At 40.4% G+C, this 115,343-nt stretch carries 105 protein-coding genes, 1 pseudogene and 1 riboswitch (1 of these 107 running past the window's edge); of the genes and pseudogenes, 22 read left to right on the top strand and 84 right to left on the bottom strand.

Annotation, left to right across the window (positions count from 1 at the left end; all coding sequences use genetic code 11):
* Positions 1–1,867, top strand: partial view of a vWA domain-containing protein gene (locus tag FHR85_RS09450; protein ID WP_167262643.1) — the 3' portion only. The gene continues 35 nt to the left of window position 1, outside the view; the window shows 1,867 of its 1,902 coding nt (coding positions 36–1,902); its start codon lies beyond the left edge, outside the window; it ends in the stop codon at positions 1,865–1,867.
* A gap of 38 nt (positions 1,868–1,905) precedes the next feature.
* Here FHR85_RS09450 and FHR85_RS09445 read toward each other — a convergent pair whose 3' ends face one another.
* The 28 genes from FHR85_RS09445 to FHR85_RS09310 form a co-directional block, all read right to left on the bottom strand.
* Positions 1,906–2,163 (bottom strand): HPr family phosphocarrier protein, encoded by a 258-nt coding sequence (locus FHR85_RS09445; protein ID WP_167262642.1) that lies wholly within the window; start codon positions 2,161–2,163, stop codon positions 1,906–1,908.
* A gap of 95 nt (positions 2,164–2,258) precedes the next feature.
* Complete coding sequence (gene whiA, locus FHR85_RS09440; RefSeq protein ID WP_167262641.1) at positions 2,259–3,206, bottom strand: DNA-binding protein WhiA; 948 nt, start codon at positions 3,204–3,206, stop codon at positions 2,259–2,261.
* A 36-nt stretch (positions 3,207–3,242) separates the two neighbouring features.
* Complete coding sequence (locus tag FHR85_RS09435; RefSeq protein ID WP_167262640.1) at positions 3,243–4,199, bottom strand: gluconeogenesis factor YvcK family protein; 957 nt, start codon at positions 4,197–4,199, stop codon at positions 3,243–3,245.
* A complete protein-coding gene (gene rapZ / locus FHR85_RS09430; RefSeq protein WP_167262639.1) occupies positions 4,196–5,083 on the bottom strand; it encodes an RNase adapter RapZ in 888 nt (295 codons plus the stop codon). Before rapZ ends, FHR85_RS09435 begins: the two co-directional genes overlap by 4 nt.
* A gap of 555 nt (positions 5,084–5,638) precedes the next feature.
* Positions 5,639–6,592: a thioredoxin-disulfide reductase gene (gene trxB, locus FHR85_RS09425; RefSeq protein ID WP_167262638.1), complete on the bottom strand. Its 954-nt coding sequence runs from the start codon at positions 6,590–6,592 to the stop codon at positions 5,639–5,641.
* Between the two features lie 108 nt (positions 6,593–6,700).
* Complete coding sequence (locus FHR85_RS09420; RefSeq protein WP_167262637.1) at positions 6,701–7,714, bottom strand: tetratricopeptide repeat protein; 1,014 nt, start codon at positions 7,712–7,714, stop codon at positions 6,701–6,703.
* A 190-nt stretch (positions 7,715–7,904) separates the two neighbouring features.
* Positions 7,905–9,548 (bottom strand): FAD-dependent oxidoreductase, encoded by a 1,644-nt coding sequence (locus tag FHR85_RS09415; RefSeq protein WP_167262636.1) that lies wholly within the window; start codon positions 9,546–9,548, stop codon positions 7,905–7,907.
* 26 nt (positions 9,549–9,574) lie between these two features.
* Complete coding sequence (gene glpK, locus FHR85_RS09410; RefSeq protein WP_167262635.1) at positions 9,575–11,068, bottom strand: glycerol kinase GlpK; 1,494 nt, start codon at positions 11,066–11,068, stop codon at positions 9,575–9,577.
* Positions 11,069–11,200: 132 nt separating this feature from the next.
* Positions 11,201–11,710, bottom strand: coding sequence for an acyltransferase (locus FHR85_RS09405; RefSeq protein ID WP_167262634.1), 510 nt, complete (start codon positions 11,708–11,710; stop codon positions 11,201–11,203).
* Positions 11,711–11,715: 5 nt separating this feature from the next.
* Complete coding sequence (gene ppaX / locus FHR85_RS09400; protein WP_167262633.1) at positions 11,716–12,354, bottom strand: pyrophosphatase PpaX; 639 nt, start codon at positions 12,352–12,354, stop codon at positions 11,716–11,718.
* Positions 12,351–13,304 carry a nucleoside recognition domain-containing protein gene (locus tag FHR85_RS09395; RefSeq protein ID WP_167262632.1) on the bottom strand — a complete coding sequence of 318 codons (954 nt, stop codon included), beginning with the start codon at positions 13,302–13,304 and terminating at the stop codon, positions 12,351–12,353. The genes ppaX and FHR85_RS09395 overlap by 4 nt, the downstream gene beginning before the upstream one ends.
* Before the next feature lie 18 nt (positions 13,305–13,322).
* On the bottom strand, positions 13,323–14,225 hold the full coding sequence (gene lgt / locus FHR85_RS09390; protein WP_167262631.1) for a prolipoprotein diacylglyceryl transferase: 903 nt from the start codon (positions 14,223–14,225) through the stop codon (positions 13,323–13,325).
* Between the two features lie 13 nt (positions 14,226–14,238).
* Entirely contained in the window at positions 14,239–15,171 is a 933-nt protein-coding gene (hprK, locus tag FHR85_RS09385) for an HPr(Ser) kinase/phosphatase (RefSeq protein WP_341770954.1), read from the bottom strand.
* A gap of 256 nt (positions 15,172–15,427) precedes the next feature.
* Entirely contained in the window at positions 15,428–15,784 is a 357-nt protein-coding gene (locus FHR85_RS09380) for a phage holin family protein (protein WP_167262629.1), read from the bottom strand.
* A 13-nt stretch (positions 15,785–15,797) separates the two neighbouring features.
* A complete protein-coding gene (locus FHR85_RS09375) occupies positions 15,798–16,853 on the bottom strand; it encodes a DUF4097 family beta strand repeat-containing protein (protein WP_167262628.1) in 1,056 nt (351 codons plus the stop codon).
* Between the two features lie 70 nt (positions 16,854–16,923).
* A complete protein-coding gene (gene bshB2 / locus FHR85_RS09370) occupies positions 16,924–17,616 on the bottom strand; it encodes a bacillithiol biosynthesis deacetylase BshB2 (protein WP_167262627.1) in 693 nt (230 codons plus the stop codon).
* Between the two features lie 12 nt (positions 17,617–17,628).
* Positions 17,629–17,979: a YojF family protein gene (locus tag FHR85_RS09365; protein ID WP_167262626.1), complete on the bottom strand. Its 351-nt coding sequence runs from the start codon at positions 17,977–17,979 to the stop codon at positions 17,629–17,631.
* Positions 17,980–17,991: 12 nt separating this feature from the next.
* Positions 17,992–20,844, bottom strand: a complete 2,853-nt coding sequence (gene uvrA / locus FHR85_RS09360) for an excinuclease ABC subunit UvrA (protein ID WP_167262625.1) — start codon at positions 20,842–20,844, stop codon at positions 17,992–17,994.
* Positions 20,845–20,849: 5 nt separating this feature from the next.
* Entirely contained in the window at positions 20,850–22,832 is a 1,983-nt protein-coding gene (gene uvrB, locus FHR85_RS09355) for an excinuclease ABC subunit UvrB (protein ID WP_167262624.1), read from the bottom strand.
* 407 nt (positions 22,833–23,239) lie between these two features.
* Entirely contained in the window at positions 23,240–24,454 is a 1,215-nt protein-coding gene (locus FHR85_RS09350) for a PDZ domain-containing protein (RefSeq protein ID WP_167262623.1), read from the bottom strand.
* Positions 24,455–24,598: 144 nt separating this feature from the next.
* Positions 24,599–26,119, bottom strand: coding sequence for a S41 family peptidase (locus FHR85_RS09345; RefSeq protein WP_341770953.1), 1,521 nt, complete (start codon positions 26,117–26,119; stop codon positions 24,599–24,601).
* A 151-nt stretch (positions 26,120–26,270) separates the two neighbouring features.
* Complete coding sequence (locus tag FHR85_RS14505; protein WP_167262621.1) at positions 26,271–27,692, bottom strand: murein hydrolase activator EnvC family protein; 1,422 nt, start codon at positions 27,690–27,692, stop codon at positions 26,271–26,273.
* Between the two features lie 46 nt (positions 27,693–27,738).
* Positions 27,739–28,632, bottom strand: a complete 894-nt coding sequence (ftsX, locus tag FHR85_RS09335) for a permease-like cell division protein FtsX (protein ID WP_167262620.1) — start codon at positions 28,630–28,632, stop codon at positions 27,739–27,741.
* Positions 28,622–29,308, bottom strand: coding sequence for a cell division ATP-binding protein FtsE (gene ftsE, locus FHR85_RS09330; protein WP_167262619.1), 687 nt, complete (start codon positions 29,306–29,308; stop codon positions 28,622–28,624). Before ftsE ends, ftsX begins: the two co-directional genes overlap by 11 nt.
* A gap of 385 nt (positions 29,309–29,693) precedes the next feature.
* Entirely contained in the window at positions 29,694–30,023 is a 330-nt protein-coding gene (locus tag FHR85_RS09325; protein WP_167262618.1) for a c-type cytochrome, read from the bottom strand.
* Positions 30,024–30,073: 50 nt separating this feature from the next.
* Positions 30,074–31,178, bottom strand: a protein-coding gene (prfB, locus tag FHR85_RS09320; RefSeq protein WP_167262617.1) for a peptide chain release factor 2 whose coding sequence is annotated in 2 segments (ribosomal slippage) — positions 30,074–31,105 and positions 31,107–31,178 — 1,104 coding nt in all. Because the reading frame shifts where the segments join, the coding sequence is not laid out codon by codon here.
* Between the two features lie 252 nt (positions 31,179–31,430).
* Positions 31,431–33,941 carry a preprotein translocase subunit SecA gene (secA, locus tag FHR85_RS09315; protein WP_167262616.1) on the bottom strand — a complete coding sequence of 837 codons (2,511 nt, stop codon included), beginning with the start codon at positions 33,939–33,941 and terminating at the stop codon, positions 31,431–31,433.
* Between the two features lie 174 nt (positions 33,942–34,115).
* Positions 34,116–34,310, bottom strand: coding sequence for a hypothetical protein (locus FHR85_RS09310; RefSeq protein ID WP_167262615.1), 195 nt, complete (start codon positions 34,308–34,310; stop codon positions 34,116–34,118).
* Between the two features lie 211 nt (positions 34,311–34,521).
* Between FHR85_RS09310 and FHR85_RS09305 the strand changes: the two genes are divergently transcribed.
* Positions 34,522–34,749: a hypothetical protein gene (locus FHR85_RS09305; RefSeq protein WP_167262614.1), complete on the top strand. Its 228-nt coding sequence runs from the start codon at positions 34,522–34,524 to the stop codon at positions 34,747–34,749.
* 1 nt (position 34,750) lies between these two features.
* Here the strand turns inward: FHR85_RS09305 and hpf are convergent, their stop codons facing one another.
* From hpf to FHR85_RS09190, 23 genes are all read right to left on the bottom strand, one after another.
* Positions 34,751–35,311 carry a ribosome hibernation-promoting factor, HPF/YfiA family gene (gene hpf, locus FHR85_RS09300; protein ID WP_167262613.1) on the bottom strand — a complete coding sequence of 187 codons (561 nt, stop codon included), beginning with the start codon at positions 35,309–35,311 and terminating at the stop codon, positions 34,751–34,753.
* A 169-nt stretch (positions 35,312–35,480) separates the two neighbouring features.
* A complete protein-coding gene (locus FHR85_RS09295; protein WP_167262612.1) occupies positions 35,481–35,831 on the bottom strand; it encodes a flagellar protein FliT in 351 nt (116 codons plus the stop codon).
* Positions 35,831–36,232, bottom strand: coding sequence for a flagellar export chaperone FliS (fliS, locus tag FHR85_RS09290; protein WP_167262611.1), 402 nt, complete (start codon positions 36,230–36,232; stop codon positions 35,831–35,833). The genes FHR85_RS09295 and fliS overlap by 1 nt, the downstream gene beginning before the upstream one ends.
* Positions 36,233–36,250: 18 nt before the next feature.
* A complete protein-coding gene (locus tag FHR85_RS09285) occupies positions 36,251–37,783 on the bottom strand; it encodes a flagellar hook-associated protein 2 (protein WP_167262610.1) in 1,533 nt (510 codons plus the stop codon).
* Between the two features lie 15 nt (positions 37,784–37,798).
* Complete coding sequence (gene flaG, locus FHR85_RS09280) at positions 37,799–38,173, bottom strand: flagellar protein FlaG (RefSeq protein WP_167262609.1); 375 nt, start codon at positions 38,171–38,173, stop codon at positions 37,799–37,801.
* Positions 38,174–38,320: 147 nt separating this feature from the next.
* Entirely contained in the window at positions 38,321–39,112 is a 792-nt protein-coding gene (locus FHR85_RS09275; RefSeq protein WP_167262608.1) for a sulfotransferase family protein, read from the bottom strand.
* A 132-nt stretch (positions 39,113–39,244) separates the two neighbouring features.
* Positions 39,245–41,113 carry a glycosyltransferase gene (locus FHR85_RS09270; protein WP_167262607.1) on the bottom strand — a complete coding sequence of 623 codons (1,869 nt, stop codon included), beginning with the start codon at positions 41,111–41,113 and terminating at the stop codon, positions 39,245–39,247.
* A gap of 2 nt (positions 41,114–41,115) precedes the next feature.
* Complete coding sequence (locus FHR85_RS09265; RefSeq protein WP_167262606.1) at positions 41,116–41,448, bottom strand: hypothetical protein; 333 nt, start codon at positions 41,446–41,448, stop codon at positions 41,116–41,118.
* Between the two features lie 82 nt (positions 41,449–41,530).
* Positions 41,531–42,685 (bottom strand): flagellin N-terminal helical domain-containing protein, encoded by a 1,155-nt coding sequence (locus tag FHR85_RS09260; RefSeq protein WP_167262605.1) that lies wholly within the window; start codon positions 42,683–42,685, stop codon positions 41,531–41,533.
* A 128-nt stretch (positions 42,686–42,813) separates the two neighbouring features.
* Complete coding sequence (gene csrA / locus FHR85_RS09255) at positions 42,814–43,041, bottom strand: carbon storage regulator CsrA (protein ID WP_167262604.1); 228 nt, start codon at positions 43,039–43,041, stop codon at positions 42,814–42,816.
* A complete protein-coding gene (gene fliW, locus FHR85_RS09250; protein ID WP_167262603.1) occupies positions 43,022–43,471 on the bottom strand; it encodes a flagellar assembly protein FliW in 450 nt (149 codons plus the stop codon). Before fliW ends, csrA begins: the two co-directional genes overlap by 20 nt.
* 21 nt (positions 43,472–43,492) lie before the next feature.
* Positions 43,493–44,086 carry a DUF6470 family protein gene (locus FHR85_RS09245; protein WP_167262602.1) on the bottom strand — a complete coding sequence of 198 codons (594 nt, stop codon included), beginning with the start codon at positions 44,084–44,086 and terminating at the stop codon, positions 43,493–43,495.
* Between the two features lie 60 nt (positions 44,087–44,146).
* A complete protein-coding gene (gene flgL / locus FHR85_RS09240) occupies positions 44,147–45,238 on the bottom strand; it encodes a flagellar hook-associated protein FlgL (protein WP_167262601.1) in 1,092 nt (363 codons plus the stop codon).
* 10 nt (positions 45,239–45,248) lie between these two features.
* The gene (flgK, locus tag FHR85_RS09235; RefSeq protein ID WP_167262600.1) at positions 45,249–46,847 is read right to left on the bottom strand and encodes a flagellar hook-associated protein FlgK; all 1,599 of its coding nucleotides are present in this window, start codon (positions 46,845–46,847) and stop codon (positions 45,249–45,251) included.
* A gap of 19 nt (positions 46,848–46,866) precedes the next feature.
* A complete protein-coding gene (locus FHR85_RS09230) occupies positions 46,867–47,358 on the bottom strand; it encodes a flagellar protein FlgN (protein WP_167262599.1) in 492 nt (163 codons plus the stop codon).
* Between the two features lie 12 nt (positions 47,359–47,370).
* Positions 47,371–47,625 (bottom strand): flagellar biosynthesis anti-sigma factor FlgM, encoded by a 255-nt coding sequence (gene flgM, locus FHR85_RS09225; RefSeq protein WP_167262598.1) that lies wholly within the window; start codon positions 47,623–47,625, stop codon positions 47,371–47,373.
* A 109-nt stretch (positions 47,626–47,734) separates the two neighbouring features.
* The gene (locus FHR85_RS09220; RefSeq protein WP_167262597.1) at positions 47,735–48,163 is read right to left on the bottom strand and encodes a TIGR03826 family flagellar region protein; all 429 of its coding nucleotides are present in this window, start codon (positions 48,161–48,163) and stop codon (positions 47,735–47,737) included.
* A 66-nt stretch (positions 48,164–48,229) separates the two neighbouring features.
* Positions 48,230–48,643 (bottom strand): ComF family protein, encoded by a 414-nt coding sequence (locus FHR85_RS09215; RefSeq protein ID WP_167262596.1) that lies wholly within the window; start codon positions 48,641–48,643, stop codon positions 48,230–48,232.
* A gap of 257 nt (positions 48,644–48,900) precedes the next feature.
* On the bottom strand, positions 48,901–50,076 hold the full coding sequence (locus FHR85_RS09210) for an ATP-dependent helicase ComFA (protein WP_243864208.1): 1,176 nt from the start codon (positions 50,074–50,076) through the stop codon (positions 48,901–48,903).
* A 338-nt stretch (positions 50,077–50,414) separates the two neighbouring features.
* Complete coding sequence (locus FHR85_RS09205) at positions 50,415–51,353, bottom strand: nuclease-related domain-containing protein (protein WP_167262594.1); 939 nt, start codon at positions 51,351–51,353, stop codon at positions 50,415–50,417.
* A 287-nt stretch (positions 51,354–51,640) separates the two neighbouring features.
* The gene (locus FHR85_RS09200) at positions 51,641–52,486 is read right to left on the bottom strand and encodes a DegV family protein (protein WP_167262593.1); all 846 of its coding nucleotides are present in this window, start codon (positions 52,484–52,486) and stop codon (positions 51,641–51,643) included.
* 305 nt (positions 52,487–52,791) lie between these two features.
* On the bottom strand, positions 52,792–53,478 hold the full coding sequence (locus FHR85_RS09195) for a response regulator (RefSeq protein ID WP_167262592.1): 687 nt from the start codon (positions 53,476–53,478) through the stop codon (positions 52,792–52,794).
* Positions 53,479–53,648: 170 nt separating this feature from the next.
* A complete protein-coding gene (locus FHR85_RS09190) occupies positions 53,649–54,800 on the bottom strand; it encodes a sensor histidine kinase (protein WP_167262591.1) in 1,152 nt (383 codons plus the stop codon).
* A 209-nt stretch (positions 54,801–55,009) separates the two neighbouring features.
* Between FHR85_RS09190 and FHR85_RS09185 the strand changes: the two genes are divergently transcribed.
* Positions 55,010–55,648 carry a YigZ family protein gene (locus tag FHR85_RS09185; protein WP_167262590.1) on the top strand — a complete coding sequence of 213 codons (639 nt, stop codon included), beginning with the start codon at positions 55,010–55,012 and terminating at the stop codon, positions 55,646–55,648.
* A 500-nt stretch (positions 55,649–56,148) separates the two neighbouring features.
* On the opposite strand, the gene FHR85_RS09180 is transcribed toward FHR85_RS09185, so the two are convergent.
* The 4 genes from FHR85_RS09180 to FHR85_RS09165 all read right to left on the bottom strand — a co-directional run bounded on the left by FHR85_RS09180 (position 56,149) and on the right by FHR85_RS09165 (position 61,065).
* The gene (locus tag FHR85_RS09180) at positions 56,149–56,628 is read right to left on the bottom strand and encodes a GtrA family protein (protein WP_167262589.1); all 480 of its coding nucleotides are present in this window, start codon (positions 56,626–56,628) and stop codon (positions 56,149–56,151) included.
* The gene (locus tag FHR85_RS09175; protein WP_167262588.1) at positions 56,625–57,749 is read right to left on the bottom strand and encodes a glycosyltransferase family 4 protein; all 1,125 of its coding nucleotides are present in this window, start codon (positions 57,747–57,749) and stop codon (positions 56,625–56,627) included. Before FHR85_RS09175 ends, FHR85_RS09180 begins: the two co-directional genes overlap by 4 nt.
* A gap of 30 nt (positions 57,750–57,779) precedes the next feature.
* On the bottom strand, positions 57,780–58,928 hold the full coding sequence (locus FHR85_RS09170) for an NAD-dependent epimerase/dehydratase family protein (RefSeq protein ID WP_167262587.1): 1,149 nt from the start codon (positions 58,926–58,928) through the stop codon (positions 57,780–57,782).
* 640 nt (positions 58,929–59,568) lie between these two features.
* On the bottom strand, positions 59,569–61,065 hold the full coding sequence (locus FHR85_RS09165; RefSeq protein WP_167262586.1) for an amino acid permease: 1,497 nt from the start codon (positions 61,063–61,065) through the stop codon (positions 59,569–59,571).
* A 241-nt stretch (positions 61,066–61,306) separates the two neighbouring features.
* On the opposite strand from FHR85_RS09165, the gene FHR85_RS09160 reads away from it, so the two are divergent.
* A complete protein-coding gene (locus tag FHR85_RS09160; protein WP_167262585.1) occupies positions 61,307–61,846 on the top strand; it encodes a hypothetical protein in 540 nt (179 codons plus the stop codon).
* Between the two features lie 111 nt (positions 61,847–61,957).
* Positions 61,958–62,040: riboswitch (cyclic di-GMP riboswitch) on the top strand.
* Positions 62,041–62,060: 20 nt separating this feature from the next.
* The gene (locus tag FHR85_RS09155) at positions 62,061–62,189 is read left to right on the top strand and encodes an anti-repressor SinI family protein (RefSeq protein WP_167262584.1); all 129 of its coding nucleotides are present in this window, start codon (positions 62,061–62,063) and stop codon (positions 62,187–62,189) included.
* A 29-nt stretch (positions 62,190–62,218) separates the two neighbouring features.
* Here FHR85_RS09155 and FHR85_RS14575 read toward each other — a convergent pair whose 3' ends face one another.
* Positions 62,219–62,653 carry an IDEAL domain-containing protein gene (locus FHR85_RS14575; protein WP_167262583.1) on the bottom strand — a complete coding sequence of 145 codons (435 nt, stop codon included), beginning with the start codon at positions 62,651–62,653 and terminating at the stop codon, positions 62,219–62,221.
* A 192-nt stretch (positions 62,654–62,845) separates the two neighbouring features.
* On the opposite strand from FHR85_RS14575, the gene FHR85_RS09145 reads away from it, so the two are divergent.
* A complete protein-coding gene (locus FHR85_RS09145) occupies positions 62,846–63,931 on the top strand; it encodes an AI-2E family transporter (protein ID WP_167262582.1) in 1,086 nt (361 codons plus the stop codon).
* A 40-nt stretch (positions 63,932–63,971) separates the two neighbouring features.
* On the opposite strand, the gene FHR85_RS09140 is transcribed toward FHR85_RS09145, so the two are convergent.
* From FHR85_RS09140 to FHR85_RS09130, 3 genes are read right to left on the bottom strand one after another with little or no spacing between them, the layout of a single operon-like run.
* Positions 63,972–64,961, bottom strand: a complete 990-nt coding sequence (locus tag FHR85_RS09140; RefSeq protein WP_167262581.1) for an ABC transporter permease subunit — start codon at positions 64,959–64,961, stop codon at positions 63,972–63,974.
* Complete coding sequence (locus FHR85_RS09135) at positions 64,951–65,829, bottom strand: ABC transporter ATP-binding protein (protein ID WP_167262580.1); 879 nt, start codon at positions 65,827–65,829, stop codon at positions 64,951–64,953. The genes FHR85_RS09140 and FHR85_RS09135 overlap by 11 nt, the downstream gene beginning before the upstream one ends.
* Positions 65,822–66,214, bottom strand: a complete 393-nt coding sequence (locus FHR85_RS09130; protein ID WP_167262579.1) for a GntR family transcriptional regulator — start codon at positions 66,212–66,214, stop codon at positions 65,822–65,824. Before FHR85_RS09130 ends, FHR85_RS09135 begins: the two co-directional genes overlap by 8 nt.
* Before the next feature lie 248 nt (positions 66,215–66,462).
* On the opposite strand from FHR85_RS09130, the gene FHR85_RS09125 reads away from it, so the two are divergent.
* Together FHR85_RS09125 and FHR85_RS09120 are read left to right on the top strand one after the other, a co-directional pair.
* Positions 66,463–67,272, top strand: a complete 810-nt coding sequence (locus tag FHR85_RS09125) for a DUF4397 domain-containing protein (RefSeq protein WP_167262578.1) — start codon at positions 66,463–66,465, stop codon at positions 67,270–67,272.
* A 3-nt stretch (positions 67,273–67,275) separates the two neighbouring features.
* Complete coding sequence (locus FHR85_RS09120) at positions 67,276–67,920, top strand: class F sortase (RefSeq protein ID WP_167262577.1); 645 nt, start codon at positions 67,276–67,278, stop codon at positions 67,918–67,920.
* A 65-nt stretch (positions 67,921–67,985) separates the two neighbouring features.
* Here the strand turns inward: FHR85_RS09120 and proC are convergent, their stop codons facing one another.
* The 3 genes from proC to gltB form a co-directional block, all read right to left on the bottom strand.
* Positions 67,986–68,777, bottom strand: a complete 792-nt coding sequence (gene proC, locus FHR85_RS09115) for a pyrroline-5-carboxylate reductase (RefSeq protein ID WP_208379650.1) — start codon at positions 68,775–68,777, stop codon at positions 67,986–67,988.
* 198 nt (positions 68,778–68,975) lie between these two features.
* Entirely contained in the window at positions 68,976–70,463 is a 1,488-nt protein-coding gene (locus FHR85_RS09110; RefSeq protein ID WP_167262576.1) for a glutamate synthase subunit beta, read from the bottom strand.
* A 21-nt stretch (positions 70,464–70,484) separates the two neighbouring features.
* On the bottom strand, positions 70,485–74,999 hold the full coding sequence (gene gltB / locus FHR85_RS09105) for a glutamate synthase large subunit (RefSeq protein ID WP_167262575.1): 4,515 nt from the start codon (positions 74,997–74,999) through the stop codon (positions 70,485–70,487).
* A 141-nt stretch (positions 75,000–75,140) separates the two neighbouring features.
* On the opposite strand from gltB, the gene gltC reads away from it, so the two are divergent.
* Positions 75,141–76,046, top strand: coding sequence for a glutamate biosynthesis transcriptional regulator GltC (gltC, locus tag FHR85_RS09100; RefSeq protein ID WP_167262574.1), 906 nt, complete (start codon positions 75,141–75,143; stop codon positions 76,044–76,046).
* On the opposite strand, the gene FHR85_RS09095 is transcribed toward gltC, so the two are convergent.
* The 5 genes from FHR85_RS09095 to FHR85_RS09075 form a co-directional block, all read right to left on the bottom strand.
* Positions 76,047–76,892 carry a fumarylacetoacetate hydrolase family protein gene (locus tag FHR85_RS09095; protein ID WP_167262573.1) on the bottom strand — a complete coding sequence of 282 codons (846 nt, stop codon included), beginning with the start codon at positions 76,890–76,892 and terminating at the stop codon, positions 76,047–76,049.
* 363 nt (positions 76,893–77,255) lie between these two features.
* Positions 77,256–78,134: a DUF1028 domain-containing protein gene (locus FHR85_RS09090; protein ID WP_167262572.1), complete on the bottom strand. Its 879-nt coding sequence runs from the start codon at positions 78,132–78,134 to the stop codon at positions 77,256–77,258.
* Positions 78,131–79,588, bottom strand: coding sequence for a sodium/pantothenate symporter (gene panF / locus FHR85_RS09085; RefSeq protein ID WP_167262571.1), 1,458 nt, complete (start codon positions 79,586–79,588; stop codon positions 78,131–78,133). The genes FHR85_RS09090 and panF overlap by 4 nt, the downstream gene beginning before the upstream one ends.
* Complete coding sequence (locus FHR85_RS09080) at positions 79,585–79,857, bottom strand: DUF997 family protein (protein ID WP_167262570.1); 273 nt, start codon at positions 79,855–79,857, stop codon at positions 79,585–79,587. The genes panF and FHR85_RS09080 overlap by 4 nt, the downstream gene beginning before the upstream one ends.
* Positions 79,858–80,352: 495 nt before the next feature.
* A complete protein-coding gene (locus FHR85_RS09075; protein ID WP_167262569.1) occupies positions 80,353–81,285 on the bottom strand; it encodes a nucleoside hydrolase in 933 nt (310 codons plus the stop codon).
* 114 nt (positions 81,286–81,399) lie between these two features.
* Here FHR85_RS09075 and FHR85_RS09070 point away from each other — a divergent pair, with 114 nt between their 5' ends.
* The 4 genes from FHR85_RS09070 (at position 81,400) to FHR85_RS09055 (ending at position 84,580) form a co-directional block, all read left to right on the top strand.
* Entirely contained in the window at positions 81,400–81,603 is a 204-nt protein-coding gene (locus FHR85_RS09070; RefSeq protein ID WP_167262568.1) for a zinc ribbon domain-containing protein, read from the top strand.
* A 222-nt stretch (positions 81,604–81,825) separates the two neighbouring features.
* Positions 81,826–83,187, top strand: a complete 1,362-nt coding sequence (locus FHR85_RS09065; RefSeq protein WP_167262567.1) for a hypothetical protein — start codon at positions 81,826–81,828, stop codon at positions 83,185–83,187.
* Positions 83,188–83,322: 135 nt separating this feature from the next.
* Entirely contained in the window at positions 83,323–84,126 is an 804-nt protein-coding gene (locus FHR85_RS09060; protein ID WP_167262566.1) for a DUF3100 domain-containing protein, read from the top strand.
* Between the two features lies 1 nt (position 84,127).
* On the top strand, positions 84,128–84,580 hold the full coding sequence (locus FHR85_RS09055) for a hypothetical protein (protein ID WP_167262565.1): 453 nt from the start codon (positions 84,128–84,130) through the stop codon (positions 84,578–84,580).
* Positions 84,581–84,819: 239 nt separating this feature from the next.
* On the opposite strand, the gene FHR85_RS09050 is transcribed toward FHR85_RS09055, so the two are convergent.
* The 4 genes from FHR85_RS09050 to murQ form a co-directional block, all read right to left on the bottom strand.
* A complete protein-coding gene (locus FHR85_RS09050) occupies positions 84,820–85,662 on the bottom strand; it encodes an ABC transporter permease subunit (protein ID WP_167262564.1) in 843 nt (280 codons plus the stop codon).
* Positions 85,663–85,675: 13 nt separating this feature from the next.
* Entirely contained in the window at positions 85,676–86,569 is an 894-nt protein-coding gene (locus FHR85_RS09045) for a carbohydrate ABC transporter permease (protein ID WP_167262563.1), read from the bottom strand.
* A 140-nt stretch (positions 86,570–86,709) separates the two neighbouring features.
* Positions 86,710–88,068, bottom strand: coding sequence for an ABC transporter substrate-binding protein (locus FHR85_RS09040; RefSeq protein ID WP_208379652.1), 1,359 nt, complete (start codon positions 88,066–88,068; stop codon positions 86,710–86,712).
* Positions 88,069–88,187: 119 nt separating this feature from the next.
* Positions 88,188–89,090 carry an N-acetylmuramic acid 6-phosphate etherase gene (gene murQ, locus FHR85_RS09035; protein WP_167262562.1) on the bottom strand — a complete coding sequence of 301 codons (903 nt, stop codon included), beginning with the start codon at positions 89,088–89,090 and terminating at the stop codon, positions 88,188–88,190.
* 248 nt (positions 89,091–89,338) lie between these two features.
* Between murQ and FHR85_RS14570 the strand changes: the two genes are divergently transcribed.
* Entirely contained in the window at positions 89,339–90,163 is an 825-nt protein-coding gene (locus FHR85_RS14570; protein WP_167262561.1) for a helix-turn-helix domain-containing protein, read from the top strand.
* On the opposite strand, the gene FHR85_RS09025 is transcribed toward FHR85_RS14570, so the two are convergent.
* The 4 genes from FHR85_RS09025 to nagA form a co-directional block, all read right to left on the bottom strand.
* Complete coding sequence (locus tag FHR85_RS09025; RefSeq protein WP_167262560.1) at positions 90,158–91,021, bottom strand: SIS domain-containing protein; 864 nt, start codon at positions 91,019–91,021, stop codon at positions 90,158–90,160. The two genes, FHR85_RS14570 and FHR85_RS09025, sit on opposite strands and share 6 nt — an antisense overlap.
* A 27-nt stretch (positions 91,022–91,048) precedes the next feature.
* Complete coding sequence (locus tag FHR85_RS09020) at positions 91,049–91,234, bottom strand: hypothetical protein (RefSeq protein WP_167262559.1); 186 nt, start codon at positions 91,232–91,234, stop codon at positions 91,049–91,051.
* Positions 91,235–91,513: 279 nt separating this feature from the next.
* Positions 91,514–92,209 carry a glucosamine-6-phosphate deaminase gene (gene nagB, locus FHR85_RS09015; protein WP_167262558.1) on the bottom strand — a complete coding sequence of 232 codons (696 nt, stop codon included), beginning with the start codon at positions 92,207–92,209 and terminating at the stop codon, positions 91,514–91,516.
* Positions 92,190–93,332, bottom strand: a complete 1,143-nt coding sequence (nagA, locus tag FHR85_RS09010) for an N-acetylglucosamine-6-phosphate deacetylase (protein ID WP_167262557.1) — start codon at positions 93,330–93,332, stop codon at positions 92,190–92,192. The genes nagB and nagA overlap by 20 nt, the downstream gene beginning before the upstream one ends.
* Positions 93,333–93,472: 140 nt before the next feature.
* Here nagA and FHR85_RS09005 point away from each other — a divergent pair, with 140 nt between their 5' ends.
* Both FHR85_RS09005 and FHR85_RS09000 read left to right on the top strand, forming a co-directional pair.
* Positions 93,473–94,873, top strand: coding sequence for an FAD-linked oxidase C-terminal domain-containing protein (locus FHR85_RS09005; protein WP_167262556.1), 1,401 nt, complete (start codon positions 93,473–93,475; stop codon positions 94,871–94,873).
* Positions 94,866–96,191, top strand: coding sequence for a (Fe-S)-binding protein (locus tag FHR85_RS09000; protein WP_167262555.1), 1,326 nt, complete (start codon positions 94,866–94,868; stop codon positions 96,189–96,191). Before FHR85_RS09005 ends, FHR85_RS09000 begins: the two co-directional genes overlap by 8 nt.
* Here the strand turns inward: FHR85_RS09000 and FHR85_RS08995 are convergent.
* A complete protein-coding gene (locus FHR85_RS08995) occupies positions 96,134–97,096 on the bottom strand; it encodes an N-acetylglucosamine kinase (protein WP_167262554.1) in 963 nt (320 codons plus the stop codon). The genes FHR85_RS09000 and FHR85_RS08995 overlap by 58 nt on opposite strands.
* A 123-nt stretch (positions 97,097–97,219) precedes the next feature.
* On the opposite strand from FHR85_RS08995, the gene FHR85_RS08990 reads away from it, so the two are divergent.
* The 6 genes from FHR85_RS08990 (at position 97,220) to FHR85_RS08965 (ending at position 106,510) form a co-directional block, all read left to right on the top strand.
* The gene (locus FHR85_RS08990) at positions 97,220–98,320 is read left to right on the top strand and encodes an ABC transporter ATP-binding protein (RefSeq protein ID WP_167262553.1); all 1,101 of its coding nucleotides are present in this window, start codon (positions 97,220–97,222) and stop codon (positions 98,318–98,320) included.
* 776 nt (positions 98,321–99,096) lie between these two features.
* Complete coding sequence (locus FHR85_RS08985; protein WP_167262645.1) at positions 99,097–101,169, top strand: glycoside hydrolase family 3 protein; 2,073 nt, start codon at positions 99,097–99,099, stop codon at positions 101,167–101,169.
* Positions 101,170–101,208: 39 nt separating this feature from the next.
* The gene (locus FHR85_RS08980) at positions 101,209–102,459 is read left to right on the top strand and encodes an exo-beta-N-acetylmuramidase NamZ family protein (RefSeq protein ID WP_167262552.1); all 1,251 of its coding nucleotides are present in this window, start codon (positions 101,209–101,211) and stop codon (positions 102,457–102,459) included.
* A gap of 431 nt (positions 102,460–102,890) precedes the next feature.
* Positions 102,891–104,639, top strand: coding sequence for a thiamine pyrophosphate-binding protein (locus FHR85_RS08975; protein ID WP_167262551.1), 1,749 nt, complete (start codon positions 102,891–102,893; stop codon positions 104,637–104,639).
* Between the two features lie 3 nt (positions 104,640–104,642).
* On the top strand, positions 104,643–105,563 hold the full coding sequence (locus tag FHR85_RS08970) for a bile acid:sodium symporter family protein (RefSeq protein WP_167262550.1): 921 nt from the start codon (positions 104,643–104,645) through the stop codon (positions 105,561–105,563).
* A complete protein-coding gene (locus tag FHR85_RS08965) occupies positions 105,560–106,510 on the top strand; it encodes an SDR family oxidoreductase (protein WP_167262549.1) in 951 nt (316 codons plus the stop codon). The genes FHR85_RS08970 and FHR85_RS08965 overlap by 4 nt, the downstream gene beginning before the upstream one ends.
* Before the next feature lie 31 nt (positions 106,511–106,541).
* Here the strand turns inward: FHR85_RS08965 and FHR85_RS08960 are convergent, their stop codons facing one another.
* From FHR85_RS08960 to FHR85_RS14300, 8 genes and pseudogenes are all read right to left on the bottom strand, one after another.
* Positions 106,542–107,297: an HIRAN domain-containing protein gene (locus FHR85_RS08960; RefSeq protein ID WP_167262548.1), complete on the bottom strand. Its 756-nt coding sequence runs from the start codon at positions 107,295–107,297 to the stop codon at positions 106,542–106,544.
* Positions 107,290–108,177 (bottom strand): HipA domain-containing protein, encoded by an 888-nt coding sequence (locus tag FHR85_RS08955; protein ID WP_167262547.1) that lies wholly within the window; start codon positions 108,175–108,177, stop codon positions 107,290–107,292. The genes FHR85_RS08960 and FHR85_RS08955 overlap by 8 nt, the downstream gene beginning before the upstream one ends.
* Positions 108,178–108,317: 140 nt before the next feature.
* Complete coding sequence (locus FHR85_RS08950) at positions 108,318–109,259, bottom strand: nucleoside hydrolase (protein WP_167262546.1); 942 nt, start codon at positions 109,257–109,259, stop codon at positions 108,318–108,320.
* Between the two features lie 12 nt (positions 109,260–109,271).
* Complete coding sequence (locus FHR85_RS08945; protein WP_167262545.1) at positions 109,272–110,375, bottom strand: NAD(P)/FAD-dependent oxidoreductase; 1,104 nt, start codon at positions 110,373–110,375, stop codon at positions 109,272–109,274.
* 21 nt (positions 110,376–110,396) lie between these two features.
* Positions 110,397–111,302 (bottom strand): DMT family transporter, encoded by a 906-nt coding sequence (locus tag FHR85_RS08940; RefSeq protein WP_167262544.1) that lies wholly within the window; start codon positions 111,300–111,302, stop codon positions 110,397–110,399.
* 419 nt (positions 111,303–111,721) lie between these two features.
* Positions 111,722–113,221 (bottom strand): SWIM zinc finger family protein, encoded by a 1,500-nt coding sequence (locus tag FHR85_RS08935; protein WP_167262543.1) that lies wholly within the window; start codon positions 113,219–113,221, stop codon positions 111,722–111,724.
* A gap of 82 nt (positions 113,222–113,303) precedes the next feature.
* The gene (locus FHR85_RS14565; protein WP_167262542.1) at positions 113,304–115,061 is read right to left on the bottom strand and encodes a tetratricopeptide repeat protein; all 1,758 of its coding nucleotides are present in this window, start codon (positions 115,059–115,061) and stop codon (positions 113,304–113,306) included.
* 30 nt (positions 115,062–115,091) lie between these two features.
* Positions 115,092–115,157 (bottom strand): annotated as a pseudogene (locus FHR85_RS14300) (SEC-C metal-binding domain-containing protein); the annotation flags it as partial.
* Between the last annotated feature and the right edge of the window lie 186 nt (positions 115,158–115,343).

Here is a 115,343-nt window from a genome sequence, read left to right as displayed (position 1 = left end):
ATTGGCGACTTTGCGTGACTTTGTGAATGTTTTAGCGAAAGAAGCGGATTTAGAATTTGACTATCATTTTGGGGCGACAGTTCATATTGACGACCGGCAGATTACGGCGAGTCATTTTTGGGATCATCGATTTAACGTGCAACAGACAGGTTATAAAACGGATATCTTGTTACGCGTGTTAGGGACATTACACGAGACATCTGTATCTGAATTTTTGCGTCTGAAAAAGGAAACGAATCGCAGTCAGATGCCCTATTTTATCGAGCAACTATTTACGCTACTTGAAGATATTCGCTTAGAACGGTTAATTCGTCGACGTCGGCCTGGTACGAAATCATGGTTTGATATGAGGCGGAAGGCGTATCATCACTATTTTGAAACGCAACGACAGACGGCCATAACACGTAGTTATGTTACGGATGAGTTATTTTGTCTTATTTATCTGTCGTTAACATCAGAATCACCGTTTGAAGCTTTTAAATCAAGCAAGTCGACACAAAATCGGACATTACAGGGAATTAAACCGCTTCTTAACCGTGTCTATGAAGCAAAATCAACGCGTGATGTCGTGCGAATTGTCCTGGAAATCCAAAAGGCGCTTGAAGAAGACTATAGTGACATGATCAATCGTTATTTCGTTTACCCGATTCAACATCAATCCGAACTCCAAGAAGAACGTGTCATTGAGGAGTTGAAGCGTGTCGATCCACTGAATAATGAAGATGAGGATGATACGTCGAGTGATGATGTCATCAACGAACGATTTCAAACATGGCATCAAGAGAATGAAAATGATGATGAGAATCAAACGTTTATGCAGTTTGAATTGGATCAAGGAACGAAGACGACGATGATTGGTGATGGTGCTCGCCAAACTGAAGAAGGCGATCAGGCAATGGCGAGCGTTCAAGGGATGTCGGCTCAGACGGATCAGAGTGAGTATGAGCATCTTGAAGATTTAGACGAGAAGAAAAATGAGCGAGAAACGGGTGACGAGCAAAATTACGGGAAAGAAAATGCTAACGCCGTTGTCTATGATCGTTATCCTGAAAAACCGAGTGAAGCTGACATTGATGCCTATCGTGATTTATTGCGGACAATCGATCCACTTCGTCGCCAACTATCCCAAACGATCTTTAAAGCATTAGATCAAAAACAAAATGCGGAACGATCGCATTTATTAACGGGGCGTCTTGATAAAAAACAATTACTACCACTTGCAATCGAAAACGAATCGCGTGTCTTTTATAAAAATGATTTAGAAAGCGATGAAATTGATGCTGTATTTACATTGCTCATTGATTGCTCGGCCTCTATGTTTAATAAAATGGAAGAAACGAAGACGGCAGCGATTTTATTCCATGAAGTCTTAAAAGAATTGAAGATTCCTCACAATGTGATTGGATTTTGGGAAGATGGTTTTGCGACGAAGGAGAATGAACAACCGAACTATTTTCATCGTGTGATGACATTCGACAACGCGTTGCAGCCTAATGTTGGTCCAGAGCTATTGCAGCTTGATGCTGAAGAAGATAATCGTGACGGCTTCACGATACGTGTTGCGACAGAAGAGTTATTAGAACGCACGGAAAAAGACCAATTCTTGCTCGTGTTCTCAGATGGTGAGCCATCTGCGTTTAATTATAGTGAAAATGGGATTATCGATACGAATGAAGCGGTGATCGAGGCGCGGAAGAAAGGCATAGAAGTTGTTGGTGTCTTTCTAGGAGACGGTGAGATTGCCGAACATGAAGCAATGCTTATGCGGAACATTTACGGACGTGAACATATGCTTGTGCCTGATTTAAGTGAATTACCTGGTTCGTTTTCGGGCATATTGAAGCGGCTGTTATTAAAGTCGATCTAATATAAAAAGACCACAGCTTCCGCGCTGTGGTCTTTAGTTTATTCAGTTGATTCCATTAAGGATGCCAGTGTACTGAGAGCGGTTTCTTCATCGACGCCTTCAGCTTTTAAGGTCACTTCTTCGCCTGAACCAATCGCAAGACTCATGACCCCCATAATACTTTTGGCATTCACTTCTTTTTCCCCTTTTTCTAAAAAGACATCCGCGGAAAATCGATTCGCTTCTTGCACAAATTTAGCAGCTGGCCTTGCTTGTAATCCTGATTCTAATTGAACAACAACGTTCTGTTCAGCCAAAGCAATTCTCCTCTCTATAGCCCATTATTTCCTCATCGTTTTTTAAGATTATTACCCGATATTATACCACAACTACAAATTTTAGAATAGTCTGTTTATTTCTCGAGAAGGTCACCTTTACGCAGCTTTTCAGCGTAGTCATCAATTTTTTTGAAGCGATGATTAAGGCCTGATTTACTGATCGTACTGGATTCCGCTAAGTCGACCAATTCTTTTAGTGACACTTCCTGGTGCTGCATTCTAAGTTCAGCCGCTTCACGAAGTTTATCTGGCAGTGAATCAATGCCGACGACTTCATCGATATAACGGATGTTTTCAACTTGCCGGAAAGAAGCACCGATCGTTTTGTTTAAGTTTGCTGTTTCACAATTAACTAAGCGATTCACTGAGTTTCTCATATCCCGCATAATGCGAACATCTTCGAATTTCAGCAGAGCCTGGTGAGCACCGATTAGAATTAAAAATTCGGTGATTTTTTCAGCTTCTTTTAGATAATTAATATATCCTTTTTTACGTTCATGTGTTTTCGCATGTAAATCAAAATCATTCATCAATTCGACCAGTGCATCATTATGTTCTTGATACAATGTGAAAATTTCTAAATGATAAGATGATGTTTCAGGATTATTGACTGAGCCACCTGCTAAAAATGCACCACGTAGATAAGACTTTTTACAACATTCGCGCTGTAAATAATTATCTGGAATGTTGCGGTTGAACGAAAGTGGTCCATCCATAATACCTAAATCTTTCAACACGTGTTCAACACCCTCGACAAGTCGAACGATGTAAATATTATTTTTCTTCAAGCGCATCTTTTTACGGACTAAGAGCTCGACTGGATAATCATAAACATGCTTAATCAATGTATAAATGCGACGAGCAATAGCGGCATTTTCCGTTTGGACGTCTAATATATATTTTCGATTGGAAAAGGATAGTGATCCATTCATACGAACCAAGGCTGATAATTCCGACTGCTTACAACATTGGTCCGTCTCGATGCTTGTCAGTTCTTTTTTCGTTTCTGATGCAAATGACATAGCGATTCCCCTTCACTTCTTTAACTCTAGATTCCATTATAACAATTCATAGAGTAAATTTGCGATTTTATGCTCATGGTGTTTTAATGTCCCGTCACTATGTAAGTCAGCAATATCTCCTTGAATGACGCGAACGCCCATCCTCTCTAGTTCATCTCGGTCACAAATAACAGGTTCAGCATGTTCTTTTTCGTATTCGTACTTGATTGTCTGTTCGATCTGTTCACCGTGCATCACAATAGAATCGACAAACGGATTTTCGACATGTCGATGTAAGGCTTCAATATGATCAGACGCTGTATAGTCAGCTGTCTCACCTTCTTGTGTCATAACATTACAGACATATACGGTTTCTGCGTTCGTTTGACGTAATGCGTCTTTTATTTCCCAGGAAATGAGGTTAGGTACGATACTCGTATACAAACTTCCCGGCGCTATGACAATTAATTCTGCTTGTTTAATCGCCCTAACAGCTTCGGGTAATGGTTGTATGTGAGGTGGGTCAAAAAACACACGCTTTATTGGTTTATTAACTTCAGGGATTTTCGACTCGCCTCTAACCACTGTGCCATCCTCGAATTCAGCTTTTAAATACATATTTTCATTGGCAATCGGATAAATTCGACCTTTGACGTTAAAAACACGGGAAATTTCTTTGATTCCTTGATAGAAATCACCTGTAATTGATGTCATACCTGCCAATATTAAATTACCAAGTGCGTGACCCGATAGTCCATTTCCGTCTTCAAATCGATGTTGAAACAATTTAAGTAACGTCGGCTCAACATCTGACATAGAAGCAATGACTTTTCGAATATCGCCTGGTGCCGGCATGCTTAAATCTTCACGCAATCGTCCAGTACTACCACCATCATCTGATACTGTCACAATTGCTGATAAATTAACCGGGAATTTTCGTAAACCACGTAATAAGACAGGTAATCCTGTGCCACCACCGATCACGACTACTTTTGGTCCATTAACATCCGTCATGAGGTGACTTCATGTCCTTTCTTAATATCGCGGTGGTAGACATGGGCTTGATAATCTTTGCCGATCATATCAGCGACTTTTTCAGCGATTGCTACAGATCGATGTTGGCCTCCCGTACAGCCAATGCCAATGACCAGTTGGCTTTTTCCTTCACGTTCATAGTGTGGCATCATAAACGCTAATAAATCCTGTAATTTACGTAAAAACTTGCGTGTGTCCTTCCATTTTAAAACGTATGAGGATACTTCTTGATTTTGCCCGGTTAAGTCACGCATCGATTCGACATAATGGGGATTCGGCAAGAAACGAACATCAAACATGAGATCGGCATCGATTGGAACTCCGTGTTTGTATCCAAATGATACGAGTTGAACAGAAAAAACGTGCTGCTTCCGCTCTTTAAACTGACTAATAATTTGCTCGCGTAATTCACGTGCTGATAATTCAGATGTATTGATTATTGTTTGTGAGCGCCCTTTTAACTCATCTAAGATGGCGCGTTCTTGGTTAATGCCTTCTAATGGTAAGCCATCTGGGGCTAATGGATGCGAGCGTCTTGATTCTTTATAACGCTGAACTAATGTTTCCTTATCAGCATCTAAGAATACGATATGCTCAGAGATCGCCTCGTCACTAGTGAAATCGTTTAATGTGTCATATAAAGAATCGAAAAACTCGCGTCCACGTAAGTCCATCACAACGGCTAGACGTTTATTTTCTTTATTATCTTTCATGAGTTCAATGAATTTCGGTAATAAGGCAGGTGGTAAGTTGTCGACACAAAAATAACCTAAGTCTTCTAGGCTCTGAATGGCGACTGTCTTTCCTGCACCTGACATACCCGTAATGATAACTAATTCAACTTTTTGAGGTTTTGGTTCCAATGACGTCACCCCTCACTTATATATTTAATTTCAATTATACACGGTCGAAGCGTTCCTGACTATTCACTGCGAAATTTCTTATAAAATGCTTCTTCAAAAGTCCGTTGTTGATATTGTGATCCGCTTTCGGCTGACGCTTTAGTTTCGCCGTATGTTTGGGGGATTTCGCTGTATCATGAGATGACTTCGCTGTATAATTGGAAATTTCGCTGTATATTTGAGAACTTTCGCTGTATGAAGCAATGTTTTCGCTGTATAATTGGGAAATTTCGCTGTATCAATGTATCATTACAGTGGGTTTTCGAAGCACGTGCTGTTCCCGTGACGGCAATGTCGCCACCATCGCTCCTCACAATTTAACAACTAATCGCTATATACATGAAATTCAACACTAAACTTTTAAAAGTCTATAAAACAGAAAAAACACAGGTAGATGAAAGGCGAATCTACCTGTGCTAATAGAAGCTCTATAGAATAAAGGGGGTCAATTATTAATTTCATTATAACACCCCAATATTTCACCCGTGTTACAACGGCATTAAAAACCGATTACGATTAAGATTGAGTGGCTTGTAATTCTTCCATTAAGTCTTCGATATAGTGTTGTGCCGCTTGTGCAGCGATACTTCCATCACCTGTTGCTGTAACGATTTGACGTAAATGAGTATCACGAATATCGCCTGCTGCAAAGACCCCTGGAATCGACGTTTGCATTTTTTCATCAGTCTGCACCCAGCCTTCATCGTTCGTGATCCCTAATTCTGTGAAAGCATAGTTTAACGGTAACATGCCGATGTAAATGAACACGCCGTCAATGTCTTCTTCACGTTCTTCTCCTGTGACATTGTCGTAAAGCACAGCACTACCGACTTTTCCGTCCGCTTCTTTAATTTCTTTTAGTTCTGTATTCCAGTAGAAATTAATTTTTTCGTTATCAAAAGCACGGTCTTGTAGGATTTTCTGAGCACGTAGCTCATCACGACGGTGCACGATTGTTACTTTATCCGCAAAGCGTGTTAAATAAATGCCTTCTTCAACGGCTGAGTCGCCTCCACCAATGACGAATAGTTCTTTTTCTTTAAAGAATGCACCATCACATACAGCACAATATGAAACGCCACGGCCAGAATACTCCGCTTCACCTGGTACGTCAATCGTCTTATATTGCGCTCCAGTTGCTAAAATCACTGCGCGTGCTTTATATTCTTTTTTCCCAGCAATAACGGTTTTATATTCTTTACCATCAATAATTTGTTTAATATCACCGTATGCATATTCAGCGCCAAATTTCTTCGAGTGTTCGAACATTTTGGTCGACAAATCCGGACCTATAATGTGCTCAAATCCAGGGAAATTTTCCACATCCTCTGTATTAGCCATTTGACCGCCAGGCATACCGCGTTCTAACATCAATGTATCTAAATTCGCGCGTGATGTATACACAGCTGCTGTCATTCCAGCTGGCCCTGCACCAGCGATAATTACGTCATAAATTTTTTCTTCACTCATACTGTCAACTCCTTTGAACCCCTCTAACTTTTACTACTCTTATCATATTATACTCCCCCGACTAACGACAATAAATGTGCTCAGGGGGGTATTTTTAATCTCCGTTAACTATTCCCATCCATGTGCTTGTAATATACGTTCAATCGTTGGATGCTGTTCCTTTGCCTCTTGCCATATGGTCGAAGCCTTTTGATCACCGTAATAAGCCCGCAAACTATAACCGAACCATAAATAATAACTTAAATAATTCGACACCTGATCTGATTTAAGTTTGCGGAAACGATTAATTGCTTCGGCGTGATCATTGACTTGAGCCATTACGATCGCTAATTTCAATTGTTTTTCAAAGTAGGTCGGATACACTTTTTTAAGCTCATTTAAAAAGGCTTCACTAAGATCGGTTCGACCGATTTGATCATAAAAATACATCAGATTCATGCGACTGCTCAATGAATTAGGGTCTTGTTCTAACCACTTTTCTTCATATTGAATCGCCTCATCCGTTTGACCTTGCTGAAACAATGCGTAGGCATACTCATGTTTAGCCGGTAAATATTCTGGATAACGATCAGTTAATTCTTCTAGAATCGTTAATGCATCATCCCACTCTTCATGTTCAAGATGGTAAAATGCCGTTTCTTGATACAGCATAAATTCATCTTCTACGCCAAAATCAAGTTCTTCGTCTTCTGAGTAGTCTGCTAACACTCGGTCCAGATTACTGATCAATTCTTCAGTTTCAGCTTTAAAATCACCTTCTGGGTCTAGCTCGAGATATTGTTCAGCACTCTTTTTCGCTTCGTAAAATAGACCTAAGTGTGCATAGTTATTCGCCATCAAATAATAGCAGTCTACATATGGCTCACGATTGGAGTCGAGCACTTGTTGCAACATATCATTGGCTTTATGATATTGATGCAACTCTGTATATAAAACAGACATTTGAGACAAATACAATGCATTGGTTGGATCTGTTTCTAATGCCTTTTGAAACCATTTTTCCGCTTTCGTAAAATCTTTTCGTTTAAATGCTTTAACGCCATATGAAAAATAAAAATCGCCATCATGTCGAAACGTTGCGACCTTATTTGGTATATCCGTCTTCCGAAACATCGTTTGCATAAAGGCCTCCTAGTCTTGCTAATCCATATCAAAGTATAACATAACACCCTTCGACAAGCGATGACTTCTGGAAAATAAATAACAGCGCGCGCCGATATATATCAGCGAACGCCGTTATTTTCTGGATGGCGCCGTTATTTTCTGGATGGCGAAAAAGATCCTTGGCTTCGTCGCCAAGGATTTTTTCATCTCATCTATTGAGTTCTGCTTCAGCAATCATTTGATCAAGACTTTCAATATAAATCTGATATTCTTTTTCAGTCCAGTCTAATAGGTCATACATCTCATCAATAACCGCTTGTTTATAAACTTTCACTATCTCAATATTAAAAAATAAATCTCCTGTTCTCCGAATGAAGAAGTCTTCTGGTTTGTAGATAGCCTCTTTTTCGATCGTATAATGCAATTCAGCTAATAAGGCGCGAAGTAATTCATCATCTTCCTCTAATTCTAAATAATGATTTAGCACTTCCCCGGCATTAGCACCGTAGCGATTGAGCCAAGTGAGCATTGTCTTTTTGTCGATATTTTGTTGATCAGCTGTATGAATCATTTGCTGCGTCCATTCGGCGAACCCTTTTGAGCCGCCAATGTCTCCACCTGCAATCGGTTGGTGTTTAGTCTTGGATGTCACATATGGGCGCCCGTCGATTTTTTTCAATTTTGAGCTGACCCGATTAACAATTTCTTCGGCCATTTTACGGTAACCTGTTAATTTGCCGCCTGCGATGGATAGTAATCCAGAATCTGATTCGAGCACTTCATCTTTACGAGAAATTTCTGAAGGATCTTTCCCTTCTTCATGAATGAGTGGTCGAATACCAGCCCATGTGGACTCAATATCATTTTCAGTCAGATGAACATCAGGGAACATTTGGTGAATGGCATCCAGTATATAATTTTGATCTGATTCTGATACATCAGGGTGTGCTAAATCTGATTCATAATGAGTGTCGGTCGTGCCAACATACGTCTTGCCTTCGCGTGGTATCGCAAAAATCATTCGACCATCAGGCGCATCAAAATAGATCGCTTGTTGCAAAGGAAACTTTTCTTGATCAAAAACAAGATGGACACCTTTCGTATGATAAAGATGTTTTCCTTTATTGGATTGATCCATTTTGCGGATTTCATCAACCCATGGGCCCGTCGCATTAACAACATAATGACTATAAACGTCATGGACCGAATCATCCGTGCGGTCACGTACTTGAACGCCAATAACTTTCCCATCATTATATAAAAGTTGTTCGACTTGCATATAATTAAATGATTGCGCCCCAAACTCTACTGCTTTCTTCATGACTTCCATCGTTAGTCGTGCATCATCTGTTTTGTACTCCACATAATAACCACTACCTTTAAGACCATCATGTTTTAATAACGGTTCACGTTTTAAAGTTTCATCAACCGACAACATTTTTCGGCGCTCACTTCGCTTTACACCTGCTAGAAAGTCATAAACGCGGAGTCCTATATTGCTTGAAAACGGACCAAAATTACCGCCTTTATAAAACGGGAGCATCATCCATTCAGGTGTCGTAATATGTGGACCGTTTTCATAAACAATTTCACGTTCTTTACCAACTTCAGCGACGAGTTTAATTTCGAAGTTTTTTAAATAACGTAAGCCACCATGAACAAGCTTCGTCGAGCGACTCGATGTACCAGCGGCGAAATCCTGCATTTCTAAAACAGCGACATCCATTCCACGAGTAACAGCATCTAAAGCAATCCCTGCTCCAGTAATGCCACCTCCAATGACGATTAAATCGAATGAATGATTTAATGATTGTATGTTATATGATCGTTTTTGATTAGTAAATGTCGTCACTTCATCTCATCCTTTCTGACTGACTATTACGATGTAAAGACTTGAGTCGCTTTTACAGCACGTTTCCATCCGTCATATTTTGCTTCTCTGACATCGTCATCCATTTTCGGTTCAAAAATTTGATCAACGTTCCATTGTTGGGCAATTTCGTCTTGGCTCTCCCAAAAACCAACGGCTAATCCAGCTAGATACGCTGAACCTAATGCCGTCGTTTCGTTCACAACGGGACGCTCGACTTCGACGTTTAACATGTCACTTTGAAATTGCATGAGGAAATCATTTTTGACAGCACCGCCATCAACCCGCAATGATTTAAGCTGTAAAGATGCATCTTCAATCATCGCATTCACAACATCTTTCGTTTGATAAGCTAAGGATTCAAGTGTCGCTCGGACGACATGTTCTTTTTCAGAACCTCGTGTTAAGCCAAACATCGCACCGCGCGCTTTACTGTCCCAATATGGCGTTCCGAGTCCAACGAATGCTGGAACTACATAAACACCGTCCGTTGATTCTACACGCTGCGCATAATCTTCACTCTTTGGTGTTGAGTCAATTAAACGTAAGCCATCACGGAGCCATTGCAGTGCGGAACCTGCGACAAAGATGCTGCCTTCTAATGCATAATCGACTTGACCATCAATGCCCCAAGCTAGCGTCGTCAGCAACCCGTGATCAGAAGAGACAGCTTCCTGGCCTGTGTTCATCAGCATAAAGCAACCTGTGCCGTACGTATTTTTCGCCATGCCTTTGTCAAAACAAGCTTGCCCGAATAACGCCGCTTGTTGATCACCACACGCACCAGCAATCGGAACTGATTCACCTTGGAACTGATAACCAACAGTATGACCGTAAATTTCTGAGGAGTTCGTGACAGTTGGTAGCATGTTCTTCGGCACATCTAAGTGGTTTAGTAATTCCTCATCCCACTCAAGTTTATGAATATTAAACATCAATGTTCGTGAGGCATTGGAATAATCTGTGACATGGACCTCGCCACCAGTCAATTTATAAATTAACCATGTATCAATCGTTCCGAACATTAAATCACCTTGCTCAGCCCGTTCGCGAGCACCTTCAACACGATCTAAAATCCATTTCACTTTCGTCCCTGAAAAATACGGATCTAACAACAAGCCTGTTTTGGAGCGAAAAGTTTCTTCTAAACCTTGTTCTCGTAATTCAGTACATATATCTTCGGTCTGACGGGATTGCCAGACAATCGCTTTATGAATTGGCTTACCTGTATAACGATCCCAAACGACTGTCGTTTCACGTTGATTCGTGATCCCTATACTTACAATTTGTGAAGCATCGATATCTGCTTTCCGCAAAACTTCTGACATGCAGTGTTGTGTGGATGTCCATATTTCATTGGCATCGTGTTCAACCCAGCCTGGCTTCGGGAAATACTGTTCAAATTCCTGTTGAGCGACTTCGACGATTTGACCGTCATGATTAAATAAGATGGCTCTAGAACTGGTTGTTCCTTGGTCAATCGACATAACGTATTGATTCATATGTAATCCTCCTTCAAGGCAACTGTATCACTAGTCTATTCTACTTTATTCCTGTCTGGTAACATTTTCAAACATAAAAAACGCTACATGAATATGACGTGTTGGTCTCGTTCATGTAGCAGTAGGATTAACTTATTCTTGTTGTTTCGCTTCACGTTCTTCCTTGGTATAAATGATTTGCATCGGATTGCCTCCAACAAATGCACCAGCTGGGACATCTTCATGCACAAGTGTGGCAGCTGAAACGATCGCACCATCACCAATTGTCACACCTGGCAAAATCGTTGTGTTCGCTCCAATCATCACATCATCACCAATTTCAACGTCACCGAGACGATATTCATCAATGAGGTACTCATGCGCTAAAATCGTTGTGTTATAACCAATCACACAGTTTCGTCCAATTGAAATTTTCTCAGGAAACATGAGATCAGGCATAACCATTAAAGCCAGAGCTGATTCCTTTCCAATCGACATTCGTAAAAATGTACGGTAAAGCCAATTTTTCACACCTAACCATGGGGTGTAACGCCCCATTTGAATGGCGATGAAGTTTTTACACACTTTTAGAAATGAAACGGTTTTATACATCTGCCATAGTGAGTTTGCTTTCTTAACTGGATAGCGCGTTGTTTTGCGCATGGGCTTCACCCCTTTACGATATCGAGTAAATCGCTCATATCATCTAAAATATAATCAGGATTGAACGATTGAACATAATCGCGTCCTTTAGCAGCCCAGCCAACAGCAGCCGTCTTGACACCAGCATTTTGGCCCGCTTCAATATCATGTGAATTATCACCAATCATGATCGTCGATTCTACATCGCCATTTAACGCACGCATCCCTCGTAGGACGGGATCAGCTGACGGCTTTGCTTCTTCAACATTATCAAGACCTATAATCACATCGAAAAATTCATCCAACCCAGTCAGTTCAAGCCCTTTTTGAGCCGAACTTTGAATTTTTGTCGTGACAATCGCCATTGAATAGCCATCTTCATGTAATTCACGAATTGCCTCATAAACGCCATCATACATCTTAATATAAGCATCATGATTCGATAAATTATGTTCACGGTATGTCGCCATCAATTCATCGACCTGATTTGGATCAACCTTCTCCATCGTGTCACGTAAAGGTGGCCCAATAAACGGTAAGATTTCATCACGCGAATAATCGCGGTCTGTGTGTTTTTTTAACGTATAGCGAAACGATTCGACGATAAGATCATTTGAATCAATTAATGTGCCATCTAAATCAAATAATAAGGTTTTAATTGTCATGTTGGGACATCCTCTCTAACTGAATCGACTTGTTTATTTTTCTCAAGTCGGTTCCAAATATAAGCGACGAGCGCTGTTAAGACAATGGCTGATGTTAAACGAATGAGTAAGAGTGGCCAAACGGGTATACCGAGTGGAATAAACACAAGTGTATCCTCGACAACCGCGTGACATGTCACCAGAAAGATTAAGACGAGATACATATCTTTTTTCGAAACCCCATCTTCTTTAACAGCCTGAATCATCATGCCCGCACCATAAGCTAATCCAATCGTCAGTCCAGCGACCAGTGTCATCGACGCATTGCGTTGGACCCCGATTAAGCGAGTCGCTGGGCCAATTTTATTCGACATCCAATCAAGCCATTTACGATCACGTAACCACTGGATTCCGACCATGAGCGGAATGACAATGGCCGCCAACTGCACAATACTGAGTGCTGCGGTTTGAAAGGCGGTTAACGTAATATCGACCCATCCCGACGGTTCAGGTCCCTCATTCGATATAAGGCCGTATTGCGCTTGTTCACCGCCACCTTGCCAGAATAAGTTAATTAAAATAGCTGAAATGGTCGCTAAAAAGACGCGGACGCTCACGATAATCCAAAAATTAACCCCTACTTTGGATGCGACAGCTGATTCGATAATCAAGTTGTGGGAAAAGGATAGCATGACCGCCAAAATAAAGACTTCTTTTACCGAAAAATCAAAACTAACAATAGCTCCAATTCCGGCGTATAAGTTAAGCAAATTTCCTAACACAATAGGCACAGCCGCTTCACCTGGTAACCCTAAAAATTTCATAACAGGTTCCAGCCAACTCATGAATAGTGGAAAAAGCGGCGTGTAACGTAAAATCATAACGATGACTGTAATTGGGAAGATGATTTTACTTAAAGCCCACGTGACAGAAAAGCCACTTTTAAAGCCGTTTTTTAATGTTGCTCCCAATATGGAAAACTCCCTTTTTTATTTCTTCTTTTTCTTATTCGATTTCTTCTTCGATTGTTGTTTATTTTTTGGTTTTGGATTTCCGTGTTGATCCAATGGTGTACCATCGTATAAAACATTGTCATAGCCATGTTTCCGGCGGTGGTATAGAACATAAAGACTGCCAACGATTAATAAAATCGAAATTAATTGAGCGACACGTAAATCGCCAACTAAGTATAAACTATCTGTTCGCATACCTTCAATAAAGAAACGTCCAAATGAATACCACATGACATAGGTTAAGAAAATCACTGCACGACGCGGATTCACTTTATAGCGTAAGACAAGTAATAAGACGATGCCGAGTAAGCTCCACATCGATTCATATAAAAACGTCGGATGATGATAAAGCCCATCCACACACATATTATTCATGATCCAGTCCGGAATATATTGATGGAAGTTTTGATAAGCTGATTGAGAAATTGGACCACCATATGCTTCTTGGTTCATGAAATTACCCCAACGGCCAAGCATCTGTCCGAACAATATACTCGGAGCTGCAATATCCGTGACTTTCCAGAAAGACACATTTTTAATTTTCGTATAGAAATAAGCGACTAATACAGAAGCAATTAAAGCCCCGTGAATCGCCAATCCACCTTGACGAATATCAATGACTTCGATTAGCGAATTATAGCTATCAAATTCAAAAGCCACATAATATAATCGTGCACCAACAATGGCTGCTGGAATCGCATAAACTAACAAATCAACGAAGAAATCCTTATGTAGATTCAGTCGTTTACCTTCTCGTGTCGCCATGATTAAACCAATAAGCGCGCCTAACATGATTAAAACGCCATACCAATAAATTGGAAAAGGCCCTAGTTCAAGAAAGACACGATCATAGGGTTGTTGCGTACAAGCTTCGTACATAGATTAACGCTCCTTACTCTATTTCATTGTGATCCACATCAATAACGGAATTCAGGCGTTGCGAGAATTCTTCTGCTGTATTGACGCCCATGCGTTTAAGTCGGAAATTCATTGCTGCCACTTCAATAATAACGGATAAGTTACGACCTGGCCTTACTGGAATAACCGATTTTGGTAAATCAACATCCATAATCTTCATCGTGTCTTCATCTAGTCCAAGTCGGTCATATTGCTTCTCTTCATCCCATAATTCTAGATTAGCGACCAATGAAATTCGTTTAAAATTACGGACAGCTCCAGCACCGAAGAGCGTCATAACATTAATAATGCCTAGCCCGCGAATCTCAAGTAAATGCTCGATTAAATTCGGGGGATTCCCAATTAGTGTATCATAATCTTCTTGGCGAATCTCAACGTTGTCATCTGCCACAAGACGATGTCCTCGTTTGACCAACTCAAGTGCTGTTTCGCTTTTTCCTATTCCGCTATTACCTGTAATTAACACACCAACACCGTATATATCGACCAAAACGCCATGAACAGCTGTCGTCGGTGCAAACTTCGTCTCTAAATAATTGGTTAATCGACTTATGACCTGTGTTGTTTTATGCAACGAACGCATAACAGGTACACCTGCTGCATCAGCTGCCTCTATTAGGGTTGGAGGCACATCCATCGCACGGGTGATGACAATACCTGGTGTCACATCTGTGCACATTTTTTCCATACGATCTTGAACTTCTGGTTCGGTGAGATCATATAAAAATGACAATTCCGTGCGCCCCATTAATTGTAGGCGTTCTTTTGGATAATGGGTGAAATAACCCGCCATTTCCATACCTGGTCGTGATATATCACTTGTCACGATTTCGCGGTGAATCCCGTCCTTTCCAGCAACGAGCTCCAACTCAAACCGTTCAATTAAATCTTGTGTTCGGACCTTCACAAACGTCAATCCTCCTCAAAAAACACTCTTCTATACAGTTTACCATATCGCTCCTTTTGAGAAATCCATTTTTACTTGAAGATTTTATGATTGTTTACCGAGATTGTTAAACAATCTCGAACCATTGTCTAACAGTTCGGCATGATTATGAAACATTTCAAGTAGATTATCGAACAAAGACGCGCGATTGTTAAACAATCGCGCGTCTTTGTTCGATAAATCACTATATGAAAAAATCACGACCGGGGCCGTGATTTTACTTAAACATCTGCTTTAGTAGATTTTGAAGTAAGGCGTTTAGGATCGAAATAATAATTGCTGCTAGGATTGCCCAACCGAAGCCATCAATGACGAATCCATCACCAATTAACCATTGCGTGAGCATTAACGTCAGGGCGTTGATGACGAATAAAAACAATCCGAGTGTGACAAACGTAATCGGTAATGTGAAAAATACAAGGATTGGTCGGACGATCACATTTAAAATCGATAAGATTAGTCCCGCTAATAACGCCATTTCAAATCCATCAACTTGAAAAGCATCAATTAATTCAGATACGGCTAAAATTGCGACCGCATTGACGATAATTGCTATAAGCCAATTTTTTAACATCATGAAAACTCCCTTATGATTGCTTCACTTTAATTTGCCCCGTCTTCGTTGCCAATTGCACATCACAACGAGGCTCTTCGCTTTCTGAATGGAAAAACTGCGTTTGGCGTTTCGATTTTTGTTCACCAAGTTCTTGTATGGTCACATTATTTAAGCCAATATCAACACTATTCCAACTTGTATAAGCGCGACCATTCACACGTAAATCATCTGGGACATGTAATAAAATCGTACCTGTTGTCACGTTAAGATCAATACGCTTTGCATTTTCTTCATCAATTAACACTTTAGCAGTTCCTGTTACGACATCAACATCTAGTTCATCTGCTTTACCATCAAAGTGAACAGAGCCAACGACCGTTTCAAGTTTCGCTGTTTCACAAGAGACGTCGTCACATTTAACGGAACCGTGCCTTGTACCTAATTTCAGTTGATCTGCTTCATAACCTTGTAATTTAACGCTTCCATTCACGGTCTGCACATTGGCTTCTTGGCTCTTGAGATCAAACAATTTCACTGAGCCACTAACCGTTTCAATCGCCATTTGTTCATAAGTTGTCTCAGGTAAGTATACGGTCGCGTTCACATACATATCTTTACGACCTTGTTCAAGTGACAATTGATCGTCTTGTACCATGACATTGATCGCTTCATCAAAAACCTTCTGTGCTTCGTTCGCATCCGTCTGATTAAACACTTTACCTTCCAGTTTCACTTTAATCACATGATCTTCAGAAGGTTGGACATTAATCGCACCATTTTGCCAACCGACCGATACATTTCTCACAGCGTGATCATCAAAATGAAATAATCGGTTTACTTCTTTTGGATTTACCCGCTGAACAGCATCGCCAACAAATTGGCCTAAGCCCTCTGCTAATTGTTTCATATCACGTTTAAAACGTTTGCCGAAATTCGACGACTGCGATTGTGATTGATCTTCACTCGTTTGTTCATCAGCATTCTTCTGTTCACTATTTTCAAGCTCATTTAACATCTCATCGGCTTCTTCAGATGTTATATGACCTTCTTCTAATAGTTCTAATATTTTACGACGTGATGCACTCATCAGTTGAGCCTCCTTTAGATCGATCATTTATAATATGCTCGTTCCCAATGATGAGCGAGCTGAAACATGTTTATGAATCAACCTGATCGACATCGACCTTGTAAAATGTTTCATAACGCAAGCGTTGCAAGGCACTATCGTATTCACCAGTGAAATTCGAGCTCTCTTGCATTTTACGAAGCATACCTTCAGCTTGTGATTTATGCGACTTAATCGCCGCTAGCTTACGATCAAAAACAGATTCTGTGTCTAACACAATATCCGGCTCACCTAAGCTAGCTTCACGATCATTCGAGATCGCTGTCGCCCATACTTCTGGACGGTTATCTTCATCCATTTGGCGAACTGCTTCGAACGCGGCAGCACCCATGGCATCATGATCGGGATGGACCGCATAAGGAGGATAAAATGTAATAACTAGCGTTGCACCAGCAGCTTCAATTCGCTGTTTCAAATCATCAGCCATTTCGTATTTTGATTCAAATTCTAATGTTTTATCACGATAGCCAAGCATGACTAAATCCATATCTAGCACGTTACACGCATCAATTAATTCTTGTTTACGAATCTCTGGTAATGTTTCACGGTTGGCGAAAAATGGGGTCCCCATATTACGTCCCATTTCACCTAAAGTCCCGCATAAGTATTTAACAGGCACCCCTGCATCGCGGAAGTTTAATATCGTTCCTGAAGTACCAAATGATTCGTCATCAGGGTGTGGGTATATAACGACTACTTGTTCGTGTTTTGCAAAATCGACCATTGTTTCTCCCTCCTACATCTTAAATGGTGTTCGACTAATTTCTAATGCAACCATTAGACGGCCTTCACCATCATGACCAGCCATTAAAAGTTGATCGTTGTCGTTCATTTCATAATCTGTGATTCCTTCTGCGTAAATCCAGCCGTTTGTTTTTAAGCCGACACGGTAGGTGCCATCTGATTCTACGATGGTTCCGCGTTCGTATGTGATCTCGGCATTGCGAATATAAGCCCCAACATTGTGGGCATTCGAGTCGAAGTGTTTCGCATAAGCGCCGTTTGTTGTTTCTAAGTGAATATAAACGGGTTCATTCGCAAATTGATCGAGTAGTGTTTGGACGTGTTCCATATCAATGGCTTTCATAGTTAGCCTCCCTTATGTCGTTAACTGTTCTTTAGTTAATTCACGGTCGCGTTCTAGTACTGTTTTTAAATAGCGACCTGTGTGTGATGCCTCGATTTCAGCGACTTCTTCTGGAGTTCCAGTGGCAATAATCTCACCACCGCCATCGCCGCCTTCTGGGCCTAAGTCGATGATATGATCCGCTGTTTTAATTACGTTTAAATCATGTTCAATAATAATCACGCTATCACCATTTTCAACGAGGCGTTGTAAAACCATCAGTAATCGTCTAATATCATCGGTATGCAAACCAGTCGTTGGTTCATCTAAAATATAGAGCGACTTACCATTCGTTCGGCGGTGTAATTCGCTGGCTAGCTTCACACGTTGCGCCTCACCACCTGATAACGTCGTCGCTTGTTGACCAAGCTTCACATAACCAAGCCCCACATCATAAATCGTTTGTAATTTACGTTTGATTTTCGGGATATTTTCAAAGAATTCAAGTGCTTCTTCAACGCGCATTTCGAGTACGTCAGCAATATTTTTGCCTTTATATTTCACTTCTAGCGTCTCACGATTATAGCGTTTTCCATGACAAACTTCACAAGGCACATACACATCTGGTAAAAAGTGCATTTCGATCTTTATAATCCCGTCACCTTTACAAGCTTCACAACGGCCACCTTTGACGTTAAAACTGAAGCGACCTTTCTTGTAGCCACGCATTTTGGCTTCACTTGTTTGCGCGAACACGTCACGAATATCATCAAACACGCCAATATACGTCGCTGGGTTCGAACGTGGTGTCCGACCTATAGGCGACTGATCAATATCGATCACTTTCTCTAAATGATCCAGTCCATCGATCGCTTTATGAACGCCAGGTTTTGTTTTACCACGGTGGAGCGTTTTCGATAATGTTTTATATAAAATATCATTAATTAACGTACTCTTACCTGAACCTGAAACACCTGTTACCACGGTCATCAAACCAAGCGGAATCGACGCATCAATCGTTTTAAGATTATTTTCCGTTGCTTCACGAATCGTTAGCTGACGGTCTGAATCAATCGGTCGACGTTCACTAGGTAATGGAATGAACTCTTTCCCGCTTAAATACTGACCTGTAAGCGATTCAGGCTGATCCATCACTTCTTGAGGCGTGCCGCTCGCGACGATCTCGCCACCTTGCGCGCCCGCACCTGGTCCGACATCAATTAAATAATCGGCTGATAACATCGTATCTTCATCGTGTTCGACGACAATTAATGTATTATCAAGGTCGCGCATCTGTTTCAGCGTTTCGATCAAGCGATCATTATCACGTTGATGCAACCCAATCGATGGCTCATCTAGCACATAAAGGACGCCGTTTAAAGCCGATCCAATTTGTGTCGCCAACCGAATACGCTGAGCTTCACCACCTGATAATGTGCCAGCTGAACGGGAAAGATTTAAGTACTCTAAACCGACATTAATCAAGAACGACAAGCGATCTTGAATCTCACGCACGATCATGTCGGCAATTTTTCGGTCCTTTTCACTTAATGATAAATCTTTCACCCATGCTAAACTTTGCGTCACACTTAATTCCGTTACTTGACCGATGTGATTCTGAGAAAGCTTAACAGCAAGTGCTTCTTCGTTTAAACGATAACCATTACACGTCGGACACGGCGATTGTGCCATATATTTCTCCATTTGTTCACGAATAAAGCTCGAACTCGATTCTTTATAACGACGCGCAACATTATTTAAAACACCTTCAAAGAAAATCCAATTCTCCCGCACTTGTCCGCGCTCGTTTTCATATCGGAAATAAATCTTCTCATCGCCACTGCCGTTCAAAACTTTTTCCAGTTGCTCTTCTGGTAAGTCTTTAACCGGGGCATTCATATCGATGCCATAGTGCTCGCAAACAGATTGCAAGAGTTGCGGATAGTATTGCGTTGAAATCGGTTGCCACGGGGCAATCGCATGCTGACTAAGTGATAAATCCCAATCTGGAATGACTAGCTCTAAATCGACTTCGAGTTTTTGGCCGATGCCATCACAAGTTTTACAAGCGCCCAACGGATTATTAAATGAAAATAGGCGTGGCTCTAGTTCGGTAATCGTAAAACCACATTCTGGACAAGCATGATTTTCATTAAACAATAGATCTTCCCCATCGATTAAATCCATGATGACTTGTCCTTCACTGATCGACAGTGCTGTTTCAATCGAATCACTCAAACGACCTTCAATGCCTTCCTTTATGACAATCCGGTCGACAACGACTTCAATCGTATGTTTTTTATTCTTTTCAAGTTCTATTTCCTCGGAAATCTCGCGCATCTCACCGTCAACACGTAGGCGAACATAGCCTTCTTTTTTCAAGTTTTCCATCAAGCGCTTGTGTTCACCTTTTCGGTCTGAAACGACGGGTGCCAACACTTGCATTTTCGTGCGTTCTTCAAGTTGCATGACTTGATCGACCATCTGTTCAACCGTTTGCGCCGAAATCTCTATGCCGTGAATTGGACAGATCGGCTGCCCCACACGCGCGAACAATAAACGTAAGTAGTCATAAATCTCCGTAACCGTTCCGACGGTCGAACGCGGGTTATGACTTGTCGTTTTTTGATCGATCGAAATGGCTGGTGATAACCCTTCAATCGCATCGACATCTGGTTTATCCATTTGCCCTAAGAATTGTCGAGCATAGGCTGACAACGACTCCACATAACGTCGCTGCCCTTCCGCATAAATCGTATCAAACGCCAAAGATGACTTACCTGAACCAGACAAGCCAGTCATGACGATAAATTGATTTTTCGGAATGGTTACGTCAATGTCTTTTAAATTGTGTGCTCTAGCGCCTTTTACCGTAATAGATTTCATTTCGTTCACCCTTCCGCTTTTAACTCAAGCATGGCATCACGTAATTCCATCGCACGCTCGAAATCAAGATCTTTAGCTGCTTGCTTCATTTCCGTTTCAAGCTGATCGATCATTTCGGCTTTTTCGTCTTTCGATAAATTCTTATACTGTTCAGCAACGCTCGTGCTTTCACCTTCATCTTCACTATCATACGTCGCCTTAATCACATCACGGATTTCTTTCTTGATTGTCGTTGGTGTAATGTCGTGTTCCTCATTATAAGCGATCTGTTTTTCACGACGACGATACGTTTCATCGATCGCCACTTGCATGGAGTCCGTCCTTTTATCCGCATACATAATCACGCGACCTTCCGCATTACGCGCTGCGCGCCCCGTCGTCTGAATAAGCGACCGTTCGGAACGTAGGAAGCCTTCTTTATCCGCATCTAAAATCGCGACCAGTGACACTTCTGGTATATCGAGTCCTTCACGTAACAAGTTAATGCCGACTAAGACGTCATATTTCCCTAGCCTGAGATCACGAATAATCTCAATTCGCTCCAGCGTTTTAATCTCAGAATGTAAGTAAGCGACTTTTATCCCCATTTCCTGAAGATAGTTCGTTAAATCCTCAGACATTTTGATGGTTAGTGTCGTTACTAAGACACGCTCATCTCGCTCAGACCGTTTATTAATTTCTCCGATGAGGTCATCAATCTGCCCTTTAATCGGACGAACCTCAATTTCCGGATCAAGCAAGCCTGTCGGACGAATAATTTGTTCAACCATTTGTGGTGAATGTTCACGTTCATAAGGCCCAGGTGTCGCCGAAACATAAATGCCGTAATTAATATGCTTTTCAAACTCTTGAAACGTTAACGGACGGTTGTCCATCGCAGACGGCAAACGGAAGCCATGATCGACTAGCGTCTGCTTACGCGCTTGGTCACCATTAAACATCCCACGAACTTGCGGTAATGTAACATGAGACTCGTCCACCACGATCAGTGAATCATCTGGAAAATAATCGAGTAATGTATAAGGAGTCGAGCCAGGTTCACGGAACGATAAATGACGTGAATAGTTTTCAATCCCTGAGCAGAATCCCATTTCGCGCATCATTTCCAAGTCATAATTCGTGCGTTGCTCTAGACGCTGCGCTTCAAGTAATTGATCATTCGCTTTGAAATGCGCTAGCTGTTCTTGAAGTTCCTGTTCAATATTTTTAATTGCTTTTTTCATCTTTTCTTCACGTGTGACGAAGTGTGATGCTGGGAAGATTGCAACATGATCACGATCGCCGAGAATTTCACCTGTTAACGCATCCACTTCACGAATTCGATCAATTTCATCACCGAAAAATTCGATTCGGATACAATGCTCTTCCCTTGATGCTGGGATAATCTCGACTGAATCGCCTCTAACCCGAAATGTCCCACGCTGAAAGTCAATATCATTACGCGCATACTGGATATCAACCAATTCACGTAATACTTGATCACGCTCTTTTTCCATCCCTGTCCGTAAAGATAAGACAAGCTCGCGGTATTCCGTTGGCGAACCTAAACCATAGATACACGACACACTCGCCACGATCAAGACGTCATTCCGTTCAAATAAAGCTGATGTCGCCGAGTGTCTTAACTTATCAATTTCGTCATTAATGCTCGCATCCTTTTCAATATATGTATCGGAATGCGGCACATAAGCTTCAGGCTGATAGTAGTCATAATAACTGACAAAATACTCGACAGCATTATTAGGGAAAAACTCTTTAAATTCACTATATAATTGACCAGCAAGCGTCTTATTGTGCGCAATGACGATGGTTGGCCGATTGATTTCTGTAACCACATTGGATACAGTAAACGTTTTACCTGTCCCTGTAGCACCGAGTAATGTTTGGTGTTGCTTACCTTCACGCACACCATTCACAAGCTCCTTAATCGCTTGCGGCTGATCACCTTGAGGTTCAAATTGCGACTCTAATTGAAATGCTTCCGCCACATCATCAACTCCAGTTTAAGAAAAGTTTCTATTTACATATTGCATGATTATTTATTGTTGTTCCATTAGTTTTTGTGCACATTGCGTCAAAATCTTGATTGCTTGCGTCAAAGAGCATTGGTGTTGCATCAATTTTTAAATAGCTTGCTTCAGATTTTGATAGTCTTGATTCAAAATCATGTCTGCTTGCACCAAATTTCGTTATAGTTGCACCAAACACTCAATTTCTATAATCATTTCCAGTATAACATAGACGAACACCCGTTTGTATAGATGCCCGGAAAACACAGTCATATCATAAGCATATTTTGTCATTGGATTGATTGCAAAGAATATGATTGTACATGGGTTTTGTCCAATAATAAAAGAAAATCTCATTCTGCTTAAGCAAAATGAGATTCACCTAGCTATTCCATTGTTAATGTTTCTGTCGCTTGTAGTGTGAATCTTGGACGTTCTTTTACAAAGATAAAGCCAAGTTGATGGTCTTCACCTTCATGAATAGGGCGTTGGACGAATTTCGTTTCACCGTTAAGGTCTTGAACATTCAATTTGCAATAGGAACGATTTTCACTCATGACATCGTAAAATTCATGTTCATTCTGCACGGGCACATCATGTACGCGTTCGATTTTTTCACCAACGAACACATCTAATTCATCTGCTGGTGACCCTGGTATAATACCAGCAATCGTAATGCCATCTGGTTCAGGACGAAAGATTGGGCGACGTTCGCGGTCAAAGAAGCGAATCATTAGACTGATGAAAGCACGTGCCACAACAGCAAAGCCGACGACTGAAATCAGTACATACGGAACTGACATCAGTGGAACGAACACACCAGCTAATAGAATCGTTAATAATAACACACTCAAACCAATTCGCTTAGCACCCTGTTCACTGAACACACCGCGGAACATTTGAGAAAATCCAATGATATATGGAAACAGCACGAACTGGATATTGACTGAATCCATCGCAAACATCGGCCACCAGGCAAATGCGTCACTCAATACTAATGTCCCACCTGGTAGCGGAAATAGTAACGGAACTAGCATTAACCGACTCGCTCGATGGGCTATAACATTTTTTCCTCGGTCACCTGACTGTAATTGCGGAAAAGTTAACGCCCGTTTTGTCGTCATGACTAAAATCACTTCGGCCAATAATAATGCTAGTAAAACGTAAACCATTGCATCTAAGGGCACTTGATATAAGCCTTCGCTAATCGATTCGTTCCAGACGACCACATCAAATTGTTCTAACAACCATACCGTTACGATTGTTACACCGAGCGTATATGCAGGGGATAATAGAGCTAATTGTCCCGTTAACATCATCACAAGTGTGACAATCGTTAACAATAATAGCCACTCCCACGTCACAACAACGCCAATTAAAACGAGTCCAATTGACACCAACAAACCTATTCCAAGTCCGATCAACCACGTTCCACGCCATTCAGCATGCAGTGGAAAAATTCGATGTCCAAACTGCCGGCGATCACGTTTAATCCGTAAATTTCCTAATAAAAATGACAACACAATTGCGATATAAAGTAGTGGTTGTGCAAAAAACCAAGCTATGCCTAGTCCAATTTCAGTTAACCATGTTTGCCACATCTAAATCCCCCCTTATACGACATCTTAATCACGTTTATTTTTCGTTATCTTAATGAGAATTCCTGCTTGATCATCTTAAACAGCCTGATTGCCCTAACTCATCTAGGTAAAAAAGATGACCCACTCTGGAGTCATCTTTAACTTTTACTCATATAATGCTTCAATCGCACGTTGCAACTGAACATCATTTTCAGGATTTGAGACGGCATCTAAGATTTGTTCTTCGAGTATGCGCTCTGTTTCATCATTAAGAGCTCCCGTGACATCTAAACTGTTTTCCTCTTGGAAGTTCTCTACAGCTGATTCGGTACTACGGTCGAAATAACCATCTGTCCGAGAAACCTCATAACCTAAACCATCAAGCATCTGTTGAAGTTTCTCGACCCCATCACCAGTCATGTCATACTCAAGCGTATCGTCTGATTGAATTAAAGTAGAATAGAAATATTCTGGTTGACGTTGTTCAATCGTTGGGTCAACACCTTGATCTTGAATACGATTACCATCTGGTGTGATCCAATCATAAACCGTTAGCTTCAGCATACCATCACCTAACGGCATCGTTTGTTGGACTGTCCCTTTACCAAAGGTTGTTTCACCGATTAATTCGTAACCGTTCACTTCATTTAATGCTGCTGCTAGAATTTCAGAAGCACTCGCACTACCCCGATTAATCACAACTGAGATTGGATAATCTTTCTTCTCGCCACCGTCAACGTAATAAGGATCTCGTTCACTATCATGACGTTTTGTATAAACAAACGGATTCTCATCTGTCATGAAATGCGATAACATTTGTTGAACCGCATTAAATAAACCGCCTGGATTCCCTCTTACATCTAAGACTAATCCATCAATGTTCTCGTCTTCTTCTAAGTATGTTAATTCTTCTTCAAATTCTTTTGCTGTTCCTTCACCGAATGACGTGATTTCTAAAACGCCAACAGTATTGCCCTCATATTCTTGAACACTTGAGGTAACTGTTTCTAATGGAATTTCATCACGAGTGATTGTAACATCAAACGTCTCTTCTTCACCAGGACGCTGAATCGTTAATACAACATCGGTCCCTTTTTCGCCGCGAATAATTTGAACAGCTTCATTAACCGATTGATCTTCAACTGATTCACCATCTACAGCTAAAATCCGATCATTGGGTCTTAACCCAGCTTCTTCTGCAGGTGAGTCGGCGATTGGCGAAACAACTGTAATATAACCATCACGTTGAGTCACCTCTGCACCAATACCCTCAAATGAAGATTCGAGCGATTGATTAAACTGTTCCGTCATGTCTTCGTTCATATACTGACTAAACGGGTCATCTAAGGCGCTCACAACCCCTTGAAGCGCTCCCTCATACAGGGTTTCCTCATCAACATCTTTGAGGTAATATTCTTCGATTGATTGGACTAAATTATCAATTTGCGATAATTCTTGTGGCGTATCACCATTTTGCTCTGACTGGTTGTTATCCGATTCCGACGACTGTGCTTCATCGGATTCACCGTTAGATGATTGACCCTCTTCATTCGAAGCGCTTTTCTCTTCAGTTGATTCACCATCAGCTACAACCGAAACAACTGTTGCCGAAATAGCGCCCCCGACCAAAAAGGCTGCCAAGATTACTAGGATTAAAAACTTTCGACTTATGTTCAATTCTTTCACCACTTTTCGTTAAATCGATCACTAAAATCACGGCCATCGTCAGTATCGACGGACTATTATTTCATTATAACATAAAAGCATCACACATAAGGTGCGATGCTTTTAAAATTAAAAAGTGTCTTAATAGATATTGTGTGTATAGTCGCTATCTTTAAAAACCAAAGTATCGAAGCGGATCGATTGCATTCGTTTTCCCAGAATTCCAACTACCACGATGCAATTCAAAGTGTAAATGTGGTCCAGTTGAACGACCCGTCGAGCCCATATTTCCAATTTGTTGGCCACGCTCAACCGTTTGGCCCGTACTTACATGAACTCTAGACATATGAGCATAAACCGTATCATATGTGACACCGTCAATATTATGGGTAATAAATACGACGTTTCCGTAAGAGCTACTGCGATAAGATTTATACACGACGCCACTTGCTGCAGCGTAGATTGGAGTCGTCTTATTACTGCTACCAGCATCAATACCATTATGTGTGCCGCCACGAGTACCAAAGCTATCTGTTAAGTAACCGTTCAATGGGCGCATGAATTTACTGCCAGTATCTGCTGGTGGAGCTCCACCACCTGAATTACTTGAAGCACTTGAATTCCCTGAGTTTCCAGAATTCTGCTCAGCCTCACGTTGACGTTCACGTTCACGTTGTCTCTTTCGTTCTTTGGCTTCTTCTTTCGCTTGAGCCAATGCTGCTTCACGATTACTTAGTACTTCTTGCTCTTCAGCTAGTGACATTTTATGATTGTGCATTTTTTCCTGCTCTTCTTCCAAGTTAGCTAAAATGACTTCTTGTTCTTCTTTACGTTCATCCAAGTTCGCCACTAGTTGATCTAGATCGTCTTTTTGCTTAACAAGTGTTGCACGTTTTGATTCCATTTCTTGCTTATTTTGTTCAACAGTCTTTTTGTTTTCTTCGACCTGTGCTTTTGATTCTTCGACTTCTGTCATGGTTTCTTCTAGCTTCTTCTTATCAGCAAAATGCTCGTCCAAGATATTTTGGTCTTGATCCATCACCTTGCTAACAGCTGATGACCGACTAATTAAATCACCGAAATCACTAGCCCCCATAAGGACTTCTATGTATCGAACCGAGCCGCCATTTTTCTGCAATGTGCGGAGTCGATCCTTTAAGACAACCTCGCGTTCTTCAATCCGTTTCTTCGTTGCTTTAATCTCTTCTTCTAATTGTTTGATTTCAGCTTCTAATTCTTTAATTTCATTCTCAAGTTTCTTAATTTCAGTTTCTAACTGACGAATTTCAGTTTCTGTTTGCTCAATACTTAATTCTTTTTCACGAATTTCAAGTTCAGCTTTCTCGATTTCGTTATTGATTTGAGCTAACTCGTCCTCAGTTTCAGACTTCTCAGATTCTAATTCTTCTAACTGACTTTGTAGATTTTCTAGTTCACTATTAATCTCTTTCTTGTTTTCTTCAACTTCTTTTAAATCTTCTTCAATTTCCTCTACTGAATCATTTGCTTCAGCCGTAGTTGTTCCTGACCAAATCATCACGCCAGTAATTACGACTGTTAACGTTAAAAAAGCCAACCACTTTTTCGTCAACATTGTTTCTCCCCTTCTTTATTGTTTGGATTGATAGATTAATAAGTTATTAGATCCGTAAGAATTTACGAACACTCATGACACTTCCCCAAATGCCGATAAAAGCACCAATTCCAAGTAACATTAATGATAACTGCCATGCAAATGGATTCCATGGTAGCAATTCAATAAATTCAAAGTTTAAGCGGTCATTCAGATTGACATATAGGAAATGATAACCTACTAAAACAGCTGTAACTGGAATAATAGATCCGATCACACCCGTTAATAATCCTTCAACGAAGAACGGACCACGAATAAAACTATTTTTTGCGCCTACTAAACGCATAATACCAATCTCTTCACTACGTGCATTGATTGTCATCTTAATCGTATTCGAAATAAGGAATATCGCCGTTAATAATAAAGCAGCAATGAAGCCTATCCCTATATAACGAGCATATTGATTGAACTGTAGTAAACGATCAACCGTTGCACTACCATATTCAACACTTTCTACTTTATCAATTTGTCCGATTTGATCTGCGACTGGTGATAGATCTTCAGCATCTTCTGTTTGAATCACAAAAACGTGATTGAGTGGATTATCCTGTTCAAAGAGTTCCCAAGATTCACCCTCTTCGCCGAGATCATCAATTAAGTTTTCTAACTCTTCTTCTTTAGAAGAGAATTCATAACTTGTAACTTGAGAGATTCCTTCGATTTCATTACCAATTGATTCAACTTCTTCATCATTTGTATTCAACTCTAAAAACGCTCGAATTTCAGCGTCAGATTCAATGTTTTCAGCTACTTGGTTTAAGTTTAGAATTAAAATCAAAAAGGCTGCGACTAACACTAATGTCGTTGTTACGGCGCCAACAGCTGCAACCGTCATCCAACTATTTCGTATTAAATTCTTTGCTCCTTCTCTTACGTGTCTTCTCAATGTACTAATCTTCATAGCCGTATTCTCCTCGATGCTCATCTCTGACAACTTGTCCATTTTCCATCGCAATCACACGTTTACGGATTGTATTCACAATCTCACGGCTGTGCGTTGCCATAATGACCGTTGTACCTGTGTCGTTGACTTCTTCAAAAATACGCATAATCTCCCATGATGTATCTGGGTCTAAGTTACCAGTCGGCTCGTCCGCGATTACAACTTTAGGATTGTTTACAATGGCTCTCGCGATCGCGACACGCTGCTGTTCACCACCTGACAATTGCGCTGGAATAAATCGAGCTTTATGCTTTAACCCAACTTTATCTAAAACTTCCATCACGCGACGACGAATCTTACGTGGATTCTCTTCAATCACTTCAAGCGCGAAAGCAACATTTTCATAAGCTGTCATCTTGGGTAAAAGTTTAAAGTCTTGATAGATAACGCCAATACTTCGACGTAAATATGGAACCTGTCGCTTTTTGATGCTGCCTATATCGACATGATTTATTTGAACTTTTCCGTCCGATGGCACTTCTTCATGGTACATTAATTTAATAAATGACGACTTACCAGCACCACTTTGGCCAACAACGTAAACAAACTCACCGTCTTCAATCTTGGTCGTAACACCACTTAAAGCTGTTACGCCATTATCGTAAACTTTATGTACATTCTCCATTTCAATCATACTATTTCACCATGTTCCCCCCGTTGCCTTAATAAGCAACTCTAATAATTTTTCTATTGAATAAACGATTACCAAATGACTGAATCGATCAGTGTCTGATTGGTAAACCTATCTAATTTCACGATTTATAAAATATTATAACATGTTTAAGTCGAATTATCTGCGGATATAATATTACATTTTCTTTTCAATTGCGATATCTTTTGTAAAAATACTGGTTATCATTGGATGAAAAACGCCAATTTGCTCGAAAGGTGATTAGTTTTAATATCGGTTCATTCTAGTAATTTATGAAGTTATTTCTGAATCGTTATTTATGTTTTTCATAAATTTGGACATAAAAAATCCCTAACAACCACTGCTAGGGATTCAGTCTTTCAAAACTTTATTGGCTTAGGACATAGTCTGCAATTTGTGAAGCTTCATCTTCGCTTACATCTTGTGCAGGCATGCTTCCTTTACCTTCAGTGATGATCGTGACAATTTCGCTTTGATCATAACTGTCACTTGCATTCGTTAAATCTGGGCCTGTACCACCAGTTAAGTCACCACCGTGACAAGATGCACAGTTTTGTTGGAATAGTTCTTCACCTTGTGCTGTTTCATTTGCATTGCCTTCTTCACTTCCACCATCAGATCCACTGTTATCGCCACCGCCACAAGCGGCTAAGATCATCATGAAACTGATAAATCCAATTAACAACCATTTTTTCATGTTATGCCCTCCTTATGCTTTACTATATATGTTCCCAAAACGCTCAAAAATTAACCATCAATTTTCGAGCGTAAATAGGCATTAATAAATGGATCAAGATTTCCGTTCATCACAGCTTCAGTATTCCCGATTTCAACATTCGTGCGATGATCTTTGACCATATTATAAGGATGAAAAACATAAGATCGGATTTGACTTCCCCAACCAATTTCCTTCAATTCACCACGAATGTCATCTATTTCTTGCTGCTGACGTTCAATCTCTCGCTGATACAACTTCGATTTCAACATTTTCATCGCTTGTTCACGGTTCTTAATCTGTGACCGTTCAGCTTGCGATGTCACGATGATATTGGTTGGTAAGTGGGTAATGCGAACAGCTGAATCAGTTGTGTTGACGTGCTGACCACCTGCACCACTAGCTCGGTACGTATCAGTTTTTAAATCATCTTGATTGATTTCAATTTCAACTTCATCATTAAATTCCGGCATGACATCCAAGGACGCAAATGATGTATGACGACGGCCCGATGAATCAAACGGCGAAATACGAACGAGGCGATGCACGCCTTTTTCTGCTTTCAAATAACCGTAAGCATTATGCCCACTAATCTGCAATGTGACACTTTTCACACCTGCTTCATCACCAGGTAAATAATCGAGCGTGTCCACTTTAAAGCCTTTGCGTTCTGCATAACGAGTATACATGCGTAGTAACATTTCTGCCCAATCCTGTGATTCCGTGCCACCAGCGCCTGGGTGAATTTCAATGATCGCATTATTTTGATCATACTGTTCGCTTAATAAGATATTAAGTTCAAATTGATCAATTGCTTGACGCGTTTTTTGGACTTGCTCTTTCAAGTCCTCGAATAGTTCTTCGTCTTGCTCTTCTTTAACAAGTTCATAAGATACTTCTAGGTTCTCAACACTTTCAACTAAGTGATCATAACCTTGAACAAGTTCTTTTAACCCGTTCGTTTCACTAATCACCTTTTGCGCTGCACTCGGATCATCCCAAAAAGACGGATCCGTCATTTGGTTTTCTAATTCAGCAATTCGATCGCGATAACTCGTAAAGTCAAAGAGACCCCCTGAAATTGTCGAGTTGCTCTTCCATTTGGTTTAATTCATTGCGAATATCTGCTAAATCCATAACGTATTTTGTCACCTCTAATAATTAATGCTAACCATATTGTACCATTAAAAACGCGAAATAACAGCTCTTAGCTAGGTTCATAACCAAATTGTCATAATTTTTATAGAAGGAGTAGTGTGTTGTCGAATAAAGTCGAATTCGGAATACGGCAATTAACTAATGAATAGTATAACCAACTCCATACATTATGTTTGTGCGCTAAATAACAAACAAAACCCGTTCTGACTGATCAGAACGGGTTTTGCATCATTATGCACCGTGGCAATGCTTATATTTTTTACCGCTACCGCATGGGCAAGGTTCATTTCGGCCAACTTCTTTCTTCTTCACAATCGGTTGGCGTTTTTGTTCTTCTTGAGGACGGCCACCAGAGACAGCTTTTGCGTCTTTAGCTACCTCTTCACGTTGTAAGTTTTCTCGAATCTGAGCTTTCATTGCATAACGCGCAACTTCCTGCTCGATTGAAGCAATCATATCTTCAAACATCGAGAAGCCTTCCATTTGATATTCTTGCAGTGGATTGTTTTGACCATACGCACGCAAATGAATACCTTGGCGGAGCTGATCCATTTGATCGATATGGTCCATCCACTTCGAGTCAACTGTACGCAGTAAGATCACTTTTTCAAATTCGCGCATTTGTTCATCTGTTAATTCTTCTTCGCGCTCATCATATTTCTTCTTCACAACGTCCATGATGGTTTCAATAATCTCATCTGGCTCTTTGCCTTTTAGATCGTCTGCTGAAATTTCTTCAGGCTCTAAAATATTAGCCTCTAAGAATTGAACGAGACTTTCAAGGTCCCAGTTCTCTTCGTCTTCTTCTTGCGTATAAACCTCAACATTACGTTTCACGGTTGATTCAATCATGCCAATAATAATGTCACGCAAGTTGTCCGATTCGAGCACTTCATTACGTTGTTCGTAAATAATATCACGCTGCTCACGTAAGACATCGTCATAAGACAGGATTTGCTTACGCGCATCGAAGTTATTACCTTCAACCCGTTTTTGTGCAGATTCAACAGCACGGGATACCATTTTACTCTCGATTGGTTGGTCATCGTTTAAACCAAAACGATCCATCATCGCATGCATACGCTCTGAACCGAAACGACGCATGAGCTCATCTTCCATGGAAAGATAAAACTGTGATACACCTGGGTCACCTTGACGACCAGAACGACCACGTAACTGATTATCAATACGGCGTGATTCGTGACGTTCTGTACCAACAACTGCTAGGCCACCTAGCTCTACGACGCCATCACCCAGTTTGATATCTGTACCACGACCAGCCATGTTCGTCGCAATCGTTACAGCACCTTTATGACCTGCTTCTTGAATAATTTCCGCTTCTTTAAAGTGGTTCTTCGCGTTTAAGACATTGTGTTTAACGCCAGCTTTCTTCAGTTGCTGAGAAATCAATTCTGATGACTCCACAGAAACCGTACCGACTAAAATTGGCTGACCCATTTCGTGACGTTCTTTGATATCTTGAACCATCGCTTTATACTTGCCATCCATGGATTTATAAATTAAATCTGGACGGTCGTCACGAATGATTGGTTCGTTGGTCGGTATCGAAACAACATTCATATTATAAATATCACGGAATTCTTCTTCTTCCGTTTTCGCCGTACCCGTCATACCAGCTAACTTATTGTACATCCGGAAAAAGTTCTGGAATGTGATGGTCGCAAGGGTCATGCTTTCTTTTTGGATCTGTAAGTCTTCTTTCGCTTCGATCGCTTGGTGAAGGCCATCACTATAACGACGTCCCTTCATGAGACGTCCTGTAAATTGGTCGACAATGACCACTTGATCTTCTTCAACCACATAATCCGTATCACGCTGCATCACGACACGCGCTTTTAACGCTTGGTTAATATGATGCGTCAGTGACACGTTATTCAAATCATACAAGTTTTCAATATTAAAGTAATTTTCCGCTTTTGTAATACCAGACTCCGTTAACTGGACGTTACGTGATTTTTCATCAAATGTATAATCGTCTTCAGGGGTTAACGTTGAAACAAATCCGTCAGCTTGTACATAATTAGTCTGAGATTTCTTTTGTGAACCTGAAATAATTAACGGTGTACGCGCTTCGTCAACTAGAATCGAGTCCACCTCGTCCACAATCGCAAAGTTCAATTCACGCTGGACACGGCGCTCTTTGTAAAGCACCATATTATCACGTAAATAGTCGAAACCGAATTCATTATTCGTACCATACGTAATATCCGCGTCATAAGCTTCACGTTTCTCTTCTTTATCAAGCTCATTCGTATTTAAACCAACTGTTAGACCGAGCCAGTTGTATAATTCGCCCATATCTTCCGCGTCACGTGACGCCAAGTAATCGTTCACAGTGATAATATGAACGCCTTTGCCACTAATGGCATTTAAATAAGCAGGCATAGTTGACGCTAGTGTTTTACCTTCACCTGTTTTCATCTCAGCGATATCACCATGATGGATCGCAATCGCCCCAATTAATTGTACGTAGAACGGGCGCATGCCTAACACGCGATTAGCCGATTCACGCGCAACTGCATAAGCTTCAGGTAATAAAGCATCCAGCGATTCACCTGCTTCATAACGATTTTTAAATTCTGTTGTTTTTGCCTGTAATTCTGTATCTGACAATAATTTCGTATTCGATTCTAACGCTTCAATCTTATCTGCTGTTTTTCGGAGTTTTTTCAACTGTTTCTCATTCAAATCCCCAAACACCTTGGTTAGTAATTGCTTCATATCGTTGCACCTCGTATCCTTTTGTTTACAATACTCCATTATCAATCATAACACTACCTTTTTAATCATGACAACTAACGGAATAGAGGTGTTTTTGTCGATTTGACTCGCAATAAAAAGAAACCAGCTTGCGGGTGAGGTAAGCTGGTCAAAAGGACAAGACCATAAAGGTGACTATTTGACTTGGGATGAAGAATAATTGGGAAAGGAAACATTAACATCGGAATGGGAGGTTACACGTTCTTCTAGAGCAATCACACGCTCATTCGTGGTTGCGACAATGCGAACGAGTTGGGAAATCATTTCACTTTGACGATTTAGTTGATTTTGAAGCTTAGAACATTCGAGGCAGTTAAACTGATGAGTCATCTCGTATTCCCCCTTTATGATCTTGCTAACTTAGTTATACCACGGTTCTGGGAGGTTGGGTAGCCCCATAAAAATTAAGGAGAAATGCGTTAGGAGGAGGTTTTTCGTGAAATTTTGATTAACTTGGACAAATTTTTGAAGAAAATGTCGTGATTGATTGGAAAAACTTTTTTGTGAAAAGTTTTAACTGCGTTGGATTTCGGTGAGGAGAATGGTTGTTGCACCAATTCTCACCGTTGTTGAATCAATTTTCCCAGGTCTTGCGTCAACTTTTAAAACCCTTGCACCAACTTTTGCTTTCCTTGCTTCAAAATTTAAATCTCTTGCATCAAAATTAAATTTTCTTGCGCCAAACTCAATCCACCCTATAAATAATCAGAATCACTTCATCTTCAATCAAAAAAAGGCGCCCCATCAAGCGGAGCGCCTCTTCCTATAAATTATGCGTTCGGCTCAATCAAGCCGTATTTTCCATCTTTACGTTTGTAAACCACGTTTGTTTCGCCTGTTTCCGAGTTCTCGAAGACGTAAAACGCGTGGCCAAGCATATCCATTTGTAGGACTGCTTCTTCTTCGTCCATCGGTTTTAAATCAAATTGTTTCTTCTTCACAATATCGATTGAATCATCTTCAGCTTCTTCAATTTGTTCCGTGATTGCCTCCTTCTCTAATTCAGCAAACACGTGTTTAGGAGCACCTTCTTGGCGGAACTTGCGGTTAATTTTTGTTTTATATTTTCGAATTTGCCGTTCTAATTTATCCACGACCAAATCAACTGCTGCATACATATCCGTATGCCCTTCCTCTGCACGTAACAATAAGTTCGGCATCGGAATTGTCACCTCAATACGTTGTTCCGTATTGTAAACACTTAAGTTCACATGTACATCAGAAGATGGCGGCGTATCAAAATAACGCTCTAACTTCGAAATCTTCTTTTCCACATATTCGCGGATGGGATCTGTAACCTCGATGTTTTCGCCTCTTACGTTGTAAATCATATACAAGTCCTCCTTTCGTCTATGTAGGTTACATTCAACAATACCCCAAAGAACTCCTGCTTAAACCTCCGAAAAATTTAGAATATTTTGTCGACATTTCGACGAAAGGCTTCATGACAAGGCTTTAAGTATAAAAAAGATGAAAGGATTTCATTTATCCTTTCATCTATTAGTTCCGTGTATCAATAAACCCACCATCATTGCCGCGTAAATTTTGATACGGATTTATATATTTTTTGTTACCTGCTTGTTGTTTTTTAAATTTGCCTATATCCTGTTGAAATGAATTCATATATTGATCGGCCTTTTGACGCAAAGCCTCATCCAATGTCAACAATTCTTGTGCTAATTCACGCTCTTCATCCGAATATTCCCCATCAAGTTGATCGATGAGTTGACCACGTTTTTCAACAAACTGATTAAATTCATTAATCAACTCTTCACGGTCGATCTCATCAGCTTTCTCAAAACGGTCATTCATCTGTTTCGTCAAAGTGTACAATGCTTTAATAGTTGACATTAAGCTTGGGCTCCTGACGCATATTTATTCTGACGATCAATTTTGACTACTTCTTTCCAAGTGTCACGCAACTCGCGCACCATTTGATCTGCTTCATCCAACTGCGCCACATCATCATTAATATTCGCCTGACGCAATAAGTAATTAATGTAATCATACAGTGGCATGAGTTGTCCAGAAATCTCATACTCCGGATTTAACGTCAGCATAAATTCTGTAATAATGTTTTGCGCCTTTTGTAGGTTTTCATTTTTAGCCTTAATCTCTTTATTTTCCATTGCTTCGCGACCCAGTTTAATAAACTTCAAGCAACCATTATAAAGTTGCAACGTCAATTCCCCTGGTGAAGCGGTGGCGACTGAATTCTGTTGATACGCTTGAAATGCTTGATTATAAGACATGTAGCCTCACCCCTCTTATTACATCATTCCGCCTAACTGTTGTTGCAATTGAGACGATTGAGCGTTCGCTTGCTGAACAGCTTGTTCCATGCGAGTGAACTGGTCCCAATATCGCTGTTCAGCTTGTTGCATACGTCGCTCAAAGTCAGTCATTCGCTCAGACATATCCGCCATTTCTCGCCCTAGTGTATACTGCTGCAGCTGTTGAAACTCGTTTCCTGCTCGGTCAGTAATTTGATTCATCATTGAATCAAGAGAATCCTCTACGCGTTGTGTAATGCCACGTTCCTTACCTTCCGAACTGTTATGAAATAAGTTCATCACAGCTTCAGGGTCCTCTTGAAGCTTCTCTCTTAATTTAGCTTCATCCACTTCCAATTTACCATTATCGCGCCAATTGGAAGAAGTTGTAATACCAACATCTAAGACACTCTTAATGTCTTCATTCCCTGTGCCCTCAACGGATTCATACCATGACGAACGCATCGAGCTAACACCCATCTCAATCGTTGAATCGCTACGTAACATACCACTTTGCGATTTCTCTTGCCATAATTCTATTTCACGCTCAGTCATTTCTTCCGTTTGTCTTTCAGTTAACGGGGGATAGTCACGATTTTTTTCTTCATTCGTTTTCCCGTTCATGTAATCAATTGTTTCATTATACTTATCAATGAAACCCGTGATTTGTTCCATCGCAGCGTCGACATCGTTTCCAACTGTGACGTTGGTTGGTCCATCTGTTTTTGATTGAAATTCAAAGTTCACACCATTAAGTTCATAACTGTTATTATTGGACTGCATAGTAATTCCGTTATAGTTGAATTCAGCTTTGTCACCACGTGTTTCTTGGGCATTATCAATACCAAGCACATTACCGAAGAACCCTGCACTTAAATCCATTTCATTTCCACCGTCATTAAAATCCCCAGCTTCAGTTCGCTCCATAATGACACGGTTATCTCCAGAATCGTAAAATGCTCTCACATCACCGTTTGTTGCATCTGATATTTTTGAAAAAACATCACTGAGTGAATCACCTTCTTCTACATCGAATGAAGCAGGTTGCTCACCTTCAGCATTATGGTACGAGAAATCGACCGTTTGAGTCTCATAATTTTCACCGTTCAGATCGGTAAAATCAATTTGATCACTTAACGCTTCTAGTGGATCAAAATCATTAGTAAAAGTATCCTTCGCTCCTGAATTTACTGCCGCAGTTGCCAACTGATTTACTTCAATCGAATAATTTCCTGTACCTGCATCGTTCGAAGCCGTCGCTGTCACCGACCCTTCATCAGACGATGTTGTTGATTTCGATAAATACGTCGATGAGTGCTGCATATTCGAAATTTCACCGTCTAATTCAGATAGCTTCGTATTCGCTTCACGATATGCATCTCGCTGTAATTCAAGCCATTTCTGATCTTGTTCCATCCGTTTGAGTGGCTGTCTCTCAGCTTCCATCAACTGATTAACCATACTTTCGACATCCATCCCAGTCGCAAAACCAGTCATGCGCATCGAATTATCCATATTGTTTGATACCATCTTGACTCACCTACCTTAAATTCGTTCATCAACTATAAAACCCATAAATTCAGCCATCGCTGCATAAACATCTAGCATCTTTTCTGGCGGAATTTCTTTAACGACCTCATCTGTTTCCTTGTCCACAATTGAAATATAATTCCGATCTAACTTATCATGCATCTCGTAGCGAATCGACGTCTCAGCCGGTTCAAGAAATTCATTCATGCCCTCGACTAATTCCTCGGCGCGATCCCGCGTCATGTCCTCACCCGAACCATCACGCTTTAAACTCGCCTCATCATTCATCGCCTGCAATTTCGGTTTCGTTTTGTCTAATTGTGATAAAGCCTCCGATGTCCCCGACCGCTGCAGGAGTTGAGGGTTTGATAAAACTTGATCAACCTTCATCAAAAACAACTCCTTCCCTATGCTCTATTGGTTATATCGGCATATTGGTGGAGATGTTTAATTAATTATGTAAAAATAAAACCTCAACTTTGCAACACTAAAATTCAACAAAAATAACTTGATTCAAAATACTATTAACATCCAAAATTATTCATAACCTAAGGTTTTTAATAAATGTCCTGCCTGTTTATAAAATATTTCCTTTTCTTTTTCATCAAGTTTTTCCTGCCATTTCCCAATTGCTTTTGTATACCTTTTTTGTGACACTTGTGAAGTACTAGATTCAACAGGTTCACTATATAAATTTTGTGTTTCATGTTCCATAACGCGGTCATCCCACCGCTCACCTAAAAACTTTAGGATATCCTCCATTGTATTTTGAGGATTTAATATTAAATCTTCATATTTAATTAATTTAATTCTATCTTTTAGTATAGATGACTCTGCACTTTTTAACCCTTGTTCTACAACTTGAACCCAATACTTCGTAGCATTTTCAACATTTTTCACATACCAAATTGTTTCTCCACTACTATCTTTCCATTCCATATCAATCAAAGATGATACAACATCTCTTCCATCCCTAACTATATGAATAAATTTTGAATCAGGTAAGATATTAGCAAGTTCTTGCATAATTAAAACATTATGTGGTGTTTTTTCAACAACTCTCGATGCATTGTTCTGTTCAAGAAAATTTTCAAAGAAGGTATTAATCAAAGCTCTATAAGACTCATTTAATTTAGAATCATCTAAATAATATGACTTTCTAATATCTACCATTCGTCCTAATTGTTTGTATCCATTTATGAGATTAGGTAAGAGTTTAAATTCAGGGCCAGAACACATTTCTGGGTGTGCATTTAACATTACTCTTAAAAGTGTAGTGCCAGATCTTCCAGCCCCTCCAATAAAAACCATACCTTTTTCTTTATTCAACAATACATTCACCCTTTAGTATTATATAAATTATCTACAATCATTTCCATAACATTAATCAGACATTCAAATCAAAAATTTTTCTTTTAAGTTAAATTGAATTAAAAAACTCATTCCATTATCTAGGGAAGCTTATTCTACCTCTACTTGTTCAATTAACCTACTGATGAAACCCGAAAAGTATGGATGGTTTTCTCCGACATCTTGAAAATAAGATAAAGCCGATTTAATATTACCCATTTCTTTCTCACACTCAGCCAGATATAATTTAGCTAATAATTGTTGCTCGTTATCTGCGATTGACTGATAAACATAATCTAAGTTACTCACATTATAAATTGTCTTAATAAAATCATACCCTACACTTAAGTACCTTGATAAAATATCAAAGCCATTATCATTTTGTATTTCTGAAGATCTATTAATTAGAAAAGTAAATGCTACATCTTTGTATACACGGGATTGATGAAAGTCACCTTTTCGTACTTTAGAACTAATCAACCAATCCTCCACGACTTTATTGTTAATATTCTCATCATCCATTAATTTTTGAACAGCTTGCTTAATTTGGTAACTGCTAAACCTTTTCAGTTGGAAAAGTTTCATTTTCTTTCCGAAAAAAACAGATAGTACTTCATAGTATAAACTAATTTTATCTATTTCTATTTTGTTTATTATTTCTTTTGCTAAAGCTTCACTTTCATCGCTAAGTCTCATGAGATTATATTTACTATAAATCGAATCTTCTGAAGCAATAGTTTTTGTAAGTTCATAATTATCTTCGTATGATAAGTTATTTTTTTCTTTTTCGATTGCACGAATTGTTTTTTCTCGTTCAGTTTTCTCTTGAGAATCTAGAAATCTTTCTTTCAACTTATCATATTCTTGATTATATAATAATGATTTAAAAACAAATGTCTCTCTTGAACTTTCCGGTAAATTGTCTTCTAACTTTAATACTTCTTCATAATTTTCACTATTAAAATAATACAATGCAACTTCTTTTGTTAGGTTTTCAAGTGATTTTTCATTATTAGTAGAAAAGCCAACAGCTGAACTTATTTTATTTAACTGTATGTTTTCTTGATTTCTATATAAATGAACGTAATGATTATAGTATTGTTTCATTAGATCAACATTTTTAAATCTCAAATTAGCTAAAGTAAGATCATAGTACAAATCAATGTATTCGTTTGAAATACCAATTCCTTCTGTTGCTATTTCAATCATTTCGTCTAATAACCCTAGGTTTAAGGCAACTTTAGCATAATGGCCATATATATATATTCTTTCTCTCTTATCTTTATCGGAATTTAGAAGGTTATAAGCATTTCGTATTTCTCTTAGAGAATTAAATTTTTCTTTGATAGAAAAATATGATTTGGATAATTGAAATCGATAATAAATATCTTCAGGATTCTTGCTTAATTCCTTTTTTAGAATTGAAGCTGTGCGATCGAATTTCTTTTTCATTAATTCTTGATCATCATTTATGTATCCATAATGCAAAAAAGATATATCAGTTGTTAAAACAGGCGTTTTAAACCTCGGTTGGTTATGAACCGCACCTTCAAAACAGAAACCATCTCTGCGAAACATTCTTTCCGGATAGAATTCTTGTTGAGGCTCAGAGTTTTTCAGCAATACATTTCGACAAACAAAGCGTATGGTATTATATTTTTTTAGTAAGTTATTATCACTAATTAATTTCAGTAATTTCTCCTCATCTTCAAATACTTCATCAGCATCTAGGATTAATATCCACTCTCCTGTAGCATATGACAACGTGATGTTTCTCATTTCTGAAAAATGGTTATTCCAACCATGGAAATACACATTATTGGTATACTGTTTAGCAATATTTACAGTCTGATCCGTAGATCCTGTATCAACAATTATTAATTCTACGTCTGTTCTGCTAATAGTTTGGTTAATAGCAGTCAAACAATCACCCAAGTTATTTTCCTCATTTTTAACCATCATACAAACACTTAATTTCACTATTACATCTCCTCCTTCATTTCAATCAACAAAGGATTTATTTCAAAATACAATATATCACATACTGTACTAACATTTTCATTCTCTAATTCCGTTAGCATACTATTTAAGTAATAATTGAATTCTTCTAGATCAACATTAATTACTTCTTGATCAATTAGTCTTGAGACCCCATCAACTAATACCTGCATATCTTGTAGTAAATAATTAATTCTTTCAACCGATTCAGCAAGTTTAACCACTGAATAGTTATTATATATTTGCTCTATTCGAGTTGTAATATTTGTTCCTAAACTTTCAAGATCACTAATAAAACTTTTCAAATCAAAATTCATTTTCGTCCCACTTTCTATGTATTATTAAAAATGGTCCCGAGCAAGCCCGGAACCATTTCCAAAATATGAATTTTTATAGAACTTAACCTAATAGTTGAAGTACTGATTGTGGTTGCTGATTCGCTTGAGCTAACATTGATTGCGCAGCTTGTGATTTGACACTTGCTTGCGTCTGTTCCATCATTTGTGCTGCCATATCAGCGTCACGAATTCTAGATTCTGCAGCTGATAAGTTTTCAGAAGAGTTGTCTAGATTAGAGATTGTGTGATCTAAACGGTTTTGAATAGCACCTAGTTCGGAACGTTGTGAGGATACTGATTCAATTGCATCATCAATTGATGCGATAGCCCCATCAGCAGCTTCTTGTGTATTAATATCTATTCCAGACTCTGCAGTAGCTCCATTTGTTGCATCTGCATCAACTTCTACTGCCCCGTGGGTAATATTACTCGTTCCAAAATCAAGTGCATCTGCGCCTGAAACCATATCGCCAGTTGTAGATTCCAACTCACCCTCAGAATATCCAGAATTTAATGTTGAGAAAGTGGATCCATTTGAACTTACAGCAACAACATTCCCATCTGAATCTTCAAGGCCATAATTAGCTTGAACAGAATTTGTACTTCCTACACTAATTGTATCTTCAAATGATGTCACGTTATAACTTGCTCCTGTTGCCACAGCTCCTAAAGTTTCAGCAGATAAATCACCTGTTGTAGCAACCTTTCCTACGTCTAATTCTTCAGAACCCATATCGTCAATGCTTAATTCTAAATTTTGCCCTTCATTAGCACCGATTTGGAAAGTTTTACCTTCGAAATCACCATTCAATAAATTTTGCGTGTTAAACTCTGTATTATCAGCAATTCGATCTAATTCCTTTGATAATTGGTCGACTTCGTTTTGCAGCTCTTCACGATCCGCATCAACGTTTGTGTCGTTGGCAGATTGTACAGAAAGTTCACGCATACGCTGTAGGATACTATGTGATTCGTCAAGTGCACCTTCAGCTGTTTGGATCATTGAGATACCGTCTTGTGCGTTACGGCTTGCTTGGTCTAAACCGTTGATTTGACCGCGCATTTTCTCAGAGATCGCAAGACCTGCTGCGTCGTCTCCTGCTTTGTTAATGCGAAGACCTGACGATAGTTTCTCCATTGCTGATTGTTGTTGGTCTTGGTTGATTCCCATTTGACGGTGAGTATTCATCGCCGCCGTATTAGTGTTAATAATCATTTTAAAATTCCTCCCTGAATGTTTGTATGTGCCACGTCCTTGTGGCGATTTAAGTAAACAGTCTGTATGTCGGCCGACGTTTGACTGATGTCCTTATGTCTATAATATCGACAAGCTTAACGGGTTCTTTAGTCTTTTTGTTGATTTTTTATTAAATTTATCGAATCAGGTGTAAGTTCACTTGCAAGTTGGTTTTCTTGTAAGATTTGCTGGTAGATTTCTTGGCGATGGATGTCGACGTGTTTGGGAGCATCGATGCCGAGTTTGATTTGGTCGCCTTCTACGCTGACGACCTTAATCGAAATGTCGTCATTGATTTGAATCGCTTCGCCTTCTTTACGTGTTAGCACGAGCATGATGCTCTCCTCCTTTGATGGGATGTTTGGTGTGATAGTCAGTTCCAACGAGTGAAATTTGTTTGGCTTGTTTGTTGGCTTGATTGATGACGACTGGTGCTTTTAAATTCATGGTTGATTGATCGAATGGGTCTTTAACCGTGACAATACTCCAAACAACGACGTCTTCACCTTTTTCAATAGCTAATTGTTCAACCGTTGTGTCATCCAGTTTGAATTCGTAATTCGGATTGATTAAGAATGGATTCGTTAAAACAAAAGCCAACTCGGTCGTTTTCGTCGATTGCATAATTTTAAAAGCTGGATTGCCTTCTAAATCGAGTAAGGCAAACTCAGTTTCTGTTTGAAAGCCTGGTATGCCGTTTTCAAATGTGATCAATTGTTCATCTTTGACGTCTATTTCGCCAAAATAAACGGATTCAATGTTCATGCGTGATTCTCCTTTGGTTCTCTAGATTTTAAAATCGTATTGGTTCTGCCGCCAACTTTCCATGTCCACGTTAATGTCAAAGTGCGGTTCTTGAGCTAGACTTGTGTTTACGTCACCACGTTGATAATTAAATTGGGGCTTATTTGGTGTCGCGTTAATTACCGGTTCATTTGGTCTCGCTTCGATATTGACTTCAGCGGGTTGATAATTAATATCTACCACAAACTGCGATGACGGAATCCAACCGATATTAAAGTCTTGACGTGGATTCGGAATGTTTCGTTCAGCAATATTTTGGATCGCGTCCGTTCCATTTTCAATATTCATCATCTCGTCGCCTTCACGGGCACGGCGAGCAATCCCTTCTTGGGCTGTTCGCTGGCCTTCTTGAGCATTCTGGCGTACCGCTTCTCCAACACTAATAATGCCCATATCTCGCCATGCTTCCGTTTGATCGATTGTGAGTTTTGATGGCGTCGTTTCGATATTGAGATCTGCCTTAGGTTGTGAAATTTGGAGATCGGCATCTTGTTGTGTGATATCAAGTTGTGCATCTTGCGTGTCGATTCCGATTTGTCCGCGCTGAATGGTATAAGATATTGGAGGTAATTGCATCGTTAACACCTCGTTTCTATGTAGAAAAAGCTATCTGCCGGGAACAGATAGCTACTGTGATTATCGTAAAAAGTCCATTAACGTCGGTTGGATAATGCGTGAACCTGCGCTTAATGAAGCTCGATGCACATTTTCCTGCATGCGCAAGTTTGTAATAACTTCCGTTAAATCTGCGTCTTCATTTTGCGTCATTAAATCTGTTGTCGTCACCTCTTGCTGAGATAATCGTGTTTCGATTAATTCTGCTCGGTTCATACGAGCACCTAAGTCTGCCCGTTCGTTCACAAGATCTTGTGAGAACTGATCTAATGTTGATAAGTGTTCATCGAAGTCGTCACCATTTAGCGGTGGATCGTCTTGAGTTAATTTGTTAACGATATTATTTAACTCATCGAACATGTCGGCTGAAAACGCATTGGATGGATTCGTATTCGCTTTAAGATCAACGCCGTCTGATACTTCGATGTTCACAGCATTGTTATTAGGCGCAGGCATATTATTATTCATGTAATCTTCTGCCTCAGCGACCGTCGTGATATCAAGATTATCATGATTCATCATTTGATTGACACTGCGCTCTATATTAGGATCATCAATATTTAAATCGGCTAAATCGCCATTTTGACCATCGATCTCATTTAACACATCATCCGAGTTGTTAATCACAGGGACGAGTTCACCATTATCGTTGTGTGCCTCGACGAAACCATCTTCGTTAAAGCGTGCATTATCGGTATTCGTACCGTTAAAAATATATTTATTATTCACTTGAGTGTTCGCAATATCACGCAGGTGATTTTTAATCTCTTCAACTTCACTCGCCATATTACCGCGTTGGTTTTCTTCGTACGTATCGTTACTTGCCTGAATCACGAGTTCACGAACGCGGGTTAAAGCTTGTCCCGCTTCATTCATCGCTTCGTCCGAAGAATCCATCCACGTGTTTACTTCAGACATATTCCGTTCAAACTGTTCGACTTTCGACAACTCCGAACGATAATCAACGCCTTTCATCGCAACGACAGGGTCATCAGATGGGCGGTTAATCTTCTTGCCGGTCGACAGTTGTTCCATATACTTTTGCATTTCGGAGTTATTTTTCTGGATGTTATTCATCATATTTTGACTAAGCATACTTTGTGTCACGCGCATTACGATTCACCTACCTTCCGACGATTCCCATTTGGTTAATGATACGATCGAGCGTTTCGTCCACGACCGTCATACTTCGTGCTGCCGCGTTATAAGCGTGTTGGAATTGAATCATGTTCGACATTTCTTCATCCAATGAAACCCCGCTTACTGATTCACGATTTTGGTCTACTGACTCGCGTAAACTTCCAGTATTTTCAGCCATACGATTTGCTTCTTGTGCTTTAACACCTAAGTCACCAATTTGTGCTTCATAAAATGATTGGAGCGTTTGGTCATCACCAATTGCTTCATTACGAACATCGGATAAAGCCAGTGCATTATCGCCATTCCCAGCTTCATTTGGTGCACTAGAGGCTGCGATTAAGTCTTCATTGTTCTGAATCGCACCAGCTACGCCAATTTCCGCCGCTGCTCCTTCGACATCATCGAGTTCTGTGAAAAAGTTTTGACCATTATCGTTTTGATTAAGTCCATAACCTTCTCGGTGTTGTGCATTAAATTCATTAGTGAAAGAATAAGCTAGCTGATCCATGCTATCGATCATGTCGACATAATCACCTGAGTAAACGGGCTCACCATCATCTGTGTTACCTGTATAATAGCCGTTTGATTCCATTAGACCTTTTAATGAACCTGATGATTCGAAATTTTGTGATTCAATATCCGTATCACCTACAGATACTTGACTCACAATCGCATCATCAATCGCAACCGAGTTGTCATTCGGATCTGTTCCGCCAAACGTAAAACTTAATTCGTTAATCTCATTTTGTCCGTCTTCCCCGTTATGTTCTTGAGAAGTCAACAGTTCTACAGGATCACCATTACTATCTGTCACTTGATTACCGTCTGAATTAAGCAATGTAATGGAAGCCGTTCCTTGGGCATTTGCCTGTGAATTCCCACCTGTATCTTCATAGTTTACTTCAACGTTGACATATTCTGATAACTGATCAACGGCTAAGTCACGTTTGTCGTATAAATCATTAGGCAAATCACCGTTCGGTTCTACACGTTCGATTTGACTATTTAAGTCTTGGATTTGCGTTAATAGATTATTAACCTGATCAGCACTCGTGTTCATTTGGTTTTGTAATTCGCCTTGAACGTCTTTTAATTTGCCATCTATATATTGAAATGTTTCAGCCATCGCTTCACCACGTTGTACCATGACACGACGTGCACCACCGTCTTGTGGGTTTGTCGCTACGTCTTGAATTGATTCCCAGAATTGGTCCATTGTCTTGGCCAGACCTGAATCACTTGGCTCGTTCATGATTTCTTCCATTCGCCCTAGTGCATCAGCTTTAGCCTCGTATTGACCGGCTTGATTATTTTCAGCACGGTATTGGAAATCAAGAAATTGATCACGAATACGCTGGATTTGTCCCGGTTCAACACCTGTTCCGAGTTGACCCGCAATTTCCGGACGATTTCTTCCGGGTGCTGGAAATGCGCTAGATTGTTCAAAATTAACACGCTGGCGTGAATAACCTTCTGTATTGGCATTCGATATATTATGGCTAGTCGTATGTAACGCGGATTGCTGGGTAGCTAATGCGCGCTGGGCAACTTCAAGCCCATGAAATGTCGATGTTGCTCCCATCGTTTATGCTCCTCTCAAACTAAGCCTTCGAATCAAAAATCGAGTGGTCAGTGGACTGATTCGATTGCTGCTGTTTATGGTAGTTCAAGTCCTTTTGATGCTTGGGCTGTAACATGTCTAATGTTAATTCAACATACTGTAACGATTGCTCCGTTAAATCACGATTCAGCTGTTCTTGTTGCTTTAAATCAGCTAGTGTGTAGACGAGCTTTTCGTAAAGTGCTTCAAGATATGCCTTTTTCTCCGGATCGTCTACCGTTTGAATAAGGTTTGAAATCGTGCGTTCGTCGCTGATTCCTTTTTCTTGAAACCATGCTTCAGTTTCTTCCACTCGTTTCGTTTCAATCTGGTCGAGCGCTTGAGCATGCTTTCGTTCTTTGATTAACATTTGGTTAAACGTTTCGAGATTGTTCTGTTTTAACTGTTCTGTTTTATCTTTGGACAGCTGAAGTAAGCTTTCGTTAAGTTGTTGAATTTTTTCAAGCTTTTCGATTATCGCATCAATTGACATGTGTTGCCTCCTTTAAGGCCGGAAGAATGAGGCCAGTTTTTCAGCGGTCTTGTTTAAGTCGACGTCATAGTTTCCGTCTTGGACTTGTTGCTTCACGTTTTGAACATGTTCATCGCGTGCCTTTTGAATATGATTATCTTGCATTGCTTTAGCGCGATTGGAAATTTCCGCTTTATCTGACTGTGCGTTCGGCTGTTTCGCCGGCTGTTGTTGGATTTGTTTTTGATAGGGATTTAAATGCGTTTGATTCGTTGGATTGACTTTCATCCTTTTTCACCCTTTCTAAACGAAACTGGCTATGATTGCGTGCAGCTCAGTTTGTAGTTAAAAACGAACCTTCCGTCTAGTTATTATATCGGAAGGTTCACAGGGATGTTTAGTCTCGCCATTTATTTTCTTGTTGGACATTATAATAAACTTTCGCATCACGTTTCTCTTGTTCTTGTTCAGCGATTGTTTTCGCGCCCGCTTCTTCTTTAAGGTCATTCTGTAAATCGCCAGCACAGTCTAGGCATAAACGCCCTTCATAAATTTGCGTGCCACAACGCTCGCAATCATAAGTTAAGTTCGGAAATTCCCCTGGATGAATGCGGCGTTGGACTAGCCATTTTTGAATAAGGTGTTTATCAACCCCGGTTGCCTCTGCCACTTCATTCATCGTCGACATGCGATTCTTCTTTTTGCGCATAAATTCATAAACTTTTTGGAAATCCTCTTCTTCTTGTTTAAAACAATCTGCGCAAACATCCTGATTTTGTTTGACGAATAAATTTCCACAGCGTGGGCAATTGGCTAAATCTGCCATGATGTTTCTCCCCCTCGATTATGTATTATTTACTATTATAATGGTTTAGGTTTCGAAAACAAAGACTTAACTGCGAATTAATGTGAATGATTCGACAGATTTTGCGCCATAATTGGTGAGGAGATCGGCGGCTTGACGTAGGGTTGTGCCGGTTGTATAAATATCGTCGATCAGGAGGATTTTATCTGGTGGATTTTCAGTGATGGTAAACGGGTTAAGTGAAGTGATGCGCTCGTAGCGTGACTTTTTCGACTGTTTGGCGTTGTCTTGGCGAGCCAGAATATTCGTGTGATAAGGTTGATATAATTTTTGTACGATCGCTTCGGCTTGGTTGAAGAGGCGTTGTTGTTGGCGCGAGGGATGAAGAGGAATGGGGATGATGGTTTGATGGTCACTGAAATGGGTTTTGTAAGTGGATTGGATTGCGGATTCGAACGCATGAATGATTTCGTAATCGCCACGGTATTTAAAACGACTCATGATGCTTTTCATTTCTGGCGTATAACGATATAACGAGATGTTTCGTTTTAAGGGATCTTTTGTGAAATGCTCTGACCATTTGTGACAGTCAGGGCATTTTTTTGCGTCGTGGGTCGGTTTCATGCAAATGGGACAGGTCGGGCCTGATATAGTTGGAAGTAATTGCTCACAGTCATCGCAAATCAAGCGAGATTTTGTGACAAGGAAAGTTGCCCACGTTGTGTCGGGTTCGGTTGAGTTTTGGCAAATATAGCAGTTCATGACGATCGGCCTTTCGCTTCAAGATTTTTGCGGATCGCGTAAGTGGTTGCTCGATTTACCGCCTCGGTGGTTTGTTCATAGAAAAATGTCACGTCACCTGTCGGGTCTTGAGCGCTCCTGCCTGCACGGCCAGCAATTTGAATAAGCGCTGCTTCATCGAATACGTGATGGTCGGCTTGAATAACGGCCACATCAATCGAAGGAAATGTCACACCCCGTTCGAGAATGGTTGTGGTGATTAGGGCTGAAATCGATTGGGTGCGGAATTGTTGAATGAGATGATGACGTTCTGGGCTTTCAGCATGAACGTATGGGAGATCGAGTTTGGTTGCGAGCTGTTCGGCGAGGGTAATGGTTGGGACGAACAAGAGGAAACGGCGATTGGCTTGTTTTGTATCGATCCATTGGGTGATTTTTGCGGGAAGTTGTCCATCTTCGAGTTGTTTAGTGAGACGGAAAAGCATTTGTTTGGAGGGGATTGGTAAAGGGTGGCCGTGATAACGCGCTGGAATCGAGACGGTCGGCAGTTGATTCGTGTTGATCAACCATTTTTGTTTGAATCGTGGAGTGGCAGTGAGGTAAATCGTCGCGCTATCGGGCTTGGTCGCACGCCGGACGGCTTTCGGGAGCATTTTGTCATGATGGTACGGGAAAGCATCGACTTCATCAACGATCATGACATCGAAAGAACGCTCGTACCGTAATAATTGATGCGTGGTGGCGATCACGAGGTGGCTATTGATGTCCTGTTCTGGGCTACCACCATAAAGGGCAGCTAAGTGAATCGTTGGGAAGTCACGTCTTAGTCTTGGAGCCAGTTCTTTGACGACATCTGAACGCGGAGTGGCAAGACAGATTCTTTTGTTGTATTGAATAGCGTGTGTAATACCTTCATAAAGCATTTCTGTTTTACCGGCACCACAGACAGCGTCGATTAAAAGTCGGTCGTTTTGTTGGATTGTTTTGACGAGTTGGGTGGACGCTCGTTGTTGGAGATGGGTGAGATTGCCTCGCCATTTGAGCGGATTTTTCGGGTAGTGACGTGTCGGCTTCGGACCTGTCCATTGGTATAGAGGCTCGAGTGTACTTGTGCGCCCCATTTGAATACATTGTTTACAATAGATGATGGGTTTCGGATGATGCGGGATTTTACCGAAATAAGATGGTTTCATGTTAAAACACCTAAGGCATTTATGGAGAGTGAATTTTGTCTGAATCGATGGGATTTCGAGGATGTATCCATTTTTGATGAGGTAGTTCAGACGCTGTTCGGAGATGTTTAATTCAGATTTGAGAAGTAATTTTCCTGAAAACTTTCGTGCCATATCTTCGATTAACGGGGGTACATGCATGATAGAGTTGAAACCTCCTTTGGTTTGATTGTTAGATAATCTTAGGACTTTGTTAAACAATTAATGGAGAATGTTAAACATTCTATTCAGTTTGTAAAATAACTACCGGAGATTGTTAGACAATGTAATCACATTGTCTAACAATCATGAAATGCTGATCACACGAGTATATAAGAAGTCCCTCGTTTTTCGCCAATCTGTTTAGCTGTTCTTTTGAGTAATCTGCGAGCAGTATGTGGAGGTATAGCTAAAAACTTGGCGACTAATTGGCAAGTCACATTATCTCCAAAAATTAGTCGACACGCTCGTAAAGCAGGGATATGAGCTGATCGATCTTGGTGATGACAAGTTGGGCAAACCCAATTACTGTAGGTTCGTTCCATAAATACATCGCCACACCCTGTACATCGAACACCTGACTTAATATGCGCTAAAAGACCAGGATAATCGTTTAATAGTTGGGACTGCCTATTTTCATGATGACTGACGATAAATTGAGCTAGATTTTCGAGATAGTCCTCCTGGTTATATGTTTCAGCATGAGTCATTACAACTTCATCGATCCGTTGAAGCAATCTTTGGCTAATAATCATGTTGGGCTCATTTCCTTCAATGGTAGGGATGGCTTCATCATGGGTAAGGACAACTAGTGGTTGAATCGGAGGAAGAGGATAAGGACTACTCTTAATCAATGTGGTTAATTTATGACGTTGCATTTCAACTTGTGCTACAGGATCACGCCGTCGTACTGAGCGGTTACCAACTTTTTGTTCAAAAATGCCTGTCTGGGAATGGTAACGAAGCTCACCTTTATAGTGCTTTGTTTCTAAAATAAGGATACAATGCGGAAAGATTAAGAGATGGTCAATTTGACATTTTGACCGATGGGCTTGGAAATACAAACCATGCAAATGAAAGAAATCTGATTGAATTTGGTTAATATAATAATAGATGGATTGCTCCCCTTCATAACCCGCACTTTCAATCAGGTAACGTTCTTTTAATTCTTTAAAATAAGGACTAGAAGCATCAAGTCGTGGCATAATCTCCTCCAGCAATTCTAAATCTGGTGATTTCTCTCGCAAAATGGTCGTCATCAAATGCTCTCCTTTTTTACTATTATTATAGTGCGACCGCAAGAGGTTGCATAGCCTACGAAAAAACACTAAGTAACAAGAATAATAGGTTTTTCACATCCTAAATGACATATTTAAATAAATTAGAAACGTTATCGATTTTTTCTCTCAATAAATTATTTTTTACAAACTAGCCAGATTGTTAAACAATCTCGTGTGATTGTTTAACAATTGATCGAGATGATCTCACAATCTTAAATCAATTAAAAAACAGCTGAGCGCGCTCAGCTGTTTCCTGATCTTTCGAGTTAATTCATCCGGTACCATCCAAGTCCAATGCCGCCTTCACCTAAGTGCGTACCGATAACAGGGCCGAAGTAGCTTAAACTAAATTCAACATTCTGGAATTTCTCATCCAGTTCTTCCATCCAATTTTGCGCCAATTCTTCACGTTCGGCATGGATTACAACAGCGCGTATCTGATCAAATTGTTCAGCATCTTCAGCGAGTAAATTTTCCATCCGCTTATACGCCTTTTTGCTTGTCCGAATTTTTTCAAATGGGACGATTTTTGCCTCTTCAAAGTGCAGGAGCGGCTTCACTTGCAGCAAACTACCCACCATGGCCTGAGCACCCGTCAACCGTCCACCACGTGCAAGATGACTTAAATCGTCTACCATAAAATAAGCCCGCGTGCTGCCTTTCATCTCATATAATCGGTCCATAATCGCATCGACTGTCACGCCTTCATGCGCCATTTTTGCCGCTTCTAACGCGTAAAACCCTTGGACCATACAACTAATTTCTGAATCGAATGGATAAACTTCCAATCCATCGACCATATCACCAGCTGACATAGCCGCTTGATAAGTCCCGCTGATTCCACTTGATAAATGAACAGAAATCACTGCATCATAATCTTGAGCAATCTCCTCGAATATCGAAACAAAATCACCGACGGCAGGCTGACTCGTTTTCGGCAACTCTTTAGCTTCTATTACTTTGTTATAAAATTCGCTTGTTGTTATATCTATTAATTCGCGATAAGTTTCGTTTTCAAAAGTCACACTAAGCGGCACCATAAAAATATTCCATTTGTCACGTTCTTCTTGAGGTGTGTATGCCGTACTATCAGTTAAAACTGCAATCTTCATGCCAACTACCTCCCTCTACCATCCATTCTACAACACTATCTTTCCATTTGCACCGAAAATTTGAATCAACATTCATTTTGATTTTAGATTTTGGATCGGGATTGTTAAACAATGTCCTCACATTGTTTAACAATCCTCACCCTATATTTAACATTCTAGTCCTTTTGTTAGACAATATCGATTGATTATTTAACAATCGCACCACTTTATTAAACAATCCCCTCCAAATGTTTAACAATCTAAAAGTCGCATAACGCAAAAAACCCCTTACGCTTAGCAAGCGTAAGGGGTTACATGACATCACATTATCTAACTTGTACCCAGCCTTGTTTAATTGCAGTTACAACTGCTTGAGTACGGTCGTTGACGTTCATTTTTTGTAAAATGTTTGAGACGTGGTTTTTGACTGTTTTCTCACTAATATATAAGTCTTCTGAAATCCCGCGGTTACTACGGCCATCGGTCATCAGTTGTAAGACTTCACATTCACGGCGAGTAAGTAAATGAAGGGGTTTACGGTATTCGATATACTCGAATGCGACATCTGAATTATCAGTCGGTTCACCTGATAATCGACGGTATTCACGCAATAAATTATTTGTCACTTTCGGGTGAATGTAAGATCCGCCTTCGCTTACGATTTTAATCGCATTTACCAATTCTTCTGTATCCATTTCTTTTAACATATAACCTAATGCACCTGATTTAAGCGCATGCGTCACATACGACTCATCGTCATGAATCGACAAAATAATCACTTTCAAATCATTAAATTGATCGACTAATTGACGCGTCGCTTCGACACCATTTACTTCAGGCATATTAATATCCATTAACACAATATCTGGTTCGTTTTTTTTGATTGTATCAACGGCTTCTGATCCATCGCTAGCCTCTGCTACGACCTCGAAGCCTTCTTCAAATTCTAAGATTCGTTTAATTCCTTCACGGAAAAGTTTATGATCGTCAATTAAAACGATACGAGTTGACATGGTACTCCTCCTTCAACTGATACCTTTACTCAAGCCGTAAAATCTCCCTATAAATGTACAACCTATTATACTACAATTATCAGCTTATGGGTAATAATTCATACAAAAAAGTTAAAAATTTATTTAACATAATGAAATTTAGCTGATGATGGAAAGCCTATTCCATCATCTTACCCTTCGCCTTCACCTTGTACCGGTAATTGCATCAATACTTTTGTTCCTTGCCCGGATTGCGATTTCAATTCAATCGTACCACCAAGCATATCGACGCGTTCGCGCATACCTGTTAGACCAAATGATGATTCCTTTTCTGTTTCGATATCAAATCCTTTTCCATGATCAATCACTTGGACGTTGACTTGTTGAACAGTTTCTTCAAAAATGACTTCAATTAAGCTCGTATCAGCATGCTTGATGGCATTTTGTACGGATTCTTGAACTAATCGAAATACAGCTGCTTCAAATTTCTGATTATAACGTTTGTCACTTTCCTTCGCTTTAAATTCAACCTTAATTTCATGATAGTCCTCAACCGTCTTCAAATATTTTCGAAGCGTCGGCACTAAGCCAAGATCATCGAGTGCCATTGGACGAAGGTCATAAATAATTTTGCGCACTTCATATAAAGCGTTACGCACGAGCTCTTTCACTTCTTTAAGTTCCTTCGTCGCCTCATCAATGCCTCGTTCACGAAGCGTCTTCGTCACAATGTCTGAACGAATCATGACATTTGCTAGCATTTGGGCAGGTCCATCGTGTATATCTCTCGACAGTTTTCGACGCTCTTCTTCTTGGGCATCGATAATTTTAAGTCCAAAATTATACTTTTGATTAGCCTGAGTGAGCGCATCATTAACTTCCTGAAAGTCCTCGGTTAAATAATGCAACATGACGTTGATTTTACTCATCACATTTTCCGTGCGCGTAATATTCTCATCAAGTGCACGAATCCGATTCTCCAACTCATCACGTCGCTTAATCAACCCTTCTTCTTGTTGACGTTGAACGACAAGCTTCGTATGCAGCTCATAAGTCGTATTATACGTTTCCTGGACTTGCTCTTCACTATACTGCGAGAAGTTCTTGCTAACATCACTCAAACGCTGGCGCGATAACTTCAGCCTACGTTCAAGCTGGTCATTATCCATAATCATTTGATCGACTTGGTGACGAATGTCCTTCACTTCTTCTGCGAGCCTCTCTTGTTCTTGCCTAGAATGCTCACCTAAGTTAAAAATCTCTTCCTTACTATTCGAGACAACATTAACCATTTCATCGATGATTTTATTTAACATTTGATCTTGGTCTAAATTATTGGACATCGAAACTCCTCCATCATTCATACTATATCTTTCGGCTTGTTTTATAGATTCTTTGAGGGTCTTTATCAAATTTTTTATTCATTTTTTATAAAAATTCATGACAAAAGTCTTAAGTTCAAAAGGATTAATACATTTTTAAAAGTCATTCCCTCAATATTTGCCTGGTTAACCTTGTTTTTATATAATAGTTGGTTAGGAGGATGACTGACATGCTAGAAAATTATTTAACCGTTAAACAACAAGGTGAACACGAAATTATCATACAAAAGTCTCGTTTCATTGGTCATATTAAGGGTACTGAAACAGAAGATGAAGCACAAGCATTTATTAACCAAATAAAAAAAGAACATGCCAGTGCCACACATAACTGCTCAGCCTATATGATTGGTGAACAAAACTTAATCCAAAAAGCTCAAGATGACGGAGAACCAAGTGGTACAGCAGGAGTCCCCATGCTGGAAGTGTTAAAACAAATGGATATGAAAGATACGACCGTTGTGGTGACACGTTACTTTGGCGGGATTAAATTAGGTGCTGGAGGCCTTATCCGTGCTTATTCTAATGCGACAAGCGAAGCGATTCGAGCAGTCGGTGCTGTTAGACGTTCATTGATGCAAAATGTCATGATCCAAGCTGACTACGGCATGCTAGGCAAATTGGAGAACGAACTGCGCACACATGATTATTTAATCGACACGATCGATTACGCAGCAGCCGTCACTTTTCACGTCCTCGTCCCGATTTCCAATGCAGAAGACTTTAAAGGATGGATGATCAATTTAACCAGTGATCAAGTCACGATTAAAGACGGCGAAACCCAATATGTAGAACGAGATGTGGAAGTTTAACAATAACAGTTCGGCTCCACCCGTGTTTGAATTATGGTCCACCTATTGTTCGCCCCTTTTTGAGGGCAGTGTTTCATGTGTACATTTGATATGGTTGCGACAATAGCCATTCCTTTCTCACGTTTCAGTAACGTTAAAGCTTTTCAAGCCTGGCAACGCTTTGTTATGTTGTATATACACGGAACTCTTTTGTTTTGTTTTAGTAGTATAAAACAAACAAGGAGTTTGCGTACTTTTTTGTCTCATTAAACCGCTCAGTTGGTGTCAGGTGAGGAGCGTAGGTGGTGACGCCTGCGGGAACAGCACGTGTCTCGAGACCCCGCAGGCCATGCTTTTCGGCCGAGGAGGCTCGAGCCGTGCCCGCGGCAAGCATCCACCGAAAGCGGATCGCCTGACGCCAACGGCTGACATCAAACCCTCATGCTGAATTGTGTACCTACCCCAACAAATATATTAGATCCTAAAATATACTAGAGCCAACAAAAAACCACCAACATTGCTTACCGCAATTTGGTGGCTTTGTTTTGTTTACGTAATGATATTTGGTAATCTTTGAACACGTAATATTTAATCATGAAGAAGCTGGCGAGTGATGATGACGCCATGGCACTTCCTTTAGCGATATTATACGCCAACCATGCTGGAAACGCGAACAGGCCGAACAAGGCATTAATCGCAACGAAAATTAAGTTATTAACGCCCAGACTAATAATAGCCTGAATAATAAACCCTAAGCGTTGGCGTTTAGCGCCACTAGAAGTACGGTTAAACGTAATAGACGCATTCCATAAATAGCTATTTAACACAGATAACGAGTAAGCTGTTGTATTAAACAGAATCAACGTTAACGTGTCGGTAGTCGGAAAAAGAATCAAAAGTAGATTCAGTACGCCGATATCAATCGCGGCATTCGAACCACCAATAACGCTAAATTGGAAAAACTGCTTAATACCACTTTTTCGTTTCTTTTCTTCTGTCATGAGGATCCCTTCTTCTGTGCGACAACGCGGTGGTAGATATCAAGGGCTTGTTGTGATTGACGATCCCAACCCATTTGTTGGATATCCGCATAAGCTGTCTCACTTAAGCGTTGACGTAACGACTCATCTTCTAATTTTCTGACCGTTTTCACAAAGTCATTGTTACTTGATGGATCATACAACAAACCTTGTTTCTCATCAGTAATTTGTTCTTCAGTTGGGCCACTTTTGGCTGCGACTACAGGTAAACCTGCTGCCATTGCTTCGGAAAGCACTAAGCCTAACGTTTCTGTGGTCGATGGGAAGACGAATACATCAGCTGATGCATAGGCACTAGCTAGTTCTTCGCCATGCAAAAACCCAGTAAATACTGTATTTGTACCAGCAAAATATTTTTCTAATTCGCCACGATGCGGTCCATCACCAACGATTCCCAACACAAATTGATCAGAATAATCAAGTACATGACGAATTTTTTCAATTTCCTTCTCAGGCGCGAGCCGACCGACAAACAGTAATAAGGTTTTATCAGTTTGACCACCTGATAACCTGTCGCGCATGTCAAGGCTCTCGTAATCAGGATTGAAAAATTCCGTATCGACACCACGTTCCCACACTTCAACATTGTGGAAATCATGCTCATCAAGTTCCTGCTTCACGACATTCGATGTGCATAGATTAAGATCGGCTTTGTTATGCAACTTTCGAAAATACCACCATAAGAGTGGCTTAAATATCGAGACATTATAATAATCCGCATAACGTGGCACTTGTGTATGATATGACGCGACTAATGGATAATTCAACTTATTTGCATAGTGTACCCCAGAAGCGCCAACGAATGCAGGATTAACGACATGAACAATATCTGGGTCTTGCTCTTCAATAATCGTGCGCACATTTTTCGAAGGAAACGCAAATAATTTTGAACGGTAAAACAAGAATTTCCTTGCAGGTACACCTATAATCTGCGCTCCTTCAAATTCATTAACACCTAAATCTGGGGCTACTACCGTTACATCATGACCCTGTTTCATGAAATAACGTATACTATGCGTTAATCGGGTCACAACGCCATCTGTTGCTGGTAGAAATGTTTCTGTGATGATGAGTATATGCATAACAAGTCCGTCCTTTATCCTATGCGCCTATTATTTCCACGTTACAGTTGGCAAGATATTGTCTTTAATGACGCGATCTTTATGAGCAACAACTGCATGTAAGATTTCTCGAATAACATCTTCGTCTAATAAATATGGCTCTAATCCTAAGTCTTGTAATTTCGTGTTTACAGCGTGGTAGAAATGATCTTCTGCTTCAATACGAGGGTTATCTAAATGTGTGATATTCGTATCTAAGCCTTCTTCTTTCGCGACTTTTTGTACTTTTTCAGCTAATTCTTGCACTGAGAAGTATTCTGTGAATTGGTTAAAGACGCGGAATTCGCCACGATCAGCTGGATTCTCCGCTGCAATTTCGATACAACGTACGGTATCACGAATGTTCAAGAATGCACGTGTCTGACCACCTGAACCATAAACCGTGATATCTTCGCCGACAGTTGCTTGAATAATGAAACGGTTAAGGGCTGTACCATATACACCGTCATAGTCAAGGCGATTCGTTAAAACAGGATCCATTAATGTTTCATCTGTTTCTAAACCATACACAATGCCTTGGTTAAGGTCTGTCGCGCGAATGCCCCAAATTTTACAAGCAAACGTAATGTTATGGCTATCATGTACTTTTGATAAGTGGTAGAAAGAACCTGGTTGCTTCGGATACGGCAGTGTATCTTTGCGACCTTTGTGTTCAACTTCAATATACCCTTCTTCGATCGGAATATTCGGTGTACCATATTCACCCATCGTACCTAATTTGATCAGGTGACAATCCGGAACAATTTCACGAATACCGTAAAGCACATTCAACGTACCTGTCACGTTGTTTTCTTGCGTATACACAGCGTGTTCACGATCAATCATCGAATATGGAGCTGAGCGCTGTTCAGCAAAATGAGCAAACGCATCTGGCTTTTCAGTCTTAAGCACTTGTTTTAGAAAATCATAATGCGTCAGATCGCCTTCGTACACGCGGATCTCCTTACCTGTTAGCTCTTTCCACTTCGCCACACGCTCGTCCAACGATGTAATCGGTGTTAACGAATTCGAATGAAGTTCTTGGTCAATATCTCGTCTTACATAGTTGTCGATAATTGATACATCATGGCCTTGCTTAGATAAATATAACGCGGTTGGCCACCCACAAAAACCATCTGCACCAGCAACAATGATATTCATAATTCTTTCCGCCTTTCTTATTTAAATCACTTTTTAATTAGATAAAACATATTTCACAATCATTATCATAACATTCATAAGCAAGATTTCAATTAGTATCTAGTAATAAAGAAGGAATGATATAAATTTGTCAAATATTTTGGAAAAAACAAGGGTATTAAAGTAATCAAACCCCTTCATTCTATCAACTAAAATCTGCTTTGAACATCCAAAATTCGTGACCATTTTGTCTTATTATAACTGATTAATTATAATTTGGACTAATTTAACCAAAAACTTTAAAAAATCTTTACTTTATTATAAAACCCATAAATAATTCAACACTTTATTAGTCTAAAGATGAAAATACACTTTTTAATCGAATTTAGATTGATCTAACTATTTAATAATGAAAATTTATAAATGACAAAGGCCCGCATCTATAAAAAGGATCATTTCGCACAAAAAAACCGCCCATCCCTATGAGATGAGCGGCATCAAAAAGATAGCGTCTTAATAACCTTATGATCGAGGTTAACTTCATTTTATTATAGACCTATAATATTTACAATGTCACATTCATTGAAAAATAAATCAAAAATCCCATGTTTAGTGACCTAAAAATTGTCGACATTGTTCAACTTTTTATAACTATTCTAATCTAGAATTCTTCATCATCTTCTTTTTTCAACTTATATTGGTCTTCTCCTAAGATTAAATAAGCCAATTCATCTCGTGTATATTTAGATAACTCGCGACGGCGTCCAATGTAGAAAATCGCACCTAGTACAACCCAGACGATTAACGCAATAAAGGACTCTTGTCCAAGCGCAGCTGGTGAAGCTGGGTATAGCAATAATATTAAGAATGCAATACTTGATACCATACCAATAATTGTCACAACTTTTCGCCACGGTGAAATAATATGCAACTCTGGATTATAATCATGTGCTTGATCATTCCATCTTAATAACTTATAAGCTGTGTAAGTGGTATAGAAATAAGCAATGGATACACCAACCGAAGACATATTCACGATCCAGCCAAGTACATCGCGACCAAACCACGGCGCAATAATCGAAATGAGGGCCGCAAATAAAATCGCATAAAACGGTGTGTTATGCTGCTTGTGTAAACGCGCGAACATATCTGGAAGGACTTTACCACGCGCCATAGCAAATAAAACTCGGCTTGCTGAAATTAAAAAGCCATTTAAACCAGTGAAAATACCCATTGATAAGGCTGTTGCTAAAACAATTAAACCAGCTGTTCCCATCACTTCTTCGACCACAACACCTGTGCCCCATGAATGGTTCGCACCTGAAAGCTCTTGCCATGGCATAGCGACACCTGTAGCCACAATCATCATTGAATAAATCGCTGCTGCAAATAAAATCGCTAGCACGATTAATGATAAAGCTTTTTTCGATGAGAACTTAAATTCTTCTGCTGCTTGTGGAACGTTATCGAAACCGACATAAGCAAATGGCGCAATAGCTACCATGGTCAGAATCGCCGATAACGCTGTCATATCTGGCTTAAAGACAGGTGTTAAATTACTGAATGATGTGTCTCCGCTTGAAGTCATACCAATTGTAATCGTTAGTACACCTAATATTAAAACAGCTACAAAAATAAACTGCATACGACCCGAAATCGTCGAGCCACGAATATTTAAAAATGCAAAAATACCAATTAATAATGTCGTAATTATAATTTCTGTTAAATAAACTTCCCAGCCTGCTATTTCATATAGCTTTGCCTGTTCGATGAAATCCGGGAAGATGAATTTCAACATTAATGAAAAGGCTGTCGCATTTAACGCTACGATACATATGTAACCAAGCGTTAAAAACCAACCACTAATATACGCATGCGTCCGGTTCAATCCTAAGAAGGCGTAGGCAAATTCCCCACCTGATACAGGATATCCTCGAATAAGCACACCATAGCTAATCGCAATGACGATCATAAGTAGCGCTCCGATTGTTAGGCCTAAAATAACGCCTAACGGACCAGCATCGCCCATCCAGTTTGCTGGCATAACAAATGATGCCCAACCAATAGATGACCCGAGCGCAATGGCCCAAACCCAATGAGGTTTTAATGTTCTGTCTAATTTCTGACGTGTTAGTGATTTGTCTGACCTTCCACTCACGACTAAAAACTCCTTTTCGTATTAGAATGTTAAAGTATTACGCAAGTCATTGTCGCACACTAAATGAATAATAGGAAATCTCTGATAACCTTGTCTGTGCTAGTACGAGCAAGTATGAATGACTTGTGTGCATTATTTTTTGAAAATGTCGCAAAATATCAAAAAATGCACGCAAAATACCACAAGTATAAAATGATTGACCAAAGGTAAGGATGGAAGTAAAAAAGTTAGGTGACTCATGATGCGCTGGATTGGCTTACTCTTGTTTTCAATCATTATCTTCCCTTTTTATCTTCTTACTACACATGTTTTTGATAACTTTTCATTAAATAACTCAGAACAAATTGAAGAACCGGAACCTCAATCAATCACTACAACGACAGAACGTACTCTAAATGCTTCGGAACACAAGCCTGTCACAACTGTTAGCTCTTCTGACAAAATCAAAACAGAATACATAAACAAACTCAATCAACTAGAAGAATCTGTTTGGGAAGAAATCAACCAATTAGAGCAGCAAGCGGAATCTGATCTTACAAGTACAAGTAACGCAATCAAAAGAGGAGCAGTTCTTTTAAAATATGAACGAAAAGCACGGGAAATTGAAGAAGAAACTGACGAACAATTCACTGAACTTATGCAAGAATTAAAGCATAATGTCCAATCAGATCAAACGGGTCAGCACCTGTCACAAGAATTAAAATCGGAATACGAAGACCGTAAATCAAAACTAAAGTCATCCATATACAAGGAAGTGAATGCGTTTCTTAGTGAATCGTGATGAAGGTACGCAGATTACTGCGAACCCTAAGAAAACATGTTGAAACTTTTGGATGGATTGGGGGTAGCCAGTCTAAATATCAGAGGGTAAACTATACTTAATAAATCAAGAACGTGCTAAAGGCAAACCTTCTGAAAAGTTGGGACGCAAAGCTTTTGGTCTACGGGGAAACCTAGGATTGCAAGGCTGCCACCATGTGAATGGGGGAACGAAAATGAGGCAAGCAGCACCAACTTCGTTACGTTATCTTGATCAAGAATGGATTGAGCTGATCAAAATGGCTAAAGCACACGGCATTGAAAAAGAAGACATTCAGCAATTTTTAAAACATAAACCAAAATAATGGGATGGCGACCTCGCCATCCCTTTTCGTTACTTATAATACTTTATTAATGCGTTAAACATCTCTTCGTCTCGATTTTCTAAGGCTTGATCAATTAATCGCATGTAATTTTCATGCTCTAGTGTTGTAATTACAGCCAATAACTCTTCTTCCGATACTTCGCAAGCAGCTGAATTTAATCGTTTGATGAGCTCGTTCACATATGTTTCAAACTGTTCAAATGCCATTAATTGATATAGTGGTAACGTCATGTATTCCTTACCATGTTGAAACACAAATTGATCATCTGTATTGACAATCTGTTCGCTACGTCGATCGATAATAATTTCACGTGCTTCTAAGGGAATAAAATGATAAGTCTTGCCATGATGTTCAATCGAAAAATACTGAAACGCTAAAATAATCCTTAAATAAGTCTCATCTCGTTTGACATAATAAGGCTTTAACATTTTTACCGATTGCACCGCCACCACCCCCACTCAGAATAATTTTTGAAAATTCTGTGTATTATAATTATGCACTATTTTTCAGAAAAATTAAAGCGATTTGACAAAATTTTTATATAAAAATCTTATAAACTGTTTTAAACTACGATATAATGGGAAATAATTGCTATGTTAATAGTATGAATTAGTGATAAAGAAGGTGACATGATTATGCCAAACGGGAAATGGTTTCGTATCGGATACGGACTGATTATAATCTTACTCATTGTCTTCCTATCAACAAAAGTAAGATTCATTTTCGAACCGATTTTTGTTTTATTTCAAACATTATTTATTCCTATTATTATTGCGGGTATTCTCTATTATTTAATTCGGCCACTCGTCGATTTCGCATCGAAATACATACCGCGGCCATTGTCTGTATTAATCGTTTTTTTAACCGGTATTGGAATTGTGACAGGGCTGATTATGCTGATCGCTCCAGAATTAGAACGACAATTTAACAACTTAGCCAACTCGCTTCCTGATTTAATTGATGATGCCAACCAAATGTTACTCAATATACAAGCAAGCGATTGGTTCTCACGCATTTCACCTGAAGAAGATGCGATCACGAATTTCTTTAACAATTTAGAAAGTAACTTAGATCAAATTCTTTCGCAGATCGCTTCACAAATCACAGAGTATCTTGGTCTCATTGCGAACGTTTTAATTACAATCATTGTGGTACCGTTCATTTTATTTTACTTACTAAAAGATGGTGAACTCCTACCACGTCGAATCATTGGTTTCTTACCTAAGCGTTATAAAGATGAAGCAGTGGAAATTTTAGATGACATGGATTCAGCCCTTAGTTCTTATATTCAAGGGCAAATTATCGTTAGTTGCTTTGTCGGTGTGCTCGTTTATATCGGTTACACGATTATCGACTTACGATTCTCGCTAATTTTAGCCGTTGTAGCGCTTTTAACGAACTTCATTCCATTTATCGGCCCATGGATTGGGACGCTTCCAGGTGTGGTTGTTGGTTTACTCGAATCGCCGTTTCAGGCACTACTTGTCATCATCATAGTAGTCGTCATTCAACAGATTGAAAGTAATCTTATTTCACCCCAAGTTATGGGTAAAAAATTACAAGTCCATCCGATTACGATTATATTCCTGTTGCTGTTTGCCGGTAGATTTGGTGGTATCTTAGCGATGATCATCGCCGTACCAACTTACGCGGTTATTAAAGTAATCGTCAGTCACATCTACCGGATTATCAAACTAAGGAATAAAGATTCATTTGAATGAATAAGACCCTCTAGCTCAGGCTAGAGGGTCTTGTTTATGTTTAAGCTCTATTAAGCAATCGTTTCGTGATTTTCCATGAAAAGAATAGGAAAATCGCAGCACCAATCCAATATAAGATTAGAGCAATCGTCATCCCTGAATTATAAGGTGCAATAGATGAAACAAGCATGCCACCTAACAACACACTACAAAGCGGAATGCCGACTAAGAAAATCGGATGCAACGAACGATACGTAATAAAATCACCTGTATATTCTGATGGCGCTTTAATAAACAATAGCAAACCAGCTACCGATGCGATAATTAAAGCTACAATCGGTGTCCAGACTGACAATTGATCATACATATACGGGGATAAATACATAAACCAAAATATGTCCGTCACCACTGGTTCAAAATTACCTGAATTTAATTGACCCCCATGAATATAAACGAGTTGACTAATTAACATAAATAAGCCTTGCGGTAAGAACAAGAAAATAAATGTTAAGGCAATTTGCGATTTGATTTCACCTGTGATCGATCCAATCATCATTGAAAAGGCAAAAATAAACGCGTATGCCGCTAAAGGCATGATAAAGACTTCCCATAAATCAACATTCGATAATAAGGAACTAAACTCTGATTGTGAGATGACCAATACCGCTAGCAAAAATGATATGGTAAAACTTAATACAATGGATAACATCCCGAATACGTACTTCGTTGCAAACATTTGCTGACGCGAAAAAGGCAATGCCATCGAAAAATCATGACGTTTCGTACTTTTTTCCAAGCCGATTAAGAAGCCAGCAAGCAAGATCACAAGACCAATAGCTATCACACCGAATACATCTGGTGAAAATAAACCATTTATTTCATTAACCTTATTTTGCTCCCAAAAAGTCGGATTTTCTTCAGCCATTGTGCGCCATGTGTCCAAACTCATCACGGCATTCAAAAAATAACTTAATAAAAATACGATGAGTACACTTACACTAATTAACACATTATGCTTCCACTCTTTCATCCATAGTGCTTTAGGAAACATATAAGTCACCTCCTAATTTCGCCACGAACACGTCTTCAAGCGTCAGTGGTAGCTCTTCAAATAAAATCGGATTATACTGTCGTAATACCGCTTCATTTTCCTCATCATTTTCTTTAATCAACACAACGCCAACACGCCCTGATTGACTCAACACATCCATATGTTCTTGAATATCACTTGGAAATGCATCATGATAGGCTACTTGTACTTTCTTATATTGTTGCTTTAACTCTTCCATCTCCACTTCTGATTCAACCGTTCCATCTTTAAGAACGACGATATGATCAGCCATTTTCTCAAGTTCATCTAGACGGTGAGATGAAATAATGACTGAGACATCTTGCTTGGATACTTCTTCAGCAATAAATTGAAGAATGTCCTTCTTAATAATGACATCTAAGCCATCTGTCGGTTCGTCTAGCAGTATGTACTGCGCATTAGTCGCAAACGCTAGAATTAGAGAAAATAACGCTTTTTGCCCTTTCGACATTTGTTTAATTTTACCTGTCTTCTTGAAATTGAATTTATCGAGCAATTGGTAATAATAGTCTTCATCAAATGATGGATAAACCGTTTTGTAAAACTTCACAATTTCTTTGACAGAATAAGCTTTCAAGGCATCTGTCGAATCAGGAACAAATACAATGTTTTGCTTAATATCTGGTTCACGATAAACACTTTTACCATCTACTGAAATTGAACCTTTATCAGCATGGATAATTCCTGATATCATTCGGAGTAATGTCGTTTTCCCAGCTCCATTACGACCAACAATGCCTGTGATTGTCCCTGGTTGGACTTGGAAATTAACTTGATCTAATATACGCGTTCGATCAAGCGATTTGGTCACATTATTAACTTTAATCATCAGACTCTCTCCCTTCTTCTTTAAAAAACTCTTCGATCCACTGCTTTAGCTCCTCTTTAGTCATACCAGCTTGCACGGCTTTTACGAACAAAGCCTCTGCTTGTTCTTTCAAATGTCCCACTTCCTTTTCTTTCACAAGTTCTAATACATCTTCCGCAATAAACGTTCCTTTACCTCGATAAGTCACAAAAATTCCCTCACGCTCTAATTCTTTATACGCTTTACTCACTGTATTGGGATTGACCGTTAATTGCGATGACATTTCTCGAACGGAAGGTACTTGATCACCTGCAACCACAACTCCCTGTAACACTCGGCGTTTTACTTCATATATGATTTGTTCATAGATCGGCTGATTACTAGTTGGGTTTAAAATAATATGCACATCATCACCTCATTTCTCTGTGTATTAAGTGTACTACATTGAATAGTACAGTTGCAACAGTTAATTAAAACAAGTTTATTTATACAAAATTGATACAAAATCTACAGAAACAAAGAGATGAAAGATTGATATAAACACTCAATTATTAAAAAAATTATGATTTTTTCAACATTCGAGTTTCGAAAAATATAATCGGGGTATTGTCTAATTAAGTTACACAAATACTATACACTGAGGAGTGGATGAATTTGAAAAAAGTTTTTATTTTATTGGTAACTGCTGTGATGTTGTCGTCGGTCTTTGCGATAGGAGCTCTAGCCGACAATCATGATTCAAGCGACGCAATGGTTCGCATCGTACACGCTTCACCAGATGCACCAGCTGTTAATGTTTATGTAAATGGAGAAGCAACAGTAGAAGGTGCAGCTTTTAAAGACGCTACTGATTATATGAACTTACCAGCTGGAGAACATGATGTTGCGATTTACCCAGCTGAAGCAAACGGCGAAGGTGACCCGGTTATTTCTCAAACCTTAACGATTGAAGCTGGCGAAGCTTACACAGTCGCTGCTGTCGGTATGTTAGATAACTTGAGCTTAAAGGTAGCAAGTGATTCAATGAGCGTGTCAGAAGGGATGAGTAAAGTGCGCGTAGGCCACTTATCACCAGATGCACCAATGGTTGATGTGGGTGTAATAGACGGTGATGCGTTATTCAGTGGCGCTTCTTTCCCTGCAATTACCGATTACCAAGAGCTTGAAGCTGGCACTTATGACCTTGAAGTTCGTACAGAAGATGGAACACAGGTACTTGACCTGTCTGGTACAACACTAGAAGAAAACACTGTTTATAGTGTCTTCGCAGTGAATACAGCAGACAGTTTAGAAGCGTGGGTCTTAACGGACTACACGATGATGCCAAGTGAAATGCCACAAACTGGTATGGGTGGCGCTCAATCTGACATGAATAACATGTTCATGATCGGCCTAGGTACTGTTCTAGCAGGGATTGTTGTAGCAGGCATCGCGATCAATCGTAAGAATTCTTACCAGGCGTAAACGATGAAAACGAACAGAATCTTATTTATCTTAGCGATCCTCCTGATTTCAGGGGGATCCACTTTCATCTTTGCTTCTATGGATGAAAGCGCCACTAATTCAACACCTTATGTGAAACCTGCTGACGATCTCACGTTCCATAAACAGCTCACATCGTTCGATCAAACCGAAGCTATTAACGAAGAAAACAAGCAAGTTTATCCCGAACCGATTACGCCTACACACATCGAAATTCCTGCAATCGGCGTCGATGCTTCTATTAACGCAACAGGGCTTGATGACAATAATGAAATGATTGTCCCTGACAATGGCGAAGATGTCGCTTGGTTTGAACCAGGAAGCCAACCAGGATCAACAGGGAACGCTGTGTTAGCTGGCCACGTTGATGACTACACAGGTCCTGCCGTATTTTTCGACTTGGAAGACCTGAATCCTGGCGATGAGATTATCATTACGGATAAAAAAGGTGAATCATTGACCTTTGTCGTCGATCAACTAAAATCTTACCCGAAAGATAAGGCGCCACTAAGACAAGTCTTCGGACCAACTAATGAAAGAAGTCTCAATCTCGTCACTTGTACAGGTTTATACAATCAATCGATCGAAGAACATGAAGAACGCTTAGTCGTCTATACAACCCTCAAATAATTCAAAAGCCGACATATAGTTGTCGGCTTTTTTGCGTAAAAAAAAGCCTGCCACTCGGGCAAGCCTTATTTCCCTGAACATTTATCCATCGCTTGTATAATTGCAGCTCGAAAGCCATTTTGTTCGAGAGCGTCTACAGCTTTAATCGTTGTTCCACCTGGTGTACAGACTTGATCCTTTAATTCACCAGGATGTTTATCTGTATCAAGCACCATCTTAGCGGCCCCTAACAAGGCTTGTGCCGCATATTGATAAGCTTCCTCACGCGGAATGCCCTGTTTGACCGCGCCGTCAGCTAATGCTTCGATAAACATATAACCATAAGCTGGCGAAGAACCGCTAATCGCCGGAATGGCATCCATCATCTTTTCCTCTACTTGATCTGAGCGACCGTATAGTGAAAATAAATCATGAATCAACTGAATTTCATCATCTAGCACATGCTCATTTGCACAAAACACAGTCATGCCTTCACCAACGAGGGATGGCGTATTTGGCATCGAACGTATAATTTTCGTTTCCTTCCCAAAAGCCAGTTCAATATCTTTCATCCGCACACCAACCGCAATCGTTACAATAATGGTATTCCGATTAATATCTTTACGAATTTCTTCAATAACATGTGGATATACATGTGGCTTCACTGCTAAGAATAAAATATCGCTCTCACTCGCCACACGGCGGTTATCATTACTAATGTCAACTTGGTACTTTTCCTTCACATGATCGATTGTTTCTTCTGTGACTGCAGACGCATGTATTTGCTCGGGCGCGATTCCACCATACTGAATCATGCCGTTCATAATCGATTGCGCCATCTTGCCACTTCCAATAAAGCCAATCTGCTGGTCTATCATGCTTTCCACCTCCGTTTATTACTATCCTTCTATGTTCATCATTATAATACCCTTGTCAAATTGAGTTTAGCACAAATACCGAACAAGTCGTACCATTTAGGTCAGGTGTTGAATGATTAACACTCCCTCTGCTCAATCACATTGAGATATCATCTATAATGTAACTTATAAAAAAAGCTGACAACCTAAATTAGGTTATCAGCTCGTCATTTGTTCACTTTCCACTGTTAAATAGTCACCCACTTGCTCGGCAACTTCTCGACCTTCTCGAATAGCCCAAACCACTAAGCTTTGGCCACGTCTCGCATCACCTGCCGCAAAGACATGTTCGTCACTTGTGCGGTAATCATTAGTGCCATCGACAGTCCAAATACGACCGCGCTCATCTAGTTCTAAACCGAAATGATCAAGCACTTCACGTTCTGGTCCTGTAAATCCAATTGCCACAAAGACTAAATCGGCTTCCCACACTTCTTCTGTTCCTGGAAGTTCTTTCGTGACTAATCGACCATTTTCTTCGACCTTTTCCACACGAACCGTTCGTAACGATTTAACATTTCCCGCTTCATCCATATCAAACGCTTTCGTTAAAATTTCATACTGACGTGGGTCTTCATCATAAGCCTCGACTGATTCCTCGTAACCATAATTTAACTTAAATGTCATTGGGAATAAAGGCCATGGATTATCGTCTTCACGCTCATCAGGGTTTGCAGGGTGCTTACCAAACTGGACAACACGGTTACATTCTTGTCGTAAAGCTGTTGCCACACAGTCCGCCCCTGTGTCACCTCCGCCAATAACGATGACATTCTTACCACGAGCATGAATCGACGCTTGATCTGGATCTGTTTCTAATGCTTTTGTTGAGTCTTTTAAATAGTCCATCGCGAAATGAATGCCTTGGCTGTCACGATTGTCAGCTGGAACGTCACGGTGTTGCTGCGAACCAGTGCATAGAATAACCGCGTCGTAATCCGCTTTTAATTGCTCGCGTGTGATATCTTCACCGACTGCTGTGTTACAAACAAATGTAACGCCTTCAGCTTCAAGTAATTCTACACGACGCTCTACTGTTTCTTTATCCAATTTCATATTCGGGATGCCGTACATCAACAAGCCACCTGCACGGTCATCTCGTTCATAAACGGTAACCGTATGCCCTTGTTGATTCAATTGATCAGCCGCTGCTAAACCTGCAGGACCTGAACCGACAATCGCAACATGTTTGCCAGTACGTACTTCAGGCAGGTTCGCTTGTTCCCAACCATTTTCGAAACCACGTTCTATGATTTCATTCTCGATTGTTTTAATTGCGACTGGATCATCATTAATCGCTAATGTACATGATCCTTCACAAGGAGCTGGGCAGACACGACCTGTAAATTCAGGAAAGTTATTTGTTTCTTTTAAACGTTCAAATGCATGCTGCCAGTCACCTTCACTGACTAACTCATTCCATTCTGGGATGAAGTTATTAACCGGGCAACCAATATCCGATTGATTAAAACTAACACCTGTATGGCAGAATGGCGTTCCACAATCCATACAACGCGCGCCTTGTTTTTGCAATTCATCTTCGTCTAATCGGATGGTATATTCTTCCCAATCTTTAATTCGCTCAATTGGGTCACGGGTTGCTTGATCTTGTCTTGAAAACTCCATAAATCCTCGTAAATAACTCATCAAAACACCTCCTCACACTCGTTATTGCACGACTGTATCGGTTTCTTCTTCACGTTCTTGACGTAATTTTTCTTTATATTCTTCTGGAATGACTTTAACAAATTGTTGAACGACTTCATCCCAGTGATTTAGTAAATACTTCGCTCGCTTACTTCCAGTCATTGCGAGATGATTTTCAAGCATGACTTTCAATTCGTCTTGTTCTTCCGCTTCAGCTACTGTTTCAAATAAGACCATCTCATGATTGGACTTCGCTTTAATCTCTTCCATATCTGAATTCCAAATATAAGCGATTCCACCAGACATACCTGCCGCAAAGTTCTTACCAATCTCACCTAAAATCGCGACACGGCCACCTGTCATATACTCACAACCATTATCGCCAACACCTTCGACAACAGCGTGAACGCCACTGTTTCTGACAGCAAAACGCTCACCTGCTGCCCCGTTAACATAGGCTTCGCCACCTGTTGCACCAAAGAATGTCACGTTACCAATAATAGTCTCGGCCATGCGATGAACAGAAGGTGGGTTATGAGGCGTAATGGCAATCTTACCGCCTGACAATCCTTTACCAACATAATCATTCGCGTCACCAGTCACGCTCATCGTAATACCTTTCGGTAAAAAGGCTCCGAAACTTTGACCGGCTGAACCTGTGAAATTGAGATTGATCGTATGATCTGGTAAGCCCGCTTCACCATAGCGTTTTGTTACCTCGTGACCTAATTCTGTTCCTACTGTTCGGTCCGTATTGGAGATTGGTAAATCAAGAGTCGTTTGTTCTTGATGATCAAGACTTGCTCGAACGTTCGGGATAATTTCAGTTTGATCAATATGCACTTCATCATACTGGCTAATCGTAGGGCGTTCCCGTTTAAGCCAAGCATCATCTGAATGTTGCAATAATGGATCTAAATCTAGCTGTTTCGCTTTATGATGCGACGCTTTACGCGGATGAACTTTCAATAAGTCAGTACGACCAATCATTTCATCTAGTGAATGAATACCCAGTTGCGCCATGATTTCGCGCATTTCCTCAGCGATAAAGGTCATATAATTAACGACATGATCTGCTTGCCCGTTAAATTTCTTGCGCAAATCTGGATCTTGTGTCGCAATTCCAACAGGACAAGTATCTAAATGACAAGCTCGCATTAAAATACAGCCGAGTACAACCATAGGTGCTGTTGAAAAACCATATTCTTCTGCACCTAATAGTGCAGCTTTCACGACATCTTTCCCTGTCATTAATTTACCGTCCGTTTCTAAACGAACTTTTTCACGTAAATTGTTTAATACTAGAGTTTGATGCGCTTCCGCTAAACCGAGCTCCCACGGCAAACCAGCATGACGGATACTTGTTTTCGGTGAAGCCCCTGTACCGCCTTCATAACCACTAATTAAGATGACGTCAGCTTTACCTTTGGCGACACCTGCTGCAATCGTTCCAACACCTGTTTTCGAAACGAGCTTCACGTTAACTCGCGCATTCGTATTTGATTTCTTCAGGTCGTAAATCAATTGCGCTAAGTCTTCAATGGAATAAATATCATGGTGTGGCGGTGGTGAAATTAAACCGACACCTGGTGTGGATTTACGGACATTTGCAATCCAAGGGTGCACTTTCTTACCTGGCAAATGGCCCCCTTCACCTGGCTTCGCGCCTTGTGCCATCTTAATCTGCAGCTCATCCGCATTACTTAAATAATAACTCGTCACGCCAAAACGACCTGAAGCAATCTGTTTAATCGCACTACGTCTTAAATCACCATTCTCATCAGGTGTAAAACGATCCGGGTCTTCGCCACCTTCACCACTATTACTTCGACCACCAATTCGGTTCATCGCAATCGCTAAAATCTCATGAGCTTCTTGACTTAAAGCGCCGTAAGACATAGCACCAGTTTTAAACCGTTTAAAAATCTGTTCGACTGGTTCCACTTCTTCTAGCGGAATTGCGTCACGATCGTCATCATTAATTTCAATCAAGTCACGTAAAAACGTTACTTTTTCTTCCTCTATTAATTCAGTAAACTGTTGATAGCTTTTCGCGTCATTCATCCGAGCCGCGTGTTGTAAAGTATGAATCGTTTTCGGGTTGAACGCATGATGTTCACCATCACTACGCCACTGCATAGCACCACCCGAAGGCAGTGTTTTCCGTGTTAATGGATACGCCATGCGATGACGCGTCAAGCTTTCTTCGGCGATTGTCTCTAAATCGATGCCACCTAGCTTCGACGCTGACCCACGGAAATACTTCTCCATCACGTCTTCGCTTAAACCAATCGCTTCAAAAATTTGCGCACCACGATAACTTTGAATGGTCGCGATACCCATTTTCGACATCACTTTCACAATACCTGATGTCGCTGCATCACGGTAACGGTCAAAGGCTTCATGGACCGACAAATCATCGATATACTGATCGTCAATTAGCTTTTCGATCGAACGATACGCTAAATACGGATAAATCATATCAGCACCAAATCCGATTAACGTCGAAAACTGGTGGACGTCTCTAGCTTCAGCTGTTTCAACGATTAAACTTGCTTTCGTCCGTAATCCTTTTTCAACAAGATAATGATGCAAACCACTGACTGCTAATAGTGACGGGATTGCGATTTGCTCAGCTGATTGACCACGATCGGACAGCGTAATCATGGAAACACCTTGATTAATCGCCCGTTCGACACGTTTAAATAATTGATCCAATGCAGGCTCTAATCCTTTAGCTCCTTTTTCAACTGGATAACAAATCGATACTTTTTCAAATCGAAAGTCACTGCGGGAGTTATGAATAACCGCATCGAATTCAGCCTTCTTTAAAATCGGCGTATACAAGCGAATTCGCTTGCAATGCTCAGGACCATCATCAAGCACATTGTGTTTAGGCCCTAAATAAGATGTAGTCGACGTAACTAGTTTCTCACGAATCGCATCGATCGGTGGGTTTGTGACTTGGGCAAATAATTGTTTGAAATAATTAAATAATAGTTGCGGTTGTTCGGATAAGACAGCAAGCGGCGTGTCATTCCCCATCGAACCAATCGGATCACGTTTTTCGGTGACCATAGGCATTAAGTTTTTCATCATTTCTTCTTTCGTATAACCATTAGCCAACTGGAAATGAAGCAATTCTGTTTCATCGACCTCTTCATCTTGGCGCCCCATCGGCAAACCACTCAATTGAACTAATGAGTCATTAAGCCACTGGCGATAAGGACGTTTCTCCGCTAATTCACGCTTCACTTCATCACTATAACTCACTGTATGATTCTCTAAATCTATTAAAATCATTTGACCTGGACCGAGCTTACCTTTTTCGACAATGCGGTCAGGCTCAATATCTAGTACGCCAACTTCAGAAGAATAGACGATTCGATTATCATCCGTAATATAATAACGCGCAGGACGCAATCCATTACGGTCAATCGACGCCCCAATTTGACGACCGTCTGTATAAGCAATTGCAGTCGGACCATCCCAAGGTTCCATCAGACAGCTTAAATACTCATAGCATGCACGTTCAGGGTCACTCATATCATCGTTTAAGTCCCATGCTTCTGGCACCATCATCATCGCTGTTTCAGGAAGTGACCGGCCGTTCATAACGAAATATTCAAACGCTTGATCGAGCATCCCACTATCACTCGATGATTCATCAATGACAGGTAGCAAATCTTTATGACGTTGGCGGTAAACATGCGATGTTGCTGCCGTTTCGCGCGCTTTCATCCAATTCACATTACCTGTAATCGTATTAATTTCACCGTTATGCATCAACATACGGTTCGGATGCGCTCGCTCCCACGACGGGAAAGTATTGGTACTATAACGCGAGTGCACGAGACCGAACGATGTCTTGGCACGATCATCTGACAAATCTAAATAAAACGTCTCAAGTTGCTCTGGCGCAAGCATCCCTTTATACACAATCGTCCGCGGGGATAAACTCGCAATATAAAAGGGGCCGTCTTGTACCGTTTCATCTGCTTCAATTTGCTTTTCAATAATCCGACGAATCAAATACAAGTCGCGCTCAAAGTAAATTTCACGTCCCGTTTCGTCAGACTTTCTAATAAAAATTTGTTCTATATAAGGTTGATTATGACTTGCACTTTCCGAAATAACACTCGAATCGACCGGAACATCACGCCAAGCGATCACATGATGACCTTCATTTTCTACGACATTATTGAACATCGTTTTAATCGCTTCACGTTTCGTATCATCCTGCGGTAAGAAAACCATCCCAACCGCATAATTACCTTTCTCAGGTAACATTTCATTCCATTGTTGACGATATAATTCATCAGGAATTTCAAGCATTAAGCCGGCGCCGTCACCTGTATGACCATCAGCACCACGGCCACCTCTATGATCTAACCGTTTTAAAATCGTAATTGAATCGTTTATCATCTGATGAGTCGAAACACCGTCTATTTGTGCCACAAAGCCAATACCACACGCATCATGTTCCTCGCGCGGATTATAAAGATCTTGTTTAGCTGGATAACCTGTTTGAATCATCGTGTCACCTCATCTTTCGGTCGTAAAAATTTTCAGAAGAATGTTATTTCTATCATAGTCCTTTTCTGTTATGCTTTCAATATATATATTCGATCAAAACGATCGCAAATTGAGATGAAGCGCTTACAAAGGTTGATAGATATGGAGTTAAGACAACTAAAATATTTTATAAAAGTGGCCGAATTAGAACATGTTAGTGAAGCTGCAGCGGAATTACATGTCGCTCAATCAGCAGTGAGTCGACAAGTGGCGAACTTAGAAGAAGAGCTTGGCGTAGATCTATTTATTCGTGGTGGGCGGAAAATTCGATTAACCCCTGTCGGTGAGGTTTTTCTTGAACGAATTAAGTCAGCGATGACGGAAATTGAAAATGCAGAACGTGACGTGCGCGAGTTTTTAAACCCTGAATCAGGTACGATTCGTCTCGGCTTTCCGACCAGTCTAGCGGCAAAGACCTTGCCAAAAGTGATTGCAGCTTTTCGAAAAGAGCATCCACAAATCGGCTTCCAACTTCAACAAGGGACAGTTCATGAGTTAATCGAAGCCGTAAAAGTTGGGCAAATTGATTTAGCGTTCACATCTCCTGTGCCGCTCAACCATGCTGAAGTAAAAGGGGATATCTTTTTCACGGAAAATATTCAAGCGGTTTTACCAAAGACACACCCTTTCGCAAATTATGAGCATTTGCGATTAGATCAGTTACGACACGAACCATTTGTGTTGTTTCGCCAAGGTTATATCATGAGGGATTTAGTGGTAAATGCATGTCGGCAAGTTGGCTTTGAACCTCGAGCTGCTTTTGAAGGTGAGGATATCGACACGATTAAAGGCCTAGTGTCTGCCGGATTAGGAGTTAGTTTGCTTCCTGAAATTTCACTACAAGAACGCCGCAACCAAGACACGGTAATCTTAAATATAGTTGAACCCAATATGACCCGTACCATTGGCATGGTGCGACCTAAACACCGTGAAGTCGCACCATCTGAGCAAGTTTTCTATGATTTTCTCATTAACTATTATCAAAAACTCAACCAATTCGGCTGGTAGTTACTCAATGGAATTGACGAGTTGACCAATTTGTTCGATCTCAATTCTTACTGAATCACCTGGATTTAAAAACTTCGGGGGATCAAACCCTTTCCCCACACCACTCGGCGTCCCTGTGGCAATCACATCACCTGGTTCTAGCGTCATCCCATCTGATAAGGTTGCGATCAAGTGACGTACATCGAAGATCATTTGTGATGTATGCCCGTCTTGGCGCAATTCATCGTTAACATAGGTTTGCAATGCGAGGTTATGAACATCATCTATTTCATCAGGCGTTACAATCGATGGACCAAAAGGCGCAAACGTATCGAGTGATTTACCACGGAAAAATTGTTGATGCTTCTTTTGCAAATCACGAGCGGTAATATCATTTAACAACGTATAACCAAACACATAATCTAACGCGTCAGCTTCTGTAATATTCTTACCTTGCTTTCCAATAACCACGGCTAATTCGCCTTCATAATCTAATTGCGACGTTGTTTGCTGATGTGCATCGACAGGTGTGTTCGGCCCTATAACCGCACTTGGTGATTTGGTGAAAATGACGGGGTGATCAGGAATTTGCGAAACATCCTGATTAGTCATTTCTAATGCATGCTCACGATAGTTTTTGCCAATACACATAATGTTTTTCTTCGGACGAAACGGTGCAAGCAAAGTCACATCATGACGAGAGATATGTTGATTAATTTCTTCATTAATATTCAGCTCATCATAATTTTCGATCACGGCATCTAATGTCGGAAAAATGCTTAACAACTTCTCAGAATAATAGATCCCATCATCCGCTTCAATTCCCCATAAATATTGTTGATTGTATTCAAAACTCACAAAACGCATCACATTTCCTCCAAACGTCAAGTATCTTAGTCATAGTTTAGCATGATTAGCTGTCGATCTGTTAATCATAACGTCTTTTTTATACGAATCATTACTTGGTTTGTCGATATTCTTCAAAATCTGATTTTATGTTTGGGAAATCGACTTATTTCCCGGGCAATAATTTTGTAAAGTTGATGGTATTTTGCAAAACTCGATGGAAAATGTCATAAAGTCGATGGTATTGCGCCAGAACTCGATGGAAAATGACACTTTCTCGATGGTAACCCACCACATACGGTGGTAAGACCGACCCCATTAGTCGATGAAAAATGTCCATACAAAAACCTGCACACCTAATATTGAGGCGTGCAGGTTTATATATTACTTCTCTAACATTAAATACTGGTACAACTTATAATCAATTTTACCTTCAGGTTGTTCACGTTCTTCAAAGTTTTCATTATGAATGTAACCTGCAAGGGCATCATAAAAAGTTCGGTACGTAACATCCGTTGCGTCGTGTAAATAATTTAATTGCGTTAGACGACGAACGATTTGTTCTCGTAAATCATCATCAATGTCGACAATATCTTCTTCCTTGGTACGTGTGAAATACAATTGGTGTAAACGGAAGATCCGTTCCAATTCTTTAATCGGTGTGACATGGTCATCAACACGCACATCGACCATACGATCATTATAACCGCCATAGCCACCTTTTTCTTTCACGACAAACAGTGCTGCTGATTGTTTACCACGACTGTCACCGCCAGCATTTTGACCTTCTTTCAATGCATGTAATAAGCGTTCAGCTAATGGTTCGCCAGTCTTTTCTTCAAAGCCACGTCCCATAGCAGTAACAGTTTCTTCACTCACTAAAATATTGCCTTGAGCGCTATAATTGTCGCCGGTTTTGCCACCAGCCCAATCGTAACAGCCGTCACCCGTAAACGTTGCGACGCCACCATTTGCATCAATGATGGCAGCTTGGCGCATCGCTTGATCAGGGTCTTTAGATGTTAATTCATCGAGTGCTTCCTGCGCTGACTTCCCTTCTTTTAACAAAGCCAATCCTTCTGGACCGTATGCAGTATTAGCCATCGATTGCGTAGCGATAGCACCTACTCCCGCTTCAGCCCACGGGACAACCGCACCGACACCTAAAAATTTTGACTGAACGGCGATGCCGAGCTCCCCTGTTTCAGGGTCGCGACCGACGATTGAAAATGTTGCAACGAGATCATTTGGAATCTTTGTCATGATAATGCCTCCTCAAAATAATACGGTTTTTGCTTGAACAATAAACTAACACCTACAAAAGCTATACAAGATAACACGACAGGTATGGTTACCGTGTGAACGCCTAATAAGTCACCATACGCTTGGTTATACTGATAAATCGCAATGTATGAAATAATACCAACTAACATAGAAGCAATCGCACCATGTTTATTCGCATATTTCCAATACAGTCCGAAAATAATCGGCCAAATAAACGCTGCTTCCAAGCCACCAAATGCAAATAAGTTTAAATAGATCAGTAGGTCAGGTGGATTAATCGATAATAAGAAAACGATAATGCCTAAGAAAGCCGTAAATCCGATACTGACCTTTTTTACATGACTCCTCGACGCCTGTGGTCGGAAGTAATTAATGTAGACATCTTTTACAACCGATGAACTCACGAGCAATAATAACGAATCGACTGTCGACATCATTGCAGCTAGTGGTGCAGCCAACACGATTCCTGCTACCCAAGGCGGAAGTGTTTCGAGTGCAATCATGGGAATCACTTGGTCAGCGACTTCAATGCCCGGTAAAACTGGACGCGCGAAGACACCGATTAAGTGCATATTAAGCATAATCACGCCGACAACGACTGTCCCGATCATCAATGCACGGTGCATCGACCGAGCATCACGATACGACATCGCACGAACGGCTACTTGCGGAAGCCCAACGACACCAACACCAACTAAAATCCAAAACGACGTTACATAGGCGGCGTTTAACTGCCCATCATGACCAAATGGCGTGACTAAATTGGGGTTAATCGTCGTCAGATCATTCATGATACTCGGAATACCGCCACCTGCAATGACAACAGCAATCAATAAAATAAATGTACCGACGAACATAATAATCCCTTGTGTGGCATCTGTTACAGCAACCGCTCGGAATCCACCAATAATGACGTATACGAGAACGGCTACTGCGAATAAAAATAGCGCGCCTAAATACGGTAAGCCTGTAATCGACTGAATCAAATGCGCGCCGCCGATCCACTGAGCAGCCATCGCCGAAAATAAAAAGATTACAATACTAAGAGCTGAAATAATGACAACAGTTGAGCTCTGATAACGCGTTTTTAAGAAATCAATCAGCGTAACCGATTGAAAACGTCGAGTGACAATGGCGAATTTTTTGCCCAAAACAAGCAAAATAAAGTACCCAGTTGCCACTTGGGTCATCGCAAGAAGCACCCAACCTAAACCAATCGTATAGGCAGCACCTGGCCCACCAAGAAAACTGGAAGCACTGCCATACGTCGCTGCCATCGTCATCGCGAGTACTAAACCGCCGAGTTCGCGACTTCCAAGGAAATAATCACTGATAAAAGACGATGATTGATTAAGTTTTCGATTCGACCAAATGCCAATCATAAAAATGACGGCTAGTAATAATAAGAGCGGAATCAGGACTTGCCAGTTCATAAATCATCCCGCCTTTCCTCATCAAACGGCATATCTTTTAGCACAAATTTAACGACGAGATAAACAAGACTAATCATGACGACTAGCCCAGCGATACAACTCCAAAAAAACCATGCCGGAAATCCTAGTATGTATGTGTACTCTTCAGGTGGCTTTGAACCAAGTGTATAAGCAAAGCCGTACCACCAGATGATATTAAAGGCCGCTAACGCCACACCAATGAGTGCTTCACGGTGTGCTATGCGAAAACGCCAATCCCCCTTTGGCACACAACCATCCCCCTTCTATTTCGTTACGCTAATCATATTGTATAACAAACTAAATTATAAGAAAATTCTTTCGGTTGATTTTTTGCATGTTTCAGCTGTTTATTAAATAATCTCCTCTATTTATTGCCTCTGTTAAAGTCCGTTGTTGATATTGTGATCCGCTTTCGGCGGACGCTTTCCGTGGGCACGGCTCGAGCCAGGCTGCATCATCGAATATGCTACATTGCAACTTGCACCGAGAAATCCTACTTCGAAGCGTTACGAAAAGACGCAGGTGCATCCCTCGGCCTAAAAGCATGGCCTGCGGGGTCTCGAGGCACGCGCTGTTCCCACTGGAGTCGCCGCCTTTGCTCCTCACAAATCAACAACTCAGTGATACACCTTTTGCAAATCAACACTGAATTTTAACAGAGCCTGTTCATTAATACGACCAATTATCTCAAAAATTAAAAGCAGAAAGGAAAACGAGCCGATTAAAACGGCTCGTTCGATCGACTAGCTATAGGATTTTAGCGCATCTTCTAGTAAGTTCCAGAAACGATCTTGATCTAAGCCTTGCGCAAATTTCACATTCGGCTTTTCACCTGTTACACCTAACAGATCGACGCATGTCATGCCATACGCAAATTCACCCTTAGTTTCGATATCAACTCGGACGTCGACGGTATCGAAAATCGACGGATCAATTAAGTAAGCAACTGTACACGCATCATGGATCGGCGCGCCATCGAAGCCAAATACATCTTTATAAGTTTGCTTGAAGAAACGTAATAGCTCAACCACAAATTCCGAAACGTCATTGCCGACTTTGGAAAAGCGATCAATCGTTTCATCTGTTGCTTGTGCTTGGTGTGTCACATCGAGCCCAAACATCGCAATCGGAACGCCACTTTCATAGACCACTTTTGCCGCTTCAGCATCAACCCAGATATTAAATTCGGCTGCTGGTGTCCAATTACCGAACGTGCCGCCACCCATTAAGACAATCTCTTGAATCTTTGGAACGATCTTCGGCTCTTTGACCATCGCCATCGCAATATTCGTAAGTGGTCCTGTCGGTACAAGTGTGATATCACCATTTGATTCAAGTACTTTTTCAATAATCAAATCCACCGCATGCTGATCATGCACTGGTGTTTTTGGAATATCAGGTAAATTTGGACCATCTAAGCCTGAATCACCATGAATCGATTCCGCTATTTGCGTTTCACGAACCATCGGGCGATTAGAACCTTCTGCAACCGCCACATCTAAACCAATAATATCGCAGACACGACGTGCGTTTAACGCTGTTTTATCCACTTCAACGTTACCTGCTACTGCTGTTACGGCTTCAATTTCAATATTCTCGTTCGCATTGGCCAAAATCATCGAAATTGCATCATCATGGCCCGGATCACAGTCTAAAATTACTTTTCGTTTTGTCATGGTTGTCTCCTCCTAAATCCATTACCTTTTCCTTTATCTAGTTTACTAGTAAACGGTTTCAAAAGATAGAATATTGCTTTAAAATAAAATTATCATAAGTAAGGAGTGGTGAAAATGGAAAATGGTTGCCTTAAGTGCGGAAGCAGAGATGCAGACAGTAAAACAGTTTCAATGACAGGAGGCGCCCTTTCAAAAGTTTTTGATGTACAAAGTAATAAGTTTGAAGTGGTTTTCTGTAAGAATTGTGGCTACTCCGAGTTTTATAATAAGAATGCATCTACTGCTGGTAATGTCTTTGACTTCTTTTTCGGCGGCTAAATCACTCGTCAGCGTTCATAGCGCTGACTTTTTTTATGTCGAATGGATGCGAATCTCACCTACTTCAGCTACAATAGTCAGTAGTCAGCACTTAAAGTTTTTAAATAATTGCTCGATTTTATTAAATAAATTGAGCGACTTATGAAATAAACCTATAAAATAATTAAATAAAATAAGGAATTTATTAGATAACCTCAAAAGCTTTCAGAAAGGAGCAGCATGATGAATCGAACCATAATCCGACCACTCTCAACCTTATTAATGGGGTCTACCTATTTATTATCCGAATTTGTCCAAGCTGATTGGGTTAGTATTCTCGTCAGCTTATTTGCACTAACGACCATCATTACATACATGCCCTATTTAAAACGTATTCCTTTCATCTTAATAAGCGCATTACTAGGTTCAGCCTTTCTGATCTTTATATTTGGCGACGGTTTATGGGACATGTTTCTCGGCTTAAATACTAACGTCTCTGTTTTAGCGATTTTCATTTTTGTCCCATTATTGTCTATCCCTATCAAACGGGGACGTTACTTAGAATATCTAGAAACCGTATTCAATCACTACATTAAAACCACTGGCCAGCTGTATTCCTTTGTCAAAATAGCACTCATGGGCGTTGGCTCAGTCATAAATTTAGGAACGGTTCCGATTATGTATCAGTTGACTGACACGGCGTCTTATCAACCTTATCGCATGCTCAGAGCCCGCGCACTTGGACGCGGTTTCGCGATGGCTTTCATGTGGTCACCGTACTTCATTTCTGTTGCTTTAATTTTATCTTATTTTGACGTTAGCTGGATTCAAATTTTCCCAATTGGATTATCCATGGCTATTATAGGTATTTTCCTCGGCATTTTGTTTGAACGGAAACATTCCACGCCAATCGAAATGAATCAATCGACCACAGACGAAACGATTTCAGTCAAAGAAGCCAAAAGAAAATTAATGGAGCTGCTCGTCATCATCCTTTGTTTGACGGCATTAATTATGACGATTGAATATATAGTTGATCTATCCGTTTTAACCATTATTCCGCTCATTGCGATCGTCATGTCAGCCGGTTGGGGCCTCGTCTATGAAAGCCCGCGCGACTTAATCAAAAGTTACGGTCAATTCACCCAAGAACGCCTACCAGCAATGGGGAATGAGCTATCATTATTTATTGCAGCAGGTGCATTCGGTGCTGCTATTTTAAGCGCGGGAGCTAGTGAATGGATTATTGACTTTATCAATTTCTTCGGTATTTCGCATATCTTAGTGCTGATTCCTGTTCTGCTGATCATTGTTAATGTTTTATCATTTATTGGCGTGCATCCGATCATCACCATGACAGCACTAGCTATTACGTTAAGTGCCTCACCGATTTTTGCTGATGATCATTTGCTTTTAAGCTTTGGATTACTAGCCAACTGGATGGTATCTGTCATTGGCTCACCATTCTCTGGGCTCAACTTGCTTTTATCCGGCTTAGCTAACAGTAATCCTGTCGCAGTCGGACCGCGCAGCAATCTCCTGTTTGCTTTAACATTGTGGTTCATCTGCTACTTAACCATTTGTTTATTATATTTTGTTTTATAAAATAATTAAGCATCACCACTTGCATCTTTTCGTTATGTTGTGTAAAAATATACATTATTCTGAATAATATTAAAACGATGACCTTTCTTGATAAAGGCATCGTTTATTTTTACACAAAAAAGGAGGGGAACGATTATGCAACATGCAGAAGTTCGGAATATCTGGAAAGATTGGCGATTACATGTCACCGTCTTATTAATCGTCTTAGGAGCTGAACTTGTTGGTTCACATGAATTCGCCGTAGGACCTGGTGTCGTCATCTTATTACCCATGCTTTACGCTATTATTATTGGCATTATGTTATATTTCACGCCTGTCATATCAGAAAAGCAATCCGAAAAATCCGAACCCTTAATTGTACTTGGGGTTGCATTATTACTCGCCAAAATTGGCGTCATCATTGGGCCAGACCTGCCTGAGATCATTGCCGCTGGACCCGCTTTATTATTACAGGAGTTAGGTAATGTTGGAACTGTGTTAATTGCATTACCTGTCGCCATGCTTCTCGGTTTGCGCCGTGAAACAGTGGGAATGACCCACTCTGTCGCACGCGAACCTAACGTTGGCCTAATCATGGATAAATTCGGTTTCAATTCACCTGAAGGTCGCGGTGTCATGGCGATGTATATTTTCGGAACAGTCTTCGGTGCAATTTTCATGGGATTATTAGCAGGCCTGCTCGCAACGGTCACACCGATCCATCCGTTATCGTTTGCGATGGCATCTGGAATCGGTAGCGCAAGCATGATGGCCGCAGCGAGTGGATCACTGATCAGTTTATTTCCGGAAATGGAAGGTCAGATTGCGGCTTATGCGGGCGCGAGTAACCTATTATCCTTATCAACAGGTCTATATGTGAGTATATTTATCGCATTACCATTAACAGAGAAGCTTTACAAATGGTTTTCTAAAAAGAAACATAAAGATGAGGTGACTTAATATGCTTAAAAACATTCAAGAATGGACGTTATTACTCACAGTTTTCGGCGTTGTCACCTTAATCGGGAATTGGATTGGTTATGACATTTTCTCAATTGAAGCGATTTTAGGCATGATCGTGTTAATTATCGTGTCGCTACTTGGTTTTATCACGCAAAAAATAGTGCCCTTAAATATTCCAAGCGTTGCTTATATTGCGATATATGGTGTGTTAATCTCCATGCCATGGACACCCGGAAGTGAGATTATTGTAGCTTGGACCTCTGAAATTCAATTACTAGCACTTACGACACCTATTCTTGCGTATGCCGGCATTGCGATCGGCCGCTCATGGACTGACTTCATGAAACTTGGCTGGCGCACGATTGTTGTTGCTTCATTTGTATTGTTTGGTACCGTACTAGGATCAGCTTTAATCGCCGAAGTCGTCTTAAGAATGCAAGGGATTATCTAAATAAACCCCGTCTCCTCAAGCTATGTTGAGGTGACGGGGCTTTTTTGTCCGCAAACAGAATTTTATCGATACGGCGCTTTTGGATAATGATACGGCTAAACAGTGCTAAGATACAGCGAAAGCTTGCCTCGATACGGCGAACTCGCCTTCGATACGGCGCTATTTAGTTTTGATACAGCGAAAACGTAGTATTATACGGCGATATTCTCACCTAAACCTAAGATCAACTTCCTTAACTTTTAACCCTTGATCGCACCTTCTGTCATACCTTTTGTAATTCGACGTTGGAAAATCGAATATAAAATGATGACTGGAAGAATCGCAAAGACGAGACTGGCAAATAGCACGCCCCATGCGTTCGTATACTGTGCTTCATTACTGATGAAGTCAATTGCCAAGGCAAGTGTATACTTCTCGCTTGATTGCAGGAATATTAAGGCCATGAAGTATTCGTTCCAAAACTGAATCGCGTTCATAATCGTGACCGTAATGATCCCTGACATCGTTAATGGCGTCACGATCTTCCACAAGATTCCGTACGGGGACATGCCATCGATCGAAGCTGATTCTTCGAGAGATTTCGGGATCGTGCCCATAAAACTTGTTAAAACGAAGATCGTAAACGGTAGCTGTGACATTGCGTAAACGACTGACAATCCTATAATACTATCAAGCATGTTAAACTGTGCTAATAGGAAGAATAATGGAATCCAACCTAATACCATTGGAATCATCATCGCTGAAATATACAATGTAAAAAGCATCTGGCTGCCTTTAAAGCGAATTCTTTCTAATGCATAAGCTGTCGGGACAGCTAAGACGAGACATAACGCGGCCCCAAGTGCTGTAACAAGGAAACTGTTGAATATACTCGTATCAATATTATACTCTGTCCAAGCTGTGACGAAATTACTGAAACTAAACTCCTCAGGAAAGCCCCAGGGATTCGCATAGATCTCTGCGTTACTCTTAAACGCCCCTAAGAACATCCAAAATATCGGATATAAGACGGCCAATGACCATAAGATCAAGGGCAAACGGATTCCACTTCGTACTAGTTTTTCACCAACGGTACGTTTCACGATTGTCTCCCCCCTAGTACTCTACTCTTTCTTTTCTTAATAGCAACTGTAATAGAACAACGGTAATCAGTGATAGAACGAGAATCATAACACCAATGGTTGCCCCGTAACCGAAGTTATACTGTGTGAAGGCTTGTTGGTATAAATATGAACCCATCACGTGTGTGGAGTTGTTTGGTCCACCGCCAGTCATAACCTGCACTATGATAAATGAACCGTTTAATGTGGTGATCACAATATATAAGATTGATATTTTTATTTGTGGCCAAATCAGTGGTAAAGTTACTTTCCAAAATTGCTGCCATTCATTAGCCCCATCAATCTTGGCCGCTTCATAATAGCTCTTCGATATGTTAGAAATACCGCCCATAAGCAGGAGCATAAACAAGCCAATTCCTGCCCAAATCGAAGGAAGTACTAAACTCGGCAACGCCCATGTTTCACTACCGAGCCAAGGACGGGTCCATTCTTCTAAACCAATCACCTCTAAACCAGAGTTCACTAACCCTAAACTCGGGTTATAAATGAACATCCATAGAATACCGATTACTACGACTGACATGATATTCGGGAAGAAGAAGACAATGCGATAAAACGGCGCTTCTTTAATCTTCAATTGGGTTAAAGCAACGGCAATAAACAATGCCATAATCATAATCCCAATGACTTTGGTTGCGACTAGAAAATAGTCATGCCAAATCGTTGCAGGAATGACCTCATCATTAAATAATTCAACGTAGTTATCAAAACCTACGAATTCACGAGTATTTGATGCTCCTGACCATTCAAAGAAAGAATAATATAATCCACTAAATAACGGATATAATGTAAAAATGCTAAACATAATAAAGGTCGGAACTAGACAAAACGCTAGAAATAAGTATTTTTGTTTTTTCGTTTGAACCATGCTTATCACTCTTTTCTTCAGTTTATGTTGTTATGTTTAAAGAAGATTGACGACGTCACCATCGCCAGGTTGAAAAGAGCCTGATCTTCGTTATGTAGAAATTGTATGGAATGTAGCCTCGCTACATTCCATACAATTTGTTATTCCTGTCCTTCTCGGTAATCAGCCGCTGCTTCTTCAGCTTCTTGAATAAATTCTTCTGCTGTTATGTTACCGAGTAATAATGATACGAGCGAGTCACTGATCGGCGTTTCAAGGTCAGCACTCATTGGATGCGGTTTATAGAAGATCTCAACTTGCTCTGGATCGTTAATCATTTCGTTCGCTTGAATTAAATATTCAGGAACATTTTCATTATTCGCTAAGTCTACACCTTCTAAGTTCATAATCGCACCTGTATGCTCAGAGAATAACTGCGCATATTCGCGTGTAAAGACAAACTCAACAAATGCTTTAGCTGCTTCTGGATTATCAGCTTCCTCAGCAATTGCAAGTGGTCTTAAGTCTGGAACAATAGCCATTGGTTCATCTTCTGGGTTCATTGGAGATGGTATAAAACCATACTCTAGATCTTCTGGTTTGTCACCTTCCATCTCATTCGGTAACCAGAAACCAACTGGAATAAAGGCATTGTCACCAAGTAAGAAGTTCATTTGAGACTGCGTATGGTTAAGTGCACCTAAACCAGAGTCAACATAACCTGCATCAACCATTTCTTGAACATTACTCATGACTTCTTTAGCTGCATCTGTTTCCCAAGCACCTTCTTTACCTTGGACGATATCAGCTAAAAGCTCATTACCACCATGTGCTGCAAAGGCAGGGTACAACATACCACGTGAGAAGTAATATGGGTGTTGACCTGTCGTAACAAACGGTTCAATGTCTTCGTTTTCCTGAATCTCACCCATTGTGCTCATGAAGCTTTCGAAACCTTTAGGTACTTCATAACCGTTCTCTTCAAAACGGTTCATATCATACCAAGTTCCCCATGCGTCGAAAACTAATGGTAAGCTGTAAAGTTCACCGTCATATTTCGACGGTTCAGCTATAAAACTATCAACTAATGAAGAACCATCTTCAAGCTCAATGCCTTCAGCCCATTCAGTTAAGTTCATGAGCTGATCGTCCTCAACCATTTGAGTTTCACTAGATCCTGCACCATCAATATATACGACATCAGGTGGATCGCCAGAAACCCAACGTGAACGCATTTCTTCGTTAATATTCGGGCCAGCGTGTTGTGTGACGCTAACATCTGGATATTCCTCTTCGAAGTCAGAAATTACTTCTTTCCACCAAGAATCACCATAACCACCAACGAAATATTGGATTTCTAATTCACCACTAATTTCGCCGTCAGATGACCCTTCGCTGCCACTGTCTTCGCTACTGCTTTCATCACCCGAAGACTCCTCTTCATCTGAGGAACCATCATCTCCTACTGGTGCTTCATCTGGCGCACATGCGTACATGAGCATCGCTAGAAGCATCAGCATTAACACAAGTCCAAATTGCTTTTTCAACAATCCATTCACTTGGTTCTCCCCCTTGTGATTAAAATTATTATTTGAAACGCATCTGAAATATTTATTTAAGATGCGACTTCATCCACTAATCATTGCTTCGCTAATTCAATAGCCTCTCGCACATAGCCATCACTTTCATCTAGTGCGCGATTAGCCGTCTCATAATCAACATCAGCTTTCAACATGACAATGGCTGGCTTGACATGATTGTTTGTTTTGGCCAATGTTTCCTCTGCTACTTCATAGGTGACTTCAGCAATATCCATAATGATCCGTTTCGCCCGGTCGCGTAATTTCACGTTATTCGCTTGCACATCGACCATTAAATTTTCATAAACTTTACCTAACTTAACCATTGTTGTTGTACTAATCATGTTAAGAATCATTTTATGAGCTGTCGCCGCTTTCATTCTTGTTGAACCGGTTAACACTTCAGGTCCGACGACCACATCAATAGCTTGATCTGTAATCTGGCCAATTTCTGAACCTTCATTACATGTGAGTGCTACTGTAAAAGCACCTTGTTCTTTTGCATGTTTGACAGCACCAATCGGATAAGGCGTCCTTCCACTCGCTGTAATGCCTATGACGACATCTGAAGGGCCAAGATCTTTAACAGCTATGTCTTCTTTACCCTGACTCTCTTGATCCTCAGAGCCTTCTGATGCTTGGAAAAAAGCATCGACGCCTCCAGCCATAATCGTTTGCACCATTTCAGGCGGTGTCATAAACGTCGGCTGGCATTCTGATGAGTCCAAGTATCCTAGACGACCACTCGTTCCAGCTCCTACATATATCAATCGACCTCCTCGCAACAATCGTTGGTAAACGGCTTCCACGACTTGATCGATGATTGGTAATAAGTCTTCGATTGCTTGATGAATTTTAGCATCCTCTTGATGAATCGTTTTCAAAATGTCATATGTATTTTGCTGGTCAAGATTCATGCTATTAGGGTTTCGCTGTTCAGTTGTTAATGACGACAATTCCATGTAACCCATTCCCTTACCATTGATTTAATAAAGCGCTTTCAAAGTTGTGACAATTGACTGAAAATTTATAATTATTATAACCTCATTAATTCCTTGTGTCAATAAAGTCTTTTATTTTTGAAATAATATTTCACATATACGAAAATAAAAGTTGTTGAATATTGACCTCATTGATTCAACAACACGCTGTCACATGAATTTAAAATGCATGCTATAATAGATACACTAACGATTTGGAGTGAGGTTTTGTGCTAGAACGACTTAAGGTTATTTATCCTAATTTAACGAGTTTACAAGAAACAGATTCAGATTATGTAACTTTTTATATAAACGGTATCTTATACGGCATCCCTAGCGATGATATTAGCGATGAAGCCTATCATCTGATCAAAGCGTTAGCCGAAGAAGAGCCTTATGATCATCACCTTTGGCAACAATATTTCGAAAACGCGAGACCTGATTATCCATCATCTATCAATCATTTTCGGTTCATTGCTTTTAAACAAACGACTGATGCCTTGCCAGCTATTGAGGATGTTTTAAACAAATCTTTAATTATCCTATCCAACCAACAAGGAATCACCATTGCGCTAGAGTTATTGGACAATGGCGAAGAACCTTTAGATTTCCATGACGTCATTGATGTCTTATCGAATGACTTGGACTTTAAAATGATGATCTTTCAATCTGATGTGCACGACAACCTTCAAGAAGGACCGAATATCTATCAGTGGTTAAAACGCATAGTCCCTACCTTATTCCATGACAACAAACAAGTCGTATTGAAACAGAATGATGCCTTATTACCTTTTCTAACTTATTCATTAGATCGAACAGACCAGCATTTTTTCAAACAAAGTATTTTACGCGCTGCTATTGATGACGAGCCTCTTCTTGAAACGATTGAAGCGGTTATTGAGCATCAGCTTAATGTATCATCAGTTGCTAAAACGCATTACATGCATCGAAACACCGTACAAAAACGCATCGATAAATTTAATGACTTAACTCATTTAGACATTAGACATTTTGATGATGCATTAAAAGCTTATATCGCCATCAAATATTTATAAGTCCCTTTTAATATAAGAAATGGCTTCACGCGTTTCGTCGATGTATTGCACAGACTGCTCGTATTGTTGCGCGGCTAAGCTCATAAATAACATATCAATGACATGTAGTTGCGCCATACGAGACGAGGTTGCCCCACTACGAAACGTCGCTTCGCGTGCGGCTGAAGTGTGCAGGTTAATATCCGCTTGATCAGCCACTTTTGACTTTCCATATTTCGTGACACTTATCGTCTGAATCCCTTTCTGACTAGCTAACCCAAGGACTTTGGCTACCTCTGCCGTCTCACCTGAGAACGATAAACCAACCACGACGTCGTGCTTGTCTTTGTTCGCGACCGTCGTTGCAGCCATATGTAAATCGGAAAATGAATGCACATGCTTATTAATCCTTACAAATTTCTGCGCGGCATCACTTGCGGCAATATATGACGCCCCAAAGCCTACAAATGTAATCGAATCCGCATTGATAATCGCTTGTACTGCACGCTCCAATTCTTGTTTGTCTAAAACATCAACGGACTCCTTAATCGTTTGAATCGTATTAGCGGTTACGGTATCAATAACGCTCGCAGTATCTTCATTCGGCTTAATGTCACGGTAATCCGTTGAGCCATTACCTTGCTGAAGATCACCTGCAACGCGTAATTTTAATTCTTGAAAACTTTTAAAGCCAATTGATTTGCACATACGGATCACGGCAGCACTACTTGTTTGACTCGCCTTGCCTAATGATGCTGCGGTCATCTGAATCGCTTCTTCAGGATGCTGAATCATATAATCGGCAATTTTGCGTTCTGAATTAGGCAAAAAACCGACCATTTCTTTTAAAATCACTAGACCACCTTTTAATTCCGACACGCGCCTCCATCCTTTCTTTTAACGAATTTAACACTGGTCTATTCCGTTGTTGATATTGTGATCCGCTTTCGGTGAATGGTTTAGTTTCGCTGTAAGTGTAGAGATTTTCGCTGTATCAAGCGATGTTTTCGCTGTATCATGCGTAATTTTCGCTGTATTGAGCACCATTTTCGCTGTATAATGAGGAATTTTCGCTGTATCACAGCGGTTCACGAGACACGCGCTTTTCTCATAACAGTCCAGACGGCCTAATGTCGACGCCTACCACATAAACTAAATTCCTAAGCTTCTTCGACTATTCTGCGCCGAGTACTCGCAAGCGCATGATTTACTTCGACATGATCTCGTGACTTCCACTTGCAAACAGGGCGTTTGTGTTCTTAGTGGAAGCACCATACATCGGCCAGGAGTCGCCACCAACACGACTCACAATTCAACAACTATTTAAATATTACAATATAAAACTCGATTCGATTTTTAATTAAATAACCATTATTCAACTTCACTCACATACACGGTTACATCGGGATGATGATGTAAGACACTCGCGGGAAATTGTTCGTCTATCTCACCTTCCATTAATCGATTAAACGCATGTTCTTTCCCGTGTCCACTTACCATTAAAATAATTTTCTTAGCTTCCATAATCGTCTGAATGCCCATCGTGATCGCTTGAATCGGTACATCATCAATCGATCCAAAAAATCGAGCATTCGCTTGACGGGTTGTTTCAGCCAAGTCAACGATATGTGTCCGCGACTGAAATGATGTTCCAGGCTCGTTAAAACCAATATGGCCATTATGACCTAATCCAAGAATTTGTAAATCAATCGGACCTTGTTCAGCAATTTTTTGTTCATAGCGATCACATTCAGCAGTTAAATCCTGCGCCTGACCATCAGGGATATGACTGGCATTGACTGGTATTTCGGAAAACAAATGGCGCTCCATAAACGTCCGATAACTTTCGGGATGATTCGGCGAAATCCCAACATATTCGTCTAAATTAAACGTCGTCACATGAGACCAATCAGGCTGTGCTTGGCGTATAGATTCATAAAAACCAACTGGCGTACTTCCGGTTGCTAACCCTAATACGGGATGCTCATGCTTTTTAACAAATTCCTGCACATCATCAGCAACAGATTGACTCATCGTTTCATATTGTTCAGTTCGAATCACGTTCATAGGCTTTCACACCTTTACAATAAGTTGCATAAACCGTTAATTCATCGTCGACTAAGACGAAATCAGCATCTTTACCAACCGCAATACTTCCCTTCTCATTCCAAACACCATACTGCTTAGCTGGATTGACTGAGGCCATTCGAATGACATCATGAATAGAAGCGCCACCAACGTCCATCATGCGTTTGCCCGCTTCGTTCATCATTAAAACACTACCAGCAAGCGTGCCATCACTTAACGTCGCTTGGCCATTCGTCACAGTCACCTCTTGACCACCTAATGTATAGGTTCCAGGTTCTAACCCTTTAGCTCGAATACTATCTGTGATTAGCGTGATCTTTTCAGGGCCCAGCATGTCATAAATTAACTTCAACATAGGATCAACGACATGTATGCCGTCTGCGATGAGTTCACTTTGTAAATCATCGAGTAATCCCGCTGCGCCGACTGCTCCCACTTCGCGGTGGTGAATGCCGTTCATGGCATTGCATAAATGGGTTAATTGAGTTAAACCATGCGTTCTCGCTAAACGAATCGATTGATAATCCGCATCTGTGTGTCCAGCTGAGACAACAACGGCATGATCATTTAACAATCGCATCACATCATTGGCGCCGTCTAATTCAGGTGCTAACGTCATAGCCTTTACTACACCAGTCTCAAGCCATTCTTGGGTTAGCGATCGATCTGGCAAACGAATATGTTCTGCGGGTTGAGCACCTTTTTTCTTTTCGTTGATAAACGGCCCTTCAACGTGAGCCCCAAGAACTTCAGCTTCACCTTTTTGTTGCTCATAATTAGCAATCGTCTTTAATGCTTGTTCGATTTGCGATGGTTCGCTTGTTAGCGTTGTCGGTAAAAATGACGTGGTTCCTTCTTGTGGTAACGTTTGAGCCATCGTTGTGAGCGCTTCACTCGTCCCATCCATGACATCAACACCATTGGCTCCATGAATATGGGTATCGATGAAACCTGGAATCATGTTGAATCCACTTCCATCAATCGCTCCTTGATCTTGGATTGGTTCCTCATGAATACCGACAATTTGACCGTCTTGAAACTCAAGCGAGCCATTTTCAATTGTTTGCTTTTCAAGAAAAATTCGCACATGATTGATGATCATAAACAGACCACTACTTTCTGTTACAATTTAAATATATATTTTAAAATTTTGATTTTTTAATGTAATTTTATTTTAACACATCGCTTTTCATATTATAATAAATTTAAGAACTTTTCAAAAAAATATCCAGAGAGGTTACGATGACTATGACATGGATTCAAGAAATTCGACACATTGTCGGCGATGAGCATGTACAAACGAAGCAGTCCTCTTTATTATCGTACGCTTACGATGCGACGCCGAATTTTAATACAAAACCTGAGGCTGTGGTGGCTCCAGCAAGTGAGCAAGAAATTAAAGAAATCGTTACGGTTTGTGCTAATCATCAAATACCTATTGTGCCACGAGGATCTGGTACAAATCTAGCGGCAGGCACGACACCGACTCAGGGCGGGGTTGTTTTGCTGTTCCATCGAATGTATCGTATTCTCGAACTCGATGAAGACAATTTGACGATTACCGTACAACCAGGTGTGATAACAGGTGATATTTGCGAAGCTGTAGAAGCTAAAGGGTTATTTTACCCACCTGATCCTAGTTCGATGAAGATCTCAACAATTGGTGGTAATATAAATGAAAACTCTGGTGGTTTGCGTGGCTTAAAATATGGTGTGACGAAGGATTATGTACTAGGCGTCAACGCGGTAATCGCAAATGGAGATGTGATCCGAGCAGGCGGGAAAAACGTTAAAGATGTCGCGGGATATGACTTGACCAGTTTATTCGTTGGATCTGAAGGAACATTAGGAATCATCACTAAAGCAACACTCAAACTCGTTCCGTTGCCTGAGTCAAAACAAACCTTATTAGCCTCTTTTGATTCGATCGAACGCGCTGCGGAAACGGTTTCTCAAGTGATTGCCAATAAATTAACGCCTGCCACATTAGAATTCATTGACCGAGCGACAATTCAAGCTGTTGAAGATTACACGCACGTCGGGTTGCCGACAGATGCTGAAGCGGTGTTACTGATCGAACAAGACGGGCCGCCGTCTATTTGCGAACATGATATTCAACTCATTCAAGGGATCGCGATTGAACACGGGGCCATCACGACTCAAATCGCTGAAACGGAAGAACGAGCGGCCGAGTTACGAGAAGCGAGGCGCAGTGCCTTGTCAGCCTTAGCAAAACGTAGCCCAACGACTATTTTAGAAGATGCAACGGTCCCAAGATCTGAAATCGCGACGATGGTCAAAGCAATTGAGGCAATTGCCTTAGAGCATGACGTCAATATTGCGACATTCGGCCACGCGGGTGATGGCAATTTGCACCCCACTTGCATGACCGACTTGCGTGACAAAGACGAATGGGAACGCGTAGAGGCCGCATTCGCCGCCATTTTCCGAAAAGCAATCGACTTAGGTGGCACGATCACTGGTGAACACGGCGTTGGCGAAATGAAATCACCCTACTTAGCTTGGAAAGTCGGTGATGAAGGGATCCAACTAATGAACCAAATTAAGCTAGCCTTTGATCCCGAGCACATTATGAATCCAGGCAAAATATTTCACCGTTCAGGAGGTGAGGTCGATGAGTGAAGCGATCACTCAAGCCTTTCAGGAACGAATCAGTGAAGATGATTTACTCAATTGTATGAAGTGCGGTTTTTGTTTACCGGCATGTCCAACTTATGTCGAGACCCAAGATGAGGTCCACTCGCCTCGCGGTCGGATCTCACTTATGATGGCTGTTCGAGACGGAGAGATTGATGATGTTCATGAAGTCGAAGAATCGCTGAATGTTTGTCTAGGATGCCGAGCTTGTGAACCAGCATGTCCTGCAGGTGTCAATTACGGGGAAATGTTAGAAGAAGCGCGCGCGATCTTTTACGAACATAAAGATGTCCCGCTTCAAGAAAAAGCTCTACGCAAAACGACGCTGAATATGCTTTTTACCGACCAAGAGAAGATGGGTAAAGCCACGAGTTTATTACGGTTTTACCAACGTTCTGGCTTGCAAAAAACAGCTCGGAAATTAAAAGTGATGAACTTTTTCCCTGACCATATGCAACAAATGGAACGCGTCTTACCCGACGTACCGAAACGTGCGAAACAACATCGTGAAGTCACGTTTCCAAGTGAAACCGATCAAACAAAAGCAACTGCTGCTATGTTCAAAGGGTGCCTCATGGATACACTGTTTCACGAGACGAACCAGTCTACGATCACATTGTTAAATCGAGCAGGTTGTGATGTCGTCGTGCCTGATACACAAGGTTGCTGTGGAGCACTCCACGGTCATAGCGGGAAAAAAGCGGGAGCTAAAGAATTGGCGAAGCAAAATATTCAAGCATTCGAACAAGCAGACGTCGATTATATCATCACGAACGCTGGCGGTTGCGGCGCGTTTTTACACGATTATGATCATCTATTAGAGAACGATGCAGAATGGGCTGAACGAGCAAAAGCATTTACGGATAAAATTGTTGATTTTTCAACCGTATTAATGGACCTTGATTTTCCTAATGAAGCGGCTTTAAACATCGATCAACAAATCATCACCTATCAAGATTCATGTCATTTGCGGAATGTGTTAGGGGTGGCCGATGCACCGCGACAACTCATTCAAGCGATCGAAGGGGCTCACTATATCGAAATGCCACACGCTGACCAATGTTGTGGATCAGCAGGGATTTATAATTTGACACAACCTGAGATGTCGATGCAAATTTTAGATCACAAAATGGAAAACGTCGACACAACGCGGGCAACCACAATCGTGACGACGAATCCAGGCTGTTTATTACAGATGAAACTTGGCATCGAACGAACCGAACAAACAGACACGATGCGCGCTGTTCATTTAGCCGATTTATTATTAGAAGCTTTGTCGACAGAGGATTTGAACTCAGATTGAACCAATACACCCGCATCTTGTAAGGCCGCAACGACAGCGCCGACAACAGGTTCGCGTTCAAGCATTATAACAAGGGCGGACAACTGATGATTGAGGATCGTTGGCAAAACATCACGACGTTTAAACACACCACCAGCTAAGACGACTTCTTGATTATGTTTGAAATGACGGTTTAACATCGTCTGCACCGAAAACGTAAGATCATCGGCAGCTTGTTGAATCAGACGAATCGCTAAATCATCGCCTTCATCGTAAGCCTGAAACACGGGGCGCGTTAATTTAGCGATTGATTCACGGGGACTTGGTGATTCATAAATATACGGGATCAAATCTGGCACGTCTTGAATTTGGGCGTAAGCTAAAATATGTCGTGTGATCACATCTGCTTCCATTTTGCCGTCATAAGCTTGGAAAATAGCTTCTAAAGCAGATTGACCGATCGCATAACCGCTTCCTTCATCACCAAATAAATAGCCCCAGCCACCGATCCGAGCGGTTTCGCCCATTTCATTTAGACCAAACGTGATCGAACCTGTCCCAGCAATTTGAACAATGCCAGGTTCGCCTAAGGTTTCAGCGTATAAAGCATTGATCGCATCATTATCCACTCGAATCGGGAAATCTGGTGCAGCCTCAGCTAAGACCGTCTCAACAAGATGACTTTTCTCAGAATCGCCAGAACCAGACATGCCAGCAAAACCACGAGCAATCTTGTTAAAAGCTGTCGGATCGTCATAATGTAATTCAGTCATTAAGGTGGTGATTGTTTCCTTTAATTGTGAGCGACTCACGGCATTCGGGTTCGTGGGTCCAACAGTTGCCGAAGCATATACATGTCCTGTTTCATCCGCAACCAACGCCTGTGTTCCTGTGCCGCCTCCATCAATACCTAATACGATCGTCATCTTGTGAACCTCCCTGCTTTAAATAGCAATGTGCACATAAATCATGCCACAATGTTGTGCACCTTGTCTATTCTTTATGAAAGCGTTTTAATTTACAATAGTCTTATAGAAAGGATGAGTCAAATGGCAGATTTAAAGTTACATAACATTAATAAGTATTATGACAAAAATGTACACGCCGTGAAAGATATCAACCTAGACATTGACGACAAAGAGTTTGTTGTACTCGTAGGCCCTTCTGGTTGCGGGAAATCTACAACATTACGAATGATTGCCGGCCTCGAAGAAATTACAGAAGGCGACTTGATGATTGATGGTGAGCAGAAAAACAACGTGCCACCGAAAAACCGCGATATCGCGATGGTCTTCCAAAACTATGCGCTTTACCCGCATATGAGCGTTTATGACAACATCGCATTCGGGTTAAAATTACGTAAGTTTAAAAAGGATGAAATCAAACAGAAAGTGCATGATGCTGCGAAAATTCTTGGATTGGAAGACTTTCTTGACCGTAAACCGAAAGCATTATCAGGTGGTCAGCGTCAGCGTGTCGCACTGGGTCGTGCAATCGTGCGTGATGCTAAAGTCTTCTTAATGGACGAACCTTTATCCAACTTAGATGCGAAATTACGTGTTCAAATGCGTACTGAAATCCAGAAGCTTCACCAGCGCTTACAGACAACGACGATTTACGTCACTCACGACCAAACGGAAGCGATGACGATGGCAACTCGCCTCGTCGTCATGAAAGATGGCATCGTCCAGCAAGTTGGAACACCGAAAGACGTATTCGACTTCCCTGATAACGTCTTCGTCGGAGGATTTATTGGATCACCAGCGATGAACTTCTTCTCAGGTCACATTGAAGACGGCTCATTCAAAATTGGCGATTCGGTTTCACTAGAAATTCCAGAAGGTCGCATGAAAATCTTACGCGAAAAAGATTATGTCGGTAAAGACGCTATCCTAGGTATTCGCCCTGAAGACATGTATGACGAACCTGTCTTCATCGAGCATTCCCCTGGTTCCACCTTCACGACAAACGTTGAAGTCGCCGAACTCATGGGCTCAGAATCCTATCTATACTCCAAACTCGACGAGCAAGATTTCATTGCACGTGTCGACGCCCGCTCTGAAGTAAATGCCGGCGACGATATTAAACTAGCAATTGATATGAATAAAGTCCACTTTTTTGATAACGAAACGGAAGAAAGGATTAAGTAAACTTGAGCCTCTGCGTTGATAAGGCGCGGGGGCTTTTCATATTTGAGAAATACGCGCAGTCGCTGATATATATCAGCGGACGATGATAAATGAATGCAACTCGATGATAAATAAAAAATGGCGATGGTATTTCACCCTCACTCGATGGTAAACCTCTATAACTCGATGATATTTATTAAATCGCGATGATAAGTTGCCCCAACTCGATGATAAACATGATTTATCGGTGATCAATCTAGTTCTTCGATAGTAAATTGATGACCCATTCAAAAACTCACACTCATCTCCACCCTTTTTGAAATTAAACTATGATCAAATTCAATAGTTCCCTCTGATCCCTACCAATAGCGCACTTAAAACCAATTCGTAAATCTCATCAACCAAAAACATGACATTCTATCTATTTTTCGATGTTTCTAAAGACAAAATTTCACTTCCCTCTCTATTTTCCATTCATTTTGTCCTAATTTTCCACATAAAACGTTCAACTCACTGTAACTTTATACTCAAAAACACTAATTCACCGCCATTCCACCTCCGTTTGACACTAAATTGTCACAATGTTAATCTTATTCTGAATTTTAAATTCATCATTATAGAAAGGAGGTGAAACAAAATTTTATCACAATTTTGAAAGCGCTTTCTATCTCTCACCTAGATCTACTCTGTTTATCCTCACAGAAAAACACATAAGCTACTCGTACAACAAAAACATAATTTGAGGTGGTGCTAACGTGAACCATGCACGGAAATGGTTAATTGTAACTGTTATCGTTATGTTTGTTTTATCGAATGTTGGATTAAGTATCCAAAGCCAATCAGCCCAAGCACAAGAACAACCTACTCCTCAAGATCTCATCCTCTTAGAAAATGTTCCTGAAGCGAATGCCACAATCGATTCTGACCAATTTCAATTATCAGCCTTAAATGTCTATGATGATGGCCATTTCAAGCAAGTATCAGAAGGCATAGAATGGTCGTCCACAAATAAAAATGTCGCCACTGTTAACGACAATGGCGAAGTCACCCTTACCGGACAAAATGGCAGAACGTTTATTAAAGTAACCAATGGTGATTATGAAGATCGAATTGCTGTCGATTATAAAGTTAAGTCTGGTAAAAAAGGGCCTGGCAAACCTGAATCGGAGCCTTCTTTAGTGAAAGAACAAGGCGAACGTTATGACATGATTCAGCACGCTTTAGACGAGCTATCGATCGAAGAAAAGTTAGGACAAATGTTAATGCCTGACTTTCGGAACTATGACGGTGAAGCCGTAACGGAAATGCTTCCGGAAATCGAACAGCTTGTAAAAGAGTACCATTTAGGTGGTGTGATTTTATTTGCTGAAAACGTACAAGGAACAGAACAAACGGCGCGGTTGGTCCATGATTATCAACAAGCCTCCGAAAAATTCGGTTTAATGATGACGATTGACCAAGAAGGCGGCATTGTCACACGTCTACAGTCAGGTACTGATTATCCTGGCAATATGGCACTCGGTGCAACGCGTTCTGAAAATATGGCCTATGATGTCGGTCAAGCCATCGGGCGTGAAATCGGGTCATTAGGTATTAATACAAATTTCGCACCTGTTATGGATGTGAATAATAACCCAGATAACCCCGTTATTGGTGTGCGTTCATTCGGTGGAGATCCTGATTTAGTTGCTGATTTAGGCATCGCTTATACAGAAGGTCTGCAATCAACTGGTGTCGCAGCGACAGCTAAACACTTCCCTGGTCATGGTGATACGGATGTCGATTCACATTTAGGCTTACCAGAAGTCCCACATGACCGCGAACGATTAGAGCAAGTGGAACTAGCACCTTTCCAACAAGCTATGGAAGCTGGCGTGGACATGATCATGACAGCACACGTGACGTTCCCGCAAATCGACGACACGAAAGTAACGTCTCAGAAAACGGGTGAAAAAGTCACATTACCAGCAACCCTTTCGCACAAAGTTTTAACAGAATTAATGCGCGAGGATATGGGTTATGACGGTATTATTACGACAGATGCGATGAACATGAACGCCATTACGGACCACTTCGGCACAGTAGATGCAGCCATTCGAGCTGTGAAAGCTGGAAGTGATATCGTCTTAATGCCAGTCGGCTTAGAGGAAGTCGCGGATGGTTTATTAACAGCAATCGATGAAGGTGAAATTTCCGAAGAACGAATCGAAGCATCAGTTGAACGTATTTTAAGCTTGAAAATCGAACGCGGTATTATAAAACAGGAAAACCCGACACCGATTGAGGATAAAATTGCAAAAGCAACGGAAATCGTAGGTGCAGATGAGCATCAACAACTTGAACAAGACGTTGCTAATCAATCCATTACGATGGTTAAGAACGAAAACGAAGCACTTCCACTTAACCAGGATAATCAAGGCGAAATCGTGGTCGTCGGTGATACGTTTGTGAACGATTTAGGCAATGCAGTCGCTAATTATCATGACCAAACGACTGTGATTGAGTCATCAGGCAATTTATCCGAAAGCGACCAAGAAACAATAGCCAATGCAGACGCAGTCATTGCTGGTTCTTACACGTATAATGTCAATGGCAGATCACCAGATAATCCTGTTATGTCCATGATTAATTCACTAGATAGTATGACCGATGCCCCTGTTATTTCAGTCGGTATTCGGAACCCATACGACATTATGGCTTATCCTAATGTCGATGGTTATTTAGCACAGTACGGCTTTAACGAAGCAAGTTTTGATGCAACAGCTGCGACCATCTTCGGTGAAAACGAACCAACAGGACAATTACCAGTGACGATTCCGACACTTGATGATGGTGTCTTATACGAATTCGGACACGGATTGAATTACTAATTTATTTCATTTTAAAAAAGGTTTGAGGAGGAATTTTTCATGAGAAAGTGGATCATCGGGTTAATGGCTTTTGCGTTAACATTCGCAACCGTTACCGTTATAACGGCTGACCCAGGCAATGGTAATGGACAAGCTAAAGGCCACGCCAAACAATTCGAACTAGGTGTTGAACAATTATTAGATGAGGAAAAAGATTTAATCGAAGGAGAAAATGTTGGTTTAATCACCAATCCAACAGGTGTTGATTCTGAGCTTAACAGTATTGTCGATACACTACACAATGATCCTGATGTAAACTTAACAGCCCTATACGGACCAGAGCACGGTGTTCGTGGTAGTGCCCAAGCAGGCGAATATGTTGAATATTACATTGATGAGAAAACAGGTCTTCCTGTTTACAGTCTTTACGGTGAGACGAGAAAACCAACGCCTGAAATGTTAGAAGACGTTGATACGTTACTATTTGATATTCAAGACGTTGGAACACGCTTCTACACTTATATTTACACGATGGCTAACGCGATGGAAGCTGCGGCAGAAAATGATATTGAATTCGTCGTTTTAGACCGTCCTAACCCAATTAATGGACAAGATGTCGCAGGCCCAGTCTTGGATGAAGAATTTTCTTCATTCGTTGGCGAATATGAAATTCCATTACGCCACGGCATGACAGTTGGTGAACTAGCGAAACTATTTAATAACGAATTTGATATTAATGCTGACTTAGAAGTCGTAGAAATGGATAGTTGGAAACGTTATATGTATTACGATGATACGAACCTAGACTTTGTCGCACCATCACCAAACATGCCAACTACTGATACAACAGTCGTTTATCCAGGTGCCGCATTAATCGAAGGGACAAACGTATCTGAAGGCCGCGGCACAACTAAACCGTTTGAGTTAATTGGCGCTCCATTTATTGATTCAAGTGAATTAGCCGCACACTTAAACGAACAAGATTTACCTGGAGTAACATTTAGAGCAGCATCCTTTACGCCAATGTTCTCAAAACATGCGGGTGACTTATCACACGGCATTGAAATTCATGTAACAGATCAAACTGAGTATAAATCAATTAAAACAGGTTTGCATATTGTAAAAGCGATTCATGATTTATACCCAGAAGGCTTCTCATTCCGTTCTGATGGATTCTTTGATAACTTGATCGGTAACGGTTGGGTACAAGAGTCTATTGAAAACGGTGAATCAGTCGATGCGATTATCGATCAATGGCAAGATGATCTAGATGATTTTAAAGAAGTTCGTGAACAATATTTAATCTATTAAGTAAACCTATTTATATGCTGAACAACCCCCTTTAGTTCAACAATATAAAGTTTCTATTGAGAAAACGATCTCGAGGTGACTCGAGGTCGTTTTTTCTTTAGTTATGATCACTTTGACAAAGCCCGTTGTTGATATTGTGATCCGCTTTCGGTGGACGCTTTCCGCGGGCACGGCTCGAGCCTCCTCGGAAGAAAAGCACTTCCTGCGGGGTCTCGAGACTCGTGCTGTTCCCGCAGGAGTCGCCACCTTCGCTCCTCACAAATCAACAACTCAGTGCTTATTCAATAGAAAATCAAAATTAAACTATAGAAGAGTAATTACTAAAACCCCGCTCAAATTTATCAAACTTTTCTGAATAAATACTATCTCAAAACATATTATTTCGTTATAATAGAATTAATTCAAATTGAAGATTTTTAGGGAGTGTTCTTATGGCAGAATTAACTGGTGGCGAAGTTGTCGCTAAAATGCTCAGTCAGGAAAATGTTGAAACCGTTTTCGGAATTATTGACGGGACCTATTTCGGATTTTATTCAAATTTAGAACCGAATGGCATTCAATTGATCACCCCTCGTCATGAGACGAGCGCTGCCCATATGGCGGGCGCTTATGCACGTTCTTCTGGAAAGCTTGGCGTCTGTATGGCAAGTAACGGCCCAGGCGTTGCCAATATTTTGCCGGGACTAGTCGTTGAGCAAGGCGAAGGCAATCGTGTCCTTGTCATCACCAGTGCAAGACGGACAGGCATTATGTATCCTGATCGTGGCGGGACGTATCAATGTTTCGATCAAACTGGAACCATTAAACAAATCGCAAAATGGAGTGAAGCTGTGCCATCGTTCGATCGGATTCCAGAGCTTATGCGAACAGCTTTACGCGAGTGTTACAACGGGCGCCCAGGTGTCGTTCATTTAGATATTCCTGAAAATATCTTGAACTCATCCTTTAAATCAACCCTTAATCTACAAGAACCACATCAATATCGACTCACCGAGAATCCTTCACCTTCAGATAACCAAATTAAGCAAGCAGCCAACTTATTAACCGAAGCGAAATTTCCAATTATTCATGCAGGAAGTGGCGTCATACACGCTCAAGCCTATGACGCTTTAGAAACTGTCGCGAAACAACTACAAGCCATGGTAACAACAAGCTGGGCTGGTCGCGGGGCTGTGCGTGAAAGTAGTCCACTGACGATGCCGATGACCCATATCGAAACGAACAACCAAATTCGCAATGAAGCGGATCTCGTTTTAGTATTAGGATCTCGTGTTGGTGAAACGGATTGGTGGGGTAAAGCGCCTTATTGGAACCCTGATCAGACCGTGATTCAAGTCGACCTTGCCCCTTCTACTATTGGTCGAAATAAACCAGTTGATCTCGGCATTCAAGCAGACATTAATATTTTTCTAGAAAAGCTATCAGATACTTTACAAGATTATATTCCAAAAGCGACACTCAAACGACGTCAGTCAACGATTAAGAAATATGTCCAAGCACGTAAGAAATATCGCAAAAAATTAAACGAAAAACTAGAAGAACTTGATGCACCCATGAATCCAGCTCATGTATCGGCAATGGCTCAAGATGTCTTCTCTAGACAAGTACCTGTCGTGGCAGACGGTGGTAATACGACAATTTGGGCGAATTTCTTCACATCCATTGAAAAACCAGGCGGCATCTTCTCAACTTTTAAATTCGGCATGCTCGGAGCTGGTGTCGCTCAGGCCTTAGGTGTTGCTGCGGCCAAACCGGACGAGCCGGTTTTATGTGTGATTGGTGACGGCGCGATGGGCTTTCATCCACAAGAAATCGAGACAGCGGTTCGTAACAATTTAAATGTGATTTACTTAGTCGTCTGTGATAAACAGTGGGGGATGGTGAAAATCAATCAAAATATTGCCCTCAGACCGGTTAAAACACTGGTCAAAAAATCGCTCGATGACCATGAAAATATTAATTCTGATTTAGGTGAAATCGCGTTTGATCAAATGGCCCAAAGCATGGGTGCACATGGCGAACGAGTGTCAGATCCTCGGTCGTTGCGCGAAGCTCTTAAACGAGCCAAACAACTGAATCAATGTACCGTGATTCACTGTGATGTCGACCCTGTTAAACATATGTGGGCACCTGGATTGAAGTATTTTAAAGATATGCATGACGAGCCAAAGGGGAAATAAAACATGGGCATAGATGAGATCCAACTGAATTTCAATGAATCAACGTTATTCTTAATGAATGTTTTAATTGGATTCATCATGTTCGGCGTGGCACTCGATTTAACGGTTCACGATTTTAAACGGACATTAAAATCACCAAAACCTTTTATTATCGGATTAACGGCACAATTTATTCTATTGCCAGCATTTACCTTTCTACTTGTCTTATTATTACAACCGAGGCCAAGTATTGCGCTGGGCATGTTCTTAGTGGCTGCCTGTCCAGGAGGGAATCTATCAAATTTCCTCGCCCACCTCAGTAAAGGGCGAACGACATTATCAATTAGTATGTCCGCGGTCTCTACGCTTTTCGCGATCATTATGACCCCACTTAATACGTTAATGTGGGGATCATTTTACGGGCCGACCAATGATTTACTGAGGTCATTCATGATTAGCCCGACCGACTTAATCACCACAATTGTGATCTTACTTGGAATCCCGCTAACACTAGGGATGCTCGTGAATAAACGATTTCCTGATTGGTCCAAGAAAGCGAGTAAATGGATGAAGCGCTTCTCGATCGGCTTTTTCATATTATTCGTGATTGGCGCCTTAGCCAATAATTTCGAATACTTTATCGATTATGTCGGTATGGTCGTGTTTGCGGTGTTCTTACACAACTTACTTGCGATTATCATCGGTTACAGTTCTGCGCGGTCATTTGGTTTACCTGAACGAGACCGACGTGCGATTGCGATTGAAATCGGCATCCAAAACTCTGGGCTCGGGTTAATTTTAGTCTTTAACTTTTTCGGAGGACTTGGTGGTATGGCGATCGTCGCCGCTTGGTGGTCAATCTGGCACATTATCGCAGGGTTAACGATTGCGAGTTTCTGGTCACGAAGGCCGCCTGTAGCAGAAAGTGAGGGTCACGCCGCATGAACATTTTGATTACTGGAGCAATGGGCTATTTAGGTAGTCAAATCGTGACACGTTTAATGACAGAGCGTGATGACTGCCATGTGATTGCGACAGATATTAAGTTAGAGCCTGATTTTGAGTTGAATGATTCGGTCACTTACGAACAAGTCGACGTTCGCTCTTCAGAAATGCAACAGTTATTCGATCGTTATCACGTCGATACGGTGATCCATTTAGCGACGATCGTCACACCAGGCAAAAAAAGTGACCGCTCATTCGAATATTCCGTAGACGTCGAAGGCACACGGAATGTCATCGAAGCTTGTGTCGAAACAAATGTACGGCGACTGATTGTATCATCAAGTGGGGCTGCGTATGGCTATCATGCGGACAATGCGAATTGGATCACTGAAGATGAACCGATTCGAGGAAACAAGGCCTTCGCTTACGCCTATCACAAACGACTCGTCGAAGACATGCTCGCCGACTACCGTGAATCGAATCCAGAGTTAGAACAAATCATTTTTCGGATTGGGACCATCCTTGGCGAGAACGTCGATAATCAGATTACCGACCTTTTCAAAAAACCTTACGTACTAGGCGTGAAAGGTTCAAAAAGTCCATTTGTATTTATTTGGGATCAAGATGTCGTATCCTGCTTTATTCGAGCTATTGATTCGGATCAAATCGGGATTTATAATATTGCCGGTGATGGTGCATTGACCATTGACGAAATCGCAGATCAATTAGGAAAAAACGTCATCCGCCTCCCCGCTTCACTCTTAAAATTTGGATTAACTGGACTCAAAAAATTACGCCTAACACAATACGGCCCAGAACAACTCGACTTCTTGCGCTACCGCCCTGTGTTAGATAATACGAAACTAAAACAGGATTTTGGATTCGTGCCTAGTTATACATCGGCGCAGGTTTTTCAAGAGTTTGTGGTACATCGAAATCAAAAATGACCACGTGCAATTTGTCTGCACGTGGTCATTTTTAAGCTATATTTTCAATTATTAAATCATTGAATTGATCATAATCGTGATTATTTAGATGGATTGTCGCTTTAAATGTGACCTGGATCCACCATTGTGAAGCATAATTAGGACGAGTATTCTTTACTATTATTGAAATATTTTCATTGTTCTTAATTAAAGCATATATTGCCTGTGCATATATTCCCGGAACATAACCTAAGAAGATACCTGTTTCATGATAAATACCAACAGCAAAACGGTCATATTCATTATCTTCCTCTAATTTCGCTGTTAAAGAATCACCAATGTGAATATGTTCCGGCCAATTTTCAGGTAAAGCAGAATTGTGTCGCATACCGTTTATATAAAAGTTTGATGTTAACGTATTTTCATTCAGTCGTAAAGGCTCTTCGAATGAATAAGGATCGCCTGATAAAACACCTCTAGTTGCCTGCAATAAATCCATACGGTCAGCATTCGAATTCAAAGACAATTCTTCTAAGATATTCACATACCCTATCCGATTTTCATCTGGAATACGTCGGTTGAATGTTGAAAAGAGTGATGTTGACTGATAAGTTTTTGTTAATTCTGGAAAAGCTGGATGAAGACGATATCCTTGTTCAAGTGCTGCATACACATTTCTCGGTGATTCACTCTTAAAACTGTACTCAAAAACATACCGATTGCCATCATAATTAAGTGTTCCTACATGATAATAAAGATTTGTCTTAAAATCCTTCCAAATAACTAATAGCGATTTAACCTTATTCATTGTAAGCCTCCTCTCTAAAAATACTTTTCATTTTATCTAATCGAAATTGAATTAGCTTAGTAATAAATTCTTTTCTATCCTTTGATAACAATGGAAAATCATTTATAAACTTTTCAAATTTAGCAACATCTAAAGTGTCAGTCTTATAAAAAAATTTTTCACATTCCTCAGGAAAATTTCTAGCAAAAAACTTTAAAGCTTTTTTAGCTTGAATTCTAGGAGTTTCTCGATTGTCCAATCCAATTTTAACTTTAGATTTATTAAAAAATTGATTCATTTTAGTGTGATCATTAACCATATTAATAATTGCAGATTCTGTTAATTGCCACCCTAAAGAAGCACCATTATCATATAAAGGTCCAAAACAAGGTTCTCCTTCTATATATAGAATTTGCCAATTATGACCGTGACGATCTTGATTAGCTATTAATATATCAAATAAGTTCATAAAGATATAACTTTCTAAGGTTTGATGATATAGTTTAAAGTCTTCAAACAACAAGAATAATTCTCTAATTAATTCGTCATTTTTTAAGTCACTGGACTTGAGATTATCGTAGACTTCACCAAATTGAGCACTTAATAAAGAAGCGGCTGTCTCTCCGTGTTCAGCACCCCATTCTACCCTGAAGTGTTTCATAAGACATGCTCTTCTTCCATTAAAATAAACAATCTCAGCGTCAACTGTTGGAAGTCCAATTAATTTGGCCAGTTCTGCGGCAATCACTTCATTTACATCTTCCCAATTAGTCCGATTCCCATCAAAGTTTCTAGGAAACTTAATGACGAACTGTTTATCATCTGGAGATAGCAACTCGTATTTTTCCAAGGTACTATTCTCACCAAAATTAGTAACGGACCAATTAGAAATATCTCTCATAAATAAATACCTCATTATAAAGTCATACATGTCATTACACTAAGTATAAACTCATTAACTAATTTTGTCATGGTAAAACCTCTTCATAAAACATAAATAAAACTCATGAAGCATTTTAACTCCATAAGTTCTATTGAAAATTAACCTCTTAAATACTCAAAAAACAACTCCACAAATCGTTCGCGTTCAACATCATATAACACGTGAACATTCGGCTCATGATCGGTATTCCGTAAGTGGTCTACTACCGTTGCACCAGCCGTTTCATTTCCGCAAGTCTCGACCGTTACGTAATAGTCATCACCTTCAAATAACGTTGGATCAATCACATAGGCCATCGCACATAAGTCATGTAAGCGCAACACATCACCATGGTAACTTTCTAGGAATGGTGAATCCCCTTGGGCATCCATATAATGTGCAAGCATACCGTGTAATTTATCGGTTAAAGGCGTGCCAATCTCTTTCATGGCAGCGACTTCTGACTGGGTTAAGTAGGCTTTATGCGTAACATCCAAACCACTCATAATAATCGGAAGGCCACTTTGCATGACCACTTCAGCCGCTTCAGGATCGACATATATATTAAATTCTGCTTGTGGTGTCACATTACCACCTAAAACAGCGCCACCCATAATCGAGATCTGCTTAATTTTATGTTTTAATTCAGGATGAGCGAGTAACAGTGCCCCAACATTTGTCATCGGACCTGTCGCAACAATCGTCACAGGTTCATCCGCTTCACGTAAGACATTGACCATCGCTTGAATGGCTGGCTGTTCACTTTCTTTTAACGTTGACTCAGGAAAAGTCACACCTCCAAGGCCAGATTCACCATGGATGTCGCCTGCGATCATTAAATCACGGATAAAAGGCTTTTCGGAACCGCGCGTGATTTCGATATTATGGTCTAAATAGCTCACGAACCTCAGCGCATTGGTGACCACTTTTTCTTGTGTCTGGTTACCTGCACTTGTCGTAATTAATTTCACATCAATATCTTCGTGACGTAAACCTAATAACAACATCATCACGTCATCGATACCTGGATCACAATCAATAATAACTGGTTTTTTTGCCATGAAATCACCTCATTAAGTTTGTCTAAGTGGATCTAAATGATCAATCGTTTGATCTATTTTGGTTCCTGTTGCTAATTGAGCTGCTAACTTCCCAATATACGGGCCAATCGTTAAGCCTGAAGGGCCAAGTCCTGTTGCGACCGTTAAATTTGAAAAAGCATTAACCCTGCCTAATAACGGCTTCCCATCAGGCCCCATCGGACGAAAACCAATCCGCACGTCTTCTAAAGTTGCTTCGACTAAGTCAGGTGCGACAGCCAATCCTTCATGTAACACATCATGCACGCCGCCAGCTGTTAATCGATAGTCAAAACCACTATCCGCTTCACGCGTAGCGCCCATGACGACACGACCGGCTTCAAATGCCAGCATATAATGACTAGATTGTGGTAACACAACAGGCCAATCAGCCGTTTCTTCAATTAACGTTAAATGCGCGATTTGCCCGCGCTGTGGTTCGAGTAGCAACTCAAGCCCGAGTGGTTTTAGCAAGTCATTCGTCCAAGCACCTGTCGCGACGATGATTTCATCCGCTTCAATACGCTCTTCATTTATGTAAGCAACCACGTGATCCCCACTCACCTCTAATGATACGCTACCTTCCAAATATTGACCACCACAATTTTGAAATGCTTGCAATAATGCCCGGTTCAATTTTGCACCATCAACACGGGCACCACCTGACACATAAACCGCTTTCACATCATCTGCTAAAGGAGGAAACATCGCCTGCGCTTCCTGATTCGATAACGTTTTTACATCACCAACAAACGATGTCTCTTCTCGTTTCGTCACCGCTTCTTGATAAAGTTCCTGCAACGTGGCTTCATCTTCAGCTAGCGCCAAAGCTCCGCACAATCGATAGCCCGTGTCATCAGCTCCGTCATTTCTTAACGACTCAACTAACTCAGGATAACGAATCGCACTCGCTCGTGCTAACGCATATAAATCAGGATCTTTACGCGCACTAACCCAAGGGCAGACAATCCCTGCTCCAGCATAGGTTGCCTGCCCTTCCATTTGGGAGTCAACTAACGTAACATCTTGACCTTGTTTCATTAGTTCATAAGCTGCTGAAGCACCAAGAATCCCGCCACCAACTACTAGATAAGACATTAACGTATCACCTCAATCTCATTAAACGACTTTACCTCGCCGTCTTTTCAGTAAATATTCTAATGCCCCCGTACCAAAGAAAATACCTATTAAAATCAGAACAAATCCAACCACATGCTCTACCATAATGACATCACCTAAAAAGAACGCCGAACCAATCATAGCAAATAGCACATTCAAGTTCGTGAAAATAGCCGATTCAGCAGGCCCCACCTTTTTAATCGCTAAATTGTAGGTCATATGACCAAATGCTGTCGCACAAATGGCACTAAATAAGAAAACACCGCCAATATGCCAATCAAATACGCTCGTTATTTCACTAACATTAGCACCCAATAACTGACTTAATCCAAATATAAAAAACGATCCAAATACCATCATATAACCCGTAATTAAGCGAGGATCGAATTCAGCTTTTAGCTTACTAATCAATACAAAACTAAAACCTTGCACGACAACGCCAAGAAAGACTAGCACATCACCATATGATATCGAACCAAGTCCACCATCACCCGTTAGCGTTGTGAGCGCAACCCCTGAAAATCCGAGCAAGAAACCAGTCATGCGTAATTTATTAACCTTTTGTTTAAGAAAAATGACAGACATCAAGACCGTCACAAGCGGAACCAATCCTAAGATGAGCGACGCATTCACACCTGAGGTTCCTTCCAAACCAGTCGCGATAAACGCATGGTGCAAAACAACGTTAAAAGCACCGATGTAAGCCATCACGGCCCATTCTGATTTTCTTGGAAAACGAAAAATCCCAAGCACCATACAAATAATTAACACCGCAACACCTGCAGTGAACACACGGAAACTATTTAATAAAAGTGGGTCAACCGCATCGACCAATACTTTCAATGCAGATACGTTCATCCCCCACATCAACATGACTAAAAATAATAAACTATAAATTTTCCACATAAGCCGTCACCTTTTAATTATGATTCTACCACTTTACAAAAATTCGTGACTAGAATCAATAGAAGAAGCTTGGAAATTTTGTTTTCGCTGTATGTTGCCACGTTTTCGCTGTATCAAGTTGCTTTTTCGCTGTATAAACGATAAAAACCGCTGTATAATAGCCGAATTTCGACGTATCAAGCTCAATTTTCGCTGTATGTCACATTGTTTAATGTTCTTATTCGAATTTCAACTCCATGTTCTATCCCAATCAGTTATAATACAAATAGTCATATATTACTATAGGGTGATCGTAGAAACTTTGTATAAAATCTAACAAACATTCAACCTCATATCTTTACTCGGCTTAGCTCATCTAAAAATGCTGGTCGGCGATAATATTCACGCTCTAACTTCTCTATAATAGGTAAAGTTTCGTTTTAACCACAAATCTTTTGCATATGGTTAATCGTCTCACAGACACGCTGGTATGCTTTACGATCAGATGCCATATCCGCTTCTTGATTAATTAATGTTTCAAAGAGTGTGCGAACTTCTTCAGGGTAGACATCCTTTAAATATGATGCATAATTTCTAATACTATTAGGATAATCCTGACAATAAGCCAATAAATAATCATATCGTTGCTCTTTTAATAAAAATTGCGCGTAATTCTCACCTCGAAAACGATGCGCTTCATAGTCTATTAATGAATTTACGACAAGTGTCCACTCATCATCCGGGTACAGCTTGCGCAAGTAATCATAGTAAGTCATTCCGAACTCACACAACAAATTCTTTGCTAATTGACGTTGTTGCTCTGTAAAGCCAAGCACCTCATAATGACGATATAAAATGTCATACCAGTCGTCTTTTACCACTTGGGCTGTTTCGATTAAATCAATCACCCAATCACTGTCTCCCTCACTTTCTGCTTTTGAAATCGCTCGTTCACGTATATCAGGAATATCTAAATAGTGGTTTAAAAATGAATTTAAATCAGTATCTCCAAGTTCCCACTTCATATCGTATTCAAAGACAATCACGTGACGATTAAGACCTTCTCTAGATGAGGCAATATGTTGTAATGCTGCTTCAATCTTCTCACGCACTTCACTCATAACACCGTAAATCATCACACCACGTAGCATTTCAACCGGCCACTTCGGCCATTCTCTAAATCTTTCATGCTGAGTAGCTTCTATGACTTGATCAACGATGACAAGATAATCTTCTCTATCTAAGTAAATAATTGCTTGACGCATCGCTTTATTTAACATTCTAATAGCTTGATCAATTTCAGAGCCAAACAGTCCGCTTGAATCATCTGTTTCATCTATATAATCAACTAACTCTTCAATGACAACAAATGTTAAATCAACTGTTTTAATTATATCCTTATCTCGCCAGGCTTCTTCAGCTTGTTCTAACACGTAACTAGCTCCTAACGTCGCGTCAAATGTTTTATGCCATGGAATAAAACCACCATAATCCGCATCTTCAAGTGCTTCTGAAACTAAGCGTCTCGCCCAAATCATATGATCCTCGCTACTGTCTGAAAGGAAAAATCGAATATGGGATTCTAAATTTTCATGTGATGACGTAAGTGATCCTAACAAATCCACTAATTGTTCCTTTGATGCACTTTTTAACAACTCGGTGATCGACTTTTCTTTGTCTCTATCAAGTAACTGAAACATAACTGCGACCTGGTGTCTGCACCAATCATCTTGATCTAATGGGCATGTGCACACGGCATTTGTTATAAACCCATTCTCATTCTTTAAGTTAACTTGATAACAAGCCGACTCCTCCACTGACGCGCAAACATTTTGACCTTGGAGTTCTAACGACGTCACAGCACCATTCTGGAATAAATCAAATCCACGATTAACTAGCTTTCGTTCAATATGTTTCTCGAAATCCTTTAGATGGATCATCATTCTTCCTCCATTCAAGCGAAGATCAATCACTATAATCAACAAGGCGAAACCTGTCCAAAATCAGATTCCGCCTTATTTATTAAATTAATGTTTCCGTAATTATCCCAATAAAATCTTCCCATAAATAACCGGATTCTCCAAAGTATCTTTCAATTTCATCATAGGCAGGGTCTAGCATATCATCAGAATACAATTGATCTTCATCGACAAAATAATCGAGTAATTTCGGGTTGTATTGATACGCCTTAAGAATCGATTGTTCCACTTCACTCACGGGAATACCATCATTCACAAAAATATAGTAAATTGCCCAATTAAGTGACCAAGACATCGAGGGCTCATCATATTCTGTTAACAATTTCTTTGCATCACTTAAACGGTTTAACGCAAGATAACATATAATCAATCGGTAACGTATCCCTTGATTGTCGTTCGGGTTTAAATCGAATAATAGCCATTCGTATAATTCAACTGCTTCGTCTAAGTCTTCCATATAATTATGAAAGTCACCTAGCGCCTCAATTGCTCGGAACCAAGGACGATTTTCGATAACAGCCCAAGGCATTTCATCATCATAAATCGCCTGCAAATCAATCTGTTCACGACCTAATGAAATTGCTTTTTCCATTAGATGATAAGTTTCTGAGACAAACTCACTCAGTTGAGCCTTCATGACAAGAGCATCAATATTGTTCGGGTCAAGTTGTAACGCATCATCAACAAGTTTTTCTTGTTCGTCTAAATCAAACGTGTCAAATGCATCATACATCTTAATCTGCGCCTTTTGCTGATCCGTTTTAGGCGTAAATGAATCATTAATATGATTATGAAGGTATTCATTTGCGTCATCCAAGCTATCAAACGGTTCATCTGCCATATTCTGATGCAATTCATAAAGCGCACGTTCAGCACCTGTACTTGGTTGCCCTTGTACCACTTGAGGCTGTTGGCTTGTCTCTTCTTCAACTACTTGATCCATGATAAAACTTTCTAACTGTTCCACCCTATTACTAACGGCTGATGCTGATACACCATATTCTTCGGCGATCTCTTTAAATGTAATTTGATTAATCCCAGTTGATTTGAACATCGGGTGATTTAAATAAATATAATCTAGGGCCGCCGCCATAACTTCGGTTTTCTTAAATGAAGGACGTTCGCGCTCGTAATAAAGCAACCATAAACTAACCAGCAACTCTTGTTCTTCATCATTTATTTTTTGAGACATAAATAGATGATCAAACGCCAGTTCTAACACCTTTATTGCGCGCGGGTCTTCGTTTAGCTCATTTATTGAACTTGGTTTTGAACCCATATTCCACCAATTTTGGAGGAAATCTAAATAACGCTCTTCAAATTGTTGCTTATTATTAGCTTCAGCCGAAAACTGATTATAAGCAAATTCAGAAAGTGGCAGGGCTACAGGCATTATTTGGTGATATACACCCCAGCGCATGAGAACCCCCATTAAAAATGGAGCACTTTGATCTTCATCAGTAATTATAGTATTACTACTGACCCAATATGTTTGACCTGTATACATATCACTTATTTCCAGCCGTTCTTCTGATGGTTGACTCTCTACCTGAAAAATACTCACATGGCCTTCCTTCCAACTTAAAACTGTTTCACGTGTTATCTCTCGACTAATCGAAGGTGCTAATCGATCAACAAATTGATTCATAACGTCCGAATCATAAATTGACCAATATAAAAATTTCATCATATGATCCATCGATTCCATATCCGATTTCGGTTCAGATGTATAAATTGCAAAGTGATCAACCATCTCAGTTACGAGTGATTGAAAGTATTGTTCTATTTCCTGAACAACCACTTGATTAGAAAATTCAACTAAATTAGTCTTTCAACAACATTTCTTATACTTTTTCCCACTTCCACAAGGACAAGGGTCATTTCGTCCAACTTTATCCGACATGATCATCACCTCTTTCTCCATTTTAGCAAAAGAATTGTTTATGAATAGTGATTTTAAAATTATTCGGGCAATTATTTTAAATAACACCTCGATTGTAAAATTAAGCGAGACACTATAAAAGGACATGTCATGATATACTCAACCCATAACCTACCAAAGTTAAGGAGAGTGTATCTGACA

Source organism: Alkalibacillus almallahensis, assembly GCF_011761495.1.
GTDB classification, from domain to species: Bacteria; Bacillota; Bacilli; order Bacillales; family Alkalibacillaceae; genus Alkalibacillus; species Alkalibacillus almallahensis.
This window is presented reverse-complemented; position numbering and strand designations above follow the sequence as displayed.

Bases quoted from the DNA above. Each gene is read 5' to 3' on its own strand.
- whiA (WP_167262641.1), bottom strand. From the start codon at position 3,206: ATGTCATTTGCATCAGAAACGAAAAAAGAACTGACAAGCATCGAGACG.
- FHR85_RS09435 (WP_167262640.1), bottom strand. From the start codon at position 4,199: ATGACGGATGTTAATGGACCAAAAGTAGTCGTGATCGGTGGTGGCACA.
- trxB (WP_167262638.1), bottom strand. From the start codon at position 6,592: ATGAGTGAAGAAAAAATTTATGACGTAATTATCGCTGGTGCAGGGCCA.
- FHR85_RS09420 (WP_167262637.1), bottom strand. From the start codon at position 7,714: ATGCAAACGATGTTTCGGAAGACGGATATACCAAATAAGGTCGCAACG.
- glpK (WP_167262635.1), bottom strand. From the start codon at position 11,068: ATGAATCAATACGTTATGTCGATTGACCAAGGAACAACCAGTTCTAGA.
- FHR85_RS09405 (WP_167262634.1), bottom strand. From the start codon at position 11,710: ATGCGCAAAACAACGCGCTATCCAGTTAAGAAAGCAAACTCACTATGG.
- ppaX (WP_167262633.1), bottom strand. From the start codon at position 12,354: ATGACAATTAAAACCTTATTATTTGATTTAGATGGCACATTAATTGAT.
- lgt (WP_167262631.1), bottom strand. From the start codon at position 14,225: ATGTACGAAGCTTGTACGCAACAACCCTATGATCGTGTCTTTCTTGAA.
- FHR85_RS09380 (WP_167262629.1), bottom strand. From the start codon at position 15,784: ATGTTAAAAAATTGGCTTATAGCAATTATCGTCAATGCGGTCGCAATT.
- FHR85_RS09375 (WP_167262628.1), bottom strand. From the start codon at position 16,853: ATGAGTGCATCACGTCGTAAAATATTAGAACTATTAGAAGAAGGTCAT.
- bshB2 (WP_167262627.1), bottom strand. From the start codon at position 17,616: ATGGTCGATTTTGCAAAACACGAACAAGTAGTCGTTATATACCCACAC.
- FHR85_RS09365 (WP_167262626.1), bottom strand. From the start codon at position 17,979: ATGAAAGCCATTGATATGGAACACGTCCAAACACTACTCGATCAATTT.
- uvrA (WP_167262625.1), bottom strand. From the start codon at position 20,844: ATGAAATCTATTACGGTAAAAGGCGCTAGAGCACACAATTTAAAAGAC.
- FHR85_RS09350 (WP_167262623.1), bottom strand. From the start codon at position 24,454: ATGTGGCAAACATGGTTAACTGAAATTGGACTAGGCATAGCTTGGTTT.
- FHR85_RS14505 (WP_167262621.1), bottom strand. From the start codon at position 27,692: ATGTTGACGAAAAAGTGGTTGGCTTTTTTAACGTTAACAGTCGTAATT.
- ftsX (WP_167262620.1), bottom strand. From the start codon at position 28,632: ATGAAGATTAGTACATTGAGAAGACACGTAAGAGAAGGAGCAAAGAAT.
- ftsE (WP_167262619.1), bottom strand. From the start codon at position 29,308: ATGATTGAAATGGAGAATGTACATAAAGTTTACGATAATGGCGTAACA.
- FHR85_RS09325 (WP_167262618.1), bottom strand. From the start codon at position 30,023: ATGAAAAAATGGTTGTTAATTGGATTTATCAGTTTCATGATGATCTTA.
- secA (WP_167262616.1), bottom strand. From the start codon at position 33,941: ATGAAGCAATTACTAACCAAGGTGTTTGGGGATTTGAATGAGAAACAG.
- FHR85_RS09310 (WP_167262615.1), bottom strand. From the start codon at position 34,310: ATGACTCATCAGTTTAACTGCCTCGAATGTTCTAAGCTTCAAAATCAA.
- FHR85_RS09305 (WP_167262614.1), top strand. From the start codon at position 34,522: ATGGTTGTTGCACCAATTCTCACCGTTGTTGAATCAATTTTCCCAGGT.
- hpf (WP_167262613.1), bottom strand. From the start codon at position 35,311: ATGATTTACAACGTAAGAGGCGAAAACATCGAGGTTACAGATCCCATC.
- FHR85_RS09295 (WP_167262612.1), bottom strand. From the start codon at position 35,831: ATGTCAACTATTAAAGCATTGTACACTTTGACGAAACAGATGAATGAC.
- fliS (WP_167262611.1), bottom strand. From the start codon at position 36,232: ATGTCTTATAATCAAGCATTTCAAGCGTATCAACAGAATTCAGTCGCC.
- FHR85_RS09285 (WP_167262610.1), bottom strand. From the start codon at position 37,783: ATGGTATCAAACAATATGGATAATTCGATGCGCATGACTGGTTTTGCG.
- flaG (WP_167262609.1), bottom strand. From the start codon at position 38,173: ATGAAGGTTGATCAAGTTTTATCAAACCCTCAACTCCTGCAGCGGTCG.
- FHR85_RS09265 (WP_167262606.1), bottom strand. From the start codon at position 41,448: ATGAATTTTGATTTGAAAAGTTTTATTAGTGATCTTGAAAGTTTAGGA.
- FHR85_RS09260 (WP_167262605.1), bottom strand. From the start codon at position 42,685: ATGATTATTAACACTAATACGGCGGCGATGAATACTCACCGTCAAATG.
- csrA (WP_167262604.1), bottom strand. From the start codon at position 43,041: ATGCTCGTGCTAACACGTAAAGAAGGCGAAGCGATTCAAATCAATGAC.
- fliW (WP_167262603.1), bottom strand. From the start codon at position 43,471: ATGAACATTGAATCCGTTTATTTTGGCGAAATAGACGTCAAAGATGAA.
- FHR85_RS09245 (WP_167262602.1), bottom strand. From the start codon at position 44,086: ATGCAATTACCTCCAATATCTTATACCATTCAGCGCGGACAAATCGGA.
- flgL (WP_167262601.1), bottom strand. From the start codon at position 45,238: ATGCGCGTGACACAAAGTATGCTTAGTCAAAATATGATGAATAACATC.
- flgK (WP_167262600.1), bottom strand. From the start codon at position 46,847: ATGGGAGCAACATCGACATTTCATGGGCTTGAAGTTGCCCAGCGCGCA.
- FHR85_RS09230 (WP_167262599.1), bottom strand. From the start codon at position 47,358: ATGTCAATTGATGCGATAATCGAAAAGCTTGAAAAAATTCAACAACTT.
- flgM (WP_167262598.1), bottom strand. From the start codon at position 47,625: ATGAAAGTCAATCCAACGAATCAAACGCATTTAAATCCCTATCAAAAA.
- FHR85_RS09220 (WP_167262597.1), bottom strand. From the start codon at position 48,163: ATGGCAGATTTAGCCAATTGCCCACGCTGTGGAAATTTATTCGTCAAA.
- FHR85_RS09215 (WP_167262596.1), bottom strand. From the start codon at position 48,643: ATGAGTCGTTTTAAATACCGTGGCGATTACGAAATCATTCATGCGTTC.
- FHR85_RS09210 (WP_243864208.1), bottom strand. From the start codon at position 50,076: ATGAAACCATCTTATTTCGGTAAAATCCCGCATCATCCGAAACCCATC.
- FHR85_RS09205 (WP_167262594.1), bottom strand. From the start codon at position 51,353: ATGACGACCATTTTGCGAGAGAAATCACCAGATTTAGAATTGCTGGAG.
- FHR85_RS09200 (WP_167262593.1), bottom strand. From the start codon at position 52,486: ATGAAGATTGCAGTTTTAACTGATAGTACGGCATACACACCTCAAGAA.
- FHR85_RS09195 (WP_167262592.1), bottom strand. From the start codon at position 53,478: ATGTCAACTCGTATCGTTTTAATTGACGATCATAAACTTTTCCGTGAA.
- FHR85_RS09190 (WP_167262591.1), bottom strand. From the start codon at position 54,800: ATGTCCAATAATTTAGACCAAGATCAAATGTTAAATAAAATCATCGAT.
- FHR85_RS09185 (WP_167262590.1), top strand. From the start codon at position 55,010: ATGCTAGAAAATTATTTAACCGTTAAACAACAAGGTGAACACGAAATT.
- FHR85_RS09180 (WP_167262589.1), bottom strand. From the start codon at position 56,628: ATGACAGAAGAAAAGAAACGAAAAAGTGGTATTAAGCAGTTTTTCCAA.
- FHR85_RS09175 (WP_167262588.1), bottom strand. From the start codon at position 57,749: ATGCATATACTCATCATCACAGAAACATTTCTACCAGCAACAGATGGC.
- FHR85_RS09170 (WP_167262587.1), bottom strand. From the start codon at position 58,928: ATGAATATCATTGTTGCTGGTGCAGATGGTTTTTGTGGGTGGCCAACC.
- FHR85_RS09160 (WP_167262585.1), top strand. From the start codon at position 61,307: ATGCGCTGGATTGGCTTACTCTTGTTTTCAATCATTATCTTCCCTTTT.
- FHR85_RS09155 (WP_167262584.1), top strand. From the start codon at position 62,061: ATGAGGCAAGCAGCACCAACTTCGTTACGTTATCTTGATCAAGAATGG.
- FHR85_RS09145 (WP_167262582.1), top strand. From the start codon at position 62,846: ATGCCAAACGGGAAATGGTTTCGTATCGGATACGGACTGATTATAATC.
- FHR85_RS09140 (WP_167262581.1), bottom strand. From the start codon at position 64,961: ATGTTTCCTAAAGCACTATGGATGAAAGAGTGGAAGCATAATGTGTTA.
- FHR85_RS09135 (WP_167262580.1), bottom strand. From the start codon at position 65,829: ATGATTAAAGTTAATAATGTGACCAAATCGCTTGATCGAACGCGTATA.
- FHR85_RS09120 (WP_167262577.1), top strand. From the start codon at position 67,276: ATGAAAACGAACAGAATCTTATTTATCTTAGCGATCCTCCTGATTTCA.
- proC (WP_208379650.1), bottom strand. From the start codon at position 68,777: ATGATAGACCAGCAGATTGGCTTTATTGGAAGTGGCAAGATGGCGCAA.
- FHR85_RS09110 (WP_167262576.1), bottom strand. From the start codon at position 70,463: ATGAGTTATTTACGAGGATTTATGGAGTTTTCAAGACAAGATCAAGCA.
- gltB (WP_167262575.1), bottom strand. From the start codon at position 74,999: ATGATTCAAACAGGTTATCCAGCTAAACAAGATCTTTATAATCCGCGC.
- gltC (WP_167262574.1), top strand. From the start codon at position 75,141: ATGGAGTTAAGACAACTAAAATATTTTATAAAAGTGGCCGAATTAGAA.
- FHR85_RS09095 (WP_167262573.1), bottom strand. From the start codon at position 76,892: ATGCGTTTTGTGAGTTTTGAATACAATCAACAATATTTATGGGGAATT.
- FHR85_RS09090 (WP_167262572.1), bottom strand. From the start codon at position 78,134: ATGACAAAGATTCCAAATGATCTCGTTGCAACATTTTCAATCGTCGGT.
- panF (WP_167262571.1), bottom strand. From the start codon at position 79,588: ATGAACTGGCAAGTCCTGATTCCGCTCTTATTATTACTAGCCGTCATT.
- FHR85_RS09075 (WP_167262569.1), bottom strand. From the start codon at position 81,285: ATGACAAAACGAAAAGTAATTTTAGACTGTGATCCGGGCCATGATGAT.
- FHR85_RS09070 (WP_167262568.1), top strand. From the start codon at position 81,400: ATGGAAAATGGTTGCCTTAAGTGCGGAAGCAGAGATGCAGACAGTAAA.
- FHR85_RS09065 (WP_167262567.1), top strand. From the start codon at position 81,826: ATGAATCGAACCATAATCCGACCACTCTCAACCTTATTAATGGGGTCT.
- FHR85_RS09060 (WP_167262566.1), top strand. From the start codon at position 83,323: ATGCAACATGCAGAAGTTCGGAATATCTGGAAAGATTGGCGATTACAT.
- FHR85_RS09055 (WP_167262565.1), top strand. From the start codon at position 84,128: ATGCTTAAAAACATTCAAGAATGGACGTTATTACTCACAGTTTTCGGC.
- FHR85_RS09045 (WP_167262563.1), bottom strand. From the start codon at position 86,569: ATGGTTCAAACGAAAAAACAAAAATACTTATTTCTAGCGTTTTGTCTA.
- FHR85_RS09040 (WP_208379652.1), bottom strand. From the start codon at position 88,068: ATGCTGATGCTTCTAGCGATGCTCATGTACGCATGTGCGCCAGATGAA.
- murQ (WP_167262562.1), bottom strand. From the start codon at position 89,090: ATGGAATTGTCGTCATTAACAACTGAACAGCGAAACCCTAATAGCATG.
- nagB (WP_167262558.1), bottom strand. From the start codon at position 92,209: ATGAACGTGATTCGAACTGAACAATATGAAACGATGAGTCAATCTGTT.
- nagA (WP_167262557.1), bottom strand. From the start codon at position 93,332: ATGATCATCAATCATGTGCGAATTTTTCTTGAAAAGCAAACAATTGAA.
- FHR85_RS09005 (WP_167262556.1), top strand. From the start codon at position 93,473: ATGACTATGACATGGATTCAAGAAATTCGACACATTGTCGGCGATGAG.
- FHR85_RS09000 (WP_167262555.1), top strand. From the start codon at position 94,866: ATGAGTGAAGCGATCACTCAAGCCTTTCAGGAACGAATCAGTGAAGAT.
- FHR85_RS08995 (WP_167262554.1), bottom strand. From the start codon at position 97,096: ATGACGATCGTATTAGGTATTGATGGAGGCGGCACAGGAACACAGGCG.
- FHR85_RS08990 (WP_167262553.1), top strand. From the start codon at position 97,220: ATGGCAGATTTAAAGTTACATAACATTAATAAGTATTATGACAAAAAT.
- FHR85_RS08985 (WP_167262645.1), top strand. From the start codon at position 99,097: ATGTTTGTTTTATCGAATGTTGGATTAAGTATCCAAAGCCAATCAGCC.
- FHR85_RS08980 (WP_167262552.1), top strand. From the start codon at position 101,209: ATGAGAAAGTGGATCATCGGGTTAATGGCTTTTGCGTTAACATTCGCA.
- FHR85_RS08975 (WP_167262551.1), top strand. From the start codon at position 102,891: ATGGCAGAATTAACTGGTGGCGAAGTTGTCGCTAAAATGCTCAGTCAG.
- FHR85_RS08970 (WP_167262550.1), top strand. From the start codon at position 104,643: ATGGGCATAGATGAGATCCAACTGAATTTCAATGAATCAACGTTATTC.
- FHR85_RS08965 (WP_167262549.1), top strand. From the start codon at position 105,560: ATGAACATTTTGATTACTGGAGCAATGGGCTATTTAGGTAGTCAAATC.
- FHR85_RS08960 (WP_167262548.1), bottom strand. From the start codon at position 107,297: ATGAATAAGGTTAAATCGCTATTAGTTATTTGGAAGGATTTTAAGACA.
- FHR85_RS08955 (WP_167262547.1), bottom strand. From the start codon at position 108,177: ATGAGAGATATTTCTAATTGGTCCGTTACTAATTTTGGTGAGAATAGT.
- FHR85_RS08950 (WP_167262546.1), bottom strand. From the start codon at position 109,259: ATGGCAAAAAAACCAGTTATTATTGATTGTGATCCAGGTATCGATGAC.
- FHR85_RS08945 (WP_167262545.1), bottom strand. From the start codon at position 110,375: ATGTCTTATCTAGTAGTTGGTGGCGGGATTCTTGGTGCTTCAGCAGCT.
- FHR85_RS08940 (WP_167262544.1), bottom strand. From the start codon at position 111,302: ATGTGGAAAATTTATAGTTTATTATTTTTAGTCATGTTGATGTGGGGG.
- FHR85_RS08935 (WP_167262543.1), bottom strand. From the start codon at position 113,221: ATGATCCATCTAAAGGATTTCGAGAAACATATTGAACGAAAGCTAGTT.